The organism is Amycolatopsis acidiphila (assembly GCF_021391495.1).
Lineage (GTDB): Bacteria > Actinomycetota > Actinomycetes > Mycobacteriales > Pseudonocardiaceae > Amycolatopsis_E > Amycolatopsis_E acidiphila.
Map to the genome: position 1 here is coordinate 5,580,155 of NZ_CP090063.1, position 111,716 is coordinate 5,691,870.

Annotated in this window: 117 protein-coding genes, 2 tRNA genes and 4 pseudogenes (2 of these 123 running past the window's edge); 77 read left to right on the plus strand and 46 right to left on the minus strand. The window is 68.0% G+C overall.

From position 1 onward, the window contains the following. The 4 genes from LWP59_RS27320 to LWP59_RS27335 all read left to right on the plus strand — a co-directional run. Positions 1–95, plus strand: the 3' end of a protein-coding gene (locus tag LWP59_RS27320) for a MarR family winged helix-turn-helix transcriptional regulator (protein ID WP_144635642.1). 340 nt of this gene lie to the left of the window's left edge; only the last 95 of its 435 coding nucleotides appear in the window; its start codon lies beyond the left edge, outside the window; the stop codon is at positions 93–95. Between the two features lie 81 nt (positions 96–176). Next, complete coding sequence (locus LWP59_RS27325) at positions 177–1,577, plus strand: MFS transporter (protein WP_144635639.1); 1,401 nt, start codon at positions 177–179, stop codon at positions 1,575–1,577. Between the two features lie 29 nt (positions 1,578–1,606). Then, positions 1,607–2,164, plus strand: coding sequence for an isochorismatase family cysteine hydrolase (locus LWP59_RS27330; protein WP_144635636.1), 558 nt, complete (start codon positions 1,607–1,609; stop codon positions 2,162–2,164). 61 nt (positions 2,165–2,225) lie between these two features. After that, the gene (locus LWP59_RS27335) at positions 2,226–3,224 is read left to right on the plus strand and encodes an IS481 family transposase (protein ID WP_144635633.1); all 999 of its coding nucleotides are present in this window, start codon (positions 2,226–2,228) and stop codon (positions 3,222–3,224) included. A 1,134-nt stretch (positions 3,225–4,358) separates the two neighbouring features. Here the strand turns inward: LWP59_RS27335 and LWP59_RS27340 are convergent. Beyond that, positions 4,359–4,478 (minus strand) — tRNA-OTHER (locus LWP59_RS27340). Between the two features lie 814 nt (positions 4,479–5,292). Beyond that, complete coding sequence (locus tag LWP59_RS27345) at positions 5,293–5,916, minus strand: acyl-CoA-like ligand-binding transcription factor (RefSeq protein WP_144635630.1); 624 nt, start codon at positions 5,914–5,916, stop codon at positions 5,293–5,295. A 158-nt stretch (positions 5,917–6,074) separates the two neighbouring features. Here LWP59_RS27345 and LWP59_RS27350 point away from each other — a divergent pair, with 158 nt between their 5' ends. From LWP59_RS27350 to LWP59_RS27370, 5 genes and pseudogenes are all read left to right on the plus strand, one after another. After that, positions 6,075–6,821, plus strand: coding sequence for a glucose 1-dehydrogenase (locus LWP59_RS27350; protein WP_144635627.1), 747 nt, complete (start codon positions 6,075–6,077; stop codon positions 6,819–6,821). A gap of 145 nt (positions 6,822–6,966) precedes the next feature. Next, positions 6,967–8,101 (plus strand): annotated as a pseudogene (locus LWP59_RS27355) (IS3 family transposase). Positions 8,102–8,173: 72 nt separating this feature from the next. Continuing rightward, a complete protein-coding gene (locus LWP59_RS27360) occupies positions 8,174–8,479 on the plus strand; it encodes an ArsR/SmtB family transcription factor (RefSeq protein WP_144635624.1) in 306 nt (101 codons plus the stop codon). A 581-nt stretch (positions 8,480–9,060) separates the two neighbouring features. Continuing rightward, positions 9,061–10,242 (plus strand): thiolase family protein, encoded by a 1,182-nt coding sequence (locus LWP59_RS27365; RefSeq protein ID WP_144635621.1) that lies wholly within the window; start codon positions 9,061–9,063, stop codon positions 10,240–10,242. Beyond that, positions 10,242–10,994: an enoyl-CoA hydratase/isomerase family protein gene (locus LWP59_RS27370; RefSeq protein ID WP_144635618.1), complete on the plus strand. Its 753-nt coding sequence runs from the start codon at positions 10,242–10,244 to the stop codon at positions 10,992–10,994. Before LWP59_RS27365 ends, LWP59_RS27370 begins: the two co-directional genes overlap by 1 nt. 621 nt (positions 10,995–11,615) lie before the next feature. On the opposite strand, the pseudogene LWP59_RS27375 reads toward LWP59_RS27370, so the two are convergent. Beyond that, positions 11,616–11,804, minus strand: a pseudogene (locus LWP59_RS27375) (transposase); the annotation flags it as partial. A gap of 275 nt (positions 11,805–12,079) precedes the next feature. Between LWP59_RS27375 and LWP59_RS27380 the strand changes: the two are divergent. The 4 genes from LWP59_RS27380 (at position 12,080) to LWP59_RS27400 (ending at position 16,770) form a co-directional block, all read left to right on the plus strand. Beyond that, entirely contained in the window at positions 12,080–13,030 is a 951-nt protein-coding gene (locus LWP59_RS27380; RefSeq protein ID WP_144635612.1) for an esterase/lipase family protein, read from the plus strand. A 73-nt stretch (positions 13,031–13,103) separates the two neighbouring features. Beyond that, a complete protein-coding gene (locus tag LWP59_RS27385; RefSeq protein ID WP_144635609.1) occupies positions 13,104–13,970 on the plus strand; it encodes an alpha/beta fold hydrolase in 867 nt (288 codons plus the stop codon). Between the two features lie 553 nt (positions 13,971–14,523). Continuing rightward, positions 14,524–15,648, plus strand: coding sequence for an acyl-CoA dehydrogenase family protein (locus LWP59_RS27395; RefSeq protein WP_407653129.1), 1,125 nt, complete (start codon positions 14,524–14,526; stop codon positions 15,646–15,648). Positions 15,649–15,964: 316 nt separating this feature from the next. Continuing rightward, positions 15,965–16,770, plus strand: a protein-coding gene (locus LWP59_RS27400) for an IS5 family transposase (RefSeq protein WP_407653013.1) whose coding sequence is annotated in 2 segments (ribosomal slippage) — positions 15,965–16,304 and positions 16,304–16,770 — 807 coding nt in all. Because the reading frame shifts where the segments join, the coding sequence is not laid out codon by codon here. A gap of 842 nt (positions 16,771–17,612) precedes the next feature. On the opposite strand, the gene LWP59_RS27405 is transcribed toward LWP59_RS27400, so the two are convergent. The 5 genes from LWP59_RS27405 to LWP59_RS27425 are packed head-to-tail and all read right to left on the minus strand — an operon-like array spanning position 17,613 to position 23,600. Next, positions 17,613–18,764, minus strand: a complete 1,152-nt coding sequence (locus LWP59_RS27405; RefSeq protein ID WP_144643194.1) for a hypothetical protein — start codon at positions 18,762–18,764, stop codon at positions 17,613–17,615. A gap of 28 nt (positions 18,765–18,792) precedes the next feature. Further along, complete coding sequence (locus tag LWP59_RS27410) at positions 18,793–19,845, minus strand: phosphotransferase (protein WP_186383455.1); 1,053 nt, start codon at positions 19,843–19,845, stop codon at positions 18,793–18,795. Next, positions 19,842–20,900, minus strand: coding sequence for an alcohol dehydrogenase catalytic domain-containing protein (locus LWP59_RS27415; RefSeq protein ID WP_233921937.1), 1,059 nt, complete (start codon positions 20,898–20,900; stop codon positions 19,842–19,844). Before LWP59_RS27415 ends, LWP59_RS27410 begins: the two co-directional genes overlap by 4 nt. A gap of 52 nt (positions 20,901–20,952) precedes the next feature. Next, complete coding sequence (locus LWP59_RS27420; protein WP_144643197.1) at positions 20,953–22,419, minus strand: aldehyde dehydrogenase family protein; 1,467 nt, start codon at positions 22,417–22,419, stop codon at positions 20,953–20,955. Next, entirely contained in the window at positions 22,419–23,600 is a 1,182-nt protein-coding gene (locus LWP59_RS27425) for a cytochrome P450 (protein WP_144643228.1), read from the minus strand. Before LWP59_RS27425 ends, LWP59_RS27420 begins: the two co-directional genes overlap by 1 nt. Positions 23,601–23,756: 156 nt before the next feature. On the opposite strand from LWP59_RS27425, the gene LWP59_RS27430 reads away from it, so the two are divergent. From LWP59_RS27430 to LWP59_RS27440, 3 genes are all read left to right on the plus strand, one after another. Then, entirely contained in the window at positions 23,757–25,574 is a 1,818-nt protein-coding gene (locus tag LWP59_RS27430; RefSeq protein ID WP_144643198.1) for a pyruvate, phosphate dikinase, read from the plus strand. A gap of 2 nt (positions 25,575–25,576) precedes the next feature. Further along, positions 25,577–26,809 carry an NAD(P)/FAD-dependent oxidoreductase gene (locus tag LWP59_RS27435; RefSeq protein WP_144643199.1) on the plus strand — a complete coding sequence of 411 codons (1,233 nt, stop codon included), beginning with the start codon at positions 25,577–25,579 and terminating at the stop codon, positions 26,807–26,809. A 187-nt stretch (positions 26,810–26,996) separates the two neighbouring features. Further along, positions 26,997–27,782 carry a FadR/GntR family transcriptional regulator gene (locus tag LWP59_RS27440; RefSeq protein WP_144643200.1) on the plus strand — a complete coding sequence of 262 codons (786 nt, stop codon included), beginning with the start codon at positions 26,997–26,999 and terminating at the stop codon, positions 27,780–27,782. Between the two features lie 66 nt (positions 27,783–27,848). Here LWP59_RS27440 and LWP59_RS27445 read toward each other — a convergent pair whose 3' ends face one another. Together LWP59_RS27445 and LWP59_RS27450 are read right to left on the minus strand one after the other, a co-directional pair. Then, entirely contained in the window at positions 27,849–30,230 is a 2,382-nt protein-coding gene (locus LWP59_RS27445; protein WP_144643201.1) for a PEP-utilizing enzyme, read from the minus strand. Positions 30,231–30,329: 99 nt separating this feature from the next. Then, complete coding sequence (locus LWP59_RS27450) at positions 30,330–31,295, minus strand: aminoglycoside phosphotransferase family protein (RefSeq protein WP_144643202.1); 966 nt, start codon at positions 31,293–31,295, stop codon at positions 30,330–30,332. Positions 31,296–31,524: 229 nt separating this feature from the next. On the opposite strand from LWP59_RS27450, the gene LWP59_RS27455 reads away from it, so the two are divergent. The 3 genes from LWP59_RS27455 (at position 31,525) to LWP59_RS27465 (ending at position 37,119) form a co-directional block, all read left to right on the plus strand. Beyond that, positions 31,525–33,654: an acetate--CoA ligase family protein gene (locus LWP59_RS27455; protein ID WP_186383456.1), complete on the plus strand. Its 2,130-nt coding sequence runs from the start codon at positions 31,525–31,527 to the stop codon at positions 33,652–33,654. A 473-nt stretch (positions 33,655–34,127) separates the two neighbouring features. Further along, positions 34,128–34,433, plus strand: coding sequence for a site-specific integrase (locus LWP59_RS27460; protein ID WP_144643203.1), 306 nt, complete (start codon positions 34,128–34,130; stop codon positions 34,431–34,433). A gap of 1,183 nt (positions 34,434–35,616) precedes the next feature. Beyond that, complete coding sequence (locus tag LWP59_RS27465) at positions 35,617–37,119, plus strand: AAA family ATPase (protein WP_186383458.1); 1,503 nt, start codon at positions 35,617–35,619, stop codon at positions 37,117–37,119. A gap of 151 nt (positions 37,120–37,270) precedes the next feature. Here LWP59_RS27465 and LWP59_RS27470 read toward each other — a convergent pair whose 3' ends face one another. Further along, positions 37,271–37,450: a helix-turn-helix domain-containing protein gene (locus LWP59_RS27470; RefSeq protein ID WP_144643205.1), complete on the minus strand. Its 180-nt coding sequence runs from the start codon at positions 37,448–37,450 to the stop codon at positions 37,271–37,273. 144 nt (positions 37,451–37,594) lie between these two features. On the opposite strand from LWP59_RS27470, the gene LWP59_RS27475 reads away from it, so the two are divergent. Both LWP59_RS27475 and LWP59_RS27480 read left to right on the plus strand, forming a co-directional pair. Next, entirely contained in the window at positions 37,595–37,876 is a 282-nt protein-coding gene (locus tag LWP59_RS27475) for a winged helix-turn-helix domain-containing protein (RefSeq protein WP_144643206.1), read from the plus strand. Next, positions 37,860–38,114 carry a hypothetical protein gene (locus tag LWP59_RS27480; RefSeq protein WP_144643207.1) on the plus strand — a complete coding sequence of 85 codons (255 nt, stop codon included), beginning with the start codon at positions 37,860–37,862 and terminating at the stop codon, positions 38,112–38,114. Before LWP59_RS27475 ends, LWP59_RS27480 begins: the two co-directional genes overlap by 17 nt. Positions 38,115–38,371: 257 nt before the next feature. Here LWP59_RS27480 and LWP59_RS27485 read toward each other — a convergent pair whose 3' ends face one another. After that, on the minus strand, positions 38,372–38,572 hold the full coding sequence (locus LWP59_RS27485) for a hypothetical protein (RefSeq protein ID WP_144643210.1): 201 nt from the start codon (positions 38,570–38,572) through the stop codon (positions 38,372–38,374). Between the two features lie 111 nt (positions 38,573–38,683). On the opposite strand from LWP59_RS27485, the gene LWP59_RS27490 reads away from it, so the two are divergent. After that, positions 38,684–38,893 (plus strand): hypothetical protein, encoded by a 210-nt coding sequence (locus tag LWP59_RS27490; protein WP_144643211.1) that lies wholly within the window; start codon positions 38,684–38,686, stop codon positions 38,891–38,893. 5 nt (positions 38,894–38,898) lie between these two features. On the opposite strand, the gene LWP59_RS27495 is transcribed toward LWP59_RS27490, so the two are convergent. Both LWP59_RS27495 and LWP59_RS27500 read right to left on the minus strand, forming a co-directional pair. After that, positions 38,899–39,651: an NAD(P)-dependent oxidoreductase gene (locus LWP59_RS27495; protein WP_308431724.1), complete on the minus strand. Its 753-nt coding sequence runs from the start codon at positions 39,649–39,651 to the stop codon at positions 38,899–38,901. A 175-nt stretch (positions 39,652–39,826) separates the two neighbouring features. Further along, positions 39,827–40,678: a GntR family transcriptional regulator gene (locus LWP59_RS27500; RefSeq protein WP_144643212.1), complete on the minus strand. Its 852-nt coding sequence runs from the start codon at positions 40,676–40,678 to the stop codon at positions 39,827–39,829. Positions 40,679–40,872: 194 nt separating this feature from the next. Between LWP59_RS27500 and LWP59_RS27505 the strand changes: the two genes are divergently transcribed. From LWP59_RS27505 to LWP59_RS27555, 11 genes are all read left to right on the plus strand, one after another. Further along, on the plus strand, positions 40,873–41,205 hold the full coding sequence (locus LWP59_RS27505) for a hypothetical protein (protein WP_144643213.1): 333 nt from the start codon (positions 40,873–40,875) through the stop codon (positions 41,203–41,205). A gap of 151 nt (positions 41,206–41,356) precedes the next feature. Next, complete coding sequence (locus LWP59_RS27510) at positions 41,357–41,689, plus strand: hypothetical protein (RefSeq protein ID WP_144643214.1); 333 nt, start codon at positions 41,357–41,359, stop codon at positions 41,687–41,689. After that, positions 41,686–42,144 carry an RRQRL motif-containing zinc-binding protein gene (locus tag LWP59_RS27515; protein WP_144643215.1) on the plus strand — a complete coding sequence of 153 codons (459 nt, stop codon included), beginning with the start codon at positions 41,686–41,688 and terminating at the stop codon, positions 42,142–42,144. Before LWP59_RS27510 ends, LWP59_RS27515 begins: the two co-directional genes overlap by 4 nt. Then, on the plus strand, positions 42,141–42,320 hold the full coding sequence (locus tag LWP59_RS27520; protein ID WP_144643216.1) for a hypothetical protein: 180 nt from the start codon (positions 42,141–42,143) through the stop codon (positions 42,318–42,320). The genes LWP59_RS27515 and LWP59_RS27520 overlap by 4 nt, the downstream gene beginning before the upstream one ends. After that, entirely contained in the window at positions 42,320–42,487 is a 168-nt protein-coding gene (locus tag LWP59_RS27525; protein WP_186383460.1) for a hypothetical protein, read from the plus strand. The genes LWP59_RS27520 and LWP59_RS27525 overlap by 1 nt, the downstream gene beginning before the upstream one ends. A 5-nt stretch (positions 42,488–42,492) precedes the next feature. Continuing rightward, positions 42,493–42,747 (plus strand): hypothetical protein, encoded by a 255-nt coding sequence (locus tag LWP59_RS27530; RefSeq protein WP_144643217.1) that lies wholly within the window; start codon positions 42,493–42,495, stop codon positions 42,745–42,747. Then, positions 42,734–43,081 carry a hypothetical protein gene (locus tag LWP59_RS27535; RefSeq protein WP_144643218.1) on the plus strand — a complete coding sequence of 116 codons (348 nt, stop codon included), beginning with the start codon at positions 42,734–42,736 and terminating at the stop codon, positions 43,079–43,081. Before LWP59_RS27530 ends, LWP59_RS27535 begins: the two co-directional genes overlap by 14 nt. Then, positions 43,078–43,293 (plus strand): hypothetical protein, encoded by a 216-nt coding sequence (locus tag LWP59_RS27540; protein ID WP_144643219.1) that lies wholly within the window; start codon positions 43,078–43,080, stop codon positions 43,291–43,293. Before LWP59_RS27535 ends, LWP59_RS27540 begins: the two co-directional genes overlap by 4 nt. After that, positions 43,290–44,435 (plus strand): hypothetical protein, encoded by a 1,146-nt coding sequence (locus LWP59_RS27545; RefSeq protein ID WP_144643220.1) that lies wholly within the window; start codon positions 43,290–43,292, stop codon positions 44,433–44,435. Before LWP59_RS27540 ends, LWP59_RS27545 begins: the two co-directional genes overlap by 4 nt. Further along, on the plus strand, positions 44,432–46,627 hold the full coding sequence (locus tag LWP59_RS27550; RefSeq protein WP_144643221.1) for a cell division protein FtsK: 2,196 nt from the start codon (positions 44,432–44,434) through the stop codon (positions 46,625–46,627). The genes LWP59_RS27545 and LWP59_RS27550 overlap by 4 nt, the downstream gene beginning before the upstream one ends. A 283-nt stretch (positions 46,628–46,910) precedes the next feature. Continuing rightward, positions 46,911–47,852, plus strand: coding sequence for a bifunctional DNA primase/polymerase (locus tag LWP59_RS27555; protein ID WP_144643222.1), 942 nt, complete (start codon positions 46,911–46,913; stop codon positions 47,850–47,852). A gap of 8 nt (positions 47,853–47,860) precedes the next feature. Here the strand turns inward: LWP59_RS27555 and LWP59_RS27560 are convergent, their stop codons facing one another. Then, the gene (locus LWP59_RS27560; RefSeq protein ID WP_144643223.1) at positions 47,861–48,691 is read right to left on the minus strand and encodes a hypothetical protein; all 831 of its coding nucleotides are present in this window, start codon (positions 48,689–48,691) and stop codon (positions 47,861–47,863) included. Between the two features lie 109 nt (positions 48,692–48,800). Between LWP59_RS27560 and LWP59_RS27565 the strand changes: the two genes are divergently transcribed. From LWP59_RS27565 to LWP59_RS27585, 5 genes are all read left to right on the plus strand, one after another. Next, complete coding sequence (locus LWP59_RS27565) at positions 48,801–49,874, plus strand: AAA family ATPase (protein WP_267966973.1); 1,074 nt, start codon at positions 48,801–48,803, stop codon at positions 49,872–49,874. Between the two features lie 71 nt (positions 49,875–49,945). Further along, a complete protein-coding gene (locus tag LWP59_RS27570) occupies positions 49,946–50,167 on the plus strand; it encodes a helix-turn-helix domain-containing protein (protein WP_186383461.1) in 222 nt (73 codons plus the stop codon). Further along, positions 50,151–51,308, plus strand: coding sequence for a site-specific integrase (locus LWP59_RS27575; protein WP_144643225.1), 1,158 nt, complete (start codon positions 50,151–50,153; stop codon positions 51,306–51,308). Before LWP59_RS27570 ends, LWP59_RS27575 begins: the two co-directional genes overlap by 17 nt. Positions 51,309–51,794: 486 nt before the next feature. Continuing rightward, positions 51,795–52,439: a pentapeptide repeat-containing protein gene (locus LWP59_RS27580; RefSeq protein ID WP_233921939.1), complete on the plus strand. Its 645-nt coding sequence runs from the start codon at positions 51,795–51,797 to the stop codon at positions 52,437–52,439. Positions 52,440–53,388: 949 nt separating this feature from the next. Further along, positions 53,389–54,561, plus strand: coding sequence for an AAA family ATPase (locus tag LWP59_RS27585; protein WP_233921940.1), 1,173 nt, complete (start codon positions 53,389–53,391; stop codon positions 54,559–54,561). A gap of 480 nt (positions 54,562–55,041) precedes the next feature. On the opposite strand, the gene LWP59_RS27590 is transcribed toward LWP59_RS27585, so the two are convergent. Next, positions 55,042–55,221, minus strand: coding sequence for a helix-turn-helix domain-containing protein (locus LWP59_RS27590; RefSeq protein ID WP_144643205.1), 180 nt, complete (start codon positions 55,219–55,221; stop codon positions 55,042–55,044). A 144-nt stretch (positions 55,222–55,365) separates the two neighbouring features. On the opposite strand from LWP59_RS27590, the gene LWP59_RS27595 reads away from it, so the two are divergent. Beyond that, a complete protein-coding gene (locus tag LWP59_RS27595; RefSeq protein ID WP_144643206.1) occupies positions 55,366–55,647 on the plus strand; it encodes a winged helix-turn-helix domain-containing protein in 282 nt (93 codons plus the stop codon). After that, positions 55,631–55,885, plus strand: coding sequence for a hypothetical protein (locus tag LWP59_RS27600; RefSeq protein WP_144643207.1), 255 nt, complete (start codon positions 55,631–55,633; stop codon positions 55,883–55,885). The genes LWP59_RS27595 and LWP59_RS27600 overlap by 17 nt, the downstream gene beginning before the upstream one ends. A gap of 256 nt (positions 55,886–56,141) precedes the next feature. Here LWP59_RS27600 and LWP59_RS27605 read toward each other — a convergent pair whose 3' ends face one another. Then, positions 56,142–56,342, minus strand: coding sequence for a hypothetical protein (locus LWP59_RS27605; RefSeq protein WP_144643210.1), 201 nt, complete (start codon positions 56,340–56,342; stop codon positions 56,142–56,144). Positions 56,343–56,453: 111 nt separating this feature from the next. On the opposite strand from LWP59_RS27605, the gene LWP59_RS27610 reads away from it, so the two are divergent. Beyond that, a complete protein-coding gene (locus tag LWP59_RS27610; RefSeq protein ID WP_144643211.1) occupies positions 56,454–56,663 on the plus strand; it encodes a hypothetical protein in 210 nt (69 codons plus the stop codon). Between the two features lie 5 nt (positions 56,664–56,668). Here LWP59_RS27610 and LWP59_RS27615 read toward each other — a convergent pair whose 3' ends face one another. Further along, complete coding sequence (locus tag LWP59_RS27615; RefSeq protein ID WP_308431724.1) at positions 56,669–57,421, minus strand: NAD(P)-dependent oxidoreductase; 753 nt, start codon at positions 57,419–57,421, stop codon at positions 56,669–56,671. A 175-nt stretch (positions 57,422–57,596) separates the two neighbouring features. Continuing rightward, positions 57,597–58,448, minus strand: coding sequence for a GntR family transcriptional regulator (locus LWP59_RS27620; RefSeq protein WP_144643212.1), 852 nt, complete (start codon positions 58,446–58,448; stop codon positions 57,597–57,599). 194 nt (positions 58,449–58,642) lie between these two features. On the opposite strand from LWP59_RS27620, the gene LWP59_RS27625 reads away from it, so the two are divergent. The 10 genes from LWP59_RS27625 (at position 58,643) to LWP59_RS27670 (ending at position 65,620) form a co-directional block, all read left to right on the plus strand. Further along, positions 58,643–58,954 (plus strand): hypothetical protein, encoded by a 312-nt coding sequence (locus LWP59_RS27625; RefSeq protein WP_233921941.1) that lies wholly within the window; start codon positions 58,643–58,645, stop codon positions 58,952–58,954. Between the two features lie 171 nt (positions 58,955–59,125). Further along, on the plus strand, positions 59,126–59,458 hold the full coding sequence (locus tag LWP59_RS27630) for a hypothetical protein (protein WP_144643214.1): 333 nt from the start codon (positions 59,126–59,128) through the stop codon (positions 59,456–59,458). Then, positions 59,455–59,913, plus strand: a complete 459-nt coding sequence (locus LWP59_RS27635) for an RRQRL motif-containing zinc-binding protein (RefSeq protein WP_144643215.1) — start codon at positions 59,455–59,457, stop codon at positions 59,911–59,913. Before LWP59_RS27630 ends, LWP59_RS27635 begins: the two co-directional genes overlap by 4 nt. Continuing rightward, positions 59,910–60,089, plus strand: a complete 180-nt coding sequence (locus LWP59_RS27640) for a hypothetical protein (RefSeq protein WP_144643216.1) — start codon at positions 59,910–59,912, stop codon at positions 60,087–60,089. The genes LWP59_RS27635 and LWP59_RS27640 overlap by 4 nt, the downstream gene beginning before the upstream one ends. Beyond that, entirely contained in the window at positions 60,089–60,256 is a 168-nt protein-coding gene (locus LWP59_RS27645) for a hypothetical protein (protein ID WP_186383460.1), read from the plus strand. The genes LWP59_RS27640 and LWP59_RS27645 overlap by 1 nt, the downstream gene beginning before the upstream one ends. Before the next feature lie 5 nt (positions 60,257–60,261). Next, the gene (locus LWP59_RS27650) at positions 60,262–60,849 is read left to right on the plus strand and encodes a hypothetical protein (RefSeq protein ID WP_233921942.1); all 588 of its coding nucleotides are present in this window, start codon (positions 60,262–60,264) and stop codon (positions 60,847–60,849) included. Further along, a complete protein-coding gene (locus LWP59_RS27655) occupies positions 60,846–61,061 on the plus strand; it encodes a hypothetical protein (protein ID WP_144643219.1) in 216 nt (71 codons plus the stop codon). Before LWP59_RS27650 ends, LWP59_RS27655 begins: the two co-directional genes overlap by 4 nt. Then, positions 61,058–62,203: a hypothetical protein gene (locus tag LWP59_RS27660; protein WP_144643220.1), complete on the plus strand. Its 1,146-nt coding sequence runs from the start codon at positions 61,058–61,060 to the stop codon at positions 62,201–62,203. The genes LWP59_RS27655 and LWP59_RS27660 overlap by 4 nt, the downstream gene beginning before the upstream one ends. Further along, positions 62,200–64,395, plus strand: coding sequence for a cell division protein FtsK (locus tag LWP59_RS27665; RefSeq protein WP_144643221.1), 2,196 nt, complete (start codon positions 62,200–62,202; stop codon positions 64,393–64,395). The genes LWP59_RS27660 and LWP59_RS27665 overlap by 4 nt, the downstream gene beginning before the upstream one ends. A 283-nt stretch (positions 64,396–64,678) precedes the next feature. Beyond that, positions 64,679–65,620, plus strand: a complete 942-nt coding sequence (locus LWP59_RS27670; RefSeq protein ID WP_144643222.1) for a bifunctional DNA primase/polymerase — start codon at positions 64,679–64,681, stop codon at positions 65,618–65,620. An 8-nt stretch (positions 65,621–65,628) separates the two neighbouring features. On the opposite strand, the gene LWP59_RS27675 is transcribed toward LWP59_RS27670, so the two are convergent. Further along, entirely contained in the window at positions 65,629–66,459 is an 831-nt protein-coding gene (locus LWP59_RS27675) for a hypothetical protein (protein WP_144643223.1), read from the minus strand. Positions 66,460–66,590: 131 nt separating this feature from the next. Between LWP59_RS27675 and LWP59_RS27680 the strand changes: the two genes are divergently transcribed. From LWP59_RS27680 to LWP59_RS27695, 4 genes are all read left to right on the plus strand, one after another. Next, entirely contained in the window at positions 66,591–67,643 is a 1,053-nt protein-coding gene (locus LWP59_RS27680; RefSeq protein WP_144643224.1) for an AAA family ATPase, read from the plus strand. A gap of 71 nt (positions 67,644–67,714) precedes the next feature. After that, positions 67,715–67,936, plus strand: coding sequence for a helix-turn-helix domain-containing protein (locus LWP59_RS27685; protein ID WP_186383461.1), 222 nt, complete (start codon positions 67,715–67,717; stop codon positions 67,934–67,936). Then, positions 67,920–69,077, plus strand: a complete 1,158-nt coding sequence (locus LWP59_RS27690; RefSeq protein WP_144643225.1) for a site-specific integrase — start codon at positions 67,920–67,922, stop codon at positions 69,075–69,077. The genes LWP59_RS27685 and LWP59_RS27690 overlap by 17 nt, the downstream gene beginning before the upstream one ends. Before the next feature lie 55 nt (positions 69,078–69,132). Continuing rightward, the gene (locus LWP59_RS27695; protein WP_186383462.1) at positions 69,133–70,209 is read left to right on the plus strand and encodes a pentapeptide repeat-containing protein; all 1,077 of its coding nucleotides are present in this window, start codon (positions 69,133–69,135) and stop codon (positions 70,207–70,209) included. 192 nt (positions 70,210–70,401) lie between these two features. On the opposite strand, the gene LWP59_RS27700 is transcribed toward LWP59_RS27695, so the two are convergent. From LWP59_RS27700 to LWP59_RS27710, 3 genes are all read right to left on the minus strand, one after another. Then, positions 70,402–70,475: transfer RNA gene (locus LWP59_RS27700), tRNA-Pro, on the minus strand. A gap of 92 nt (positions 70,476–70,567) precedes the next feature. Further along, entirely contained in the window at positions 70,568–71,407 is an 840-nt protein-coding gene (locus tag LWP59_RS27705; protein ID WP_144644521.1) for an LLM class F420-dependent oxidoreductase, read from the minus strand. A 28-nt stretch (positions 71,408–71,435) separates the two neighbouring features. Continuing rightward, positions 71,436–72,170 (minus strand): SDR family oxidoreductase, encoded by a 735-nt coding sequence (locus LWP59_RS27710; protein WP_144644517.1) that lies wholly within the window; start codon positions 72,168–72,170, stop codon positions 71,436–71,438. A gap of 102 nt (positions 72,171–72,272) precedes the next feature. Between LWP59_RS27710 and LWP59_RS27715 the strand changes: the two genes are divergently transcribed. Then, entirely contained in the window at positions 72,273–72,965 is a 693-nt protein-coding gene (locus LWP59_RS27715) for a TetR/AcrR family transcriptional regulator (protein ID WP_144644514.1), read from the plus strand. On the opposite strand, the gene LWP59_RS27720 is transcribed toward LWP59_RS27715, so the two are convergent. Next, complete coding sequence (locus tag LWP59_RS27720) at positions 72,962–73,315, minus strand: hypothetical protein (protein WP_144644511.1); 354 nt, start codon at positions 73,313–73,315, stop codon at positions 72,962–72,964. The genes LWP59_RS27715 and LWP59_RS27720 overlap by 4 nt on opposite strands. Before the next feature lie 537 nt (positions 73,316–73,852). Between LWP59_RS27720 and LWP59_RS41215 the strand changes: the two are divergent. Both LWP59_RS41215 and LWP59_RS40490 read left to right on the plus strand, forming a co-directional pair. Continuing rightward, positions 73,853–74,284, plus strand: a pseudogene (locus LWP59_RS41215) (amidohydrolase family protein); the annotation flags it as partial. Continuing rightward, positions 74,211–74,663, plus strand: coding sequence for an amidohydrolase family protein (locus LWP59_RS40490; protein ID WP_144644508.1), 453 nt, complete (start codon positions 74,211–74,213; stop codon positions 74,661–74,663). The pseudogene LWP59_RS41215 and the gene LWP59_RS40490, both read left to right, overlap by 74 nt. On the opposite strand, the pseudogene abc-f reads toward LWP59_RS40490, so the two are convergent. From abc-f to LWP59_RS27770, 9 genes and pseudogenes are all read right to left on the minus strand, one after another. Next, positions 74,593–76,206: pseudogene (gene abc-f, locus LWP59_RS27730) on the minus strand (ribosomal protection-like ABC-F family protein). The gene LWP59_RS40490 and the pseudogene abc-f sit on opposite strands and share 71 nt — an antisense overlap. A gap of 220 nt (positions 76,207–76,426) precedes the next feature. Continuing rightward, entirely contained in the window at positions 76,427–77,407 is a 981-nt protein-coding gene (locus LWP59_RS27735) for a protein kinase domain-containing protein (protein ID WP_144644505.1), read from the minus strand. Then, positions 77,404–78,216 (minus strand): protein phosphatase 2C domain-containing protein, encoded by an 813-nt coding sequence (locus LWP59_RS27740; RefSeq protein WP_144644502.1) that lies wholly within the window; start codon positions 78,214–78,216, stop codon positions 77,404–77,406. The genes LWP59_RS27735 and LWP59_RS27740 overlap by 4 nt, the downstream gene beginning before the upstream one ends. Before the next feature lies 1 nt (position 78,217). Beyond that, complete coding sequence (locus LWP59_RS27745; protein WP_144644499.1) at positions 78,218–78,715, minus strand: vWA domain-containing protein; 498 nt, start codon at positions 78,713–78,715, stop codon at positions 78,218–78,220. A gap of 264 nt (positions 78,716–78,979) precedes the next feature. Beyond that, positions 78,980–79,534 (minus strand): hypothetical protein, encoded by a 555-nt coding sequence (locus LWP59_RS27750; RefSeq protein WP_144644496.1) that lies wholly within the window; start codon positions 79,532–79,534, stop codon positions 78,980–78,982. Continuing rightward, positions 79,531–79,716, minus strand: coding sequence for a hypothetical protein (locus tag LWP59_RS27755; protein ID WP_144644493.1), 186 nt, complete (start codon positions 79,714–79,716; stop codon positions 79,531–79,533). Before LWP59_RS27755 ends, LWP59_RS27750 begins: the two co-directional genes overlap by 4 nt. Positions 79,717–79,817: 101 nt before the next feature. Then, the gene (locus LWP59_RS27760; protein WP_186383574.1) at positions 79,818–79,961 is read right to left on the minus strand and encodes a hypothetical protein; all 144 of its coding nucleotides are present in this window, start codon (positions 79,959–79,961) and stop codon (positions 79,818–79,820) included. 5 nt (positions 79,962–79,966) lie between these two features. Continuing rightward, complete coding sequence (locus LWP59_RS27765) at positions 79,967–80,551, minus strand: helix-turn-helix domain-containing protein (RefSeq protein ID WP_186383573.1); 585 nt, start codon at positions 80,549–80,551, stop codon at positions 79,967–79,969. A gap of 86 nt (positions 80,552–80,637) precedes the next feature. Continuing rightward, on the minus strand, positions 80,638–81,435 hold the full coding sequence (locus LWP59_RS27770) for an IclR family transcriptional regulator (RefSeq protein ID WP_144644487.1): 798 nt from the start codon (positions 81,433–81,435) through the stop codon (positions 80,638–80,640). A 160-nt stretch (positions 81,436–81,595) separates the two neighbouring features. Between LWP59_RS27770 and LWP59_RS27775 the strand changes: the two genes are divergently transcribed. From LWP59_RS27775 to LWP59_RS27815, 9 genes are read left to right on the plus strand one after another with little or no spacing between them, the layout of a single operon-like run. Further along, on the plus strand, positions 81,596–82,921 hold the full coding sequence (locus LWP59_RS27775; protein WP_229857624.1) for an MFS transporter: 1,326 nt from the start codon (positions 81,596–81,598) through the stop codon (positions 82,919–82,921). After that, positions 82,921–83,730, plus strand: coding sequence for an N-acyl homoserine lactonase family protein (locus tag LWP59_RS27780; RefSeq protein ID WP_144644484.1), 810 nt, complete (start codon positions 82,921–82,923; stop codon positions 83,728–83,730). Before LWP59_RS27775 ends, LWP59_RS27780 begins: the two co-directional genes overlap by 1 nt. Beyond that, complete coding sequence (locus tag LWP59_RS41380; RefSeq protein WP_186383572.1) at positions 83,731–85,455, plus strand: SDR family NAD(P)-dependent oxidoreductase; 1,725 nt, start codon at positions 83,731–83,733, stop codon at positions 85,453–85,455. Next, entirely contained in the window at positions 85,452–85,844 is a 393-nt protein-coding gene (locus LWP59_RS27790) for a cupin domain-containing protein (protein ID WP_144644481.1), read from the plus strand. The genes LWP59_RS41380 and LWP59_RS27790 overlap by 4 nt, the downstream gene beginning before the upstream one ends. Before the next feature lie 23 nt (positions 85,845–85,867). Further along, positions 85,868–86,263, plus strand: a complete 396-nt coding sequence (pcaC, locus tag LWP59_RS27795; RefSeq protein WP_144644478.1) for a 4-carboxymuconolactone decarboxylase — start codon at positions 85,868–85,870, stop codon at positions 86,261–86,263. Further along, the gene (locus tag LWP59_RS27800) at positions 86,260–87,147 is read left to right on the plus strand and encodes an NAD(P)-dependent oxidoreductase (RefSeq protein WP_222425725.1); all 888 of its coding nucleotides are present in this window, start codon (positions 86,260–86,262) and stop codon (positions 87,145–87,147) included. Before pcaC ends, LWP59_RS27800 begins: the two co-directional genes overlap by 4 nt. Before the next feature lie 4 nt (positions 87,148–87,151). Then, entirely contained in the window at positions 87,152–87,922 is a 771-nt protein-coding gene (locus LWP59_RS27805; RefSeq protein ID WP_144644475.1) for a carboxymuconolactone decarboxylase family protein, read from the plus strand. After that, a complete protein-coding gene (locus LWP59_RS27810) occupies positions 87,919–88,707 on the plus strand; it encodes an N-acyl homoserine lactonase family protein (protein ID WP_144644471.1) in 789 nt (262 codons plus the stop codon). Before LWP59_RS27805 ends, LWP59_RS27810 begins: the two co-directional genes overlap by 4 nt. Next, on the plus strand, positions 88,707–89,684 hold the full coding sequence (locus tag LWP59_RS27815) for an Ldh family oxidoreductase (protein WP_144644468.1): 978 nt from the start codon (positions 88,707–88,709) through the stop codon (positions 89,682–89,684). Before LWP59_RS27810 ends, LWP59_RS27815 begins: the two co-directional genes overlap by 1 nt. Before the next feature lie 282 nt (positions 89,685–89,966). Here the strand turns inward: LWP59_RS27815 and LWP59_RS27820 are convergent, their stop codons facing one another. Further along, positions 89,967–90,884, minus strand: coding sequence for a LysR family transcriptional regulator (locus LWP59_RS27820; protein WP_144644465.1), 918 nt, complete (start codon positions 90,882–90,884; stop codon positions 89,967–89,969). A gap of 70 nt (positions 90,885–90,954) precedes the next feature. Here LWP59_RS27820 and LWP59_RS27825 point away from each other — a divergent pair, with 70 nt between their 5' ends. From LWP59_RS27825 to LWP59_RS27835, 3 genes are read left to right on the plus strand one after another with little or no spacing between them, the layout of a single operon-like run. After that, entirely contained in the window at positions 90,955–91,830 is an 876-nt protein-coding gene (locus LWP59_RS27825; RefSeq protein ID WP_144644462.1) for an SDR family NAD(P)-dependent oxidoreductase, read from the plus strand. A 34-nt stretch (positions 91,831–91,864) separates the two neighbouring features. Next, positions 91,865–92,569 (plus strand): DUF6745 domain-containing protein, encoded by a 705-nt coding sequence (locus LWP59_RS27830; RefSeq protein ID WP_144644459.1) that lies wholly within the window; start codon positions 91,865–91,867, stop codon positions 92,567–92,569. A gap of 25 nt (positions 92,570–92,594) precedes the next feature. Next, on the plus strand, positions 92,595–92,981 hold the full coding sequence (locus LWP59_RS27835; RefSeq protein WP_144644456.1) for a hypothetical protein: 387 nt from the start codon (positions 92,595–92,597) through the stop codon (positions 92,979–92,981). On the opposite strand, the gene LWP59_RS27840 is transcribed toward LWP59_RS27835, so the two are convergent. From LWP59_RS27840 to LWP59_RS27855, 4 genes are all read right to left on the minus strand, one after another. Next, the gene (locus tag LWP59_RS27840) at positions 92,982–94,163 is read right to left on the minus strand and encodes a VanZ family protein (protein WP_229857622.1); all 1,182 of its coding nucleotides are present in this window, start codon (positions 94,161–94,163) and stop codon (positions 92,982–92,984) included. Between the two features lie 850 nt (positions 94,164–95,013). Continuing rightward, positions 95,014–96,219, minus strand: a complete 1,206-nt coding sequence (locus LWP59_RS27845; RefSeq protein ID WP_144642991.1) for a metal-dependent hydrolase family protein — start codon at positions 96,217–96,219, stop codon at positions 95,014–95,016. After that, positions 96,216–96,650 carry a GAF domain-containing protein gene (locus LWP59_RS27850; protein ID WP_144642990.1) on the minus strand — a complete coding sequence of 145 codons (435 nt, stop codon included), beginning with the start codon at positions 96,648–96,650 and terminating at the stop codon, positions 96,216–96,218. The genes LWP59_RS27845 and LWP59_RS27850 overlap by 4 nt, the downstream gene beginning before the upstream one ends. After that, positions 96,647–98,038: an MFS transporter gene (locus tag LWP59_RS27855; protein WP_144642989.1), complete on the minus strand. Its 1,392-nt coding sequence runs from the start codon at positions 98,036–98,038 to the stop codon at positions 96,647–96,649. The genes LWP59_RS27850 and LWP59_RS27855 overlap by 4 nt, the downstream gene beginning before the upstream one ends. A gap of 142 nt (positions 98,039–98,180) precedes the next feature. On the opposite strand from LWP59_RS27855, the gene LWP59_RS27860 reads away from it, so the two are divergent. Continuing rightward, positions 98,181–99,071 carry a MurR/RpiR family transcriptional regulator gene (locus LWP59_RS27860; RefSeq protein ID WP_229857621.1) on the plus strand — a complete coding sequence of 297 codons (891 nt, stop codon included), beginning with the start codon at positions 98,181–98,183 and terminating at the stop codon, positions 99,069–99,071. Positions 99,072–99,083: 12 nt separating this feature from the next. Here the strand turns inward: LWP59_RS27860 and LWP59_RS27865 are convergent, their stop codons facing one another. Further along, positions 99,084–100,436, minus strand: coding sequence for an APC family permease (locus LWP59_RS27865; protein ID WP_144642987.1), 1,353 nt, complete (start codon positions 100,434–100,436; stop codon positions 99,084–99,086). After that, positions 100,426–101,268 (minus strand): carbon-nitrogen hydrolase family protein, encoded by an 843-nt coding sequence (locus LWP59_RS27870; RefSeq protein ID WP_144642986.1) that lies wholly within the window; start codon positions 101,266–101,268, stop codon positions 100,426–100,428. Before LWP59_RS27870 ends, LWP59_RS27865 begins: the two co-directional genes overlap by 11 nt. Before the next feature lie 102 nt (positions 101,269–101,370). Between LWP59_RS27870 and LWP59_RS27875 the strand changes: the two genes are divergently transcribed. The 6 genes from LWP59_RS27875 (at position 101,371) to LWP59_RS27900 (ending at position 107,024) form a co-directional block, all read left to right on the plus strand. After that, positions 101,371–101,973, plus strand: a complete 603-nt coding sequence (locus LWP59_RS27875; protein WP_144642985.1) for a TetR/AcrR family transcriptional regulator — start codon at positions 101,371–101,373, stop codon at positions 101,971–101,973. 64 nt (positions 101,974–102,037) lie between these two features. Further along, positions 102,038–103,063 (plus strand): Lrp/AsnC family transcriptional regulator, encoded by a 1,026-nt coding sequence (locus LWP59_RS27880; RefSeq protein ID WP_229857620.1) that lies wholly within the window; start codon positions 102,038–102,040, stop codon positions 103,061–103,063. Further along, complete coding sequence (locus LWP59_RS27885) at positions 103,060–103,950, plus strand: polysaccharide deacetylase family protein (protein ID WP_144642984.1); 891 nt, start codon at positions 103,060–103,062, stop codon at positions 103,948–103,950. The genes LWP59_RS27880 and LWP59_RS27885 overlap by 4 nt, the downstream gene beginning before the upstream one ends. 2 nt (positions 103,951–103,952) lie before the next feature. Then, positions 103,953–105,239 (plus strand): MFS transporter, encoded by a 1,287-nt coding sequence (locus tag LWP59_RS27890; protein WP_144642983.1) that lies wholly within the window; start codon positions 103,953–103,955, stop codon positions 105,237–105,239. Beyond that, positions 105,239–106,027, plus strand: coding sequence for an SDR family NAD(P)-dependent oxidoreductase (locus tag LWP59_RS27895; RefSeq protein WP_144642982.1), 789 nt, complete (start codon positions 105,239–105,241; stop codon positions 106,025–106,027). The genes LWP59_RS27890 and LWP59_RS27895 overlap by 1 nt, the downstream gene beginning before the upstream one ends. Then, positions 106,020–107,024 (plus strand): ketopantoate reductase family protein, encoded by a 1,005-nt coding sequence (locus LWP59_RS27900; RefSeq protein ID WP_144642981.1) that lies wholly within the window; start codon positions 106,020–106,022, stop codon positions 107,022–107,024. Before LWP59_RS27895 ends, LWP59_RS27900 begins: the two co-directional genes overlap by 8 nt. Before the next feature lie 538 nt (positions 107,025–107,562). Here LWP59_RS27900 and trxA read toward each other — a convergent pair. The 6 genes in view from trxA to LWP59_RS27930 are tightly spaced (at most 29 nt apart) and all read right to left on the minus strand, a layout consistent with a single transcriptional unit that may run on beyond the window. Then, positions 107,563–107,901: a thioredoxin gene (gene trxA, locus LWP59_RS27905; protein WP_144642980.1), complete on the minus strand. Its 339-nt coding sequence runs from the start codon at positions 107,899–107,901 to the stop codon at positions 107,563–107,565. After that, positions 107,901–108,290 carry a MerR family transcriptional regulator gene (locus tag LWP59_RS27910; RefSeq protein WP_144642979.1) on the minus strand — a complete coding sequence of 130 codons (390 nt, stop codon included), beginning with the start codon at positions 108,288–108,290 and terminating at the stop codon, positions 107,901–107,903. Before LWP59_RS27910 ends, trxA begins: the two co-directional genes overlap by 1 nt. A gap of 29 nt (positions 108,291–108,319) precedes the next feature. Next, positions 108,320–109,762: a UbiD family decarboxylase gene (locus tag LWP59_RS27915; protein ID WP_144642978.1), complete on the minus strand. Its 1,443-nt coding sequence runs from the start codon at positions 109,760–109,762 to the stop codon at positions 108,320–108,322. 10 nt (positions 109,763–109,772) lie between these two features. Next, positions 109,773–110,531: an alpha/beta fold hydrolase gene (locus LWP59_RS27920; protein WP_144642977.1), complete on the minus strand. Its 759-nt coding sequence runs from the start codon at positions 110,529–110,531 to the stop codon at positions 109,773–109,775. Continuing rightward, positions 110,528–111,001 carry a (2Fe-2S)-binding protein gene (locus LWP59_RS27925; RefSeq protein ID WP_144642976.1) on the minus strand — a complete coding sequence of 158 codons (474 nt, stop codon included), beginning with the start codon at positions 110,999–111,001 and terminating at the stop codon, positions 110,528–110,530. Before LWP59_RS27925 ends, LWP59_RS27920 begins: the two co-directional genes overlap by 4 nt. Next, positions 110,998–111,716: the 3' portion of a xanthine dehydrogenase family protein molybdopterin-binding subunit gene (locus LWP59_RS27930; RefSeq protein ID WP_144642975.1), read on the minus strand. Its footprint extends 1,597 nt past the window's final position; only the last 719 of its 2,316 coding nucleotides appear in the window; its start codon lies beyond the right edge, outside the window — the gene reads right to left on this strand; the stop codon is at positions 110,998–111,000. Before LWP59_RS27930 ends, LWP59_RS27925 begins: the two co-directional genes overlap by 4 nt.

Genomic DNA, 111,716 nt, shown 5'->3' on the forward strand with positions numbered 1-111,716 from the left:
TCGCGGCTGCTCTGAAGGCGCATCTCAGCCCCGAGGAGATCCGGCTCATCCATGACGCGGCACCGCTGATCGAGCGCGTCGCGCAATACCTCTAACCCACTTCTTCCCTTCACCAGCGGGCGGCTAAGCACCTGCCCGCTGTCGAGCGCGCCCGCGCGGCGCCCAGGAGTACTTCGATGTCTGACTCAGCAACCGCCTCACCATCGGTGGCGAGTAAGCCGTTCAACTGGCGGTTCACCACACCGCTGTACATCGGCTCGGCTCTGAACCCGATCAACAGCTCTCTGATCGCCACGGCGTTGGTGCCGATCGCGGCCGGCGTGCACGTCTCGATCGGCCAGACGGCTGCGCTGGTGTCCGCCCTCTATCTCGCCAGCGTGATCGCGCAGCCCACCGCGGGAAAGGCGGCCGAGGTGTTCGGGCCGCGGCGCGTGTTCCTCACGGGCATCCTGCTGGTCCTGGCCGGTGGCATCGTCGGCGGTGCCGCCCCCGGGCTGCTGGCGCTCGTGATCAGTCGCGTGCTGATCGGCTTGGGCACCTCCTGCGCCTACCCGACCGCGATGGTCCTGATCCGCCAGCGTGCTCGCGCGGCGGGGCTGGAGAAGCCGCCGGGCGGCGTGCTCGGCGGCCTGATGATCGCCGGCGTCGCGACCGCGTCGCTCGGCCTGCCCATCGGCGGCGTGCTCGTGCAGTTCCTCGGCTGGCGGTCCGTGTTCCTCGTCAACGTGCCGGTCGCGCTCATCGCGCTCGTGGCGACCTTGATGTGGGTGCCCCGTGACCAGGCCATCGAGCACCGCACCGCCCGCAGGATCATCTCCGATCTGGACGTGACCGGCATCGTCGGCTTCGCGCTCGCGATGACCAGCCTGCTGCTCTTCCTTTCCAGCCTCCCGACCCCGAACTGGACGCTGCTCGCTGCCACTGTGGTGCTCTGGGCGCTTGAGATCTGGTGGGAGTTGCGCGCGGGATCACCTTTCTTCGACGTGCGGCTGCTCGGGCGCAATGCGGCCCTCACGCGCACGCTCATCCGGTTCGGGCTCGTCATGCTCTGCGGCTACGTGGTCCTCTACGGCATCACGCAATGGCTTGAAGCGTCCCAGGGCATGTCCGAGCTCGGCGCAGGCCTCCTTCTCATCCCAATGACCGTCGTCTCCGGCCTCGTGATCGTGCCGTTCTCGCGCCGCAACCTCGTGCGTGGCCCGATCATCGGCGCGGCCGTCGCGTGCATCGCTGCCGCCATCAGCGCCCTCTTCCTGCCCACGCCGGCCTGGCTCGTCATCACCCTCGCGGTCACGATCATGCTCGGCTTCGCGCAGGGCGCAGCCAGCAGCAACCAGCTCGCCCTCTACAGCCAGGCGACCGCCGAACAGCTCGGCACGGCATCCGGCCTGATGCGCTCCTTTGGCTACCTGGGGTCCATCGCCTCCTCCGCCGTCACCGGCATCGTCTACCGCACATCCGTGACCGACACGGGCGTCACGACTATCGCCTGGATCATGGTCGGCGCGAGTCTCGTCCTACTCGGCATCTCGATCTTCGACCGCACGCTCGGCCGCACCGCCGCCCCGACCACCTGACCCGCACGACCGCAAGCAAGGAGAGAACCATGCCCATCACCACCATCGACGACACCGCCGCACTCGTCATCCTCGACCTCCAGGCCGCCGCAGCCGCCGCCCCGACCATCGAACCGGTACCGGCCCTGGCCACCCGCGTGGCCGATCTCGCCGACGCGTCCCGCGCCCACGCGCGCCCCGTCATCCTCGTCCGGGTCACCGGCACCGCTCCCGGACGCACCGACGCCGGCGACCCGGCGGGCATGATCCTGCCCGACGAATGGACTCAGCTCCTGCCCGAACTGCGCGCCGACGAGCGCGAGCACACCGTCACCAAGAACAGCTGGGGAGCCCTGAACCGCACCGGCCTGATCGACCAACTCGAAGCGCGCGGCATCACCCAGATCGTGCTCACCAGGGTCTCAACCAGCCAAGCCGCCGATTCCACCGCCCGCGCCGCCTACGACCACGGACTCCACGTCACCATCGCCACCGACGGCATCACCGACCTCGACCAAACCGCACACGACCACGCCCTCGCCCACACCTTCCCCCGAATCGCAGAGACGGGCACGATCGCGGAAATCGTCACCGCACCGGGCGCCTGACCGTCCGATCACGCGACGGTGCTGCCGGGCCCCGCGCCGCAATCGAGATCCTCGCCGCAACATGACCCACCGCAGCGCACCCCTGACTCCGGAAGGGCGAAAACGGCTCGTCGAGCGCTACCGTACCCGTCCGATCGCACACGTCGCGGCGGAGATGGGCGTCTCACGCACCACCGCCTCAAAGTGGGTGAGCCGATACAAGCGGTTCGGCGAACTCGGGCTGGTTGATCGCTCGTCAGCTCCGGCCCGGCAGCCGGCAGCCACGCCGGGGCGGCTCGTAGATGAGATCGAGTCGCTGCGACGCGAGCACAAGTGGTCGGCTTCCCGCATCGCTTTCGAGCTGCATCAAGCCGGCACGCCCGTCAGCCGCCGCACCGTCACCCGACTGCTCGCACAGCTGGGCTTGAATCGGCGGAGGTTCATAGATCCGAACGGAGAGACCAACCGAGAATCGCAGCGGATCACCGCCGAGCGGCCTGGGCACATGGTGCATCTCGATGTGAAGAAGACCGGCCGCATCCCCGACGGCGGTGGGTGGCGCGTGCACGGCAAAGGCAGCGACGTCGCCAGAGCCGTCGCTCGAACGAAGAAACGCGGCGCGAAGACCGGCTACGTCTTCCTGCAGTCCGCGATCGACGGATACTCACGGCTCGCCTACACCGAAGCGCTGCCCGACGAGAAGGCACTCACGGCCGTCCCGTTCCTCGGCCGAGCCAGAGCGTGGTTCGCCGCCCACGGCATCACCCGTATCGAGCGGATCGTGACCGACAACGGCGCCTGCTACCGCGCTAATGCATTCGAGCAAGCGATGGGTGAAAACCGGCATCAGCGCATCACCCCGTACACGCCCAGGCACAACGGGAAAGTCTGTGAAGACTGGATTCTCGCCGAGGAGTTCCGCTACGCCCGCAGCTGGCGGTCAGAAGCCGAACGAACTGCGGGCCTCGAGGTCTGGAACCGCCACTACAACTATCACCGGCCGCACGGCGCGCACGACGGACAGCCGCCAGCATCCGCGACGCCGTCCCGCGTCAACAACGTCCTGGCCAAGTACAGCTAGGGGTCCCGCCAGCGTCCAAATCTACTGTCATCTTGTGCTGTGTGGACAGCGCTTATCGGTTATTTTTTGCCCGGTCGGCGGCTAGGAGGGCTATCAGTTCGACCACGCTTCCCGCGAATAGGAAAATAGCGACTGCTTTGCCCGAGATCACGGAAGCGAGGCCGAGTACGCCGACAACGACGATGAATACGGCGTAGATTCCAAGAACGGTTCGCCGTCGCCGAACTTGGGTTTGGTGATGGCCTGCGTCGCTCTTGGAGTCTCCGTCATCGCTTCTTGGCCAGCATTCGGAACAGCGTAGGCTTGCGGATCACATGGAATGAACATATTGTAGCCGGCCACCCCGACGCCAGCCATACTTCTGCACCCGTTGGCAGGATACGGACTGCCCGCGCAGTGTGGTCAAGAGGTGGCGAGGACATGCCGGAGCAGGCAGTGGTCAGCCGCGCACCGGAAGCTCTTCTGGCTCAAGCGCGGCGAGAGGACGCCGCTCATCGTGCGGCCCACCAGAGACCGAGTTCCGCAAACGCGCTACGCGTTCGGCTTGGGGTTGGCGCGGGTCAGGCCCCGCCAACTAGTCAAGCTCGTGCGGTCCGAGTTCGAGGAGAAGGCTGCGCAGCGACCTGGCGGTGGGACGGTGAACGAACAGCAGGCTTCGGTCACCAAAGCCGCGTGAATCGGCGGTGCGGCTAGACCCGCGGGGTGAGCAACTACGATCGCCCGCACCGAGCGACATCGGCTACAGCGAGGTACTGCAGCCACTCGCCGGATTCACGGTCTCCGCCAAGACAAACTGCCCGGCAACGCCGGGCACTGGCACAATCCTACCGAACGAGCGAACGCTGCACCACCAACGTTCCTGTCCACGGTGGAACCGACCGACCCTGCGTCCACATCCAGCGCAGCCCGGCAGCCACAGACGGACAGGAGAAAGCTCGCACAAATACCCAGATGGGCGAACACGCTGGGGCAGTTTCAGTGACCCCATATCGAACGGGATCACGGCTTGCCCCAGTTTTGCCCCAGTTACTGAAGGGTAACTTAATCGAAGTCCATAATGGACAAATTTAGGGCATATCTAAAAAAAAACGCCCGACCTGCGGAAACCGCAGAGCCGGGCGATCTTGAAACCTGTGGAGCTAAGGGGACTCGAACCCCTGACCCCTCACTGCCAGTGAGATTCGAACACGTATTCTACCTGTGAGAACAGAGAAACCGCAGAAAAAACGGTGCCGTTCAGTGCAGTTAGCTGCCGTTCAACGTCGTGGTGTGCGCCGCTGTGCCCCAGGATTGCCCCAACAAAATTCGTGTGAGAACTGGTGTGTCCCGGGTTTGACAGAGTCTGATTGTTGGGTTCTTATGCCACTTGATCTTGTGAGGGTGGTATGGGACGACGTGGGTATCCGCCGGAGTTCCGGCGGAAAGTACTGGACCTGATCGAGGCTGGCCGCAAGGTCGCCGATGTGGCGGACGATCTGCGGATCAGCGATCAGACGAACGGGACCGACCAAGCCATCCGCGCAGCACTCGCCGCAGGCGCCACGGCCGGGCAGATACACGAGACACTGGTCCTCGTATCCGCACTCGGAGTCCATACGCTGATGGAAGGCTCGCGCCGCCTGGCTTCCGCACTCCGCGAAAACGGCGGCACCCGGATCGACGACACGCTGGACGAGACGAGAACGACTTTGAAGGCCCGGTATGAGAACGACAGCGGCTACTGGCGTCAGTTCAACGAAACCGTGCCGGGCTTTCTCGACGCACTGCTCCGCCTTTCGCCCGAGGCTTACGAGTCATTCTTCACCTGCTGCGCCGTTCCGTGGCGGCACCGGAGAGATTCCGTCACTGGAAAAGGAATTGCTGTCCATCGCCTGCTACGCGACACCCACGCACCGCTACCTGCCCGGCCTGCGAGTGCACACCATCAACGCAGTGCGCCTCGGCGCGATGCGCGCAAACGTATTGCAGGCGCTCGACCATCGCCGCGACGGCGCCGACGCATCCCGGCATTGCAAAGCGGACGCCGTGGACCTCGATCCAGCCGCGAAGCCGGGGCGGCAAACTCGCGTCATGGCGCGTCCGTCCGGAACAGTGGGCCCAGTACCGACGCGACGAGTCGCAAGCTCTCGTCCAGCCGGGCGACGAAGGCCGCGCGATCGTCGTCGACCTGGAGCCAGCCGCGCAACTGGGCGACGAACCCGCCGTGGAAAGCGCCCGCGACCACCATGGGGACAGTCGAATCCGGCAGGCCGCCGAGTACGCCGGCGAGGTAGCCGGTGATGACCCGCTTCCAGCCCTCCCAGTGTTCATAGGACTCCGCCCGCAGTTCCGCGACCGTGTCGAGAAGCTTGAAACGTTCCAGCCAGACATCGCTGTCGTAGATGGCGTCCCGGGTCGACACGACAACGGCCGCGCGCACCACGTCGAGCGGGTTCGCGCCGGGCTCCGCGGCATCGATCTCCCTGGACAGCCTGGCGATCGTGTCGTCGAAGGCATACCAGATGACACCGGGCTTCGACCGGAAGTAGCGGAAGAACGTGGTACGGCCGATGCCCGCCGCGGACACGATCGCATCCACGGTCACGTTCTCATAGCCGTCCCGCTGCATCAACGCGATGGCAGCCTGTTCCACCACCTCGCGGCTGGCCGCGTGCGGTCGTCCTCGCCCGCGCCGGGCCGGCTGAGCTGACACCCGATGAGTCTAGCGGTCGCGTGACCGGGTTCGCGTTGATTTTTGAAACTGAGGCCCACTATTCTGGAGAGGTGCCGACAGAACCCTCGCACAGGGCACTGCCGACCGGCCGCCACCGCCGGTGGCGGCGAGTGATCCGTACGGAAAGGCACGAACTCATGGGTAAGCTCGATGGCAAGGTGGCCATCATCACCGGCGCCGCTCAGGGCATGGGCGAAGCACACGCGCGACGCTTCGTCGCCGAGGGCGCCAAGGTCGTGCTGACCGACCTCAACGAGGAACGCGGCCAGGCGATCGCCAAGGAACTCGGCGACAACGCCCTGTTCATCCGGCACGACGTCACGTCGCCGGCCGAATGGAAGCAAGTCCTGCAGCAGGCCGAACAGGCCTTCGGCACGGTGACCGTCCTCGTGAACAACGCCGGCATCCTGGGCCCCCTCGTCGAAACGACGGAGTTCGACGAGGACGAGTACCTCAAGGTGTGCGCGGTCAACCAGCACTCCCAGTTCTACGGGATGAAGACCGTCATCCCATCCATGCAGAAGGCGGGCGGCGGCGCCATCGTCAACATCTCCTCCACCGCGGGCATGGTCTCCATCGTCGGCGCGCCGAACCTCGCCTACGTCGGCAGCAAGTTCGCGTCCCGCGGCATGACCAAGCACGTCGCCGTCCAGTACGGACCCGACAACATCCGGGTCAACTCGGTCCACCCGGGATACATCAAGACCCCGATGATGGCGGCGGCCACCGACGCGGACGGCGGCGGCATCACCGCGCAGGTCCCGCTTCGCCGGATGTCCGACCCCGACGAGGTTTCGAGTCTGGTGCTCTTCCTCGCCTCCGACGATTCCTCCTACATCAGCGGGATGGAGCACGTCATCGACGGAGGCCTCACCGCGCAATAGCTGCCACGTCACTGGGCCGCTGATCCACAGTGGACCAGCGGCCCGGTGCCGCCACGCTGTCGGCCGGAGCAGATCACGGGACTGCGCCCGGTTCGGTTGACTTCTGACCTGTGAGGATGCGTTCCTCGCTGGAAGGATGTCCACCATGCCCAAAGCGTTCCCGCCGGAGTTCCGCCGCGACGTGGTCGCGGTCGCCCGCAAGGGCGAAGCACCGATCTCCCAGATCGCGAAGGACTTCGGGATCTCCGAGTCCTGCCTGCACCGCTGGCTCAAGATCGCCGACACCGACGACGGGAACCGGCCCGGCACGACGACCATGGAGTTGGCCGAGCTGCGTGAGCTGCGCAAACGCACCACACTGCTGGAGCAGGAGAACGAGATCCTGCGCCGAGCCGCGGCGTACTTCGCCAAGGAGATCTCCCCAAAATGACATACCCGCTGGTCACGGACCTGGCCGCTGATGGGTTCCCCGTCGCGGTGACCTGCCGGGTCCTGGGGTTCTCCACACAGGCCTACTACGCCTGGAAAGCAGCCCCGGTCACCCGCCGCGACCTCGACAACGCCTACCTGATCAACGCCGCATATGACATCCATCGTGACGACCCCGCGTTCGGGCAACGGTTCATCGCTGATGAACTGCCTGCTCGGGGCATCACGGCCCGGGTGAACCGGGTCGCGCGGCTGTGCGCTCAGCAGAAGATCTGGTCGGTGTTCGCGAAGAAGAAGGGCCTGAGCAGACGGGCCGGGCCACCCGTGCACGACGACCCGGTGCGCAAGGTGTTCACCGCCGACGCGCCGGACCGGCTGTGGCTGACCGACATCACCGAGCATCCCACCGCCGAGGGCAAGCTGTATCTCTGCGCGATCAAGGACGTCTGCTCCGGTCGGATCGTCGGGTACTCGATCGACTCGAGGATGACGGCGTCACTGGCGGTGTCGGCGTTGCGTAACGCGGTCCGGCCGCGGAAACCGGCCGGCACGACCGTCCACTCGGACAGGCGTAACCAATTCCGGTCGCGGAAGTTCGTGAACACATTGCACCGCAATGGCTTACGTGGATCGATGGGACGGGTCGGGGCGTGTGGTATCAACGCCGCGACGGATTCTTTTTTCGCGCTGCAGAAGAACGTCCTGGACGACGGCAGACCCGCGAGGAACTGCGCCTGGCAATCGTGACGTGGATCGAGCGCACCTATCACCGCCGACGCCGTCAGACCCGTCTGGGCAAGCTCACCCCGATCGAACTTGAGACAATCAACAGGCACGCAACCGCGGCCTGACCCACCCCACCTGCGAGTCACCCAAACTCGGGGCAGCCCCCACTGCTGCCAACCGAGCCGAACGGCGTAGAGATGATGGCCAAGTTCTTCCGCGCCCCGAGCGACCCCGCGCGCCTGCGGCTGCTGGAGTTCCTGCTGCACGAGGAGCACACCGTCACCGAATGCGTCGAGCACGTCGGCCTGTCCCAGAGCCGGGTCTCCACGCACCTGGGGTGTTTGGCGGACTGCGGGTATGTGCAGGTACGCCGGCAACGCCGGTTCGCGCATTACACGGTCGCCGACCCGCGGGTGGCCGAGCTGGTGGTGCCGGCGCGGTCGCTGGCCGCAGACAACGCCGCCGCTCTGGCCGCGTGCATGCGCATCCCGCCCGCCAGCTGAGCGAAGGTGATTCCGCGATGTCCGCTTCCGACGGCGACGGCAAGCGCGTCACGCTGGCGACCGGTGCTGCCCTGCTTGTGCCCGTGCTGTGTTGCGGTCTGCCGTTGCTGCTCGCCGGGGGGGCCGGCCGCGCTCGGCTCGGTCCTGGGCGGCCCGTGGGTGATCGGCGCGGCTGTCGCGCTGCTCGTCGCTGTCGTGGTCTGGCGAATTCGTCGCCACGTTCACGCCGCGCGCTCAGAAGCACACGGCCTTCTTCCCGGCAATTGGGCGCAGGGCTCCGACGTACGCGACGGGCACCAGAGCCTCGAATAGCGGCGCGGGAAGGTCGCCCTCGAGGACATGGACAACCGGGGAGAGGACCTCTGGGGGGTCTGCTCGTGCCGGCCGGCTGATGCTCTGACGACGAGAAGTGGCCATATCGTGGACGGCGGCGGGCGGGGTGGCCTTTCCTGCGATCAGGACCACGTCGGCACCGGCTCCTCCTTGCCTCCTGACGGGCGGCTGTGACCCAGATATCAAAGAATCAAATAGTCGGATGCCCTACTATCCGACCTCAAAGGTGTGAGGCGAGTGAGGTGCGGATGAACCAGGACGGTGTGGTGCTGCTGGCAGGTGCGCGGACGCCGGTGGGCAGTTTCGGCGGCGTGTTCCGGGACGCTCCTGGGTCCGAGCTGGGCGCGACGGCGGCGCGGGCCGCGATCGAGCGTGCCGGGGTCGAGCCGGCCGACATCGGTGAAGTGGTGATGGGCTGCATCGGGCAGGTAGGGCCGGACGCCTACAACGCGCGCCGGGTGGCGCTGGGGGCCGGGGTGCCGGTGACGACGCCCGCGTATACCGTGAACCGGCTGTGCGGGTCGGGCTTGCAGGCGATCTGGTCGGCGGCGATGCAGCTGCGCTGGGGCGGCGTCGACGTGGCGCTGGCGGGCGGCGACGAGTCGATGAGCCGCATGCCGTTCTACGACTTCGGGGCCCGCTCCGGGTACAAGCTGGGCGACCGGACTCTGGTCGACGGCACGGTGATGATGCTGACCGACCCCTTCCACAACGTGCACATGGGCGTGACCGCCGAGAACGTCGCTCGCAAGTACGGGGTGTCGCGGCAGGAACAGGACGAGTTCGCGCTGGAGTCGCAGCGGCGGGCGGCGTCCGTGCCCGCAAAGACGGCCTTCGCCGAGGAGATCACGCCCGTGGCAGTGGGTGGCCGCCGGCCGGTGACGGTGACGGAGGATGAACACCCCAAACCGGGCACCACTCTGGAGGCGCTAGCGAAGTTACGGCCGGCGTTCGAGGCCCACGGCACAGTGACCGCGGGCAACGCTTCCGGCATCAACGACGGAGCCGCGGCGGTCGTGCTGACACGCGAGTCGGTCGCCGCGGAACGGGGATGGACCGGGCTGGTCAACCTGGAGGCCGTGGCGACGGCGGCGATGGAGCCCGAGCTGATGGGTTACGCACCGGTGCCCGCGCTGCGGAAGCTGTTCGAGCAGACCGGGCTGACGCCGGGGAACGTCGACGTGGTCGAGCTCAACGAGGCGTTCGCCTCCCAGGCGGTGGCGGTGATCCGCGACGCCGGGCTCGACCCTGCAAAGACCAACCCCTACGGTGGCGCGATCGCGCTGGGGCATCCAGTCGGCGCGACCGGGGCGATCCTGACGCTGCGGGTGGCCCAGCATCTCGTCCGGCACGATCTCGAGCTGGGCGTGGTGACGATGTGCATCGGCGGCGGCCAGGCGCTGGCCGCGCTGCTACGCAGGGTCGGCTGATGTCGGGCGTGGGGTTCGAGGTCAGCGGCGGGGTCGGGCGGATCACTCTCGACCGGCCGGAGGTGTCCAACGCGATCGACCTGCCGACAGCGCACGAGTTCGCGGATGCGGTCGCCGCAGTGGCAGCCGACGAGGTGCGCGTGGTGCTGCTGTCGGGGGCCGGCGCACGGTTCTGCGCCGGCGGCGACGTGCGATCGTTCGTGACGGCCGCGGAGCCGTCGCGGTACCTGCACGAGCTGGCCTCCGTGCTGGAGGGCGCGTTGCGGCGGCTGTCGGAGCTGCCCAAAGCCGTCGTGGCGGGCGTGCACGGCGCGGTCGCCGGTGCCGGGCTGGCGTTCGTGCTCAACGCTGACGTCGTCGTCGCCGCGCGGTCCACGAAGTTCCGGATGGCCTACTCCGGTATCGGGCTCACCCCCGACTGCGGAGTGTCCTACCTGCTTCCCCGGACGGTCGGGACGCAGCGTGCCCTAGAGCTCGCGCTGACCGGCCGGACCCTCACCACCGAGCAGGCCCAGGACTGGGGCCTGATCACCGAGGTCGCCGAGGACGACGTGCTGGCCCGCCGGGCGGACGAGCTGGCTACAGCGCTGGCCGACGGGCCGGCCGCGGCGCTCGGCCAGGCGAAGCGACTCATCAGGTCGTCGTTCGACGGTTCACGGCAGCGCAGTGCGGCTGACGAGGCCGGCACCATCGCCGCCGCCGTCACCACCAGCGAAGCCCAACGGCTGATCCAGCACTTCATCGGGAAGTGAACCCCTGAACCATCCGCAAGTTCTGCCATCGAAGGGCTAATCAGGCCGACCGACTGGAGAGGACGAACCGCGGGTAACCGTCGCAGCAGACCTTCCAGGAGCCGATCGCCTCACCGCACTGGAGGGGTTGCGAGAACACGCCGCTCTCCCAGACCGCAGGCAACAGGCCTCTCCGAACCCGCAAGTCCATCTTTCGACGGCCGACACGTGCACCGACCTGCCGGAACGCCTAACCACCGGCGCCAGTCGTCTACACCACGGCAGCCACATCAGCCGCCCACAACGGTGTCGTTCCGTCTCCAACCGGAATCCGGTTCAGAACGGTTCACCCCGGCGGCCGCCGATTGCCGGAGGAGCCGCCACGAAGGGCTCGTAGAGCGACTACAAGGGCTCCCGGGTCGATGACTTCAGGATCAGCTCCTGCCCCTGCCCCGCCGCACACTGCGGTCGGGCCGGCCGTACACCCTTCCAGCGAGGCAGAACTTCACCGCGGGACCGAGCGGCTGTCACTGACGGGTCGGTGCCTTCCCGGGTTCGGCGAACTCGGTCGTTTGGCTCCTTGCAGACGACCGGCTCGTCCGAAACGATGTCTGGTACTCGCTGGGGAGCCGACCTCGACGCCTAGGGCATGTCTCCTAAAGCTTTGAGCCAGGTGATGATGGCTTTGAGGACGACGCCACCACGGAAGGTCAGCGCGAGTTTGTCGTAGCGTGTAGCCAGGCCGCGACACTGTTTGATCGCAGCGAAACCACGTTCGACCACGTTGCGGTTGCGGTAGTCCTGCTGATCGAACGCGGGCGGGCGCCCGCCATGTGTTGCACTCACCGGCTGAATCCATCCTTTGCGACGAGCTCGCCAGTCGCAACACAGCAACACGCACCTCGACAACGGCGTGATCGTCGTTCGACCCGGATATCGACGCACTCAAGCTCTTCGGTTGCCCACAGCACCTCGTCCAAATTTTTGGCCTGAACATTGAACGGTCGGACCGATCCAGATAGTATTCGCAAGGTTCCGCCCCTTTGCGACGAGGCGGCGGCGCGCGGCAGTCACACCGATGTGGTGGGCAATGAGTTGGAGTCGAGATGCGGACAACGAGGTCCAGCAGCATCAGCAGGGCGCTCGCCATGGTCGCGACGATCTGCGCGCTATCGACGTCCGAAATGAGCACCGCGGCGGCGGACACCATCCGTTACCCAGTGCCCTACACCTTCGCGGCCAATGTGCTGGGCGCCGCGCAGCCGTACACCGATCCCCCCGGCAGCAACGACTGGAACTGTCATCCGTCCGCCTCGCACCCACGTCCGCTGGTGCTGGTGCACGGTTTCGCGTCGGTGATCAACGACGCCTGGCAGACCTACTCGCCGTTACTCGCCGACGAGGGCTACTGCGTGTTCGCACTGAACTACGGCGTCCCGGACGGCGCGTCGTTCCCACTCGACCAGATCGGCGGCCGCACCCCGCTGGAAGACAGCGCCGCCCACCTCGCCGCGTTCATCGACCGGGTGCTGGCCACGACCAGTGCGGCGAAGGTCGACATCGTCGGTCACTCCGAGGGCACCCAGATGCCCGACTACTACCTCAAACACCTCGGCGGCGCGGCGAAGGTCGACAAATACGTCGCGTTGGCACCGTTCTGGCACGGCACCAATGCCGCCGGGCTCGCCACCGCCACCCGGTTGGCTGCCCGTTTCGGCTACGCACCAGTCGTGGACGGCGCACTCGACCCGGTGTGCACAGCCTGCCGCGGGTTGCTCACCGGCTCGGACTACTACGCCGCCCTTGGCGACCCGGTCGTCGCAGGTGTGAGCTACACCAGCATCATCACCCGCTACGACGAGCTGGCCGTGCCGTACACCAGCGGCATCGAGCCGGGCATGCACAACATCACGCTGCAAGACCAATGCCCGCTGGACCACGCGGAGCATTTCGCCATCCTGTCCGATCCGGTAGCCGCCGCCGACGTACTCAACGCTCTGGACCCCGAACACCCCCGGCCCGTGCCGTGCGTGCCGGTCGCGCCATTCCTCAGTTGACCGCACCCGAGCGGCAACGCCCACACCACCATCGGACCGCGCAGGACACGCGCCCGCAGACAGGAGATCCGCCATGTCGACAACGTTCACCTTCACCGGCAGCGATGGCCTGGAAATCACCGCCTACCGCTGGGATCCCGCGGCGACGCCGACGGGCGTCGTGCAGATCACGCACGGGGTGGGTGAGCACGCCCTGCGGTACACGGAGACCGCGGAACGGTTCACCGCCGCGGGGCTGGTCGTGTACGCGCAGGACCACCGCGGACACGGCGCCACGGCCGACGCCACGCAGTACGGCATGATCGGGGCGGACGGATGGGCCGCGCTGGTAGCCGACATCGGGGTGCTGAGCACTCACGCGCGCCTTGAGCATCCGGAGCTACCACTGACTCTGCTGGCGCACAGCCTTGGCTCGTTCGCCGCCCAGCAGTACCTTATCGAACACAGCGCCGACGTGGACGCGGTAATCCTCACCGGCACGGCCGCGGTGGATCTGCTCGCCCCGGCGCTGGACCTCGACAGTCCGGTCGGCCTGGAGATGTTCAACGCCCCGTTCCAGCCCGCGCGCACTGAGTTCGACTGGCTGACTCGCGACGAGTCCATTGTGGACGCCTACCTTGCCGATTCGCGCTGCGGCTTCAACCTCGACCCAGGCGGTCTCAAGGCCATGTTCGACGAGGCGGCCCGCGCAGGCGAAGCAACCGACCGCGTCCGGACAGACCTTCCGCTCTACATCGCCGTCGGCGAACTCGACCCCGTCAACGGCAACCTGGCACTACTACGCGCACTCGAACAACGCTACCTCGCGGCTGGACTCACGGACCTCACCATGGTCACCTACCCCGGCGCTCGCCACGAACTGCTCAACGAAACCAACCGCACCCAGGTGGTCATCGCGATGATCGACTGGATGCGCGAACGCCACCTCATCACCACATGAGCGCGCCCCACTCCCCCACTGAACGCGGGGTTGACGTCGCCGGATTACTACCCAGCGTTGCGTGACAGGCGGTTTGCGGAGCCGAAAGCTGTGGCGAATCCGATTGTGGTGCGAATTGGTGCGCGGGTGCCGATCGAACCGGCCAGAGTCATGAGACAAGGGGCATGCCAGGCCAGGCGCGATGCGCGCCGGGGCCCGCTGTTACACACAGTTACAGTGCGCCACGTGGATGATCGCCGGGACATTCACGGAGATCCTCGAAATCCGGGTCTCTCGGCGGTGATTGCTGCAGCAACTCCTGTCGTTTGGTCGAGCTTCTGTGTGACTCTGGGCGGGTCCACTGCCTTCGCGGGCGCCTCGTCCGGATGCGCCGCCCATCAACCGAACGCCCAGCACGTCACGGCGCACTCGAGGTGACAGCTTGAGTGAGACCGATATCGCATATGGTCGTATGCCCGATAGTCTGACTTCCTACTAATCCCCGACGGGTGGCTGCCTTCATCAGAGTGGCCGTAGTCGACGGTGGCCTGATGGGCTCCGGAATCGCCGAGATCTGCGCTCGGGCAGGACTGGACGTACTGGTAACCGAGGTCAACGCGGAAGCACTCGACTCGCGGCTGATGTGGACGAGCGGGAGCGTTACCCGTCCGAGGCGCGGGACGCGCTGGTCAAGGCCGGTTTCCACGCGGTGCACGTTCCGGAGGAGTACGAGGGTCAGGGTGCGGACGCGGTCGCGGCGTGCATCGTGATCGAGGAGGTCGCGCGGGTGGACGCGTCGGCGTCGTTGATTCCGGCGGTGAACAAGCTGGGTACGCAGCCGATCATCCTCTCGGCGTCGGATGCGGTGAAGAAGCTGGTGTTGCCGGATATCGCGGCCGGGGCGTCGGCCTCGTACGGGCTCTCGGAGCGCGAGGCGGGTTCGGACACCGCGTCGATGCGTACCCGGGCCCGGCTCGAGGGTGATGTGTGGGTTCTCAACGGCACCAAGGCGTGGATCACCAACGCGGGGGAGTCCACCTGGTACACCGTGATGGCGGTGACCGATCCGGACGCGGCGAAGAAGTCGAACGGTATCTCGGCGTTCGCGGTGCACAAGGATGATCCGGGCTTTTCGGTGGGGCCGAAGGAGCGCAAGCTCGGTATCAAGGGTTCGCCGACGCGGGAGATCTACTTCCAGGACTGCACGATCCCGGTGGACCGGATCATCGGTGAGCCCGGCACCGGTCTGAAGACGGCGTTGCGCACGCTGGACCACACCCGCCCGACGATCGGGGCGCAGGCACTGGGCATCGCCCAGGGTGCGCTGGAGGCGGCGGTGGCGTATGTGAAGGACCGCACGCAGTTCGGCACGGCCGTCGCGGAGTTTCAGGGCGTGCAGTTCATGCTGGCCGACATGGGTATGAAGATCGAGGCGGCACGGCACCTGGTGTACGCCTCCGCGGCGGCGACCGAGCGCGGTGACTCGCGGGCGGGTTTCATGGCGTCGGCGGCGAAGGCCTACGCGAGCGATGTGGCGATGTCGGTGACCACCGACGCGGTGCAACTCTTCGGTGCTGCCGGCTACACCCGCGACTTCCCGGTGGAACGCATGATGCGCGACGCGAAGATCACCCAGATCTACGAAGGCACCAACCAGATCCAGCGGATGGTCATCGCAAGAACACTACTCAAGGGCTGAACCAGCAAACCCCACCTGGGCCCGCTTCACCCAACCGGAACCGACCGAACAGGTGACCACCGCCTACGCATATGCCCAAGGCAACCCCCTTTGGGGCACAGTCCACCGGGACGTTCTCGTTCAGCTACGTCTCAAGCTCCCTCAACCCGTTCACGCCCGCACCAGCGCTGGTGGCGAGTTCGCTTACGCCGGCGCGACCGGCACAGGCTACGGCGGTACAGGCCTTGCAGCGAGCGCAGAGGATGAGGGTCCTTGCCACCTTAGAGCTTGTCTCACTTGGATGTTGGTTGAGGTGCGGGCATGATCATGACCTGTGATGGACGAGTTGTCGCGGCGGCTGGTGTCCGACGAGTTGTGGGCACTGGCGGAACCGCTGATCCCGCCGGGCAAGACGCGTCCGCAGGGCGGCGGGATGCCGCGGGTGGACGATCGAGCGGTGTTCACCGCGATCGTGTTCGTGCTGACCAGCGGTTGCGCGTGGCGGCATCTGCCACCCAGTTTTGGGGTCACCGTACCGACGGCGCATCGCCGGTTCACCGAGTGGACCGAGGCCGGGCTGTGGCGGCAAGTGCACCAAGCGGTGCTGGACGAACTGGGTGGCCGAGGGCTGATCGACTGGTCGCGCGTGGTCCTCGACGGAGCATCCGTCAGGGCCAAAAGGGGGGCGGACTGACCGGTCCCAGCCCGGTCGACCGCGGCAAACCCGGCTCGAAGATCCACGCGCTCTCCGACCGGAGCGGGCTGCCCTTGACAGTCGGGATCTCCGCGGCCAACACCCACGACAGCCACGCGCTCAAGCCTCTGGTCAACGCCCTCCCGGCCATCCGCTCCCGTCGAGGACCACGACGACGCAAACCGGCGAAACTCCACGCGGACAAGGCCTACGACATCCCAGCCCTGCGCGACTGGCTACGCCAGCACCGGATCATCCCGCGCATCGCCCGCAAAGGCATCGAATCCGCCGAGAAACTCGGCCGGTACCGCTGGGTCATCGAACGAACCATCGCCTGGCTCACCGGCTACCGCCGCCTGACCATCCGATACGAACGCAAACCCAACCACTACCTCGCCTTCCTCACCCTCGGTGCCGCCATCACCTGCCACAAGAAACTCACCAAATGAGACAAGCTCTTAGGTGTCGCCACGGAATTGGACCTGGCGATCGCATGTCTCGGCATTGTCGGATTCGGCGCCTACCAGGTTGCAAAACCATGTGGTTTAAAAAGCAGAAATGGTCTAGCGCTGCCCATAATCTGCGCTCAATTATGAGCCTGATAGTCAGCCTAACAGGCCTCGGTCTCACCATGGGCCCTGGTGAACGGTGGTGATCACCGAACGAACCGAATCCTGTTAATTCTCCCGGAAGCAATCCGCATTATGTGTCATCAACTCCACAGAGAGAAGAAGCCCTACCCCAGCGATAGCATTTCCCCGCGGCAGTTACTCCAGCCCAGGAGGCCCGCGGATGACTGGCTATCGGAGCATCAGCTTCCGGGCCGCTTGGGATAATTACAGCAGTCGTGTCAATCGTTATCGCGAGACGCAGTAAACGTTAGTGCGACCGGTAGAGATGGGAGGAGCCTTCTCCCCATCACTACCGGAGCGATCATCCAGCTTTCCCGATCGATAGCGGAAGTTCTGATCAGCACGGAACTGGGCAGTCAGCAGTAACACTTGGTGAAAATAGCGACAGACCAACACCATCCTCTGAAGTTCTCTGCGGCGGCCGAGACCGGTTTCGGCGTGGCGGCCGAATTCGTCCCTTTTGCGCTCCGGGCGGCTGGGGTGTGAGCCGACAAGCAGCCGCGACGAGCGGTTCGAATCGACCTCGAAGCCCAGCCGCCGACTCCAGGCCGGTCAGTCGCGCTGAGCCTGGTCGAGAAGCGCAGGTTACATTGCTCGCAGGCGGTGGTGAGCACGGCGCAGCCGTCTGTCACATCCGTGCCTCGCTGCCATCGGGCCTCCTACTTGGAACTCGTCACGCCGCCTCCGGAGCGTCGGCCGTCGGGTGGGGCAAGGCCTTCAGGCAGCCCCGAGGGGATGTGCCGTCCGATGGCGACATGCTCGAAGAGCCCGATGCCGACCGCGCCATCGTCCCGAACCGCGCGGCTCAGCTGCTGGACGTGCATGTTCTCCTTGAGTGACGGGTCGAGATCGGCGAGCACCCACCGGTCCACGCCGACGACCTCGCCGCCGTGGTCGGCTCCATGCCGCCATTTCGGGTGGTAGTAGCCCAGCCCCTGCATCTGGAACAGCCCGCGGGGTTCGATGTCGATCCGCCGATCGAGCAGCCCCCGCGGACCGACAGTCAGGTCGACCCTCGCGGGGCGGCGGGTCCCGGCGAGGTAGTCGATGTCGAACTGGAACGTGTCACTGCGCGTGATCGTCGCCTCGTTGCCGTAGGCCGGGTCGTCCGGACCAAGGAATGGCAGCGCTGCCGCTGTGCGTGCCTCTCCGCACCCGTCAGGCGTCTCGTTCACCGCCACCACCAGGCACTCGTCGGGAAAGCGCAGCAGGGTCCACGCGAAGTAGATAGCCGAATGCTGTTCACCCATCTGGCTTTCGGCGACGGTTCCGGTGGTGCGGCTTCCCCACGAGCGGTCCCGGAACCCCCACCACTGGTCGCGCGTGATGTCGAAGGTCTCCCCGTCGAGGGTGAGGCTGCCCGACCACTCGCCGAACTGAACGGTGCGGGTGCGCTCGGAGATGAGCACACCCGCGGCCTCCCGCCGCATCCGGCTGTCCTCGATGCACTGGCTGACCGCTGTGAACGTCAGGTCGGCGGCCATACCGTCGTGTTCGTCGAGAACGACCCGCAGGACGCGCATCGGTTCCACCACGTCGACCCGCAGTGGGCCCACGGCGGTGTCCCGGTCGCGTGTCATCCGGCCGGAGGCGAAGACCGACTGCTGCGTTCCGTTCCGCGAGACACTGATCGCGGCGTCCACGATCCCGCGGTTCGGGTGCACGCTCAGTCCGAAGCCGAGCTGAGTGGTCAGCCCCTTGTCGTGCATGACGAGCCAGTGCCGTTCGTAGCGTCCGAGGTCGCTGGACAAGAGTTCGGCCGCGGGAACGGCCGTCTGATGTATGGGGTAGTCGTCCCACTTGGTGAGCATGCAACTCCTGTTCGGTGTCGGGGTGCCGTCAAACGAAGGACAGGACGTCGTGGTCGATCGCGTGCTGAGCGCCACGGCTGAGCAATGAGGCGAACATGTCGAAGCCGCGGCTGGTCGGCCTGACGTAGGCCATGGCAGGGACCATGGCGAGCAGCACCGAGCCGCTGAGCCGCCGGTGCTCCTGCCAAGCGGTGTCCACGCTCCAGCCGGTCACTCCTCGCTCGGCCAATGCGGCCACGTGCGCCTCGACCAGCCTCCGCTCGGTGCTCCGCCGTACTTCCGGTGGCAGCGCGGAGCCGATCAGGAACGAAGGATCCCAGGCCGGGGTGGTCCAGGCCAGCGTCTGCCAGTCGACCAGCCAGGCGCCGGTGCCGCTCCACAGCAGGTTGTCCAGCCGGAGGTCCTGGTGGACCAGCGTCCGGGGGCCGATGATCCCCGCGGCCCAGTCGACGCATACCGCGCCGAACCGCTCTACGACCTCTCGTTGCCGGCTGTCGAGCAAGTCGCCGACGAGGTCCTTGTGCCGCGTCCATGACCGGTCGTAGCGCTCGGCGAGCCCGTCGATGTGATCCGCGGTCCGGTTGTAGAAGCGTGCGGCTCCGCCGACTGCGCGCTCGTCGTTCCAGAAGGGTGCCTGGAGCCTGGCCAGCTGGCCGATGGCGGAGGTGACCTCCTCCGCGGTGCCGTCTCGCAACTGGTCCAGGGGCTGGCAGCTGTCAGAAAGGTCCTCCAGGACCAGCACCGGGTCGCTCCCGGGCAGCTCGATGGCGCCGAGATACGCGGGGGTGCGGACGTCGAGCCGTGGCAGCAGCTCCTGGTAGAAGACGCACTCCCGGGCATAGGCACCGATCCGGGCGGCGGTCGCGGCCGACCGCTCGTCCCGCGACGGCAGCTTCACGAACAGGCTCGGCGGTCCTGGCGTTCCCCGGTACGTGGGGACAACGCGCACGCTCTCAGCCAGCTGTCCGGCCCCAAGGGGCATCACCTCGCAGCGAACCACTTCCGCATCCGTGGCCAGAACGCCGGACGCGCGCAGAGCCGCGGTGAGCCCGTCCGGGCTGACAGTCGCCGTGTTCGTCATGGCGTGACCATCACTCGGACCGCGTCAGCCGCGAGCTGACGGTCCACGGCCTCGTTGATCCGGTCGAGCGGCACCACGTCGGAGACCAGTGCCGTCAGGTCGAGCCGCCCCGAACGCCACAGCTCGACCAACCTGGGCACCTCGAAGCGCATGTCGCTGGAGCCGTAGAACGACCCGACGAGCCGCTTCTCCTCGTGGAAAAGCTCCAGCACGCTGAAGCTCACCAGATCGTCGGCCTTGCCGGCGCCCACGACGACGACGCGGCCTCCTCTCCGCACCGCATCCCAGGCACCGCGAACGGTCGCGGACCGTCCGACGGCGTCGATGGCGACATCGAACCCGACACCGCCGGGCGGGGCGACGTGATCCTCCGGTGCGTGGGCCGACGCGGCTCCCAGTTCGAGCGCTCGCTTGCGGCGGCCGGGCTGCGGATCGATCGCCACAACGGTTGATCCGCCCGCGATGACAGCGCCCTGCACGGCGCTGAGTCCAACCGCGCCGCACCCGACAACCAGCACGGTCTCGCCGGGCTGGACCCGCGCGGAGTTGAGGGCGGCTCCGACCCCGGTCGGCACCGCGCACCCCAGCAGCGCTGCCTGTTCGAAGGGCAGGTCTTCAGGGATCGGGATGACGCCGGCCGCGGGCACCACGGCGTGCTGGGCGAAGGTCGCAGTACCCATTCCCTGCCGCACCGGCCGGTCGCCCACCCGCAGGTCCGCGCCTGCCTCGAGTTCGCCGGCCCGTTTACGGCCGGAGCAGATGAAGGTCTGCCCGCGCACGCAGAAGTAGCATCGGCCGCACGGGGGCACCCAGCTGAGCACTACGCGCTGGCCCACTTCGATTTCGCCGGCTTCCGGCCCGATTTCGACGACTTCACCGGCTCCCTCGTGCCCGAGGATGACCGGTGTCGCCTGGCCGAAGTGCCCGCGCGACAGCGAGATGTCGGTTTGGCACACGCCTGCGGCGTGGATCCGTACCAGAACTTCGCCGGCGCCGGGCCGGCGAAGCACGACGTCGTCCTCGATGGAGAAGGGCGCGTTCGGCTCCCAGGTCACGGCTGCTCTCATGTCCACTCCTCGAGACGGTGATGTGCGGTTTTGCAGCGGGCTAGGTCAGCTCGGGATCTCCCAGGATCGCCTTCACCTCGAGGTACTCTTCCAGTGCGAAGGCGCCCATCTCGCGCCCGAGCCCGGACATCTTGTAGCCGCCGAACGGGGACACCGGCAGCGACGGCGTACGCACCCCGTTGACGCGTACCTGGCCGGCACGGACACGACGCGCGAGGGCGGCGGCCCGCGCGGGGTCCCCGGACCACACCTCGGCCGACAGGCCGTACTCCGTGTCGTTCGCGATGCGTACCGCGTCGTCCTCTCCGCGGTGGCCCAGGACGACCAGCACCGGCCCGAAGATCTCCTCGCGCACCACCGGAGCGGTCTCGGGGAGGTCCGTGACGATGGCAGGCCGAACGAAGTAGCCCCGCTCGTGCTCGTCCGCGAGCCCGCCAGTAACGACCCGGCCGTCGCGTCTGGCGCCGTCGAGGTAGCCGAGGACCTTGTCGCGCTGTGCGTGCGACGCAAGTGGTCCCATGGTCGTCGCCTCGTCGAGCGGGTCGCCCAGCACGTAGGCGTCCGCGGCCGCGGCCGCGATGTTCACCGCCACGGCACGGAGTTCCTCCGGCACGATGAGCCGGGTCGGCGCATTGCACTTCTGACCGGCGTTGACGAAGCAGTTCTTCACTGTGGTGCGCACGGCGGTATCCAGGTCGGCATCGTCGAGGAGTACAGCGGGCGACTTGCCGCCGAGCTCCAGCGTCGCCCGCACGATTCGGCCGCCTGCGACAGCACCGATGTGCCTGCCGATGGTGAGGGAGCCGGTGAAGGAGACGACGTCGTAGTCGCCACTCTGCACCAGCGCCTCGCCGGTCGTGGCCCCCCGGCCGGTGACGATGTTGACGACCCCGGCGGGAATGCCTGCCTCGCCGCACAATGCGGCGACGAACAGCGCGTTCAGCGGGGTCAGTTCCGCGGGCTTGACGACTACCGTGCAACCGGCGGCGAGCGCAGGGGCGAGCTTGGCGACTATCTGGTGCACCGGGAAGTTCCAGGGGGTGATCGCCAGGACGACCCCCGAGGGCTCGCGCACTATGGAGCTGCCCGAAGCATCGCGGCCGTCCCACCGATAGGCGCGGGCGAGGTCAGCAGTGCTGCGCAACACCCTGGTCGGCAGGTCCACCTGCACCGCGCGGGCCTCGCGCAGTGGCATGCCGATCTCCCGCGCCGCGAGGGCCGCGAGTTGGTCACCGTGCTGCTCGAACGCGTCGGCCAGCGCGTCGAGGTGGGCCGCCCGCTGACCCGCTGAGGTCCGCGACCAGTCGTCGAAGGCGCGGCGTGCCGCCGCGGTGGCCTTCGCCGCGGTCTCCGCCGAGCAGTCGGTGACCGAGCCGATGCGCTCCTCGGTCGCGGGGTTGATCACGTCGAGCCGCGGCTCGTCGTCCGGCACGATCCACTCACCGCCGATGTACACGGCGTCGGCCGGGAGGTCGATTGCCGCGCGCGCTGCTGATGTGATGGTCATCAGCCCACCCGGTGTGCGGGAACGACCCGAACCGGGAGCTTGCTCCAACCGCGGAAGATGTTGTGGCGGACCCGCTCGGGTTCTCCGACGACGTCGAACCGGAGGCCCCGCTCCCTCGTCTGCCGGTAGAACTCCCGTACCTCCGCGCGGGCCAGGTGGGCGCCGAGGCAGAAGTGGATCCCCCAGCCGAAGGTCAGGTGGTCGTTCGGTGTCCGGTCGATCCGGAACTCCCCCGGGTTGTCGAACACCTCAGGGTCCCGGTTTGCCGCTGCGAACCAGAGCACGACCTTGTCGCCGGGGGAGATGGTCTTGTCGCCGATGATGACCTGCTTGGTTGCGGTCCGGCGCATCCCGGCCACCGGACTCACGTAGCGGAACATCTCCTCGACCGCCGGCCCGAGCAGCGCCTCGTCGCGCAGGATGCGAGCCCATGAGTCGGGGGTGTCGTGCAAGGCCAGCGTCGCACCGGACACGAGGTGCCTTGTCGTCTCGTTGCCCGCCGCGACCAGCACGATGTAATAGGCCGCCAGCTCCTCCCACGTCAATGGCCTGCCGTCCTTCTGGCCTGTGGCCAAGACGCTGATCAGGTCGGTGGTGGGGTGCGCGCGACGCCACTCGGTCAGGTCTGCGAAATAGGTCATGAGCTCCTCGCGCGCCAGCGCGAGCGTTGCCTTGTCCACCATGTCGTCCGGGTCGGAGCTGGTCAACCGGTTCGTCCAATCGACCATCCGCGGCGCGTCCTCGCCGGGGACACCGAGGACCTGGGCCAGCACGAGCATCGGAAGCCGGGCGGAGACCACCTCGACCATGTCGAACTCGCCGCGGTCCTCTGCTTCGTCGAGCAGGAGCCGCACCGAGGAGGAGATGACCTCCTGCCACTGCTGCACCTTGATCGCACGAAGGTGCGGTACGGCGATCCTGCGCAGCTTGGCGTGCTCGGGGTCATCCATGTTGTGCAGGCTGGCCAGTGCGCCCTCAACCTTGCGATCGACGATCTGCGTCCCCTCCGCCGACGACAGGCCCTCGACATCCGATGCCGCCTGCTTCACGTCGGCATGCCGGGTCAGGGCCCAGAAGCCCGGCCCGCGCTCGGATGGCGCGTTCCAGTACACCGGCTGGTGCTTTCGGAGGTCGTCGAAGATCTTCATCTCCTGGTTGGCCGCCACTGCCGACAGGTCCATCAAATCGATGTCACTGCCTGCTCCAGGTGCGCTGTAGGACAGAGTCATGGCATCTCCGGCATCAGAGGTCGGGCACGGCGAGGTCTTCCCTCGACCGTAAGGTCCTGCTAAATTCGTGTCAACCATTAAAAAGGTCAACCAAAGAGGTTGTAGGCGATGCGATCAGGTTCGACGATCTATGCGTTTGACCACGACCACGGGGTCCCCGCCCGCGAACTCGTGGATCTCCTGGGCGGCAAGGGAGCAGGTCTCGCCGAGATGACCTCGGCCCTCGGCGCCCCGGTGCCGCCCGGGTTCACCATCCCGGTGCCGGTGTGCCGCGAATTCGCCGAGGCCGGGTGGCCGGGACAGCTCGACATGGCCCTCGCCACCCACGTCGACCGGCTGGGCAGGCTCATGGGCAGGCGCCTGGGAGACCCCGCCGACCCCCTTCTGGTCGCGGTGCGCAGCGGAGCACCGGCCTCGATGCCGGGAATGCTCGACACGGTGCTCAACCTGGGACTGAACAACGAAACCGTGCACGGGCTTGCCGAGCGCTCCGCCGACCGGTGGTTCGCCTGGGACAGCTACCGCCGGTTCGTGACGATGTTCGCCACGACGGTCATGGGGGTGACGCCTGCGGCGCTCGAGCTCGAACCGGCCGACGATACGCCCGAGGCCCTGCGCGCCCACGTGAATGACCTTCTCGAGGCCGTGCGGCGCGAGGCAGGCAGGCCGATTCCGCAAGATCCGGTCGTGCAGCTCCGGGAAGCGATCGAGGCGGTCTTCCGTTCCTGGAACAGCCACCGTGCGCGGGCGTATCGCGAGAAGGAACGCCTCGACCACCGGGTGGGCACCGCAGTCAACGTCCAGGCCATGGTCTTCGGAAACCGCGGCCCCGACTCGGGTACCGGCGTGGTCTTCACCCGCAATCCCGCAACCGGGGAACCGCACCCGTACGGCGACTACCTTCCGCGCGCCCAGGGCGAGGACGTCGTCGCGGGCACGACCCGCACGATGCCCATTGCCCACTTGGCCGAGCACCAGCCCGAGGTGTACCAGCAGCTCGTGGCGCTCCTGCGCCGCCTCGAGGTCCACTACCGCGACGTGTGCGACGTCGAGTTCACCGTGGAGGAAGGCCAGCTCTGGCTGCTGCAGACCCGGATCGGCAAGCGGGGTGCGGTCGCCGCCGTCCGGATCGCCGTCGACCTGGTCGACGACCCCGACATCCGGCTGACCACGCAGGAGGCCTGCGAGCGCGTACCGCGGGAGCTGCGCGAGCACGCACGGCAGGAGATCCTGGCCCGAGTCAGCCCCCAGGGGCAGGACGAACGGCTCCTGGCCATCGGTCTCGGCGCGTCACCCGGCAGGGTCAGCGGCAGAGTGGTGCTGACCAGCGACGAAGCGGCGGACGCCGAGGACGACGTCATCCTGGTGCGCAGCGAAACCAGTCCCGAGGACGTCGCCGGGATGGCCGCTTCCGCAGGCATCCTCACTACGCACGGCGGGCTGGTGAGCCACGCTGCCGTGGTCGCGCGCGGCTGGCACCTGCCCGCTGTGGTCGGCGCCCAGGAACTCACGCTGGACTCGGGTGTTGTCCGTTCCACCCGCGGGTTGGCCGCGCGGGCAGGCGACGTCATCACCATCGATGGCAGCACCGGGCACGTGTGGCAGGGCGCCGTGGAGCCGCCTGCCAGTCGACAGCTCGATCACGCGATAGGCGATGAGCTCCCTCAGCTGCTCCGGCTCGAGAGCTGGACGGCACCGCGAACCACTCCTAGCACTCCGGGAGACAAGACCATGAAGATCGCCGTCGACCGCGACAAGTGCACCGCTCTCGGGATCTGCGAGTCGCTCGCGCCCGAGTACTTCGAGGTCAACGAGGAGGGCGAACTCGCGATGCTGCGTGAGGACGTGCCTGCCGATCGCCGCGCATTGGTCGAGGGCGCCGTTGCCGGCTGCCCGACGGCTGCCCTGCGCCTGTTGCAGGCGTGACGATGAACGACGTCGCACCCGGCCACGTCGTCGTGGTCGGCGCCTCGCTGGCCGGGCTCCGCGCGTGTGAGTCCGCTCGCCGCGAGGGGTTCACCGGCAAGCTGACGCTCGTCGGGGCTGAGGAGCACCTTCCCTACGACCGCCCGCCCCTGTCCAAGGCCTTCTTGCAGGACGACCCGATGCCGGAGGTGCCCCGACTTCCCGCCGCGAGCACGCTCGCTGATGCGCTCGAGGTCGACCTCCGCCTCGGACGACCGGCAACGGGCCTGGATGTCGAGGGCCACCGGCTACTGATCGGCGAAACGGAGGTCTCTTACGACGCGCTCCTGCTGGCCACCGGAGCCTCGCCCAGGCGGCTGCCCGGAAGCGAGCACCTGGCCGGGGTTCACACGCTGCGCACGCTCGAGGACGCCTGCGCCGTTCGCGCCGCACTGAAGCGAGGTGCGAAGACAGTGGTGGTAGGCGCGGGATTCATCGGCTCCGAGGTCGCCTCGGCAGCAAGAAAACGCGGACTGCCCGTGACAATCGTCGAGGCCCAGCCCACCCCACTCGTCCGGGCCGTCGGGTACCGCGCGGGCGAAGCCCTCGCGTCGTTGCATCACCGTAACGACACGGACCTTCGATGTGACGTCGGTGTGGAGGCACTGCAGGGCTCCGGCAGCATCGAGTCCGTGCGCCTGACCGACGGCACCGAACTCGCCGCAGATCTGGTCGTGGTGGGCATCGGAGCGGCACCCGCCACGGGCTGGCTCGAGGGCTCGTCGTTGACCCTTGACGATGGAGTGGTCTGCGACGAACAGTTGCGCGCAGGCCCAGAGGTGTACGCCGCCGGTGACGTCGCACGATGGCTCAGCCCGGACTTCGACGTAGTCCTGCGACTCGAGCATTGGACCAACGCCGCCGAGCAGGCGGCGCGGGCGATCCGCAACCTGCTCGATCCCGGCACCGCGACCGCGTACCACCACGTCCCCTACTTCTGGTCCGACTGGTACGGCTCCCGCATCCAGTTCGCCGGCCTACCTCTTGGCGAGCCCGTCGTGGTGGCCGGCTGGTGGGATACCGACGCCTTCACTGCCTTGTACCGCCACGGGGATCGCCTCATCGGGGTGCTGACGCTCAACCGTCGCGCCGACATCATGAAGTACCGCGGGCTGATCGCGCGCCAGGCAAGCTGGCAGGACGGGCTGAACCTCGCAGCCTCCCGCAACGCCGTCCTGACCCGTGCCCGGGGCTGAAGCCCCGCGTCATCCTTACGCCGCCGCTTGATTCTATTGACCCTGAAAGGTCTACCTTTGGGCAGATCGAGGTTTCGAGTACGATGGGGCGTCGGACCAGCTGGCCACCATCTGGGACCGAGTCGATGTCGTCGACCGCCACGTGGTTCACCGAGACTTCGTGCTGAGTCTGTCGAGGGAGGAAGAGATGACGGTCGAGAGCCCTGCCGCGGCCCACGCTCGAGGGGCCGCCGTGATCGGACCCATCCATGCGCCCAAGGCGTCGGAGATCTTCGCGGATCTCCTGCGGCAGAAGATCCTGGACGGCGAGTTTCCCGAAGGGCAGCCCTTGCCTTCCGAGCGGAGCCTGGGTGAGCAGAGCAGGTTGAGCCGTGCCGCCGTACGGGAGGCGATCGGGATCCTGAAACAGCAGGGCCTGATCGTGAGCAAGCCCGGCCGCAACGGCGGTTCGATCGTCACCAGGCCGACCTCGCAGGAGCTCGTCGCTTCGCTGCAGACCTATGTGCGGTCCCAAGGCTGGGGCGCGGACAACCGAACCCTGCTGGAGATGCGCGAGATCATCGAGCCCTGGTGCGCGGCGTTCGCCGCCAGTCACCGTACGGACGAGGACCTGCAGCGGATCCGGCAACGTCTCGACCAAGCCTCGGCCTCGATCGATCGCGTGGAGGAATACGTGTCGGCCGGACTGAGCTGGCATGCAGCAGTCGCCGACGCCGGCCACAACGTCCTCCTGTCGGCCTTCATGAGTGCCGCGAGCACCCCGTTTCTTTCCGCAGCCGACCACGGCCGCTATGACTCGCTCAAGGCGCGGAAGTCGACGCTGAAGACGCACAAGGCCATCACGGCGGCGATCTCCGATCGCGATCCGCAACGCGCCTTCGATTTGATGGCTCGCCACGTCCAGGGGTCGGAGGCACCCTTGCTCGAGAACCTTGCGACGACCCTCGAGAACGACACGGCAGCTACCGGCTGAGCCGCACCGGGTGGTCGGGAAACCACCCGGTGCGCCTGCATGGACGGGACTGAGCGCGGACAGCACTTACTCGTCGTGCTCGGAGCGTCGGCGTCCGAGTGTGGCCAGCAGGTCCTCGTGTAGCTCCATCCAGATGTCGTGGTAGGACTCGGACATCGGCTTGGCGAGGGCATCGGTATCACCCGCCTCGAAGCGCGCCAGAGCGGTTTCGAGACGGGTCCGGTAGCGGCCATAGCGCTCCTGTGCTCCGGCTGCCTTGTCAAGCAGGGCACTGACCTCAGCGTGAACACGCCGGAGTTCAACTGGAATCCCGGAGCCCTCTTGCAGCTGCCATGCGCTGGTGAGCGACTTGAAGGCACGGTTCGGCGCGAGGAAGGCCTGATAAACCTCGGCGATCTCGGTTCGCTCGGCAGCTGAGACCACGTGCGAAGTCAGCAACGCCAACCGCGCCTTGCCGGCAGGCGTCAGCGACGCACCGGTCACCTTGCCGGTGCGCCGCTTGACGAAGCCCGCCTCTTCCGCCGCCGTCACGACGGAGCCGACCTGCTCGACCGGGAGACCGGCACTGGCGACGAGTTGCTCAGGCCGCGCGAAACCGCGTGCGCGCAGGGCCAGCAGGACGTCAAACTCGCCCGGCTGGATGGACGGCATCGTGCGACTGGTCTCTGGGACGTCGTTGGCCCAGGAACCGGTCAGAAACAGGCGCGGGATCATTTCGGTGGCCACGCCGCTGATGATCGTGTCGTAGGCGGCCTCGACGACCGGGTGCAGCTCACCGAAGCCATGCTCGCGCACGAGTTCCTCGTGCATCCCCGCCGCGCGCGCGATCGGCAACACGAAACCCGCGGCGTAGGTGTACGCGCCTGCCAGCACCTTCTCGCGCTTGCTCATCGCGGCGATGCGCCGATAGAGCGTTTCGGACTTGGCTTCACACTCCTCGCGCAGCGCTGCCATGTCCTGCAGTGTCAGCGTGCGAAGGTGGTCCATCGGAGTGTCGAACTTCTCCCGCGTGTACACCGCCACACCGGAAACGTGGGGCAGGTAGTTGCTCGGTTCGGTGAACAGCGTCGACAGGTCGAACACCCTTGGTGAAAGGCGACCGTCGCCCGGGAAGAACATCGCGATGGTGACCACGTACGGCAGCCCTTCTGTCGTGTCGCTCCACGGGAAGGCCGGCTCGTTGATGAAGAGGTCGCGAACGATGACGAACCCGCCGTCCCCGGTCGGATAGGGCCCCGAATCGCCCAAGCCGAGCCTGTTGTCGAAGTGGAGCAGGAATCCCATGAGCTCCACCGCGCCGTTGAACCGCTGGAACGCCGAGCGGTCCCGCTCGGGTGCCAGCGAGATGCGGTCTGTCTCGAACCGGTCGATCCAGGACGGGTCGAGGACCGGGGCGGCGTAGCCGCGCATCGAGGACAACATCGGACCGGAGCCCCAGAGGCCCTTGTACAGCCGACGAGTCGTCGTCATGGTGCGGGAGATCCGCTCGACCTGGTAGTCGAAGTCGTGCAAGCCGAGCTCGAGGGTGATGCCCCTGCCGAAACTGGAGGCCGTGGCGATCGCCCACAGGTGCAGCATGTTGATCTTCGTTCCGATCTCGCGCTTCGCGCGGGCACCAATGTCGAGGACGCCGTCGACGCCGACACGGTCCTCGATGGCACGCATCCACTCCGGGTGCATGAACCAGGAGTTCATGATGCCGAGGGCCTCGTACTCCTGCCGTGGAATGAGCCCGGACTCCCCCTCCGTGGCTCGAGCGGCGAGTGCATCCCATTCGTTCCAGGCCAGGTAGTGAATCGCGTCGTTGACCTCCTCGATCGTGAGGTCACGGTGCATCGACGCATCATCCAGGTCGAGGACCGACGTGCGTTGCCGCGCGAACATGATCTCGTGCCCCTCGAGCCCGTGCGGCACTTCCCCGCCGAACTTCTCGAGCAGGAGCTGGATCTGGGCGAGCTGCTCCGGCGACATGGCGACGCCGTCTGCGGCCATCGGGGAGTCGTCGACCGGAGCTCCGGGTTCGACGCTGACCGAGCCATGCGGCCGCGACGAGACGTCCATTCGCAGGCGGACGCCGTCAGCAGGGACGATCTCGCCGCGAGCGGTCCGCACGCCCTTCTCGAACGCGACCGACATGATGCACGGGATGCCGTATTCGCGGCTGAGGATGCCCAGGTGACTCTCCGGAGCACCCTGCAGGGTCAGCACGCCCCGTACCCCGGCGTTGAGCGCCATGGTCAGGAACGTGGTGGCGCCACCCCGCGCGATGACGATGACGTCACTGACATCCTCGCCACTCTCGATGAAGGCGATCACGTCGTCCGGGGTGTCGAGCCACTTGGCCCGGCCCTCCACCGCCTCCGCGCTCTCGTAGACGTTGACCCCGACACCGACCTGCTCGTACGCGTCCGGCGGCGTGCGTGTTCCGGTGTCCGCGACGTGCGACATGTGACCTCCGTTGGTCATTTCAGGTGAGCTGGGTACGGACCTCCGGCGGGTACCGGAGGCGGGTCGTGCGGGACAGGTACAAGGTTTGAGCGGTTCGTCTCACTCCGTCAGCAGGTCAAGGGCATCGAGGTCGAGGGCCATCCGAGCTCCCGAGGCGAGAAGGCGGCGGTACATGGCCTCCATCCGGCCGTTGCTCTTCACCGACGCGATCGGCGGCACCAGCATCAGCAGAACCGCGAACGCAGCCTGCCGGTACGCCTCCCACGCCTCATCGAATGTCCAGGAGACGCCATGCTCCCCGAGTTCGTCGACGTGGCGACGGATCTCCTCCCGTTCTGCCACGCGCCGCTGAGCCGGCCCCACCGAGGTGCCAAACAGGTAGGCGACGTCGAACATCACCTGGCCCCACCCGACCGTCTGCCAGTCCAGCACGACCAGGTCGTCGCCTGCGAAGAGCAGGTTGTCCACCCGGAAGTCGTGATGCACCAGCGAACGCGGCCCGCCCAGCCGAGACGCCCACTCGCCCGCGGCTCGAACGAACCGGTCGATGCAACGGCGCTCCTCGGTGGCCAGCGAGCAGGCGATGGACTGTCCGGCCTGAAACCAGGAACGCTCCATACGATCGAGGATGTGCGGGATCGGGACTCCCAGCCGCCGGTGCAACCACGGCAGGCCTGCCGTGTCCAGATCCTCCCAGAACGGTGCCTGCAGGAGTACCAGCTGCCGGCGAGCGCGCCGGAGCACCGGCAGCGGGAGGTCGGCCAGTTGGTCACCAGTGTGGTACCTCCCCGTCAGATCCTCGAGCAGCAGGATCGGCGGCCCACCGTCGGCGGCATCCAATGAACCGAAGGACCGCGGTAACCGGATCGAAGACCGTGGCGCGAGTTCGGCGTAGAAACGCACCTCGCGCTCGTACGCGCCGAGCGAGGCGGCCGTCGCGGCCGCGGTGGCGTCTAGCGACGGCAGCTTTGCCACCACCGACGCCGGCCCGGACCCGGACGGCGCCCACGAGAGTTCGAGCCGGAGGGTGTCCGCGAGGGCGCCGTGACCGACGGGCCGGGACATGACGGACACCAGCTCGGCCGCGGCGTCGCATGCTCCCGCCCGTTCGAGAGCTTGGCGTAGTTCGCCGACATGGGTGAACCGGGCAGTGTCAGCGGGCACGTCACCTCCTCGTGACTCAGCTCACAGGTATTTGGTCCAACCTTAAATATGGTTGCCCTATTGTGTCAATAACCTTCAGTCCGAATAATGACTTGCTACCGACCCCCATCGCCAGCTTGCGGGAGGACCCATGTCTGCCGACGCCACTGTGATCGCCGATCAGCCGCTTGCCGTCGAGAGTCTCGACCGGCTCTTGCGGCCTCGTAAGCTGGCGCTGGTGGGCGCCAGCGACAAGAACCTCTTTTCGCGGCGCGCCTTCGCACAGCACAAGCGGGTCGGCGGAGACCGCCGCTTGGGCTTGGTGAACCCGCGCAGCCGAACAGTCCACGGCGCGGAAACGGTGGCGAGCTGCACGGACCTTCCCGGCGGCATCGACTGCGCGTTCCTCATGACGCCGCAGCGCACCACGGCGGCAGCGCTCGAAGACGCCGCGGCGGCGGGTGCCCGGGCCGCCGTCATCCTGAGCCAGGGCTGGGCGGAGGAGGGCGCGAGTGGGCTGCGTCGCCAGCAGGAGCTGGTCGCCCAGGCCGAGGAACTCGGGGTTGTCCTTCTAGGACCCAATCACCTCGGCTTCGCCAATCTCTGGGACGGCGTCGCGGCCTGCGCGCTGGGACTCGACCTGCCCGTCGAACCCGGCTCATTCGCTCTCGTCTCCCAGAGCGGAGCCGTCGGCTCGTCGATGGTCGGGTATGCCGCTCGACAAGACGTCCGGTTCAGCTTCGTGGTGACCACGGGCAATGAGGCGATGGTGACCGTTGCCGATGCCGTTCACTACCTCGTCGACGACGAGCGGACACGGGCTATCGGCATTTTTGCCGAAACGATCCGCAAACCGGCTGTTTTCCGAGCGGCAGCCGCGCGAGCCGCCGAGCTGGGCAAGGCGCTGGTCATCCTCAAGGCAGGTACCAGCGAGCTGGCCGCTCGAACCGCGGCGGCGCACACCGGAGCGCTGGTCGGTGACGACCGGGTGATCGACGCCGTCCTCCGGCAGGACGGCGTCATCCGGGTGCGCTCGGTGGAGGATCTGATCTGCACCGGCACCCTCTGTGCCAGTGTTGGACCGGTCCGCGCCCCTGGTGTCGGGATCCTCTCGGTTTCCGGCGGCGCCTGCGACCTGATCGCGGACCGCGGGGAGGATGTCGGCCTCGTGCTCCCGTCGCTCTCAGAACAGACCAACGCACGCCTCGCGCAAATCCTGCCGCCGTACGGCCATCCCCAGAACCCTCTCGACGTGACCGGTGGAGCCCTGGCCGACCCGGAGGTGTGGCGCCAGGGCATAACGGCGATGGCAGCCGAACCCGACATCGGGCTGATCGGCGTGGTCACGTCGCTGCCGACCGCTGGGGAGGAACAGCGCGACGACACATTTCACGCCGTCGGTTCCACCTTGGCCACCGTCGGGCTTCCCGGCGCCGTCTTCCCGCAGATCGACCAGGTGCAGTCCGATTACGTCCGCAAGGTCAAGTCCGAGTCAGGCGTGCACGTGGTGCTCCCGAGTGTGGAGCGTTTCGTCCATGCCGCCGCCGGACTCACCACCTGGTCGAAATGGCTGAACGCCCACACTGCCCCGCCGGCGCGCACCACGCGGGTCGAACCGGCAGTCCCGGTCATCGGTCCAATGCTCAGTGAGCATGCCGGCCGTGCCCTGTTGCAGCAGTTCGGCGTGCCACTCATTCCCGCCGAACTGATCACAGACGCGACCGCCGCCGTCGCAGCCGCGGCGCGTTTCGGTGGACCCGTCGCGATGAAGATCTGCTCGGCCGAAGTCGCTCATAAGACCGAACTCGGTGGAGTCGAACTCAAGGTCGAGGGCAGCGACGCGGTCGCAGCGGCCTATGAACGCCTGATCACCAGCGCGTCCGCCGCCGGTGTGGCACTCGAAGGCGTCCTGGTCAGCCCCATGCGTTCGAGTGGGGTCGAGCTGCTGGTCGGCGTCACCGCCGACCCCTCGTGGGGACAGGTACTCGCGGTCGCATTCGGTGGTGCACTGGTCGAACTGCTCGACGACACCGCCCTACGCGTGCTGCCCGTGGGCCGCGACGACGTCCGATCAATGTTGGCGGAACTGCGCGGCTACCGGCTGCTGACCGGATTCCGCGGAAGCAAACCGGCCGACATCGACCGGCTGACAGAAGTCATCCTCGCCGTCGCGGACCTCGCCGTGAGCCTACCGGCCTTCGATTCGGTCGAGATCAACCCGCTGCTCATCGACGGAGAACGGATCGAAGCTCTTGACGTGCTCATCACCTCGACGCCATGACCCCGCACTGATCAGCCACGGCGGAGCAAGCCCGGCGTCACGCCGATGAGCGTGTCGTCGGTCGCAGCTCCTCTTCGGATATAGCCATGCTCGACACCCGCGGCGACCTCGCCGCCACCTACACCTACGACCCCTACGGCGCCATCACCACGACCGGCACCCACGCCGGCGACAACCCGAAGCAGCGGTTCCTGCCGTGTGCTCGCGCGCAGTGTCCCCCTGTCGACCCCAAAAGCTGGGTCACTCCAGAACGCCGACCGGCGACCGGCGACCGACCCGCACCTACAGCCGGGGCAGGTCACCGCCTGGCTGCGAGTGGAGGACCAAGGAGTTAGCCGCATCGACGAACCCGGCCCGTTCGAACAGTTCGTCATCCACCTGCGACTGTCCAACCAACAGCCCCGGCCCGTCCACTTCGCCAGCGGGCCCGCCCAGGTCATCCGCAACCTGTAGACCATCCGACAGGGTTGGGTATGCTGCGTACCCCCGTCGCACGGCCACCAGTGCGGGCCCAGCCGGTCGTGCCCGGGCTGCACTTCCACGGACTACGCCACAGCCACAAAACGTGGATGATCGCCGACGGCATCCCCGAAGTAGGCCAAGCCCGCCGACTCGGCCACGAAATCCCCAACGACATCCGCGAGATCTACTCCCACGTCGCCCCCGAGGTCGACACCCGCCTCGTCGACGCACTCCAGCGACGGTGGATCGACGCGCTCGCCAGCCTGCACGACAACGAGGACCCCGCCATACCCAAGCCCCTCCTGCTCACCGCCTGACACACCAACACCACCGCGGCCCGCCGTTCCCCGGAACGGCGGGCCCTCCTCATACCCTGCCATGACTGCCTTTTCGACCACCGCAACCAGCACCAACCGCGCTACCCGGGCCCGAACCACCCCGACCACCCACCAACCCCACAGCGGCGACGTCAGCCGCCCGCAAACGGTCGTGATGCGCCCGCAACCGACAGCAACCGAAACGGGTTCAGGCAGTTTCAGGGCAATTGACAGTCGTTGCCGGAGGAGCCGGTCTGAAGGCGACCCCCTTCGCCCTGGGGTCAAAAATTTCCATGATCGGCTCCTGATTCGCTCCTGCACACCCCTGTCGATCAGGAAAACCAGACCCCCGACGAGACACGCGCAGAACGCGAAAAAGCCCGCTGACCTGGGCGTACACCCAGAGCCAACGGGCTCTTCCAACCGTCGGGACGACAGGATTCGAACCTGCGACCCCTTGACCCCCAGGCACCTGATCATGACGAAAGACCTGCTAGAACGCCAGATCAGGCTCCCTTCTGACGTCCGTGGACGTCCGTGGCAGACCGTCCGTTTCCCCGGCGATTGTCACTCAGTTCGTCACTCAGCCCACTGCTGCGACCAGCAGAAAGATGCTGAAACAGGCGCGGGCCCCTCCCCTGTTTCAGCCTTGGTGACACTGTGACCGTAAGAGAGTGTGGGGAACTGATGTCGTACCCAGCTGTCACAGGGCTGTCACACCCGTTTACCCAGGTCAACAGCCCTTGAGTGACAGAGTGACAGGTGTGACAGGGTGTACCGACCCCCCGACCTGTCACACCGGCTTCACTGGCGCTGTCCGCAAAGCCCGCCCTGGTTCAGACGCGGAAGTAGATTCCAGGTATCTCACGCTTTCAAGGCGGGCAGAACAAGGCCCCCGACGATCGCAGAGCCCTTGACCTGCACCTTCGCATTTCATCGAACTGGGACGAACCTGGGCGACTGTCAGCGATTCAGACCAGGAATGAGACCGGGCAGGCCGCAGGGGAACGGGCGTTGCGCGCGCTGCAACGCTACCGGCGGAGCCGGCGCGCCCGGAGCCCGAAGATGGCGCCATAGTGCTCGCGGTCTTCGACACTCGTGAGCATCGACGGGTGCCTGTAATGCGTCCGCCGTGCGCGGCGATCTACGCAGCGTACTGTGATCGCCCTCCGCCCGTATGGGCATGGCTCTGGAGCGCTGCATGGAACCGGTTCGAACCGCGGCTGGCCTAGAAGCTGACTGGAACACCGAGCGCAACTCCGAGAAAGGCTGGCCTCAGTTCCTGGAGTCTGTAAGCATCGATGGACTCCGCGGCTGGCGCGGCGAGGAGATCGAGTTTCGGTTCCCGGTCGTTGCCATCGCGGGCGTCAACGGCTCGGGAAAGAGCACGGTACTCAAGGCAGCCGCGACGGCTTATCGAGCAAAGAAGACAACGAGCAAGCACCTGAAATCAGTCACATTTAATCCTGATGATTTCTTTCCCAGTACGCCGTGGGAGAACGTCAATGGCGTTGTCCTGGAACATCGGTTCCGCTTGGGCGGAGAAGTCAGAACCGTACGAATTCGAAAGCGCACGGAGCGTTGGCGAGGAATGCCATCTCGCGCAGAGCGCGTGCTATTCTTCCTCGATATCAGCAGAATTCAGCCCATCGATACTCTTATTGGCTACGGCAAGCTGGCCAAATCGGCAGCATTCTCGGGCGATGGCATGCTCGAATTGTCCGACGAGTTTCGCGCCCTCTTGAGTCGCGTACTGGGGATATCATTCAGTTCGGGAAAAGTGTTATCGCAGGGCGAGAAGCAGGTTGGCGTCCTAGAGCGCAACAATATGACCTACTCGAACTATCATCAGGGCGCCGGCGAGGACACCACCGCCGATCTCGTGGCAATGCTGCAGGAATTGCCACGGAACTCGTTGGTGGTAATCGACGAAGTTGAAGCCTCACTGCACCCTCGCGCACAGCGAAGGCTTATGGCAGAACTTCTAGATGTCGCGCGCCGTAAGCGACTCCAGTTTATACTTTCAACTCATTCGCCGTACATATTTGAACAGCTGCCGCAGACGGCGAGAATCTTCATCCACTTGGACAGATCCTACGGCCGACAAGTGATTTATGGGGTTACCCCAGAGTTCGCTTTGTCGCTGATGGACGACGTTGGCCATCCGGAACTAACTCTTTATTGTGAAGATGCCGAGTCCGTCTTCTTGGTTGACCGCATAGTGTCGTATGAAGACTTCAATAGCACATTGGCGAAGCGGATAAGAATGGTAAGCGTAGGCCCGGCAAGCACGGTTAAGGCGATCGGCCGAGTCGCAGCCGAGGGCAAGCTTCCCGGTAAAGGTTTGGGGGTACTAGATGGTGATCAAGATCTAGCCGAGGGCTGCATTAAAATCCCAGGATCGAAATCTCCAGAAGCAACGCTTTTTCAGTCGTTCACGTCGGCGCAGTGGGCAAGCGTCGCCGAACTGCTTGGGGTTCGCCCCGGCGATCTAGAGGATGCTGTTGAAGATGCGATGCGATTAGAGAACGTGCACACCTGGTGTCGGCGAACTGCCGAGCGACTAGGACCTCGTGTTCGCGCTCAGCGCGTGTGGGAGGACGCCGTATCCGTGTGGGTGGACCAGATTTTGCCTGATGCTGACCGAAAGGCGTTTGTCGAGGAAATACGCTCGCGGCTCGGCTGAAGCGCGGCCGCGGAAACAGATCCCACCGGCCGGGTTGCCGCCCTTCACACGATGCGGGCGAGCAGGAACAGCCCGTGGCGAACCGACCAGGGTGCCAGAAGTCGGTGTGGCGGTCGGGGCCGAACAGCAACGTCCCCTGGACGCCCTCGGCCTACCTGCGGTTCATCTCCCGGAGCTGCCGCTTGAGGTCGTCGATGTCCCAGCGGTGATGACCACCCGCAGTAGTCAGAGTCGGTTCGATCCGGCCCTGGCTGACCCACCGCTGCAGGGTGCGGCGGTCCACTCCTATGGCTTTCGCAGCGTCAGCAGTAGGGACAAGGTCACCGGGCACTTACGTACTGTTGCCCGCGAATGTCGCGTTAGTCCACTCGGGTGACGCGATTCACCGCGAACACAGCGATTTATCGCGATGGACCGCGACCATGTACGCTTGTCGTCAAATGTCGCGTTTGCCGCAGGACTGAGTGGAGGGGTTATGAGCATTCATCCTGACTTCAAACCGAAGCAGCGGGAGTTGATCTACGAGGCGATGGCTCGACACATCGCCTCCCGAATCGAGCGCGGCGAGCTGAGGCCGGACGACCCCTTGCCGTCGGAGCGGCGCCTTGCCCAGGAGTACGGTGTCTCGCTCGGCTCGGCGCGGCACGCGACGCGGCTTCTGCGGTATCGGGGTCTCGTCGATACGGTGCCGGCCAAGGGCACGTTCGTTGCTGAACGACCGACGCATGAGGAGATCTCCGATGCCCACAACTATTGATCCATCGCTGCTGCGAGAACTCGGCAGCGGTCTTGTCGATCCGGATTGCCCTGATGGAAGGGTGTGCGTGCGGTGCGCAGTACCGGCAACGCTCTATGCCGTCGATCTGCTGGGCACCGCGTGGGACACCTGCGCCGCTCATCACGGACAGGTGATGCTCGCCCTTCTCCGCGGCGAGGTTGAGGACATCGAACGCAGCCTGAGCGCTCCCACTCTAAAGCTCCTTAAAAGCCCCTGACCACCGGAAACAGTTCTACTTGGAAGCCTGCGCGGGGCGAACCCGTGACTCTGTCACTTCCGGTTCTTTTCGCCACCTTCCGACCGGGCTTGGCCCACTCACCCAGGGAGCGGATCGCAGGAAATCCGCAACCCGGCGCATGAGGAACCCCTCTCGCGGCACTTGCCGTCCCCTAGCCGGGCGACGCGGAGCCAATCGCGGCGCCTGCCAAAACCGGTCGGGGACACGCGGCCGCAAGGTCCGCGAGAGGGGTTCTGCTATGCCGATGGACGGCCGTGCAACCAGACCTCATCTTCCTTCAACTCGACCAACTGCTTGCACAGGTTCACCACGGCGTACACGCGTTCGTCGTGGATGGGCGAGTTTGGCGGCCGCTCCTTGACGTACTGCAAGGTCTCGGTGATGACCTCCCGACCTTCGCGTAACCAGTCGGGGATCAAGCGGGCCTGAGGTGACATGGCGACTCCCTTCAAGATTGGCCGGGCTGGCGCTTCCCCCGCCAGCCCGGCAGATCGAGTAGAACATATGTTCGAAGAGCAGGCAAGGCGAGGCCCGCTAGCATCACCGGTATGGTGCCGACGTTGGCTGAGCTGGAAGCGCGGGTGATCGCGCGAGGCGAGGCGCGCATCCGCGCTGTCGTGCAGCTGCAAGACCAGCTCGTGCGTCAGCACGCGGACACAAGCGCCCGCGTCCGCGCTACCGAGCAGACCCTCGCTGCGATCGAGAAGAACCTCTCGGAGTGCAAGGCCCGTCTGCTCGGCGCTCTCAGCGACGCCTAATCGCTCTACTTTCGGCTGGTCACGAGGTTGGCGGGCATCTCACCGGCCAGGAAAGCACTGATCTGCTCGGCCGCGACGGCGTAGCAAAGCGCGTTCGTTCCCGGCACTGTGCGCGCCATGTGCGGGCTGATGATCGTGCCGGGGCATTGCCAGAGCGGATGCCCTTCCGGGAGGGGTTCCGGGTCCGTGACGTCAAGGGCTGCGCGCAAGCGGGCCGCCTGCAACTCGGCCACTAGCGCGTCAGTGTCGACGATCTTCCCGCGACCCGCGTTGACGAGCAGTGCGCCGTTTGGCATCGCGGCCAGGAATGCCTTATCGACCAGGCCCCTTGTGTCCCCCGTGAGCGGCGCGGTGATCACAACAACGTCGTGTTCAGGTAGCAACGCCGGAACGTCGGAGGGTGCGTGTACGCCCTCCCGCGCCCTGCTCGCGACCAGGGTCGGCGTGGCGCCGAACGGGGCCAGGCGCTCAGCAACCGCTCTTCCGATGCTGCCAGCGCCGACGATCAGCACTCGACTGCCGGCCAAAGTGTCCGCGGCAACCCGTCGATGCGCCCACATCTCCTCGTCCTTGAACTGGACAAGTGCCGGCCACTGTCGATAAACGCACAGGATTGCCGACAGAATCCACTCCGAGACAGGCCCTGCGTGCGCTCCCCGGGCTGTGGAAAGCGTGATGTCAGCCGGAACGTCGCCGGACCATTCGTCAGCGCCGGCCGACAGCAGTTGCACCATGCGCAGATTGTCGAGCTGCTTCAAGAACGGAATCGGACGATGGCTGCTCCGGTACGGCGGAATTAGTACCTCAGCGTCGCGCCTCTCCGCTGGCAGCGGTTGGTTAGGGTCGTATGTCACGACCTCCACGCCTTCAATACCGCTAAGGACTTCGACACCCACTTGGTCGTCAGTCTCATTGCTCACAAGAACACGCACGCTAATCGACCTTCGCGTTCTCGACTTGTTCAACCAGTCGTCGGGCCTGCGACTGCAAAGGCTCGCTAGACGCCGAATTGTCCACCACGATGTGGGGAATGGGCGGACGCAAGTCGAGATCTATCCCCTCCACGTACCGCGACCAGTCGGCGAGCTTCGCGGAGTCTCGGGCTGCGCCACGATGGCGAACGTAGGTATGCATTGTCTCTGCATCGCAGTAGACCCATGCAAACGTCGCAGTCGCTCCGAAATCTTTGCAGGTGGCTAAAGTTCTGTTCACCCAAGCCGCATCGGCGAATTCACGGAGAAACGGTGCGGTGACGACCGAACTGTTTCCGCACTGGAGGTTTTCGGTCAGCGCGTTCATCAGAGATTCGTATTCACGAGGCCGGATCGTAGATAGATAGAAATCGGACTCTCTGTCGTGCGGCGAGCGTCCAACGGCTTCAAGGGCGGCCTCGACAACCGGCCGCGTCAGCGTGTCCTTGTCGAGCAGCGCCCACCCCGTATCGCGGGCAACGACCCGGCCAAGCTCAGTCTTGCCGCTACCCGCATAGCCGCCGACGAAAACGACGTGCGGCGTGGACGGCCGAGGGCGGATGCTGGCCTGCTCTGGCGCCCTGACAACTCGGCCGGCGCGAGGTTTGCTCTCCACCAGTCCTTCCTTGCTCAGGATCGCCATCGCGTCGTTGATCACCGGCGTGCTGACCTCCCACTCTTCGGCCAGTTCACGCGTGGACGGCAGGCGTTGGCCGTCGCGAAGTCTCCCAGCCTCGATGTCGTTGCGGATGTGTCGCGCCACCTGCATGTGAAGCGGCTCCGACCGGCTGACGGTTGGGCGTGGGCGCGTCATTCGACTTCCTCTCTGCGCTGCTTTGCTACCAGAGGCTACCAGATGGGAGTCGTGATCTCCGCAGGTGGAACACCGTTTCTGAAGAAATTTGGATCTACCAGTTGACCATCTGAGCTCTCAACTGTTAGCTTTCGTGGTGTCCGGGATCACGGACAACCGAACGAGGCAAAGGGAGACCGATGAGGTCCGCACACATGAGCCGCCGACAGGCCGAAGCGTCCTTCGACGGCCTCGACGTTGACTACGACCACGTTCTCGCCGCTCAGGCGAACGCTGTGCATTACACGGACGCGCTCGAGCTGGCTGACGCGGCCGACCTCCTGGAAGACATCGACCGTGAGCTTGCCGCTGCCAGCACGGCCGCTCTGATTCGCGCGCCGCGCTTCATTGATCCGCGCCGTGCAGCTCGCTCCCGCCGCCGCGCCAATCGACGCACCCTGCGCCGCCTGCACGACGGTTTCGTCGTTGACGCGGCGCACGACCAGGCCGACGGTGCCGTCCCCATGAGCGGGGAGGCCGCCGCGTGATGGGCGCGAAGTCTGTCCGCAGTCCGCAGCCACTGAGTGAAGACGAGTACGGGGCGCGCTGTGACTGCCGCTGCCCGCTCGTGCCGGGTACGCACCCGGCCGGGGTGTGCGCGCAAGTCCGGGACGCCGCGACGACGACCGGGCGGCACCAATGACCCGCTATCTGATCAGTGACCCCGGCGCGGCGCATCCCGCCAAGAACGCCACCGCGCCGGGACTCCCCAACCAGCCAGGACACGACTCGAAGGGAAGGGCACTCATGGTGTCACAGGAACTGCTTTCCCGGGCCTCGCGCCGGACCGGCTACCGGAAGGACCTGGTGGCCGCGCCTGTGCAGATCATCGCGGGGCGGCACGCCGAGGGGCACAGCGTCGGGCAGATCACCCGCTATCTGAAGGACCAGCTGGGTCCTGACAACACGGCTGCCGCGCGCACCTTCGTCGCGTGGGTCATCGCCGCCGCCGAGCGAGGTGAGGTGGCATGAATCCGCGTAAGCGTCGCCAGTCGGTAACCACGATCTACGACGGCCGCACTCACCTGGTGGCGTTGTGCCGTGGCCGGCGGGAGGGGCTACCGGTGTTCGGCTGGGGCGAGGCCCCGGCCACCCTGCTCACCCGCGCCCAGCTGCGAGAGGCCGGGTTGCGCCCAGGCGGACAGGACCCGGTGGCGTTGCTGGTGTTCCGCCACTTCAAGCCGTACGCCCACGAGACCGTGGCGGAGCTGTTCTCGGTCGAACGCGCCAGGGAACGTCGCACCCCCACCCCAGCTCAGCGGGTCGCGCTGGGCAAGGCACTGACCGCCCGCCGGATCTGCCGCACCTGCCACGAAGACGTCGGCTACTACGTGCCCACCTCTACCCGCCAGTGCTGGGCCTGCGAGGGCGCCGAGCTGGCAGAGCTGAATCCCACGACCGAACTCGCCACGGAGGTGGCCGCATGAGCAAGACGACAACGGTGCTGCCGAAAAAGAACACGCTGCGGAAGTTGTTGTGGGGCTTGGTGTTCCTCGCACTGGTGATGTGGGTGATCAAGCACCCGTACCAGGCCCGCGACGCTGTACAGGCCGCGGTGCACGCCCTGTCGGTGCTGTTCTCCGGTTCGGGAGGTGGCCGCTGATGGCCGCGAAATTGGACACCCACTACGGCACGCGCAGCTGGTGGGACGGCACGGTCCGCACCCTGTGCGGGCTCCGGCTCCCGGCGGAGGCGCGCTACGTCCGCGGCAAGGCCACTTGCCCCGCCTGTCTTACAGCACGCGCCAACGGCGTCACGAAGGGACGGTGATCACGGTGTCGATTTTCGAGGTTCTGGAACGGCGCGGGACGTGGGTGCTGCTGAAGTTCGCCGCCACCTTCGCGGTGTTCATGCTGCTGCACCTGCTCCGGATTCCGCTCGTGCTGGTGGCGCGGGTACTCGAGGTCTGCCTCCGTCGCCTCAACGGGTTCGCCGCCCGGCTGGCTACCGCCCCGCCGCGGGGGCCGGTCAACCAGTTCTTCCAGCCCAGCAACGGTTTACGAGGGGAGGCTGTCAATGTCCACGCCTGAACACAAACCCGCCACTACCGAGCCGAACGACCACATCGGACACGCCGCGGCATCCGCCGAGCTGCAGGCCCGGCAGGACCCGGACACCGCGCTCTATGCCCGCGTCACCACGCCGACTCGCACCACGCGCGTGATCTCGTGGCTGGGCTGGCACGTCGGCGAGTTGTCCGGCATCACCGGACCGGTCGTGTTCGGCGCCGCCGTGTCCAGCTGGTTCTACCTCGCCTCCGGCCTGGCCGCGCTGGGCTGGGCCGGGAACGAGCTGCGGCTTCGCCGCCAGCAGCACAACGCTTCGGCTAGGGCGACGTCCGCTGGGGACGGTGAGGTCAAGTGACCCGGATTGCTGATATCGCCGGGTCCTGGACGGTGCTGGTCACCACCCCGGCCGGGGAGACCGTCGCCGCCGGGAACTGGCCGGACTTGAGCGAGGCCCACGGGTGGGCACGCGAGATCAATCAGGGCCAGTTGGCGCGGGTGCGCGGGTTGTTCCCCCTCGTGCTCGCCCGGGACCTCCGTATCGAGTTGGAGAGGGGTGTGTGGGGATGACCTGGCAGGAAGAACGCCGCGCGAACCGGCTGGTCGACGCTCAGATCCAGCGGGAGCAGGCCGCGGCCGCGGCTCAGGTCCGGATCGCCGAGCGGGCCGCGCTGGCGCAGCAGCGCCGGGCGGACGAGCACGCCCGCGCCGAGCAGGCGCGGGCCGATCGGGAGCAGCGAGCTGCCCGCCGCCGCGCCGCCGTGGTCGCGGCCCGGGTGTGGTTGGGCCGGTCGGTGGTGGAGCTCTTGATCTACCCGATTGCGCTGCTGTCGTTCGTGCTCGCCGCGCCAGCCATGGCCGCGTGGGGCAGCACCGTCTACGCCAGTGATCTCGGGGTGCTGTTGCCTGGGATCACCGAACTCGGGATGTGGGCGTTCGCGGTCGCGGTGCTGGTGTCGCGGCGGCGCCACCCGGAACGTCCGGTGGGCTGGCTGCAGCTGGGAGTGTGGGCGTTCGCCGCGGTGGCGTTCACCTCCAACCTGCTGCACGGCCTGGACACCCGGTGGGAGTCGGGCGTGGTCATGGGCATCGTGTCCGTCGCGGGGGTGGTCGCCCATCAGCTCACCTTGGCCGCTCCGCCCCTGTCGCGCCGGGAGCGGCAGGCGGCGCGGATCGAGAGGGCCGCGACCCGCAAGGTCGCCAAGGTGCGCCGCGCTGCCGTGGTGCACGCGGTTGCCGAGATCGACCCGGACGGGTCGGCCCGCCTGGTCTACGCGCCGGGCCGCTACGTCCTCGCTCGGCGAGGGCGCCTGGAAGCGGCGATCGTGCCGGGCCTGCCCGTGGCCGGGGAGTCGGCCGACTGGGACCGGGAGTTCGCCGATCTGCTCGCGGTACAGGGCGCCGCGTGGGCGGCCGGGGAAGGTCCCGGGGTCGAGTCTGACCCGGCGCTGGGCGACTCGATCGAGGGCGGCACGGTGGCAACCCTCGACCGGGAGCCTGACCAGCAAAAATCGACCCCCAACCGGCCTCGCGTCGCCGGGCGCAAGGTCCGCTCGATCGAGCAGCTCCGCGCCGAGCTGGACAAGGCGCTGAAAGCTCGCCCGGGCGCGGTCGACCCGACCTCTGCCGAGTCGATCCGCAAGGCCCTGCGCTGCTCCCCGAAGAGCGCACGGCAGCTTCGCGACGAACACCGCCAGGGAGGCAGCAAGTGACCACCGATCACCACGGCACAGAGCAGGAGTTGGCCCGCGTGCACTACCTCCCCAGCCGATCGGCCGACGCCACCCCGGCGACCTCGGACACCGAGGTGCTGGAGGGCGAGATCATTACGGACGCCGACTACCGCGCGATGCAGAAGGCCAAGGCACTGCAGCGGTACGCCCTCTACCGCAAGGACGCGGTGACTGTGGCGCGCGGCGTGAAGACCGTCGCCACGCACGACCTCACCAAGGCGGCCGGCAAGACCCTGCTCGCCACGGGGCTGACGACGGTGCAGGGGTTCGAGTCCTGGGGAAAGCGGACCTGGGATGCCTCGACAATGGGTGTCTACCGGCGCCAGATCAAGGCCGCGGAAGCCATCGGAGACCGCGAGGCCCTGGCGGAGTGGATGGAGCGTAAAGAGGCCGCAGCGGAACGGCGACACAAGCGGCTGATGGACCTCCCCGCCCTGGCCAAGGGCGCGGCGAAGGTCATCATGGGCAGCCTGGCGGGATGTGTCGTCCTCACCCTGCTGGTTGGGCTGTTCGTGCAGCTGTCCGGGTCGGGCGAGTTCGTCCACGTCATCACCGGCGTTCTCTCGGCGATGCGGTGGGTGTTCACCGCAATTGCTGTCGCGTGGACGCCGTTCCTGATGGCCCTGCCCGGCTTCGTCGTACTGGCCGCCTACCGGGAGGGCCGTCGCCGCGGCACGGCGCCGCGCTGGCTGGCGACCGCGGCGGAGGCGGACATGGACGCTGCGATCGATGAGACCACCATCGCTCGCGCGCTGGAGGCGCTGCGAATTCCGCAGATCGCCGCCTACCTCAAGCAGGGTTTGCCGCTGCAGTACCTCACCCCGGCCCGGGCGGACGGGCGCGGCACGCACGCCGTGCTCCGTCTCCCGGCTGGGGTGACCGCGGAGAAGATCGCCCGCCGTCGCGCCGACCTCGCCACCGGGTTGCATCGGCTGGCGAAGGAGGTGTGGCCGACGACCGGGGCGGAGGCCGGAATCCTGGACCTGTGGGTGGCGGACAAGGGCGCCCTGGCCGAGGGTGCGGGAGCGTATCCGCTGCTCACCGATGGTGTGGTGGACGTGTTCAAGGGTGCCCCGTTCGGCAAGACCCTGCGGGGGACGCCGATCCTGGCGCCGCTGATGGAACGCAACACCATCTGTGGCGGCATGCCTGGGCAGGGCAAGTCCTCCGCCGCGCGGGTCATGATGGCCGGCGCCGCGCTCGACCCCACGGCGGAGCTACGCATTTGGGTCCCGGACGCCAACTTCGACTTCGAGGCGTTCCGGCCGCGCTGCTCCCGCTACGCCATGGGCGCCGAAGACGAGAAGATCGAAGAGATCCTGCACCACCTGCGGGAACTGCACGCCGAAGTGCAGGCCCGCGGGGAACTGCTGATCCGCTTCGAGGTGCCCGCGGTGACGCGGGAGCTGGCGTCGAAGAACGTCGGGTTACACCCGCTGTTCTGCCTGCTCGAAGAGGCCCACGTCGCGATCCAGCACCCAGTGTACGGGGCGGAGATTTCCAAGCTGCTGGTAGACATCGTGCGACTCGGGCGCAAGCGCGGCATTCACCTCATCGTCTCCACCCAAGCCCCCACGAAGGACTCCATGCCCCGCGACGTGACCCGCAACTGCTCCAACGGTGTCGCGTTTGCGGTCGGCGACCACGTGGCGAATGACGCGCTGCTGGGGCAGGGCGCCTACGCCGCAGGGCATCGGGCTACCGAGCTGATTCCCGGCACGGACAAGGGAACCGCGGTCGTGAAGGGCTTCACCGGAGAACGCTCGGACATCGTGCAGGTCTATTTCCTCGACGTGGCGCGGGAAAACGACCAGGTCACCCCAATTATTGAGCGGGCCATGTGCGCAATCGAGGAGCACGGGCAGGTGCCCGGCGCGGACCGCGCTGCACCAGAGATCGAGGCTGCCCGCGACTTGCTGGAAGACCTGGACGCCGTGCTCGGCAACGACCCGGTGCCCGCCGCAGATGTTCCGGCGCTGTTGGCCAAGTACGCCCCTGGTTGGCTGCCCTACAAGCGGCTCACCGGCAAGGCCCTGCGCGAGCAGTTGGCGAAGCAGCACGGGATCAAAGTCCCCTCCACCGGCAACCGCTGGCCCGTCGACCCGGTCACCGTGCGTGAAGCTCTCGCGAAGCAGGCCACGGTCGACCTCGACGCCGACGAGCAGTCGTGACGGGTTCCGAGTTAGGCCCGGCCGCTCCACACAGCACCGTGAAAACTGGCTCGGTCCGCTGCCTCGACGGCCTGGTCTAACTCGGCTAACTCCCTAACTTTCCGCAGATCAGCAGGCTAGTGACCCTACCTGGCCCGGCGAGTTAGAAACCTAACCCGCTTCCGACGATCTAACTCCCCAACTAACTCCAGAACCCGCCCCTGGGCGGCACCGGCAGAGGGTGCCCGCCACGGCACTCCCTACCCGAAAACCGTCACACATCGTCACTCCGGAAGGGTCTTCGATGGACACCCGCGACAACCTCACCCGCGCCGCCCTCGCAGCAGCGGAGCGCGGCTGGCACGTCTTCCCGCTCCGCCCGAACACCAAGCGACCCGCGCTCCACGGGCACACCAACTGCCCAGCCACCGGTCCCTGCTCGAACGGTCACCTCGGCTGGGAGCAGCGGGCCACCACCGACCCCGACCGCATCCGCGCAGCCTGGACCCTCGCCCCCTACAACATCGGACTCGCGACCGGGCCGTCCGGGTTGTGCGTGATCGACCTTGACGTGACCAAGCTCGGAGAGACCATCCCTGCCGAGTGGGCACGCCGGGGCGCCACCAGCGGGGAAGACGTGCTCGCGATCGTAGCCGAGCAGGCCGGACAGGAGCTGCCCGGCGACACCCTCACGATTCGGACCCCCTCCGGGGGACTGCACCTGTACTACGCGGCGCCTGACGGCGCTGAGCTGCGCAAGACCGAGGGTGACCGCGGACACGGACTCGGCTGGAAAATCGACACCCGCGCCTGGGGTGGCTACGTGGTCGCGCCTGGCTCCACTATGGACGGACAGGCGTACGAGTACCTGTGTGACCGTGAGCCGGCGCCGCTGCCCGGCTGGCTCGCCGAGCGGCTCACCTCTGCATCGCTCCCGGCCGCGCCGGTGGTGCCCATCCGGCCGACTACTGGCCGGGCACGGTACCTGGAAGCCGCCATCCGCGCCGAGAGCGCCAAGGTCCACGCCGCGCCCAGCAGCCAGCGCAACGCCGCCCTCTACGCCGCCGCGGTCGCCCTCGGACAGCTCGTGGCCGGAGGTGCCCTCACCGAGGCCGAGCACGAAGCAGTGCTGCTGACCGCGGCCGGGCGACATCTCGCCGAAGGCGCCTATAACGAGCACCAAGCCCGCCAAACCATCGCCTCCGGCCTCCGCACCGGACGCAACCGCCCCCGGGTTGTGGCCTAATGAGTCATTCACACGAAGAACTCCATGATATTCCTAGTCCGCTCGAACTCACGTCGGGGCAACGGGTCAGGAATATTGTTAATTCGATCAACGGCCGCATCACCGATTACGCCAGCTTTTTGCAATTCAGTAATAAGTGTGTCGAGCTTTATCGAGGCAATAACCGACTGTTCTTGCAGGCGCGTCATCGCTGGTTCGTAGGCTGGCTGATCATTGGACTCGTCGTCTTCGTACGGAACGAACACGAGACAGTGCCGAACACCCTCACTGCCAGGTTCCCACAGGCATCGCCCGAATCTCATCTTAGCGGGGGCAGATTTAACCCCAACAAGCGTCACATCGAAGTAGCGATGCTCGCGATCACCGACGAATCGGCGATCCTGGAGTACGTTTTCCAGCTTCTTGTGCGTCTCTGGGTCAACTTGAGCGAGTATTTCCATCATGTACAGGCCGGAAGCCATCTCGATAGGCTGCCAACGCTCGGGAACAAGCGTGAGCCCTTCGAACAGGACTTTCTCAAGGACAAGTTCTTCACGCTCTTCCAATTCGATCGAGTGGGTATACGTCGAGACTTTCTCGCTGGATCGATAGGAGTAGTTGTTCCGAGCCACCTTCCACTTGCCACCTCCGGTGTCCGAGAGAATCGCTTCATCGAACCCAGTCGAGGCCAACTCCTCCTGAAGCTGCTCGTGTTGCTCATCTCCCTGGGTAACGACGGTAACGGCAAGACGTCGAAGAAGTTTTTCCGTGTGAGGCGAAATCGACGGCTCAAGTTCTTCGAACCCGAGATGCGGGCACGGCTCACCAAGCAGGACAAGCGTTACATCGGGGTTGGACACGCAAAATCCTCTCACGGGGTTGGCATTCTGCTCCTTCAATCGCTCCCCGCTGCAGTTTCGTTTCTATCCACCGCCAGTCCAGTACGACGCCTCGAAGTCCACGCGTTGATTGCCGAAGGGAGCAACTGATCATGCCTGCCCCCGCGCACTGTCGCCGGTCCCGGAGCAACCAGCCCGCAAGACCCGCTGGACTGACGCCGAACTGATGGCCGTGGACTTCCCGGAACCGCGCTGGGCCGTGCCCGGCCTGCTCTGCGAAGGACTCAACCTGCTCGCCGGGGCGCCGAAGCTTGGCAAGTCCTGGCTGTCACTCGGTCTGGGCGCCGCCATCGCCAACGGCGACCCCGCGCTCAACGCAATCGACGTCGAGCGCGGGCCAGTGCTGTACTGCGCCCTGGAGGACACCGGACGCCGGTTGCAGCGCCGCCGCCGTCAGATGCTCGCGGCCGGAGGCCGGGCGGCGCCCCTGCTGACGTTGGAGACCGCGTGTCCGACGATGGCGCACGGCGGGGAAGCGCTGCTGTGTGAGTGGCTCGACGCCAACCCGCACGCGCGGCTGGTCATCGTCGACACCTTCGCCAAGATGCGTGGCGCAGACCCGGCCGGCATGTCCGCCTACGCCGCGGACTACGCCGCTGCGGTGCGGTTCAAGACCCTGGCCGACCACTACAACGTGCCGTTCCTGCTCATCCACCACGTCCGCAAGCAAGGCGCCGAGGACTTCCAAGACATGGTGTCCGGCACGAACGGGCTGACCGGTGCGGTGGACGCCACGCTCGTGCTCAAACGGACGCGAGGGCAGGCGGACGGGGTGCTGCACGTGACCGGCCGCGACGTCGAAGAGGCCGAATACGCCATGAGCTTCGACGCCACCTCCGGCGCCTGGACCAAGCTCGACGGTCCCGCCGGGGATTACCAGATGCACGACACCCGCGCGCTGCTCACCCGATTCGTGCGCGAGTACCCCGGCAGCAAACCCGCCGCCATCGCCGACGCGTTGCAGCTCAACTCGAACAGTGTCCGGCAGACCCTCTCTCGCATGGCCAAGGACGCCCAGGTCCGGGCCGCACCTGGCGGGACCTACTTCCCCACCGAAGGCGCGAGTGACAGCGACAGCTGCCCACCCCTGTCACAGCTGTCACTCCGTCACTCAACCGCCGGTGACCAGCACGAACAGGAGTGACAGCACGAGTGACGCCCCGCCCACCTGTCACAACCGCCCAACCGCCTACCGCCACGCCGAGGGGGAACGCGATGGACACACCACCCGGGATGCTGGACCGGCACCTGTACCGGATCACCGAAGCCATGCGCTTGCTGTCGATGAGCCGATCCGTCATCTATGAGCAGATCCGCGCCGGACGGCTGCTGTCAGTCAAGCAGGGACGTGCCCGGCTCATCCCAGCTCAGGCGATCACCGCCTACGTGCAACTACTCATCAACGAAACGGAGGGTGTCAATGGCCAAGCGGCGTAGCCGAGGGGACGGTGGACTCTACTGGTCGGAGTCCCGTCAACGCTGGATCGCTGAGGTCACGACCGGCTACACCCCGGCCGGGAAGCGCATCGTCCGCAAGGCCAGCGGTAAGACCAAGACCGAGGCCAAGGACAAGCTCAAGGAACTAGTGCGGGACCTCGACGACGGCCTGCCAACTGGTCCGGCCGGATACACCGTCGCGGAGGCGGTAAGCAACTGGCTCACCTACGGCCTCAGCGGCCGCCATCCCGAGACGGTGAAGAACTACCGCTACCTCGCGGACGGGCACCTCCTGCCACTGCTGGGCAAGCGGAAGCTTCGGGAGTTGTCCGCTGAGGATGTGGACGAGTGGCTTGCCGACGTGGCCACGCGGGTCAGCACCCGCACCCTCCGGCTGCTGCACTCGATCCTGAACCGCTCCGTTAGGCATTCCCAGGCTCGCGACAAGGTTAAGCGCAATGTCGTAGCGCTCTGTGAGATCCCGACCGGGCAGGAAGGCAGGCCGTCAAAGTCGCTTAACTTCGAGCAGGCGGAAGCTGTGCTAAAAGCGGCGGAGAACTCGCACCTTCACGCCTATGTCGTGCTTTCACTACTGATTGGCGCTCGTACGGAAGAATTGCGCGCGCTCACTTGGAACCATGTGAACCTCGGCGTGCATGTTGGCTCCAACTCGCCCACTGTGCACTCTATCAGCGTCTGGCGTTCGGTCCGCGCTGGGGGTGACACGAAAACCAGAAAATCCCGACGGACGTTGGCGATGCCAATACGATGCGTAGTCGCATTACGACTCCACCGAATTCGGCAAGCAGAAGCAAAGCGTCAGGCCGGACAGAAGTGGGAAGATCATGACCTGGTCTTCACATCGTCAGCGGGCACCCCACTCGACGCACACAACGTAAGGCGTGACTTTCGTCAGGTTATCAAGTCTGCTGGCCTCACGCCGAAGGAGTGGACGCCTCGCGAGATGCGGCACAGCTTCGTGTCACTGCTTTCAGACTCGGGCGTCCGACTGGAGGATATCGCCCGGTTGTGTGGACACAGTGGGACCGCTGTGACAGAACAGGTTTATCGCCATCAAATTCGCCCAGTGATACTGGAGGGCGCGACCGCTATGGACCGCATCTTCGCACCAAATCAATAATTCAGGCCCGGACAGGATGCGTCCAACTCGGGGGCGATGTGAAATAATAGCTGACGTGACCAATTCGATCAGAACACTTTTTGCGGATCGTGGCCCGACCGCGATAGCTAGCGTCGTAGTCTTGATAACAGTACTAGCGGTAGCGTTCGTCGCAATCTGGTGGCGGGTTCCAGACATGCTCTACCCACCTGGGCCGGACAAGTCAAGCAGCATGTCTTCACCCGAATACCAGGCATCCCGCATCTCGGCAACAGCCTCGACGCGTAGCGCACTACTACTTGGACTGGCAGGAATTGCCGCGATAGGTACTTTACTAGTGAACCTGCGCAACACGCGGGTAGCTGTGGCAACCCTTCAAGTCGCGAACGAAAATGCACAAGTAGCAATTCGAAACGTGCAAATAGCAGAGCGCGGTCATTTTACAGATCGCTTCGCGAAGGCAGTGGAGCAATTGGGGGGACTTCTATCATTATCTCACTCGGCGGAGTGTACTCCCTGCAGCAATTGATGCGAGAGGGTAGTGCGCCTGGCGACCCTAAAGTGATAGCATCCGTAATTTGCGCATTCATACGAGTAAAAAGCCCGACGATCGGCTCCACTCCTGAGAAAGACCGCAAACACGAGGTTGGAGCAGCTTTGCAAGTACTCTGCTCCACGCAGCTGGAAGAACGCCTGACGGGACTAGATTTAAGTCGAAGCCGCCTGCGTGGCCACACGATCTGGGGCGACAACCTTCGCAATGCACAGTTCGACTACTCCGATCTTTCGGGCTCGTTCCTACAAGGAGTAGATTTGACAGGAGCGGCCTTTGCGGGGACTAACCTCTCCAACACCATTCTCGTTGGTGCAACCTTGAACAGGGCGACGTTTTCCTTGGTAGTTCAGAACCCTGACATTCATCGCAATAAGCCTGTACCTAAAGATCTCATCATCACGGCCAAGATGGATGACGCGCTTATGTCGGGAGCAAGCCTGTCCGAAGCGCGATTGCATGATGTTGACTTTTCCCGGACGATCGGGCTCACTCAGGAGCAAGTCGACCAAGCCGTTGGTAACGGCGGCACCCTCTTACCTCCAGGCATCAAGCGCCCCGCCTGGTGGCCACAACAGGGGCTGGCAGACTGGCACTAGGTGCCTGCGCCTTCGCTTGGTCGACCGTTGCCTCGACGCGCTCTGGAGCCAAGGCCCCCGGAGCTTAGTCACTCACTTTGTCACTCACCGAATACGCATAGGGCGATTGACTGCTTTGGCGAAGAGATCGGTCAACTGCAAAGGGGGCCTCTGACCTCGAATTTCTTCCAGGTCAGAGGCCCCCTCAGGCCGTCGGGACGACAGGATTCGAACCTGCGACCCCTTGACCCCCAGGCACCTGATCATGACGAAAGACCTGCTAGAACGCCAGATCAGGCTCCCTTCTGACGTCCGTGGACGTCCGTGGCAGACCGTCCGTTTCCCCGGCGATTGTCACTCAGTTCGTCACTCAGCCCACTGCTGCGACCAGCAGAAAGATGCTGAAACAGGCGCGGGCCCCTCCCCTGTTTCAGCCTTGGTGACACTGTGACCGTAAGAGAGTGTGGGGAACTGATGTCGTACCCAGCTGTCACAGGGCTGTCACACCCGTTTACCCAGGTCAACAGCCCTTGAGTGACAGAGTGACAGGTGTGACAGGGTGTACCGACCCCCCGACCTGTCACACCGGCTTCACTGGCGCTGTCCGCAAAGCCCGCCCTGGTTCAGACGCGGAAGTAGATTCCAGGTATCTCACGCTTTCAAGGCGGGCAGAACAAGGCCCCCGACGATCGCAGAGCCCTTGACCTGCACCTTCGCATTTCATCGAACTGGGACGAACCTGGGCGACTGTCAGCGATTCAGACCAGGAATGAGACCGGGCAGGCCGCAGGGGAACGGGCGTTGCGCGCGCTGCAACGCTACCGGCGGAGCCGGCGCGCCCGGAGCCCGAAGATGGCGCCATAGTGCTCGCGGTCTTCGACACTCGTGAGCATCGACGGGTGCCTGTAATGCGTCCGCCGTGCGCGGCGATCTACGCAGCGTACTGTGATCGCCCTCCGCCCGTATGGGCATGGCTCTGGAGCGCTGCATGGAACCGGTTCGAACCGCGGCTGGCCTAGAAGCTGACTGGAACACCGAGCGCAACTCCGAGAAAGGCTGGCCTCAGTTCCTGGAGTCTGTAAGCATCGATGGACTCCGCGGCTGGCGCGGCGAGGAGATCGAGTTTCGGTTCCCGGTCGTTGCCATCGCGGGCGTCAACGGCTCGGGAAAGAGCACGGTACTCAAGGCAGCCGCGACGGCTTATCGAGCAAAGAAGACAACGAGCAAGCACCTGAAATCAGTCACATTTAATCCTGATGATTTCTTTCCCAGTACGCCGTGGGAGAACGTCAATGGCGTTGTCCTGGAACATCGGTTCCGCTTGGGCGGAGAAGTCAGAACCGTACGAATTCGAAAGCGCACGGAGCGTTGGCGAGGAATGCCATCTCGCGCAGAGCGCGTGCTATTCTTCCTCGATATCAGCAGAATTCAGCCCATCGATACTCTTATTGGCTACGGCAAGCTGGCCAAATCGGCAGCATTCTCGGGCGATGGCATGCTCGAATTGTCCGACGAGTTTCGCGCCCTCTTGAGTCGCGTACTGGGGATATCATTCAGTTCGGGAAAAGTGTTATCGCAGGGCGAGAAGCAGGTTGGCGTCCTAGAGCGCAACAATATGACCTACTCGAACTATCATCAGGGCGCCGGCGAGGACACCACCGCCGATCTCGTGGCAATGCTGCAGGAATTGCCACGGAACTCGTTGGTGGTAATCGACGAAGTTGAAGCCTCACTGCACCCTCGCGCACAGCGAAGGCTTATGGCAGAACTTCTAGATGTCGCGCGCCGTAAGCGACTCCAGTTTATACTTTCAACTCATTCGCCGTACATATTTGAACAGCTGCCGCAGACGGCGAGAATCTTCATCCACTTGGACAGATCCTACGGCCGACAAGTGATTTATGGGGTTACCCCAGAGTTCGCTTTGTCGCTGATGGACGACGTTGGCCATCCGGAACTAACTCTTTATTGTGAAGATGCCGAGTCCGTCTTCTTGGTTGACCGCATAGTGTCGTATGAAGACTTCAATAGCACATTGGCGAAGCGGATAAGAATGGTAAGCGTAGGCCCGGCAAGCACGGTTAAGGCGATCGGCCGAGTCGCAGCCGAGGGCAAGCTTCCCGGTAAAGGTTTGGGGTACTAGATGGTGATCAAGATCTAGCCGAGGGCTGCATTAAAATCCCAGGATCGAAATCTCCAGAAGCAACGCTTTTTCAGTCGTTCACGTCGGCGCAGTGGGCAAGCGTCGCCGAACTGCTTGGGGTTCGCCCCGGCGATCTAGAGGATGCTGTTGAAGATGCGATGCGATTAGAGAACGTGCACACCTGGTGTCGGCGAACTGCCGAGCGACTAGGACCTCGTGTTCGCGCTCAGCGCGTGTGGGAGGACGCCGTATCCGTGTGGGTGGACCAGATTTTGCCTGATGCTGACCGAAAGGCGTTTGTCGAGGAAATACGCTCGCGGCTCGGCTGAAGCGCGGCCGCGGAAACAGATCCCACCGGCCGGGTTGCCGCCCTTCACACGATGCGGGCGAGCAGGAACAGCCCGTGGCGAACCGACCAGGGTGCCAGAAGTCGGTGTGGCGGTCGGGGCCGAACAGCAACGTCCCCTGGACGCCCTCGGCCTACCTGCGGTTCATCTCCCGGAGCTGCCGCTTGAGGTCGTCGATGTCCCAGCGGTGATGACCACCCGCAGTAGTCAGAGTCGGTTCGATCCGGCCCTGGCTGACCCACCGCTGCAGGGTGCGGCGGTCCACTCCTATGGCTTTCGCAGCGTCAGCAGTAGGGACAAGGTCACCGGGCACTTACGTACTGTTGCCCGCGAATGTCGCGTTAGTCCACTCGGGTGACGCGATTCACCGCGAACACAGCGATTTATCGCGATGGACCGCGACCATGTACGCTTGTCGTCAAATGTCGCGTTTGCCGCAGGACTGAGTGGAGGGGTTATGAGCATTCATCCTGACTTCAAACCGAAGCAGCGGGAGTTGATCTACGAGGCGATGGCTCGACACATCGCCTCCCGAATCGAGCGCGGCGAGCTGAGGCCGGACGACCCCTTGCCGTCGGAGCGGCGCCTTGCCCAGGAGTACGGTGTCTCGCTCGGCTCGGCGCGGCACGCGACGCGGCTTCTGCGGTATCGGGGTCTCGTCGATACGGTGCCGGCCAAGGGCACGTTCGTTGCTGAACGACCGACGCATGAGGAGATCTCCGATGCCCACAACTATTGATCCATCGCTGCTGCGAGAACTCGGCAGCGGTCTTGTCGATCCGGATTGCCCTGATGGAAGGGTGTGCGTGCGGTGCGCAGTACCGGCAACGCTCTATGCCGTCGATCTGCTGGGCACCGCGTGGGACACCTGCGCCGCTCATCACGGACAGGTGATGCTCGCCCTTCTCCGCGGCGAGGTTGAGGACATCGAACGCAGCCTGAGCGCTCCCACTCTAAAGCTCCTTAAAAGCCCCTGACCACCGGAAACAGTTCTACTTGGAAGCCTGCGCGGGGCGAACCCGTGACTCTGTCACTTCCGGTTCTTTTCGCCACCTTCCGACCGGGCTTGGCCCACTCACCCAGGGAGCGGATCGCAGGAAATCCGCAACCCGGCGCATGAGGAACCCCTCTCGCGGCACTTGCCGTCCCCTAGCGGGCGACGCGGAGCCAATCGCGGCGCCTGCCAAAACCGGTCGGGGACACGCGGCCGCAAGGTCCGCGAGAGGGGTTCTGCTATGCCGATGGACGGCCGTGCAACCAGACCTCATCTTCCTTCAACTCGACCAACTGCTTGCACAGGTTCACCACGGCGTACACGCGTTCGTCGTGGATGGGCGAGTTTGGCGGCCGCTCCTTGACGTACTGCAAGGTCTCGGTGATGACCTCCCGACCTTCGCGTAACCAGTCGGGGATCAAGCGGGCCTGAGGTGACATGGCGACTCCCTTCAAGATTGGCCGGGCTGGCGCTTCCCCCGCCAGCCCGGCAGATCGAGTAGAACATATGTTCGAAGAGCAGGCAAGGCGAGGCCCGCTAGCATCACCGGTATGGTGCCGACGTTGGCTGAGCTGGAAGCGCGGGTGATCGCGCGAGGCGAGGCGCGCATCCGCGCTGTCGTGCAGCTGCAAGACCAGCTCGTGCGTCAGCACGCGGACACAAGCGCCCGCGTCCGCGCTACCGAGCAGACCCTCGCTGCGATCGAGAAGAACCTCTCGGAGTGCAAGGCCCGTCTGCTCGGCGCTCTCAGCGACGCCTAATCGCTCTACTTTCGGCTGGTCACGAGGTTGGCGGGCATCTCACCGGCCAGGAAAGCACTGATCTGCTCGGCCGCGACGGCGTAGCAAAGCGCGTTCGTTCCCGGCACTGTGCGCGCCATGTGCGGGCTGATGATCGTGCCGGGGCATTGCCAGAGCGGATGCCCTTCCGGGAGGGGTTCCGGGTCCGTGACGTCAAGGGCTGCGCGCAAGCGGGCCGCCTGCAACTCGGCCACTAGCGCGTCAGTGTCGACGATCTTCCCGCGACCCGCGTTGACGAGCAGTGCGCCGTTTGGCATCGCGGCCAGGAATGCCTTATCGACCAGGCCCCTTGTGTCCCCCGTGAGCGGCGCGGTGATCACAACAACGTCGTGTTCAGGTAGCAACGCCGGAACGTCGGAGGGTGCGTGTACGCCCTCCCGCGCCCTGCTCGCGACCAGGGTCGGCGTGGCGCCGAACGGGGCCAGGCGCTCAGCAACCGCTCTTCCGATGCTGCCAGCGCCGACGATCAGCACTCGACTGCCGGCCAAAGTGTCCGCGGCAACCCGTCGATGCGCCCACATCTCCTCGTCCTTGAACTGGACAAGTGCCGGCCACTGTCGATAAACGCACAGGATTGCCGACAGAATCCACTCCGAGACAGGCCCTGCGTGCGCTCCCCGGGCTGTGGAAAGCGTGATGTCAGCCGGAACGTCGCCGGACCATTCGTCAGCGCCGGCCGACAGCAGTTGCACCATGCGCAGATTGTCGAGCTGCTTCAAGAACGGAATCGGACGATGGCTGCTCCGGTACGGCGGAATTAGTACCTCAGCGTCGCGCCTCTCCGCTGGCAGCGGTTGGTTAGGGTCGTATGTCACGACCTCCACGCCTTCAATACCGCTAAGGACTTCGACACCCACTTGGTCGTCAGTCTCATTGCTCACAAGAACACGCACGCTAATCGACCTTCGCGTTCTCGACTTGTTCAACCAGTCGTCGGGCCTGCGACTGCAAAGGCTCGCTAGACGCCGAATTGTCCACCACGATGTGGGGAATGGGCGGACGCAAGTCGAGATCTATCCCCTCCACGTACCGCGACCAGTCGGCGAGCTTCGCGGAGTCTCGGGCTGCGCCACGATGGCGAACGTAGGTATGCATTGTCTCTGCATCGCAGTAGACCCATGCAAACGTCGCAGTCGCTCCGAAATCTTTGCAGGTGGCTAAAGTTCTGTTCACCCAAGCCGCATCGGCGAATTCACGGAGAAACGGTGCGGTGACGACCGAACTGTTTCCGCACTGGAGGTTTTCGGTCAGCGCGTTCATCAGAGATTCGTATTCACGAGGCCGGATCGTAGATAGATAGAAATCGGACTCTCTGTCGTGCGGCGAGCGTCCAACGGCTTCAAGGGCGGCCTCGACAACCGGCCGCGTCAGCGTGTCCTTGTCGAGCAGCGCCCACCCCGTATCGCGGGCAACGACCCGGCCAAGCTCAGTCTTGCCGCTACCCGCATAGCCGCCGACGAAAACGACGTGCGGCGTGGACGGCCGAGGGCGGATGCTGGCCTGCTCTGGCGCCCTGACAACTCGGCCGGCGCGAGGTTTGCTCTCCACCAGTCCTTCCTTGCTCAGGATCGCCATCGCGTCGTTGATCACCGGCGTGCTGACCTCCCACTCTTCGGCCAGTTCACGCGTGGACGGCAGGCGTTGGCCGTCGCGAAGTCTCCCAGCCTCGATGTCGTTGCGGATGTGTCGCGCCACCTGCATGTGAAGCGGCTCCGACCGGCTGACGGTTGGGCGTGGGCGCGTCATTCGACTTCCTCTCTGCGCTGCTTTGCTACCAGAGGCTACCAGATGGGAGTCGTGATCTCCGCAGGTGGAACACCGTTTCTGAAGAAATTTGGATCTACCAGTTGACCATCTGAGCTCTCAACTGTTAGCTTTCGTGGTGTCCGGGATCACGGACAACCGAACGAGGCAAAGGGAGACCGATGAGGTCCGCACACATGAGCCGCCGACAGGCCGAAGCGTCCTTCGACGGCCTCGACGTTGACTACGACCACGTTCTCGCCGCTCAGGCGAACGCTGTGCATTACACGGACGCGCTCGAGCTGGCTGACGCGGCCGACCTCCTGGAAGACATCGACCGTGAGCTTGCCGCTGCCAGCACGGCCGCTCTGATTCGCGCGCCGCGCTTCATTGATCCGCGCCGTGCAGCTCGCTCCCGCCGCCGCGCCAATCGACGCACCTGCGCCGCCTGCACGACGGTTTCGTCGTTGACGCGGCGCACGACCAGGCCGACGGTGCCGTCCCCATGAGCGGGGAGGCCGCCGCGTGATGGGCGCGAAGTCTGTCCGCAGTCCGCAGCCACTGAGTGAAGACGAGTACGGGGCGCGCTGTGACTGCCGCTGCCCGCTCGTGCCGGGTACGCACCCGGCCGGGGTGTGCGCGCAAGTCCGGGACGCCGCGACGACGACCGGGCGGCACCAATGACCCGCTATCTGATCAGTGACCCCGGCGCGGCGCATCCCGCCAAGAACGCCACCGCGCCGGGACTCCCCAACCAGCCAGGACACGACTCGAAGGGAAGGGCACTCATGGTGTCACAGGAACTGCTTTCCCGGGCCTCGCGCCGGACCGGCTACCGGAAGGACCTGGTGGCCGCGCCTGTGCAGATCATCGCGGGGCGGCACGCCGAGGGGCACAGCGTCGGGCAGATCACCCGCTATCTGAAGGACCAGCTGGGTCCTGACAACACGGCTGCCGCGCGCACCTTCGTCGCGTGGGTCATCGCCGCCGCCGAGCGAGGTGAGGTGGCATGAATCCGCGTAAGCGTCGCCAGTCGGTAACCACGATCTACGACGGCCGCACTCACCTGGTGGCGTTGTGCCGTGGCCGGCGGGAGGGGCTACCGGTGTTCGGCTGGGGCGAGGCCCCGGCCACCCTGCTCACCCGCGCCCAGCTGCGAGAGGCCGGGTTGCGCCCAGGCGGACAGGACCCGGTGGCGTTGCTGGTGTTCCGCCACTTCAAGCCGTACGCCCACGAGACCGTGGCGGAGCTGTTCTCGGTCGAACGCGCCAGGGAACGTCGCACCCCCACCCCAGCTCAGCGGGTCGCGCTGGGCAAGGCACTGACCGCCCGCCGGATCTGCCGCACCTGCCACGAAGACGTCGGCTACTACGTGCCCACCTCTACCCGCCAGTGCTGGGCCTGCGAGGGCGCCGAGCTGGCAGAGCTGAATCCCACGACCGAACTCGCCACGGAGGTGGCCGCATGAGCAAGACGACAACGGTGCTGCCGAAAAAGAACACGCTGCGGAAGTTGTTGTGGGGCTTGGTGTTCCTCGCACTGGTGATGTGGGTGATCAAGCACCCGTACCAGGCCCGCGACGCTGTACAGGCCGCGGTGCACGCCCTGTCGGTGCTGTTCTCCGGTTCGGGAGGTGGCCGCTGATGGCCGCGAAATTGGACACCCACTACGGCACGCGCAGCTGGTGGGACGGCACGGTCCGCACCCTGTGCGGGCTCCGGCTCCCGGCGGAGGCGCGCTACGTCCGCGGCAAGGCCACTTGCCCCGCCTGTCTTACAGCACGCGCCAACGGCGTCACGAAGGGACGGTGATCACGGTGTCGATTTTCGAGGTTCTGGAACGGCGCGGGACGTGGGTGCTGCTGAAGTTCGCCGCCACCTTCGCGGTGTTCATGCTGCTGCACCTGCTCCGGATTCCGCTCGTGCTGGTGGCGCGGGTACTCGAGGTCTGCCTCCGTCGCCTCAACGGGTTCGCCGCCCGGCTGGCTACCGCCCCGCCGCGGGGCCGGTCAACCAGTTCTTCCAGCCCAGCAACGGTTTACGAGGGGAGGCTGTCAATGTCCACGCCTGAACACAAACCCGCCACTACCGAGCCGAACGACCACATCGGACACGCCGCGGCATCCGCCGAGCTGCAGGCCCGGCAGGACCCGGACACCGCGCTCTATGCCCGCGTCACCACGCCGACTCGCACCACGCGCGTGATCTCGTGGCTGGGCTGGCACGTCGGCGAGTTGTCCGGCATCACCGGACCGGTCGTGTTCGGCGCCGCCGTGTCCAGCTGGTTCTACCTCGCCTCCGGCCTGGCCGCGCTGGGCTGGGCCGGGAACGAGCTGCGGCTTCGCCGCCAGCAGCACAACGCTTCGGCTAGGGCGACGTCCGCTGGGGACGGTGAGGTCAAGTGACCCGGATTGCTGATATCGCCGGGTCCTGGACGGTGCTGGTCACCACCCCGGCCGGGGAGACCGTCGCCGCCGGGAACTGGCCGGACTTGAGCGAGGCCCACGGGTGGGCACGCGAGATCAATCAGGGCCAGTTGGCGCGGGTGCGCGGGTTGTTCCCCCTCGTGCTCGCCCGGGACCTCCGTATCGAGTTGGAGAGGGGTGTGTGGGGATGACCTGGCAGGAAGAACGCCGCGCGAACCGGCTGGTCGACGCTCAGATCCAGCGGGAGCAGGCCGCGGCCGCGGCTCAGGTCCGGATCGCCGAGCGGGCCGCGCTGGCGCAGCAGCGCCGGGCGGACGAGCACGCCCGCGCCGAGCAGGCGCGGGCCGATCGGGAGCAGCGAGCTGCCCGCCGCCGCGCCGCCGTGGTCGCGGCCCGGGTGTGGTTGGGCCGGTCGGTGGTGGAGCTCTTGATCTACCCGATTGCGCTGCTGTCGTTCGTGCTCGCCGCGCCAGCCATGGCCGCGTGGGGCAGCACCGTCTACGCCAGTGATCTCGGGGTGCTGTTGCCTGGGATCACCGAACTCGGGATGTGGGCGTTCGCGGTCGCGGTGCTGGTGTCGCGGCGGCGCCACCCGGAACGTCCGGTGGGCTGGCTGCAGCTGGGAGTGTGGGCGTTCGCCGCGGTGGCGTTCACCTCCAACCTGCTGCACGGCCTGGACACCCGGTGGGAGTCGGGCGTGGTCATGGGCATCGTGTCCGTCGCGGGGGTGGTCGCCCATCAGCTCACCTTGGCCGCTCCGCCCCTGTCGCGCCGGGAGCGGCAGGCGGCGCGGATCGAGAGGGCCGCGACCCGCAAGGTCGCCAAGGTGCGCCGCGCTGCCGTGGTGCACGCGGTTGCCGAGATCGACCCGGACGGGTCGGCCCGCCTGGTCTACGCGCCGGGCCGCTACGTCCTCGCTCGGCGAGGGCGCCTGGAAGCGGCGATCGTGCCGGGCCTGCCCGTGGCCGGGGAGTCGGCCGACTGGGACCGGGAGTTCGCCGATCTGCTCGCGGTACAGGGCGCCGCGTGGGCGGCCGGGGAAGGTCCCGGGGTCGAGTCTGACCCGGCGCTGGGCGACTCGATCGAGGGCGGCACGGTGGCAACCCTCGACCGGGAGCCTGACCAGCAAAAATCGACCCCCAACCGGCCTCGCGTCGCCGGGCGCAAGGTCCGCTCGATCGAGCAGCTCCGCGCCGAGCTGGACAAGGCGCTGAAAGCTCGCCCGGGCGCGGTCGACCCGACCTCTGCCGAGTCGATCCGCAAGGCCCTGCGCTGCTCCCCGAAGAGCGCACGGCAGCTTCGCGACGAACACCGCCAGGGAGGCAGCAAGTGACCACCGATCACCACGGCACAGAGCAGGAGTTGGCCCGCGTGCACTACCTCCCCAGCCGATCGGCCGACGCCACCCCGGCGACCTCGGACACCGAGGTGCTGGAGGGCGAGATCATTACGGACGCCGACTACCGCGCGATGCAGAAGGCCAAGGCACTGCAGCGGTACGCCCTCTACCGCAAGGACGCGGTGACTGTGGCGCGCGGCGTGAAGACCGTCGCCACGCACGACCTCACCAAGGCGGCCGGCAAGACCCTGCTCGCCACGGGGCTGACGACGGTGCAGGGGTTCGAGTCCTGGGGAAAGCGGACCTGGGATGCCTCGACAATGGGTGTCTACCGGCGCCAGATCAAGGCCGCGGAAGCCATCGGAGACCGCGAGGCCCTGGCGGAGTGGATGGAGCGTAAAGAGGCCGCAGCGGAACGGCGACACAAGCGGCTGATGGACCTCCCCGCCCTGGCCAAGGGCGCGGCGAAGGTCATCATGGGCAGCCTGGCGGGATGTGTCGTCCTCACCCTGCTGGTTGGGCTGTTCGTGCAGCTGTCCGGGTCGGGCGAGTTCGTCCACGTCATCACCGGCGTTCTCTCGGCGATGCGGTGGGTGTTCACCGCAATTGCTGTCGCGTGGACGCCGTTCCTGATGGCCCTGCCCGGCTTCGTCGTACTGGCCGCCTACCGGGAGGGCCGTCGCCGCGGCACGGCGCCGCGCTGGCTGGCGACCGCGGCGGAGGCGGACATGGACGCTGCGATCGATGAGACCACCATCGCTCGCGCGCTGGAGGCGCTGCGAATTCCGCAGATCGCCGCCTACCTCAAGCAGGGTTTGCCGCTGCAGTACCTCACCCCGGCCCGGGCGGACGGGCGCGGCACGCACGCCGTGCTCCGTCTCCCGGCTGGGGTGACCGCGGAGAAGATCGCCCGCCGTCGCGCCGACCTCGCCACCGGGTTGCATCGGCTGGCGAAGGAGGTGTGGCCGACGACCGGGGCGGAGGCCGGAATCCTGGACCTGTGGGTGGCGGACAAGGGCGCCCTGGCCGAGGGTGCGGGAGCGTATCCGCTGCTCACCGATGGTGTGGTGGACGTGTTCAAGGGTGCCCCGTTCGGCAAGACCCTGCGGGGGACGCCGATCCTGGCGCCGCTGATGGAACGCAACACCATCTGTGGCGGCATGCCTGGGCAGGGCAAGTCCTCCGCCGCGCGGGTCATGATGGCCGGCGCCGCGCTCGACCCCACGGCGGAGCTACGCATTTGGGTCCCGGACGCCAACTTCGACTTCGAGGCGTTCCGGCCGCGCTGCTCCCGCTACGCCATGGGCGCCGAAGACGAGAAGATCGAAGAGATCCTGCACCACCTGCGGGAACTGCACGCCGAAGTGCAGGCCCGCGGGGAACTGCTGATCCGCTTCGAGGTGCCCGCGGTGACGCGGGAGCTGGCGTCGAAGAACGTCGGGTTACACCCGCTGTTCTGCCTGCTCGAAGAGGCCCACGTCGCGATCCAGCACCCAGTGTACGGGGCGGAGATTTCCAAGCTGCTGGTAGACATCGTGCGACTCGGGCGCAAGCGCGGCATTCACCTCATCGTCTCCACCCAAGCCCCCACGAAGGACTCCATGCCCCGCGACGTGACCCGCAACTGCTCCAACGGTGTCGCGTTTGCGGTCGGCGACCACGTGGCGAATGACGCGCTGCTGGGGCAGGGCGCCTACGCCGCAGGGCATCGGGCTACCGAGCTGATTCCCGGCACGGACAAGGGAACCGCGGTCGTGAAGGGCTTCACCGGAGAACGCTCGGACATCGTGCAGGTCTATTTCCTCGACGTGGCGCGGGAAAACGACCAGGTCACCCCAATTATTGAGCGGGCCATGTGCGCAATCGAGGAGCACGGGCAGGTGCCCGGCGCGGACCGCGCTGCACCAGAGATCGAGGCTGCCCGCGACTTGCTGGAAGACCTGGACGCCGTGCTCGGCAACGACCCGGTGCCCGCCGCAGATGTTCCGGCGCTGTTGGCCAAGTACGCCCCTGGTTGGCTGCCCTACAAGCGGCTCACCGGCAAGGCCCTGCGCGAGCAGTTGGCGAAGCAGCACGGGATCAAAGTCCCCTCCACCGGCAACCGCTGGCCCGTCGACCCGGTCACCGTGCGTGAAGCTCTCGCGAAGCAGGCCACGGTCGACCTCGACGCCGACGAGCAGTCGTGACGGGTTCCGAGTTAGGCCCGGCCGCTCCACACAGCACCGTGAAAACTGGCTCGGTCCGCTGCCTCGACGGCCTGGTCTAACTCGGCTAACTCCCTAACTTTCCGCAGATCAGCAGGCTAGTGACCCTACCTGGCCCGGCGAGTTAGAAACCTAACCCGCTTCCGACGATCTAACTCCCCAACTAACTCCAGAACCCGCCCCTGGGCGGCACCGGCAGAGGGTGCCCGCCACGGCACTCCCTACCCGAAAACCGTCACACATCGTCACTCCGGAAGGGTCTTCGATGGACACCCGCGACAACCTCACCCGCGCCGCCCTCGCAGCAGCGGAGCGCGGCTGGCACGTCTTCCCGCTCCGCCCGAACACCAAGCGACCCGCGCTCCACGGGCACACCAACTGCCCAGCCACCGGTCCCTGCTCGAACGGTCACCTCGGCTGGGAGCAGCGGGCCACCACCGACCCCGACCGCATCCGCGCAGCCTGGACCCTCGCCCCCTACAACATCGGACTCGCGACCGGGCCGTCCGGGTTGTGCGTGATCGACCTTGACGTGACCAAGCTCGGAGAGACCATCCCTGCCGAGTGGGCACGCCGGGGCGCCACCAGCGGGGAAGACGTGCTCGCGATCGTAGCCGAGCAGGCCGGACAGGAGCTGCCCGGCGACACCCTCACGATTCGGACCCCCTCCGGGGGACTGCACCTGTACTACGCGGCGCCTGACGGCGCTGAGCTGCGCAAGACCGAGGGTGACCGCGGACACGGACTCGGCTGGAAAATCGACACCCGCGCCTGGGGTGGCTACGTGGTCGCGCCTGGCTCCACTATGGACGGACAGGCGTACGAGTACCTGTGTGACCGTGAGCCGGCGCCGCTGCCCGGCTGGCTCGCCGAGCGGCTCACCTCTGCATCGCTCCCGGCCGCGCCGGTGGTGCCCATCCGGCCGACTACTGGCCGGGCACGGTACCTGGAAGCCGCCATCCGCGCCGAGAGCGCCAAGGTCCACGCCGCGCCCAGCAGCCAGCGCAACGCCGCCCTCTACGCCGCCGCGGTCGCCCTCGGACAGCTCGTGGCCGGAGGTGCCCTCACCGAGGCCGAGCACGAAGCAGTGCTGCTGACCGCGGCCGGGCGACATCTCGCCGAAGGCGCCTATAACGAGCACCAAGCCCGCCAAACCATCGCCTCCGGCCTCCGCACCGGACGCAACCGCCCCCGGGTTGTGGCCTAATGAGTCATTCACACGAAGAACTCCATGATATTCCTAGTCCGCTCGAACTCACGTCGGGGCAACGGGTCAGGAATATTGTTAATTCGATCAACGGCCGCATCACCGATTACGCCAGCTTTTTGCAATTCAGTAATAAGTGTGTCGAGCTTTATCGAGGCAATAACCGACTGTTCTTGCAGGCGCGTCATCGCTGGTTCGTAGGCTGGCTGATCATTGGACTCGTCGTCTTCGTACGGAACGAACACGAGACAGTGCCGAACACCCTCACTGCCAGGTTCCCACAGGCATCGCCCGAATCTCATCTTAGCGGGGGCAGATTTAACCCCAACAAGCGTCACATCGAAGTAGCGATGCTCGCGATCACCGACGAATCGGCGATCCTGGAGTACGTTTTCCAGCTTCTTGTGCGTCTCTGGGTCAACTTGAGCGAGTATTTCCATCATGTACAGGCCGGAAGCCATCTCGATAGGCTGCCAACGCTCGGGAACAAGCGTGAGCCCTTCGAACAGGACTTTCTCAAGGACAAGTTCTTCACGCTCTTCCAATTCGATCGAGTGGGTATACGTCGAGACTTTCTCGCTGGATCGATAGGAGTAGTTGTTCCGAGCCACCTTCCACTTGCCACCTCCGGTGTCCGAGAGAATCGCTTCATCGAACCCAGTCGAGGCCAACTCCTCCTGAAGCTGCTCGTGTTGCTCATCTCCCTGGGTAACGACGGTAACGGCAAGACGTCGAAGAAGTTTTTCCGTGTGAGGCGAAATCGACGGCTCAAGTTCTTCGAACCCGAGATGCGGGCACGGCTCACCAAGCAGGACAAGCGTTACATCGGGGTTGGACACGCAAAATCCTCTCACGGGGTTGGCATTCTGCTCCTTCAATCGCTCCCCGCTGCAGTTTCGTTTCTATCCACCGCCAGTCCAGTACGACGCCTCGAAGTCCACGCGTTGATTGCCGAAGGGAGCAACTGATCATGCCTGCCCCCCGCGCACTGTCGCCGGTCCCGGAGCAACCAGCCCGCAAGACCCGCTGGACTGACGCCGAACTGATGGCCGTGGACTTCCCGGAACCGCGCTGGGCCGTGCCCGGCCTGCTCTGCGAAGGACTCAACCTGCTCGCCGGGGCGCCGAAGCTTGGCAAGTCCTGGCTGTCACTCGGTCTGGGCGCCGCCATCGCCAACGGCGACCCCGCGCTCAACGCAATCGACGTCGAGCGCGGGCCAGTGCTGTACTGCGCCCTGGAGGACACCGGACGCCGGTTGCAGCGCCGCCGCCGTCAGATGCTCGCGGCCGGAGGCCGGGCGGCGCCCCTGCTGACGTTGGAGACCGCGTGTCCGACGATGGCGCACGGCGGGGAAGCGCTGCTGTGTGAGTGGCTCGACGCCAACCCGCACGCGCGGCTGGTCATCGTCGACACCTTCGCCAAGATGCGTGGCGCAGACCCGGCCGGCATGTCCGCCTACGCCGCGGACTACGCCGCTGCGGTGCGGTTCAAGACCCTGGCCGACCACTACAACGTGCCGTTCCTGCTCATCCACCACGTCCGCAAGCAAGGCGCCGAGGACTTCCAAGACATGGTGTCCGGCACGAACGGGCTGACCGGTGCGGTGGACGCCACGCTCGTGCTCAAACGGACGCGAGGGCAGGCGGACGGGGTGCTGCACGTGACCGGCCGCGACGTCGAAGAGGCCGAATACGCCATGAGCTTCGACGCCACCTCCGGCGCCTGGACCAAGCTCGACGGTCCCGCCGGGGATTACCAGATGCACGACACCCGCGCGCTGCTCACCCGATTCGTGCGCGAGTACCCCGGCAGCAAACCCGCCGCCATCGCCGACGCGTTGCAGCTCAACTCGAACAGTGTCCGGCAGACCCTCTCTCGCATGGCCAAGGACGCCCAGGTCCGGGCCGCACCTGGCGGGACCTACTTCCCCACCGAAGGCGCGAGTGACAGCGACAGCTGCCCACCCCTGTCACAGCTGTCACTCCGTCACTCAACCGCCGGTGACCAGCACGAACAGGAGTGACAGCACGAGTGACGCCCCGCCCACCTGTCACAACCGCCCAACCGCCTACCGCCACGCCGAGGGGGAACGCGATGGACACACCACCCGGGATGCTGGACCGGCACCTGTACCGGATCACCGAAGCCATGCGCTTGCTGTCGATGAGCCGATCCGTCATCTATGAGCAGATCCGCGCCGGACGGCTGCTGTCAGTCAAGCAGGGACGTGCCCGGCTCATCCCAGCTCAGGCGATCACCGCCTACGTGCAACTACTCATCAACGAAACGGAGGGTGTCAATGGCCAAGCGGCGTAGCCGAGGGGACGGTGGACTCTACTGGTCGGAGTCCCGTCAACGCTGGATCGCTGAGGTCACGACCGGCTACACCCCGGCCGGGAAGCGCATCGTCCGCAAGGCCAGCGGTAAGACCAAGACCGAGGCCAAGGACAAGCTCAAGGAACTAGTGCGGGACCTCGACGACGGCCTGCCAACTGGTCCGGCCGGATACACCGTCGCGGAGGCGGTAAGCAACTGGCTCACCTACGGCCTCAGCGGCCGCCATCCCGAGACGGTGAAGAACTACCGCTACCTCGCGGACGGGCACCTCCTGCCACTGCTGGGCAAGCGGAAGCTTCGGGAGTTGTCCGCTGAGGATGTGGACGAGTGGCTTGCCGACGTGGCCACGCGGGTCAGCACCCGCACCCTCCGGCTGCTGCACTCGATCCTGAACCGCTCCGTTAGGCATTCCCAGGCTCGCGACAAGGTTAAGCGCAATGTCGTAGCGCTCTGTGAGATCCCGACCGGGCAGGAAGGCAGGCCGTCAAAGTCGCTTAACTTCGAGCAGGCGGAAGCTGTGCTAAAAGCGGCGGAGAACTCGCACCTTCACGCCTATGTCGTGCTTTCACTACTGATTGGCGCTCGTACGGAAGAATTGCGCGCGCTCACTTGGAACCATGTGAACCTCGGCGTGCATGTTGGCTCCAACTCGCCCACTGTGCACTCTATCAGCGTCTGGCGTTCGGTCCGCGCTGGGGGTGACACGAAAACCAGAAAATCCCGACGGACGTTGGCGATGCCAATACGATGCGTAGTCGCATTACGACTCCACCGAATTCGGCAAGCAGAAGCAAAGCGTCAGGCCGGACAGAAGTGGGAAGATCATGACCTGGTCTTCACATCGTCAGCGGGCACCCCACTCGACGCACACAACGTAAGGCGTGACTTTCGTCAGGTTATCAAGTCTGCTGGCCTCACGCCGAAGGAGTGGACGCCTCGCGAGATGCGGCACAGCTTCGTGTCACTGCTTTCAGACTCGGGCGTCCGACTGGAGGATATCGCCCGGTTGTGTGGACACAGTGGGACCGCTGTGACAGAACAGGTTTATCGCCATCAAATTCGCCCAGTGATACTGGAGGGCGCGACCGCTATGGACCGCATCTTCGCACCAAATCAATAATTCAGGCCCGGACAGGATGCGTCCAACTCGGGGGCGATGTGAAATAATAGCTGACGTGACCAATTCGATCAGAACACTTTTTGCGGATCGTGGCCCGACCGCGATAGCTAGCGTCGTAGTCTTGATAACAGTACTAGCGGTAGCGTTCGTCGCAATCTGGTGGCGGGTTCCAGACATGCTCTACCCACCTGGGCCGGACAAGTCAAGCAGCATGTCTTCACCCGAATACCAGGCATCCCGCATCTCGGCAACAGCCTCGACGCGTAGCGCACTACTACTTGGACTGGCAGGAATTGCCGCGATAGGTACTTTACTAGTGAACCTGCGCAACACGCGGGTAGCTGTGGCAACCCTTCAAGTCGCGAACGAAAATGCACAAGTAGCAATTCGAAACGTGCAAATAGCAGAGCGCGGTCATTTTACAGATCGCTTCGCGAAGGCAGTGGAGCAATTGGGGGGGACTTCTATCATTATCTCACTCGGCGGAGTGTACTCCCTGCAGCAATTGATGCGAGAGGGTAGTGCGCCTGGCGACCCTAAAGTGATAGCATCCGTAATTTGCGCATTCATACGAGTAAAAAGCCCGACGATCGGCTCCACTCCTGAGAAAGACCGCAAACACGAGGTTGGAGCAGCTTTGCAAGTACTCTGCTCCACGCAGCTGGAAGAACGCCTGACGGGACTAGATTTAAGTCGAAGCCGCCTGCGTGGCCACACGATCTGGGGCGACAACCTTCGCAATGCACAGTTCGACTACTCCGATCTTTCGGGCTCGTTCCTACAAGGAGTAGATTTGACAGGAGCGGCCTTTGCGGGGACTAACCTCTCCAACACCATTCTCGTTGGTGCAACCTTGAACAGGGCGACGTTTTCCTTGGTAGTTCAGAACCCTGACATTCATCGCAATAAGCCTGTACCTAAAGATCTCATCATCACGGCCAAGATGGATGACGCGCTTATGTCGGGAGCAAGCCTGTCCGAAGCGCGATTGCATGATGTTGACTTTTCCCGGACGATCGGGCTCACTCAGGAGCAAGTCGACCAAGCCGTTGGTAACGGCGGCACCCTCTTACCTCCAGGCATCAAGCGCCCCGCCTGGTGGCCACAACAGGGGCTGGCAGACTGGCACTAGGTGCCTGCGCCTTCGCTTGGTCGACCGTTGCCTCGACGCGCTCTGGAGCCAAGGCCCCCGGAGCTTAGTCACTCACTTTGTCACTCACCGAATACGCATAGGGCGATTGACTGCTTTGGCGAAGAGATCGGTCAACTGCAAAGGGGGCCTCTGACCTCGAATTTCTTCCAGGTCAGAGGCCCCCTCAGGCCGTCGGGACGACAGGATTCGAACCTGCGACCCCTTGACCCCCAGTCAAGTGCGCTACCAAGCTGCGCCACGTCCCGGCCGTCATCGCCTCGCGTGCGGGGCGATGACAAGTAGCTTAAGGGGTCCGGTCAAGGTCCTTTCACGTGGGGTGGCCCCACCAGCCGGACCCTCAGGCCAGCGGCGCGAGGGCCTCGGCCAGGGGCTCCAGCACCTCGGGGGTGTGCGGCACCGGCAGGTAGACGATCGCCAGGTCCAGGCCCTGCTCACCGAGAGCGGCGACATCCGCTGCGACCTTGGCGTAGTCGCGGTCCTCACCGAGCCGCACGTGGCTGGAGAGCGTGATCTCCTTCGGGTCCCGGCCGATGGCTTCACAGTGCTGGTGCAGCACGTCGCGCTTGTGGGCGAACTGCTCCGGTGTCCCGCCGACGAAGTTCCAGTGCTGGGCGAACCTGGCTGCCGTGCGCAGCGTCCGCTTCTCACCACTGCCACCGATGCAGATCGGCGGATGCGGCCGCTGCACGCCCTTCGGCTCACAACGCGCCTCGGTCAGCTGGTAGTACTCACCCGCGAACGTCGTCGTCTCCTGGGTCAGCAGACCCACCAGCACCTCGCACGCCTCCTCGAACCGGTCGCTCCGCTCCTTCACCGGCCCCAGCCGCATGCCGTAGGCACCCGACTCCTCCTCGTTCCAGCCCGCCCCGATCCCGATCTCGAGCCGCCCGCCGGAGACGATGTCCAGGGTCGCGGCCATGTTCGCCAGCAGCGCGGGGTGGCGGTAGTGGATCCCGCTGACCAGCGTGCCCAGCCGGAGCCGGCGGGTGGCCTGGGCCAGCGCGGTCAGGGTCACCCAGCCTTCGAGGCACGGGCCGGACGAATCACTGAAAATCGGATAGAAGTGGTCGAACGTCCAGCCCGACTCGAAGACCTCGATGTCGTCCGCGGCCTGCCAGACCGCGAGCATGTCGGCCCACTCGGTGTTTTGCGGCGATGTCTTGATAGCGAAGCGCATGGCGTGATCGTAAACGCCACCGACGAGATCAGATCGCGCCGCCGTTGGCGTGGAGCACCTGACCGTTCACCCACCGTCCGGGACCGGCCAGGAACGTCACGACGTCGGCGATGTCCCCGGGCTCGCCCAGCCGCTCGAGCGGCGGCTCGGCCGCGATGCGGTTGACCAGCTCCTCGCTCTTGCCGTCGAAGAACAACGCCGTCGCGATCGGGCCCGGCGCCACGGCGTTGACCGTGATGTCGCGGCCGCGCAGCTCCCGCGCCAGCGTCAGGGTGATGGCCTCGACGGCACCCTTGCTGGCGCCGTACGCGCTGTAGCCGGGCCGCGAGAACCGGGTGATCGAGCTGGAGAAGTTGATGATCGCCCCGCCGGCACGCACCCTGCGCGCGGCCAACTGGTCCACCACGAAGGTGCCGCGAACGTTGGTGCGCAGCACCCGGTCCAGTACCGCCAGGTCCATCTCCGCGAGCGGCGAGAGCGGCATGATGCCCGCAGCATGCACGACCACGTCGATCCCGCCGAACTCGGCTTCGGCCTGGTCGAACACCGAAGCCATCGCCACCTCGTCGGCGACGTCGCCCTGCGCCGCGATCGCCTGGCCACCGGCCTGGCGGATCGCCTCGACCGCGACATCGGCCTCTGTCTTGTTGCTCGCGAAGTTCACGACGACCGCGTAGCCCGCGGCTGCGAGGCGCTGGGCGGTCTCCCGGCCGATCCCGCGCGAACCTCCGGTCACCAGGGCCACCCGCGATGTGGTGCTCATGTCGACTCCTTCATAACGTCGTTCCGCCTTGCCCGTAACAGCGATACCACCTAGGTGCATAATCCTGCTACGTCGGACCGGTAGCAGGGTTATGCTGAAGACATGGACGTGCGCACCCAGATGCTCGAAGCCGCGGAGAAGCTGCTCGACGCCTCCCCGGACCGCGACATCGCCACGAGAGCGGTGTGCGAGGCAGTGGGCGTGGGGGCACCGGTGCTGTACCGGCTGTTCGGCGACAAGAACGGCCTGCTCAGCGCGGTCGTGGACTACGGGTTCGACCGTTACCTGGCCGCGAAGCGCGCCGCCGAGGGTTCCCCGGACCCGGTGGAGGACCTGCGCAACGGCTGGGACACGCACGTGGCGTTCGCGCTCGCGCATCCGGCGGTCTACCGGCTGATGTACTCCCCCAGCTTCAAGGCGGTCCCGGCCGCCGCGCAGGAGGCGCTGCGCCTGCTGCGGGAGGTGCTGTTGCGTTGCGCGGCGGCCGGCAAGCTGCGCACTACGCCGGACGTGGCGGCGCAGGCGATCATGTCCGCCAACATCGGGGTGGCACTGAACCTGGTGACCCAGCCCGAGATCTACGACGACCCCGGCCTCTCGCGCCGGGTCCGCGACGCGGTGTTCGCCGGCCTGCTCGTCGAGGACGACGGCTCACGAACCGCCGAACCGGGCGTCGCGCCGGCCGCGTCGCAGCTCGCCGCGCTCCTGCGGGCCGGACAGGAGCGCCCGCTCGGCGAGCCGGAGACGGCGTTGCTGCTGCACTGGCTCGACCGACTCGCCCGGCAGGATGCCTAGTTCCGGGACCACTTCCCGTCCGGCTCGAACGGCGCCACGGCCCGGACGCCGGGCAGCTTGGCCGGGATGTGCCGGGGAACGAGCGAGACGTCCGCCCAGAACGTGGTGTGCCCGCGATGCCGCTCGGCTCCCGACCCCCGCGCCAGGTGCCGGATCAGGACCGCGCCGACGTCCGCGCCCAGCGGCACGGCTTCCGCCCGCTCGTCGTCGACCTCGATGTGGACGCGGTTCGCGCCGCGATACGAAAGACGGACCTGTGCCGGGACTCCCTCGGCGCGCACGTGGCTCACGAGCTCTTCCAGTACGACCAGGGCGTCCAGCAGGGTCTGTTCGGACCAGAGCGCCGTCAACGAGGCCCTCGCCCACTCTCTGAGCGTGAAAAGCCCTTCGGTCTCGGTCAGTGTCCGGGCCCCGACAGGCTCCTCACCGCACGGTCGCATTCCACGCCTCCGCTGGCTGTTCAACGAATGGTGTGCTCGAATACCCGAATCTGCTTCACGTCAAACGGGAAGTGCGGGGCGACGCCGACCGGCACCGACCCGCCGATCGGGCTGTCGGCGTCTTTTGTCCTGGTAACGGGGCCGGGGGCGCTGCTATGAGAGTGGGGACCGCGGTCTCGGCAGGTGGTCGGCACGTGGTCGGCACGAAAAGGAGACGGTCGCATGTCCTTCACGGACGAGGATCGCCTGTCTGCGAACGCAACCGTGGGCGCGGGTGGGGCCGGCGGCCAGCCCGGCAACCAGCGGGTCTCGCACCAGGATCGTCGCCCGTGAGCCTGCTGTTGACCGGTGCGCTGGTCCTCGACCCGGACCAGGACATGACGAGCCCGGCCGACGTGCTGGTGCGGGCCGGCCGGATCGTCGTGGTCGGGTCCGATGTGGACGGTGATGAGCGGTCGACTGCAGTGGTGGCCTCGGCGATGCCTGGCGCCCGGACACCGGGCCCCTGGACCGCATCGCCGACCCGTCGCTGCCGGATCCGTTGTTCGACGGGCCCGACGCGGCGAGGGCCGCCGTGCGGCGGATGGTGCGCGCCGGGGCCGACTGGATCAAGGTGGGCGCCGGGGGGCGTTGCGGGCGGTGCGCGAGGGCCGCGACATCGGGCCGACCGACGAGGAACTGCGCGCCCTCGTCGACGAAGCACGCCGTTGCGGGCGGGACGTGTTCGCGCACGCGCACAGCGCCGGGGCCGCCGCTACGGCGGCACGGGCCGGAGTGCGCAGCGTCGAGCACGGCGTATTCCTCGATGGGACCGCCGTGGTGGCGATGCGTGAGCACGGCTGCTGGTACGTGCCCACGCTCGCGCCGATCGACGAGCCCGCGCACCGCCGCTCGCTCGCCTTGGCGCGGGAGGCGGGTATCCCGATCGCCGCGGGCTCCGATCTCGCGCCACGTCCCCCATGTCGATCTGTTGACCGAGCTGCGCCTGCTGGCCGGAGCCGGCCTCGGCGACGCCGGTGCCCTCGCTGCCGCGACCACCGAGGCCGCGCGGCTGCTTCGCCTCGATCACGATCGCGGGCGGATCGCGGCCGGGCTCCGGGCGGATCTCGTCCTGCTGGCAGGCACCGACCTGGACGTAAGCGACCTGGGCAGCCGGATCCGCCGGGTCTGGCAGGCCGGCCGCCTCGTCACTCCCCCTGCGGCGCCCCCGTCTCCGTCAGCCGGCCGTCCGCCAGGCGCAGCCAGCGGTTCACCTTGATCGCCGCCAGGAAGCGCTCGTCGTGGCTGACGACGACGAACGCGCCCTGGTAAGCGTTCAGCGCGCTCTCCAGCTGCCCCACGCTCACGAGGTCGAGGTTGTTCGTCGGCTCGTCCAGCAGGAGCAGCTGCGGCGCCGGTTCGGCGGTCAGCACGCAGGCCAGCGTCGCGCGCAGGCGCTCGCCGCCGGAGAGGACGCCGACCGGCAGGTGCACGCGCGCGCCCCGGAAAAGGAAACGCGCCAGCAGGTTCATCCGCTGCGCCTCGGGCATTCCGGGCGCGAAGGCGGCCAGGTTCTGCACCACCGTCCGGTCCGGGTCGAGCAGGTCCAGCCGCTGGGACAGGTAGGCGACCCGTCCCTCGGCGCGCTTGGTGTGCCCGGCCTCCGGCTCGAGGTCGCCGTTGACGACCCGCAGCAGGGTGGACTTCCCCGCACCGTTCGGACCGGTCAGCGCGATCCGTTCGGGCCCCCGGATCGCCAGGTCGACCCCGCCGCCGAACAGCTGCCGGACCCCGATCCCCTCGCCGAGGAACACTGTGCGCCCGGCGGGCACCTAGGTACCGGGCAGGACGAGCACGACCTTCTCGTCGTCGCGCAGCGCGCGCTCCGCCTCGTCGAGCCGGGCCTTCGCGTCGCCGACCCGCGAGGCGTGCGTGTCGTCCGCCTTGCCCGCGGACTCCTGGGCGTTGCGTTTCCGCGCCCCGGCAAGGATCTTCGGCAGGCCCGCGTTGCCGACGTTGCGGGCGGCGTTGCTCGCGCGGCGCGCCGCCCGTTCACGCGCCTGCTGCATCTCGCGCTTCTCCCGCTTGACCTCCTGCTCGGCGTTGCGGACGTTCTTCTCGGCGACCTCCTGCGCGGCCTGGATCGCCTGCTCGTACTCGGTGAAGTTCCCGCCGTAGAAGCTCAGCTCGCCGCGGTCCAGCTCGGCGATCCGGTCCATCCGGTCCAGCAGCGCACGGTCGTGGCTGACCAGCAGCAGGCAACCGCTCCAGTCCTCCAGCGCGGCGTGGAGCCTGCGTCGCGCGTCGAGATCGAGGTCGTTGGTCGGCTCGTCGAGCAGCAGCACGTCGGGCCGCTTCAACAGCTGCGCCGCGAGCCCGAGCGACACCACCTGGCCGCCGCTGAGTGTCCGCAACGGACGGTCGAACGACAGGCCGCCGAGGCCGAGGCGGTCGAGCTGGGCGGCGGTGCGCTCCTCGATGTCCCAGTCGTTGCCGATGGTGGTGAAGTGCTCCTCGCTCGCGTCGCCCGCCTCGATCGCGGCCAGTGCCCGCAGCACCGGGGGGACGCCCAGCACCTCGGCGACGGTCAGCTCGGTGCTGAGCGGCAGGGTCTGCGGGAGGTAGCCGAGCAGCCCGTCGACGGACACGCTGCCGCTGTCCGGGCGCAGCTCGCCCGCGATCAGCTTGAGCAGCGTGCTCTTGCCGGCCCCGTTCGGCGCGACGAGACCGGTGCGGCCGCCCGGGACGGTGCAGGACAGGCCCTGGAACACGACGGTGTCGTCGGGCCAGGAGAAGGACAGGTTCGAACAGACGATGGACATGCGGAGGTCCTTGAGTGTGGTGCGGGCACAAGCCCGCGGGAAACAGGGAACGACGGCATGGCCACGACGCCGGTCGCGTCCGGCGGTGGCCGATCATCATCCGGTCTCACCCGGAGATGTCGTCGTCACCTACCACGGCTGTCTCCTCGTTCCGATCACTCGCCGCACTCCATGCTAGGTCACCCGCCGAGGCCTGCCTTGCTGGCGGTCGAGGCCGCGGTCAGTGCCAGTTTCTCCGCGACCGAAAGCGCCCACCGGCCGGTCGCCGCCAGATGCTGCCGGACCGCGCTCTCGTTGCCCTGCCGCGCTTCGGCCTCCGCGCGCTCGATCTCGGCAGCGGACGCGCTTCGGGCCGGAAATGCCCTTCGCCGAAGCACGCCTGCGCGAGCACCATCACCTGCGGCGGCAGCACCGTCGGCGGGATCGCACCCGGCAGCGGCACGAACCGCTGCGGATAGAGTATCCGGTTGTTGCGCAGCCGGATGTTGTCCTGCGCGAGCGCGTCCGCCTCCGCCGGGTCGGCCGGCACCCCTTCGAACGGGTGGTCGCCCTCCATCAGCAGCTGGCAGATGAGGATGCCGAGGCCGAACGCGTCGTCGGCGGGGGTGAGCGAGGCCGGGCCGGTGCAGGCGAGCGCCGGTGGCGCGTACTCCGGCGTGACCTTCGCGCAGGAGTGCGCGATGCCGGTCGCCGGGTCGGTGAACTGCACCGTGTCGCAGTCGATCAGCGTGACGTGCCCGGTCGGCGAGACCATGATGTTGGCCGGGCTGACGTCGCCGACCACGATGCCGGCCTGGTGCAGCCTGGCCAGCAGCCGCGCGACCCGCGCCCCGACCGCCACCAGCACCCGCCAGGTGGGTTCGTCGATCGCCTCGGCGCGCACGTACGGGTCGAACAGCCGGGTGAGCGAACGGCCCGCCACGCGCGGCATCAGGAAGCCGATGGTGCGCCCGCCCTCGTCGAGCAGCGCCTGCCGCGGCCACGCGACGTGCAGGTGCTCGGCGTGGTCGCCCGGCCAGGTCGCGGGCTCGGTGCGCATCAGCGCGACGAGCCGCTGGTGCAGGTCCGGCGCCGGGTCGAGGTAGATCTTCGCGCACAGGTCCTCGGTGCCGGCCAGCTCGTGCACGAGCCCTTCCGCCCCGCGCCCGAACGTCCGGGCGCCGAGCCTGACCTTGCGGCCGTCGGGCAGCTGCAGGCTCATGTCGTCCGGACCGCCAGCACGATGGTCTTGTCGTCGCCCGAGGTGGCCGCGAACTCCTTCGACAGCAGCTTCCGCGCCAGCTCGGCGTCGTCCACGGCCGGTGAGGCGAAATGGTCGAAGTAGGCGGAGAACTCGCCGGGCGCGCGCTGCTGCAGCCTGCCGTCGGCGTGCTGGACGATGTCGAGCATCCCCTCCGACAGCCCGTCGCTGCACAACGCGACCCCACGGATCCTGCTGTCCACGATCACGCCACGGCCCAGGTGCGCCTCGCGCCGGGCGGAGGTGAGGAAGACGGTCTCCCCCGCGTGCTCGCGGTCGGGCGCGGCGACCACCAGGTGCGGGCCGCCGGGCTCCCGGTCGACCACGAGGAAGCAGTCGCCGACGCTGAAGTAGCCGAAGAACGGTGGTGCGGCGACGACGGCGAGCAGGGTCGTGGCGAACGAGGACCGCAGCTGCTGCGGACTTTCCCCGCCGGTCTCCGGCAGCGCGGCGACCTCCGCGGCGACGGCGTGGTCGAACAGCCCGAGGCTTTCCGCGGCGAAGGCCCGCACCGCGCCCTGCCAGTCCTCCGGCTCGGCGGGGGTGCGGGCGCCGAAGACCCGTTCGGCCGCCGCCGCGGCCGCTTCCACGGCGAGCAGCGCACCGGTGTCGGCGCGGCTGCGGGACCCGGCGCCGTCGGCGACGGCGTAGACCCAGGCGCCGCCGCGGCCGATCCGGCGGACGAGCTTCCGGTCCTGGTTGGGTCGCGAGGTGCCGGCGTGCGAGGGTCCCTTGACGCTCGCCGCGACGACTCTCCACGGTGGACTCATCTCAGCCGAGCCCCCTGAGGTACTCGCGAATCCGCGCTTCTTTCTCCAGCCTGCTGCTGACGTCGGAGTAGACCTCTTCGGACGGTTTCGAGCGCGCCGCGTCCGCCGAGGCCGACTCGATGCTCGCCGAGACCATCGTGAGCACCTCCGCGAACGACAGGTTCGCCAGGAAGTGCCACGACGACGGGGCCAGGCCCGCCAGCACCTCCTGCTCGGCCCCGTCCACGCCGAACGCGAAGAACAGCAGGTGCTTGCCGGCCTCCTGCTGCCGGATCACCGGGGCGAAGTCGCGCCACCGGTCGTTGCGCCTGCCGTGCGGGTCGGTCGGCACCCCGTCGGTGATCAGGTACACCAGCGGCCGGTTGACCAGGGGTATCCCGGTGGATCTGAGCTGCTGACGGCGTGCCGCCAGCAGCTGGAACCCGAACTGCAGGCCCTCGACCATCGGCGTGACCCCGCCCGCGCGCAACATCGGCGGGTCGAACCGGGACACCGGCACGAACGGCTCGCCCGCGGGCCTGCCGTGCGGCCCGACGGGTCGACTGCGACGACCTGGTTGCTGCCGAAGGTCACCAGCGCGATCTCGCCGTGGCGCCGGATGTGGTCGTTGGCCAGCAGTTCGGCACGCCAGTTGCGCAGTGCCTGGTTCAGCTCGCCGATCCGGTCGCCCTCGGCCATGGAGCTGGAGGTGTGGACGACCAGCATCAGCAGCAGGCGGCTCTTGGCGGGCTGGACGGGCAGCGCGTCGATGGTGGACAGTCGGTCACGGCGTCGGTCCCCTCTGTGCGCCCGCCAGCGCCGGGGCGATGGTGAGCACGGCGTTCTTGTCGTCGGTGTCGAGCACGTCGAGCACGTTCCCGGGCGCGGCGACGGCGCGGAGGTGCGGGGACAGCACCGCCCAGACGACGATCTCCCCCAGCTCGACGTACCCGCCGTCCACGCTGACATGGCTACGGGCGACGGCCTGTCCGGGCCCGGGTCGCTCGATCGGCCGTGGCGGTGCGGCGGCGGGCGGCGCGATGCGGCGCGGTGGCGCGAGGCGGCGGGAGAGCCGTAGCCAGGCGACGGCGATCGCCACGACCGCGAGCAACACCGCGGTCAGCACGGCGGCGAGGGTGTTGAAGGTCTTCGTGCTGATGGTGGCCTGCCACGTCGCCGACTGCGGTGGGTTCTGGCTGCTCTCGGTGTCCGGGCCGTAAAGCGCTTCCAGCGCCGGCTGCACGTCCTGCTTCGTGACGACGACGGTAACGCCGTCGCACGCGGGAGCTCCGGTGCACAGCGGCTGCCCGGCATCGGCGGCGTTCGCGAAAACGATCACGGGCAGCTTTCCGGCGAACTTCGCGACGTCCTCGCCCGGCGTCGGGACTGGCGCACGTCGATCACCGCGACGTGCTGGTGGTTGTGCGCGGGAAAGACGAGCCCGGCCACGAAAGCCGCGAGCACCACGAGCAGCGGCACCACGACCAGCGGCATGAGCCGTCCCCGCGTCCGTGCCGTCACTGGTTCCCCCTCGAACGGAATCCGGTCGCGCACAGCGAACCGTCCCAGTGTCGGCCGGATGGCGGAGCGAAAGAAGGCGCCGGTCCGCTGAGCGGACCTGTTCAGGCGCGCGCGAGGTTGCGGTCGATCTCCCGCGCGGCCCGCAGCACCAGCTCGGGCAGTCCCGCCGGCATCGTCCGCTTCAGCGACAGCGCGCTGACCGCGCCGACGATCTCGCCGTCCGGGCGCCGGACCGGGGCGGCCACACAGCTCACCCCGCCAGCACGTCCTCGTGCGTCATGGCGACGGTGCCCGAACGCCGCAGCCCGGTGAGCTCACGCCGCCAGTCGGCGCCGGCGACGTCCGCCGGGGGCTCGGTCCGGCGTGCGAGCAGCAGCAACCGGCCGGCGGCGGTCTTCCTGGAGTACTCGTCGTAGGGCCGCACCGGCGGGATGTCGGTGACCACGCCGCGGTTCGCGCTGACGATCCGGACCCGTTCGCCGTCGGAGGCGACGCTGGTGCCCAGCGCCGAGAGCAGCCGCACCGGTTCGCGGGAAGCGCGCTGCAGCACGGGATTCGGCTGCCAGGCGTTGCCGAGCCGGGCGAGCAGGCCGCCGACGAAGTACCGCCGCTCGTGCCGCCGGACCGCGCCGAGCTCGGCCAGCTGCTCCAGCAGCCGGTACGCGGTCGCCTTCGGCAGACCCGCGGCTCTGGCGAGCTCGGACAGCCCGGCCCCGCTGTCCGCGCCGGAGAGCACCTCGAGCACCCGGAAGGCCCCCTGGAGCACCCCGCGGCCCTTCAGGCTCCCGGCCAGTCCCTCGCGCGTTTCCGCCTCGTCCTGCTTGCGAACATCCACGGCGACTCCGTTTCCCGAAACGGTCATAAAGGAATTCGCGCGAGGACTGCATCCCGTTACGACTCGGCTACCGTTCCGGACGCCGGTCAGGCCGAGGAGGCGCGGGGCACCTGGTGACCGAGCATCGCGCTCAGCTTCGCGGCCCCGCTCATCACCATCTCCGCGAGCTGCTCCTTCGCCTCCTCGCGGAAGCGCATCTCCGGGATCGTGAGCGTGAGGCTGCCGACGGCGACGGCGTCCGCGCCGAGGATCGGGGCGGCGATGCCGCGTGAGCCGGGGATCTTCTGCCCGCGCGAGAAAGCGAACCCCTTCTGCCGGATGGACTCCAGCTCCCGTCGCAGGACGCTCGCGGCGGGCGCCTTCTCGCCCGACCCCGGCGCGGGCGCGCGCTCGGCGAGGATCGCCTCGATCTCCTCGCCGGACAGGAACGCCAGGATCGAGCGGCCGGAGGCACCCCAGTTCACCGGCACCGGCGAGTTCAGCTCGATCCGGTACGACAGCGGGTTCGGCGAGGTGTGCTCGGCCGCGTAGATCATCTCCCGCCGCCGCGGCAGGTACACGCCCAGCAGGCACGCCTCCTGGCTGCGCTCGACGACCTCCGCCAGCACCGGGCGCGCCAGCTTCACCAGGTCGCGCCGGGCGGCCAGCAGCGCGCCGAGGCGCTGGCACTCGACGGTCGGCCCCCAGCGCCGGGTGGCCGGGTCGGGCTCGACCATGTCCTCCTTCGCCAGCAGGTCCAGCAACCGGTGCACGGTCGGGCGGGGCAGCCCGAGCGTCTCGGTGAGCTCGGCGACGCTGACGTCCCCGCCGGCCTCCACCACGGCGCGGAACACCGCGATGACGCGGGCCACCGTGCCCGTGGGGGCTTCCGATCCGTTTCGCATAGTGGACCACGTTATCACTCAGCGGACATGAGTCGAGCCGCCCCGTCGTGGACAACCCTCGTAGCCGCAGCCTAGCTTGGTCGACAACACGTCCACTCAATGAGTGTCTTGTCCACTCAGTGGACAAGACCTGATCAGGGTTGGTCGTAGGAGTCGAGTGATGACAATGGTGTCGCCGGACGCAGCAGGCCGGATACGGCATCGGGCGGCGTTCGCCGCGGGTGTCGGCAACTTCATGGAGTGGTTCGACTTCGCCGTCTACGGCTTCTTCGCACCCACCATGGGCAAGGTCTTCTTCCCCAACAGCAGCGCCACGGTCGGCCTGCTGTCGTCGCTCGCCGTGTTCGGCGTCGCGTTCTTCTTCCGCCCCGTCGGCGGCCTGGTCCTCGGCTCGCTCGGCGACCGGCGAGGCCGCCGCTTCACGCTGTCGGTGTCGGTGGTGCTGATGGGCGCGACCACCACGCTCATCGCCGCACTGCCCAGCTACCACGCCGTCGGCGTGCTCGCCCCGGTCCTGCTGGTGCTCCTGCGCTGCCTGCAGGGCTTCTCCGCGGGCGGCGAATGGACCGGGTCCTCGGCGTTCCTGCTGGAGATGACCCCGGCCAACCGCCGCGGCCTCTACGGCAGCGTCATCTCCGCGACCGCGGCGCTGGCGACGGTCGTGGGCAGCTTCGTCGCGCTGCTGGTGCAGTCGGTGGTGAGCGCCGAGAGCATGATCTCGTGGGGCTGGCGGCTCCCGTTCCTCATCGCCGCGCCGCTCGCCCTCATCGGGCTCTACGTGCGGGTGAAGCTCGCCGAGACCCCGGTCTTCGAGGAGCTCAAGGCGCTGGGCAAGGTCTCCGACAAGCCGCTGCGCGCCGCGGGCAAGCGGGACCTCAAGCCGGTGCTGCTCACCCTCGCCATCGCGGCGGTGCAGGGCCTGGGCTTCTACTACCTGGCGACCTACGTGGTGAACTACCTGTCGCAGACCGTGCACCTGTCGCGGACCAGCGCGCTGGTGCTCAGCGCGATCGGGCTGGCCGTCTACATGGGACTGTGCCCGCTCGCCGGCATGATCTCCGACCGGTTCGGCCGCCGGCGGGTCAACCTGACCGGCAGCGTCGGCTACATCGTGCTCGGGCTGCCCGCGTTCGTGCTGATGGGCCAGGGCGGCGTGGCGCCGGTGCTGATCGGGATGCTGCTGCTGATCGTGCCGCAGTCGCTGGTGAGCGTGACCACCGTGGTCATGCTGGTCGAGCTGTTCCCGGCGGCGACCCGCTCCAGCGGCAGCGCCACCGGGTTCAACATCGCGCTGGCCTTCGTGGCCGGGCCGGGGCCGTTCGTGGCGAGCGCGATCGCGAGCGCCACCGGCAGCAGCGTGTGGCCCGCCTCGTACATGGTGCTGGTCGCGCTGGTCGCCACCGTGTTCCTGGTCAAGTTCCTGCCCGAGACCGCGGGCCGCCACATCGGCGCGCGGGAGCGGGCGGTCGTGGCGGAGGCCCGCTGATGGACACCTGGGAAGTGCTGGCGGTCCGGTTCGCCACCCGGCAGACGGTGGCCAGCCAGGTCTACCTCAACTACCACGTCTACGGCGAGCCCGACCGTCCACTCGGGATGGACTACTTCTTCTGGGTCCTGCGCCGCGGCGGGCGCACCATCGTCGTCGACACCGGCTTCACGCCCGAGGTCGGCGCCCGGCGGGGACGCACGACGACCGTTCCGGTCCCGGACGCGCTCGCCCGGCTGGGCGTCGATCCGGCGGCGATCGACCAGGTGGTGATCACGCACGCGCACTACGACCACACCGGCCATGTCGGCCTGTTCCCGCACGCCGAGATCCTGATCTCGGCCAGGGAGCTGGACTTCTGGACCGGCCCGTACGCCGGGCGCGTCCAGTTCGGACACTCGGCAGAGCCGCCGGACATCGCCGAGATCGCCAAGGCCGACCGGGACGGGCGGGTCACCCGGCTGCCCGCGCGGCACCGGCTCGCGCCCGGCATCGAACTGCGCGAGGTCGGCGGGCACACGCCGGGCCAGCTGGTCGCGCTCGTGCGCACCGACAGCGGCACGGTCGTGCTGGCCTCGGACGCGGTGCACTACTACGAGGAGGTCGAGCTGGACCGCCCGTTCCTGGTGGTCGCCGACCTCGAGGCGATGTACCGCGGCTTCGACGCGCTGGCCGCCATCGCCGCCGAACCGAACACGGTGCTGCTGCCCGGGCACGACCCGCTGGTGCTGGAGCGGTTCGAGCCGCTGGACCCCGCCGACCCCGGTTTCGCGGTCCGGGTCGGGCCCACCACAGAGAGGAGGAGCTGAATGCTGGAAGGCAAGGTCGCCGTGGTCACCGGCGCCGCCGGCGGCATCGGGGCGGCGAGCGCGCGCCGCCTCTCGAGCGAGGGCGCGAGCGTCGTCGTGGTCGACCTCGACCAGGACGGCGCGGAGAAGGTCGCGGCCGAACTGCCCGGACCGGCGGTCGCCGTGGGCGCGGACGTCTCGCGCGAAGAGGACGTCGAGCGCTACACCCGGGTCGCGGTGGAGCATTTCGGCCGGCTGGACCTGCACCACCTCAACGCCGGGATCACCGGCCCGTTCGCCGAGCTGCCCGACCTGAGCGTGACCGAGTTCGACCACGTCATGGGGGTCAACCTGCGCGGGCCGTTCCTGGGCGTGCGTGCGGCCTTCCGCCGGTTCCAGGCCCAGGGCGGCGGTGGGGCGATCGTCATCACCGCCTCGATCGCGAGCCTGCGCGGCAGCCACGACCTGCTCGCCTACCAGACGTCCAAGCACGGGGTGCTCGGCCTGATGCGGCGCGGCGATGTACGGCGGGCCGATGGACGCGCGGGTCAACGCCGTGGCCCCCGGTCTGGTGCCGACGGGGTTGTTCACCGCGGCGCAGGACGAGTCGGGCGGCGGCAACGACATGGTTCAGCGCGGCACGACGGTTCCGTTGCGCCGCACGGGAACCCCGGACGAGATCGCGTCCGTCGTGGCCTTCCTGCTCAGTGCCGGTGCCGCGTACGTGCACGGCGAGGTGGTGTCGGTGGACGGCGGTTCGGCGATCGTCAGCACGGTCCGCCCGTCGGGCGGCGCGGGCGCGTGGGACACCACGGCCGTCGATCAGCGCGGAAAGGAGAACGCATGAGTACGCCAAGGATCGGGGTGATCGGGCTCGGCAACATGGGTGGCCGGATCACCCGCCGGATCGTCGAAAGCGGGCAGCCGGTCACCGGCTACGACCCGGTGCCGGGCCGCGCCGAGGAGGCGGGCGCCACGGCCGCGGCCTCGGTCGCCGAGCTCACCAGGGCCGCCGACCACCTGTTGCTGTCCCTGCCGGACAGCACCGTGATCGAGAAGGTGGTGCTCGGCGAGGACGGGGTGCTCGCCAACAGCCGCGACGGGCAGATCGTGGTCGACCTCAGCACCGCGGCGCCGTCGTCGACGGTGAAGCTGCACGAGGCGTTCGCCGCGCGCGGGGTCGAGTTCGTCGACGCCGGCATCTCCGGCGGGGCCGCCGCAGCCGACAAGGGCACGCTGACGCTGATGGTCGGCGGCTCGGCCGACGCGCTGACGCACCTGGAGAAGACGCTGGAACCGTTCAGCGCCACGGTGTTCGCGATGGGCGGCAGCGGCGCCGGGCACACCACCAAGGTGCTCAACAACTTCCTCAACGCCGTGAGCCTCGCCGCCACGGCCGAGACACTGGTCGCCGGGAAGAAGGCCGGCCTGGACATGCACCGGCTGCTGGAGGTGTTCAACGCGAGCACCGGCGTCAACTTCGCCACCCTCAACCGGTTCCCGCACATCGTCGACGGCGACTACCTCGAAGGCGGGCTCACCAGCACGCTGATGATGAAGGACGTCGTGCTGTACGTGAACCGGCTGCGGGAGCTGGGCGTGCCGACGCTCAACTCCGCCGGGCCGATGGCGAGCTTCGCGCTGGCGCAGTCGCTGGGCTACGCCGACCAGATCAGCAACCGCGTCGTCGACGCGATCGGCGACGCCGCCGGCGGGGTCCGGCTGCACGACGAGGAGGCACGGTGAAGATCGTCCACGGCAGGCCGGAGCAGGCCGAGACCGAAGAGCGGGGCGCGACGTTCGACGGCACCGTGTGGGCCGACCCGGTGCTGCCCGCCACCGACGGGGTGACGATCAACTCGATCTACTTCACCCCCGGTGCGCGCACGCACTGGCACCGCCACGAGCGCGGCCAGATCCTGCAGGTGACCACCGGCAGCGGCTGGGTGTGCAGCGAAGGCGAAGCGCCACAACGGTTGCGGGCCGGCGACGTGGTCTGGGTGCCGCCCGGCGAGCGGCACTGGCACGGCGCGAGCACCGGCTGCGCGCTCGCACACGTGGCCATCTCGCTCGGCACCACGCAGTGGGAGACGCCGGTGAGCGAGGACGAGTACCTCGCCGCGGAACAGCGGTGAACGACGAACGGGGATCGAAGACCATGGATCAGGCAAGGTTCGAAGCGGGACTCGCGACGCGCAAGGAGGTCCTGGGCGCCGAGCACGTCGAGCGGTCGCTCGCGAAGGTCACCGACTTCTCGAGGCCCGTGCAGGAGCTGGTCACCGAGTACTGCTGGGGCGAGGTGTGGACGCGCGACGGGCTGGAGCGCAAGACCCGCAGCCTGCTCAACCTGGTGATGCTCACCGCGCTCAACCGGATGCACGAGCTGGGTGTGCACGTGCGGGGCGCGGTGCGCAACGGCTGCACGCAGGCCGAGATCCAGGAGGCGATGCTGCAGACGGCTGTCTACTGTGGAGTCCCGGCGGCGCTGGAGTCGTTCCGCGTCGCGGAGCGGGTGCTGACCGAGCTGCAGGCCGAAGGGATCGAGGTCCCGTGAGCACCCCGCTGGCGCCCGGCGCGGTGCTCGGGTTCGTCGGGCTCGGCAACATGGGCACGCCGATGGTGCGCCGGCTCGTCGAGGCCGGTTACACCGTCCGCGGCTTCGACACCGACCCGGCCACTCGCGAGCGCATCGCGACCCCGGTCGCCGAGCCGGCCGCCGTCGCCGAGGGCGCGGACGCGATCCTGCTGATGCTGCCGAACTCCGACGTCGTGGAGCAGGTGCTCTACAAGGACGGGCTGCTCGAAGCCGCCCGGCCGGGCACGGTGCTCGTCGACATGGGCTCCTCCCGCCCGCACTCGACGCGGACGGTGGCCGAGTGGTCGGCCGGCCGCGGCGTCCCGATGGTCGACGCGCCGGTGTCCGGCGGGGTCGTCGGCGCCGAAGCCGGCACGCTGACCGTGATGGCCGGCGGTGCGGCCGAGGACGTCGCGCGCGTCCGCCCGCCGCTGGAATGCCTGGGCAGCAAGGTTTCCCACGTCGGCGGCGTCGGCGCGGGGCACGCGCTCAAGGCGCTGAACAACCTGATGTCCGCCACGCACCTGCTGGTCAGCTCCGAGGCGCTGCTGGCGGGGCAGGAGTTCGGGCTCGACCCGGCGGTGATGCTGGAGGTCGTCAACGGTTCCAGCGGGCGCAGCGGCTCCACGGAGACGAAGTGGCCGAAGTTCGTCCTGCCCGGCACCTTCGACTCCGGGTTCGGCCTGCGCCTGATGCTCAAGGACATGCGCATCGCGGTCGAGCTGGCCCGGGAGACCGGGTGGCCCTCGGCGCTGGGCGAGTCGGCGGTTCAGCTGTGGGCCAAGGCGGCGCAGGTGCTGCCCGCCGATGCCGACCACACGGAGATCGTGCGGTGGCTGCGGAACGAACACGGGAAGGGATGAGCAGATGACGACGGTCCTGACCAGCAGGCAGGAGGAGCTGAAGGCGGAGTTCCAGCGCGTCCGCGGCACCTGGAGCGACGCGTGGGAGAGCATCCTGCGCCACGACCCGGAGTTCCTGGCCGCCTACCTGAGCTTCTCCGCCGTGCCGTGGCGCAAGAACCACCTGGACGACAAGGTCAAGGAGTTCGTCTACATCGCGGCCGACTCGGCTGCGACGCATATGTACTCCCCCGGCACCCGCCAGCACATCCGGGCCGCGCTCGCGTTCGGCGCGACAAAGCAGGAGATCATGGAGGTCATCGAGCTGACCTCCACCCTCGGCATCCACGCGTCCAACATCGGCGTGCCGCTGCTGCTGGAGGTGCTCGAGGAGGAGGGCATCCGCACGGGGCCGAAGCCGCTGGACGCGAACCAGGAGCGGATCAAGGCGGAGTTCACCGAGAACCGCGGCTACTGGCACTCGTTCTGGGACGGGCTGCTGGAGGTCGACCCCGAACTGTTCGAGGCCTACACGGAGTTCTCCTCCGTGCCGTGGCGGACCGGGGTGCTGGAGCCGAAGGTCAAGGAGCTGATCTACACGGCTTTCGACGCCTCCGCGACGCATCTGTACGTGCCGGGCCTGAAGCTGCACATGCGCAACGCCGTGCGCTACGGCGCGACGCAGGAGGAGATCATGGAGGTGCTGGAGATCGTCAGCGTGATCGGCATCCACGCCGCGACGGTCGCGGTGCCGATCCTGGACGAGGAGCTCGCGCGCGCCGAAGAGGCGAAATGAGCGGGTTCGAGGTCGTCCAGGTCCGCTACGGCGAGCGCGTCACGCGCAAGAGCGCCGTGCTGCACGAGTACTCCTCCTACGGCGAGCCGGACGGCGACCTGCAGATGGACTACAACTTCTGGGTCCTGCGCGGGGCGTCGAAGACCATGCTGCTGGACACCGGCTACGACATCGCCGAGCGCGACTGGCTCGGCGAGCAGCCGGTCATCCCCACCGCAGACGCCCTGGCACTGCTGGGGATCGACCCACTCGAAGTGTCCACAGTGGTCACTTCGCACTTCCACTACGACCACATCGGCCATCTTGGCCTGTTCCGGAACGCGGAGGTCGTCGCGGGGGCGGCGGAGTACGACTACTGGTTCGGCAAATGGGACCGTGGCGAGCTGGCGGGGGAGTTCGCCACGGCCGGGCACCTGGAGGCGGTCCGGCTCGCCGAGCAGGAGGGCAGGCTGCGGCTGGTGCGCGAGGAGACGGAGGTGTGCCCGGGCGTCACGGTCCACCCCGTCGGCGGGCACTCCCCCGGCGAGCTGCTGACCGTGGTCGAGGCCCGGTCGGGGCCGCTGATCCTGGCCGCCGATGCGGCGCACTTCTACGAGCAGATCGAGCACGAGTGGCCGTTCTTCGCGTTCACCGACCTCGGTGAGATGCGGCGGGCGCTGTCGCTGATCAACCGGCTCGCGGCGGAGACCGGCGCGACGGTGATCCCCGGGCACGACGGCCGGGTGCGCGAGAAGTTCCCCGCGGTGGCCGGCCGCGCGGCGGAGATCGCGACGGTGCTCGGCTGATGTTCGTGGCACTGGAGGAGGCCCGGGTCGTCGCGGTGCGCGCGCTGCGCCGGCTCGGGCTGGACGCGACGGAGGCCGACGTCACGGCCGACCACCTGCTCGACTGCGAGCTGCGCGGGCTGCACTACGCCGGTCTCGCACGCATCCTGAGCATCGCCGACCGGCTGGCGAAGACGACAGAGCCGTCGCGGCCGATCGAGGTCGCGCGGGAGACCGGGGTGTCGGCGCTGCTCAACGGCGGCGACAGGCTCGGCTACCTCGTGGGCCGCCGCGCGACTGAGCTGGCGATCGAGAAGGCGGACGCGAACGGGATCGCGCTGGTGGGCGCGCACAACACGTACTACACCGGGATGCTGTCGTACTACGCCGAGATGGCGACGCGGCGGGACCTGGTCGTGCTGATCGCGTCCAACGCGACGCCGTGGGTGGCGCCGCACGGCGGGAACGAGGCACGCTTCGGCACGAACCCGGTGTGCTTCGGCTTTCCCAGCACCGGTTCGCCGATCATCTGGGACATCGGGACGTCGGAGATCATCCACGCGCAGGCCGTGCTCGCGGGGCGGCTCGGGCAGTCACTGCCACCCGGCGTCGCCTACGACGCGGCCGGCGCGCCGACGACCGACCCGGCGGCCGCGCTCGGCGGGGCGTTCACCCCGTGGGGCGGGCACAAGGGCAGCGGGCTGGCGATCGTGGTGCAGCTGCTGGGGGTGCTCGCGGGCTCCCCGATCCTGCCCGGTGAGCTGACGGAGTTCGGGTTCCTGATCATCGCGCTGCGGCCCGACCTCCTGCGATCCACAGAGGACTTCAAACGCGACGTCTCCGGTTACGCGGAGGCGATCCGCGCCACCCGCCCGGTCGCCGCGGACACGCCCGTGCGGATGCCGTTCGACCGCTCGGTCGCGCAGCGGGAGGAGAGCCTGGCGCGCGGCGGGTTCGAGGTGCCTGAGCCGATTTTGGCGGCGGTGCGGGCGCTCTAGCGCTCGCTGTCGGGGTTACCGCGTGCGCGCCGTCAGACGGCCACCGCTGTCGGGTTGTTTCCTGACCCCGCGGCCGCCGGGCACCGGTTGGACGTCCTGCTCGGCCGACGCGGAGACCGTCGACCGCGTCGAGCTATCAGAGCATCCGGACATCTTCCTCTTCGCCATCGCTCACCGCGAGGGCGAACGACGACACATCCCTTGCTACGGCACGACTCGTTCGACAGCTCGCGACCGGCGCGCACTGTCGAGTGGGATTCGCGGGCTTTCTCGTCGTGGGCGCTACTGACCGAGTTCCGCCGCCACCACACGCAGGGCCTCGGCGAGGTGGGCGGCGGGTTCGGGAAGCGGGCCCGGCAACCGCGCCAGGACGACGCGGCGCTTCTCCTGCGGTCCCCCGCGCACGGTCAGAACCTGCACGCCCGCGGGCACCGCCTCGATGAGGGACGCGGGGATGGTCGTCAGCCCGCATCCGGCGGCGACGAGGTTCAGCTTCGCGAGCCAGTCGCGCGCCGTGTGCGCGATCTCGGGCCGCTCGTCGAGCCCCGGCCACACACCCATCAGCTTCTCCTCCCCGGCGGAGGGGGTGGCGACCCACCGTTGACCACGTAGCTCGGCGACGTCCACCGAGTCGCCGCGTGCGAGCGGATGGGTGGCCGGGACCGCGACCCGGAGGCTGCGCTCGGCGAGGGTCCGCAGCTTCAGCGGCGGCGACTCGGTGTCGGGTGGCCGGAACGGCGGCGCCGAGCCGAGGACGGCGAGGTCGAGCGTGCCGGCCCGCAGTGCGCGCACGAGTACGGGCGTGGTGCCCTCCCGCGTGGTGACCTCGATCGCGGGATGCGTGCGCTGCAGCGCGGCGAGCGCCCGGGGCAGCAGGACCGCGCCCGCGCTCATGAACCAGCCCAGCCGTACGGTTCCGGCCTGCGCGGGCAGCCCGGCGAGCTCCCGTTCGGTCGCGTCGATCCGGTCGAGCACGAATCCCGCGTGGCGCAGGACCACCCGCCCGGCCGGGGTCAGCGCGACGCCGTCGTGCCTGCGCTCCAGCAGCTCTGCCCGCGCTGCGCGCTCCAGCCCGGCGACCTGCCGTGACACCGCGCTCTGCGTGTAGCCCAGCGCCGCGGCGGCCGCCGTCAGCGTGCCGCGTTCGGCGACCTCGCGGAACACCCGCAGCGCAACCGTCGGGACATTGGCCAGGTCCATGACTCCTACGCATACCAGGTGTGCGGCTATTTCGGTGGTCGCATGGCCACCGCGTGCCTAGCCTAAAGGTATGACAAATCCCCGCATCGCCCTGGTCACCGGGGCGAACCAAGGCATCGGCTTCGCCTTCGCGGAGGGGCTCGCGGCCCGGCTGGCGCCGTCGGATCTGGTGCTGTTCACCGGCCGCAACCCCCAGCGCGTCGCGGACGCGGTTACCCGCGTGGCCGGCGCGCGCAGCCGCGTCGAAGGCCGGGTCCTCGACGTGACCGACGTCGGAGCCGTCGAGCGGCTGGCCGCTGAGCTGCGCGAGGAGTACGGCGGCGTGGACATCGTGATCTCGAACGCCGTGGGACCGTTGAGCGCCGAGCGCACCCAGGCCGAGCAGGCCGACGAGTTCATCGACGTCGCCAACGGCGGTACCCACGCGGTGCTGCGTTCGTTCGGTCCCGTGCTGCGTCCCAGCGGGCGGCTGATCGTGGTGGCCAGCTCGCTCGGCACGCTCGGCCACCTCGACCCGCGCGTCCAGCCGTTGTTCGACGGGGCGTCCCTGGACGACGTCGAGAAGGTGGTCGAGTCCTGGCGCGCCGCGATTCACGAGGACACCGTCGAGGAGCAGGGCTGGCCGCGGTGGATCAACGTCCCGTCAAAGGTGGCACAGGTGGCGGCGGTCCGCGCGGTCGCCGCGCAACGCCGCGAGCAGGACCTGCGGGACGGCACTCTCGTCGCGTCGGTGTGCCCAGGGCTCGTGGACACCCGTGCGTCGCGGCCGTGGTTCGAGGACTTCAGCCAGGCGCAAACCCCGGCGCAGGCCGCCGGTCCCGTGCTCGACCTGGTGCTCGCTTCGCACGTCGACCCCGCCGCCTACGGCGAACTCGTGCGGTTCGGTGTCGTGTTGCCGTGGCACAGCGGCACTCCTTCGCGCTATGCCGGCGTTACCGCTCGTTGAAAATCCACAATAGACAGACCGTTGCGTTGGCGCAGTGAGCGACCGTCGCGGGCTCGTGCCGCCGGCCACTGCCTCGGGAGTGGCGTTCCGCTCGGTCGAGAACCGGTTGGCGACGACGGTTTCACGGCTGCGCGCCCGGTTGAACCGACGACTCGGCCGTCCCGGTGAAGACGATCTGGTGTCGCATGTGGATATCGAGATCCATGGAGTGTTGCGCCGGGTCGCCCGCACCGGGCCAGCCGCGTCCATCCGCGCCCGGCTGGGCCGTGATCCGCCCGCGCCGGTGCCTGGCAGCACCAACGGCAAGGTCCGGCCGCACGACCGCGACGGGCGCGCGATCGTCTTCCCGGACGGTTGGGCGGTGCACGCGTGGCACGGCACCCCGGTTCCTGCCCGGATGATCGAGTCGCCGACCCCGGAGCGGATCGCGGCCGAACGCAACGTCGAGGTCCGGTGGTGCGCGCTCGAGCGCCTGAGCTGGACGGCGTACGCCGAGCGGGCGAATCTGACCCATGTCGCCGAGTCGGCGGATCCCGGCAACCCCGGGCATGTCCTGCGCCTCTGCGACGGCCCGTTCGGCCAGGTCCTGTCGGCTGTCAACGGTTCCAGCGAGCCCGACGGCACGCACCGGTTGCATGGACTGCGTATCCCGCCGTGGCTCGACGATCCTGTCGACGCCGCTGCGTGGACCTACGGCCTCACCGGCGAGCGCTACGCGCAGCTGTTGCGTCCTACTTGACCCTGCAACTTATCAATGTGATGTCATGAAACTGCGCGAGCTCGAAGACCAGCTGCGGGTCCCGGTCCTGGACGGCCTGCAGGCGCAGGGCGATCTGATCGTCATCCCGCTGGCGCTGGTGCGAACGGTGCGGCCGGACCCGTGGGCGGCGTGGCGGCCGGTACCGCCGGAGGGCGTCGAACTCGTCCGCGGCGAGACGGGCAACACGCACACGCTCGTGGCCGACGCGGGCACCCACCGGTGGACGGCCGGCCTGCACGATCCGCTCGGTCTCACCATCAGGTTGATCGAGAACACCGCTCCGGCATACCTGATCCATCCCGAACACGGGTGCAGCGGCGTCGCGCCCGGGTGCTGGCTGGTTCGGCGGCAGCAGGAGTACCGCGCGTGGCGCAGGCTCGTCACCGACTGATCACTGCCGCGCGGGTTCGAGGGGCTCGGGTTCCGGTACGGGGGCCACGATCGCGGTGTTGACCGTGCCGGTGAGCCGTTCGTAGGGCGCGCGGTGGTCGTCGCCGAGGAGGACGGCCAGCGGGGTCCAGACCAGCACGACGAACACCGACACGAGCAGGCCGGCCGGGATCAGCAGTTGCTGCGGGTGGGCGGCGATGTCCCAGTGGTCGAGGTTCAGCAGCAGCCACAGCAGCCACAACGGGGAGAGCAGGATGCCGTTCCGGATCAGCAGTGACACGGGTCCGGCGCGGCGTCCGCTCGTGCGGCGGACGCGCAGGAGCATCGCGCGCTTGCCGAGGGTGGAGCCGGTGAGGGTGGGCACGAGGACGAACCAGACGAGCCCGAGGACGAGGATCAGTGTGCCGCGGTGGTCGAGGTTCTCGCCGAACAGGGTGAGCAGCCCGAAGACGAAGGCGAGCAGGACGGTGTACGCGACCAGGTCGGTGATCAACGCGAGCAGACGCCGGGGGACGGTGACCTTGGCGGCATAGCGGCGGCGGTCGCGTTCCGGGTCGAGTTCGGGCAGGAGCTTCGCGAGCGGCCCGGCGAGCAGCCAGCCCGCGGCGGCGCCGACGGTGTTGAGGATCATGTCGTCGACGCTGAAGAGCCGGTACGGGCAGGGGTAGACGAACCACAGGCCGGTGAGCTGCGTGAGCTCGAAGAACAGCGAGACGCCGAAGCCGATCAGCACGGTGGGCAGGAAGCGGAGGCGCTGGGCGTAGCGGAGGAACACGCCGAGCGGCAGGAGCATGACGATGTTGAGGGAAGTGGTCCAGACCGCCGGGTTGTGCATGATCGCGACGGGGCTCCAGTGCCCGTGGGCACGCTGCGCGACGACTTCGAGGAAGTAGAAGGGGCGCAGCTGGGGGCTGCTGGCGTAGCTGGGTTCGGTGCAGTACGCGCTGTTGCTGGGCAGCGGGATGACCGTCTGCATGGCGATCGCGAGCAGGTAGAAGACGAACGTGTAGAAGACCATGGTGGTCCGGCCGCCCGCCCGCCCGCGGCGGCGGTAGCTCACCACCGCGGCGGGGATCATGATCACGAGCGCGACGAGGGGGAACAGCATGAGCGCCGTCGTGAGCGGGAGGAGGTAGGTGGCTGCCACGGTCCGGTGTACCCCGGCGACGGCGGGGATACGCACGGTCGCGGTGAGTTTCCGCCGCGGCGGTCGTGTTTTGTTCTGGCTGAGGGGCGGCGGCGGGGCGGTCGGCGTCGCGGCGGCGGCGGGGCGGCGGGGGGCAGCGGCGGCGGGGCGGCGGGATGGGGTGGGGGTCACCCGGCCTGGCGGGGCGGCGGTAGCGGCCGCGGCGGGGGCAGCGGCGGCAGGGGCGGCGGGCGTCGCGGCGGCTACCGCCGCTCGGCGGGGCGGCTGGGGTTCAGGTGGTGGGGCCACGGGAGCTGGGCGGGGCGGTGGGATGGGGTGGGGTGGGGGTCACCCGGCCTGGCGGGGCTGGGCGGTGGCGACGGAGCGGCCGCGGCAGGGAGGTGGGGGCAGTGGCGGCCGCGGTGGCGGCAGGGCGGGCACGGCGGCGGGGCGGCGGTAGTGGCCGCGGCAGGGCGGCGGTAGCGGCGGGGCGCGGGAGCGGCCGCGGCTGGGCGGGGGCAGCGGCGGCGGCGAGGTGGCCCGGAGCGGTGGCGGGTTTCGGTAGCCACCGGGCCGCGGCGGGGCGGGGCGGTGGCGCGGGAGCAGTGGCCGGGCCCCGGTAGCCGCGAAGTGGCTGGGGGCGGTAGCGGCTGGCGCAGTTTCGCAGGCCGGGCAGCCGCCGACCGCACGCGAGATCGCGCCCGTCCCCTCCTGGGCGAGACCGCGCCCCCTCCTGGGCGAGACCGGGCCCACCCTTCGCGTGCGGCCGCGCCCGCCCCAACGGAGGGTGGGGCATCCGAGCCCGCCCCTCGGCGCGGGGCCGAGCCCGCCCCGAAGGCGGGGCCAGGCACCAGCCCGCCCCCGATACAAGACGTGGCACCCGGACCCGGACCCACCCTCAACTCACCTAACCCACCACCTCGCCGGCTTGGATGATGTGGCGGAGGTGCTTCCGGTCGGCCAGGACGCCGATCTCCGACAGTGGGTCACCGTCGACCACGAGCAGGTCTGCGTGCGCACCGGGCCGGAGGGTGCCTATCTCGCCGGTCATGCCGACCAGTTCCGCGGCCACGCTGGTCGCCGAGCGGAGGATCTCCAGTGACGACTGGACCTCCGCCCGCAGCCGGAGCTCGTGGCTCTGGTGCCGGTGCATCCCGCCGAGTAGATCGGTGCCGTAGACCAGTTTCACCCCACCCCGCGCGGTCCGCTCCAGCGCCGCCATCCCGGCCCCGAGCACCTCGTCCACCTTCCGCCAGTTCGACTCCGGCAGCCCGAACTCCCGCCCCTCCTGCTTCAGCGCCCAGTACGTCACCAGCGTCGGCACCAGGAACGCGTCGTGCTCCAGGAACAGCTCGACACTCCGGTCGTCCAGCAGGTTCCCGTGCTCGATGGACCGGATTCCCAGCTCCAGCGCCCTGTTCACGGCCCGCGCGGTGTATGCGTGCGCGGCGACGTACCGGTTCGCCGCCGCCGCTTCCTCGACCACCGCCCGCAGCTCCTCCGCCGAGTACTGCGTCGAGTCGATGCGGTCGGTCGGGGACGCCACCCCGCCGGAGGCCATGACCTTGATGTGGTGTGCGCCCTTGCGCAGCTCGTCGCGCGCCGCGGCGCGCACCGCGTCCACGCCGTCCGCGATGCGGCCCAGGCCCGCGCAGCACTGGTGCTCGTCGTGCAGGTGGGTGCCCCTGTTCCGGCTGTCGCCGTGCCCGCCGGTCTGGCTCAGCGCGCGCCCGCAGAACAACAGCCGCGGTCCGCGGAACAGGCCCTCGGCCTGCGCGTCGGCGAGACCGTAGTCCGCGCCCGACGCGTCCCGCACCGTGGTGAACCCGCGGTCGAGCATCTCCCCCATGATCCGCATGCTGTGCGCGGCCACATAGGACGGCGACGACGACGGCAGCGAGCCCAGGTCCGCCGTCGAGGCCGTGACGTGCACGTGCGCGTCGATCAACCCTGGCAGCACCACCGCGCCCCGCAGGTCCTCCGTGCGCACGCCGTCCGCCGACAGGCCGGACCCGGTCTCGGCGATCCGGCCGTCCGCGCACCGCAGGTCGCCCTCGGTGTACTCGCCGGTCTCCGGGTCGAGCAGCAACGCGTTGCGCAACAACAGGTTCACAGCTCACTCGCCAGCGCGCGCAGGGCCGGTGCGGCCAGCGGCGCGAGCTTCACCGCGGCTGCCACCGACGCCTCGTCGTACCTGCCCTCGGCGTCGAGGATGTTCAGCGCTCCCAACGTCTCCCCTTCGTCGACGACCGGCACGTTGATCACCGCGCCACAGCCGAGGGAGTCGATCAGCTCGTGGTCGGCGAACACCTCCCGCACGGCCGCGCGGTCGGGCCCGAGGTACGGCTCCTGTTTCACCACGCACCGCTCCAGCCAGCCGGACGAGATTTCGACGCTCTTCTCACCACCCACGGGGTACTGCTCGGGATGGCTGCTGTACACGCGACGCATCGCGCGCCGCTGCGGCACCCAGGCGAGTACCGTGAACAGCCGCACCCCGATCGCCGCCCGTACCTGATCCTCCAATGTGGACAGTTCCGTCATTTCGTCATCTCCTCCGTGACCGCGACGGGTGCGCCGCGTTCGGTCAGTTCCTCCAGCGAGCGGCCCGCGGTGGACAACCCGAAGACCACCACGCACAGCACCCCGAGCACCAGCACGGCCGTGGTCAGGCCGAACACCCCGCCGAACCCGAGGCTCGCCGCGGACACGCCGATGATCGTCGGCGCCAGGATGCTGCCCACCCGGCCGAACGCGCTCGACAGGCCGGTGCCGGTCGCGCGGATCCAGGTCGGGAACACCTCGGGCGTGTAGGAGTACACCCCGGCGTAGGTGCCGTTGAGGAAGAACGACAGCACCGCGCCGGCCAGCGTGATCGACCACGGCGCGCTCATCTGGCTCAGCCAGAACGCGCTGACCGCCGAGCCCGCGAGGTACAGCGCGATCGTGTGCTTGCGGTCGAGCCGCTCCGACAGCCACGCGGCCGAGAAGTACCCGGGCACCTGAGCCAGGTAGATGATGATCGAGAACTCGAAGCTCTTGGTGACCGTGATGCCGCGCTCGACCAGCAGCGTCGGGATCCACGAGAAGAAGCCGTAGTAGGAGAACGTGATCACGAACCACACGGCCCAGATCACCGCCGTGCGGCGCGCCATCGCGGGGCTCCACAGGAACTTCAGCGCGTTCAGCAGGTTGACCTTCGGCGTCTCGGTCATCGGCCGGGTGGCCTCCGGCGGCACCGGCGGCAGAGGCGCCCCGGTCGCCTTCTCGACGTCGCGCTCGAGCTTGGCCACCACCAGTTCGGCCTCTTCCGCCCGGCCCTTCGCCAGCAGGAAACGCGGCGACTCGGGCAGCGAACGCCGCCACCACAGCAACAGCACGATCGGCACCGCCGTGACCAGCTGCGCGACCCGCCAGCCTTCGGGGAAGGCCGACACGACGAACCGGCCGACGACGGCGGCCGCGACGAAGCCGAACGAGAAGAACCCGGCCAGCGCGCCGACGAACCAGCCCCGCCGCTTCGCCGGCACGAACTCCGACAGGAACGGCGCGATGATCGCGCTCTCCGCGCCCGCGCCCGCACCCGCGAGCACCCGCGAGCCGAGGAAGATCTCGTAGTTCGGCGAGAAGGCCGCGACCACCGAGAACACGGCGTAGAAGGCGAGCGCGTACATCATGACCTTCTTGCGGCCGATGCGGTCGCCGAGCAGGCCGGCCACGACCGCGCCGAACAGGAAGCCGAACGGGGTGGCCGAGGCGATGAGGCCGAGCTCGCCGTCGCTCAGCCGCCAGGCCGTTTTGGCGCTGGGCAACAGGAACGCCACGACGGCGGAGTCCATGCCGTCGAAGGTGTAGCCGAGGCCGCCGATGAGCAGCAGCAGGTAGTGCGGCCGGCTCAGCGGAAGCCGGTCGAGTCGTGCCAGCAGCATCATGACAACGCCTTCCGTGGACAGTCGGGGCGACGAGGAAGTGCTGACAACGTATCCTGCAGTTCAAGACTTCTGCAACAGCTTTTGCATGCTTGTAACAGACGGCCGTGGGATAGCGTGGGCACCGCTGGAAGGGGGTGCGCGGGTGGCGGACACGAGGGGCCTCGACGGTTTCGAGGAATGGCTGCGCGAGCGGCTGCCCGAACGCGGCCTGCGGCCGAAGTCGGCGGCCGTGCTCGAACTGCTGCTCAGCCAGCCCCGGCGCGCCTCGTTCGGCTCGACCGGCGAGCTCGCCCGCCTCGCGGGGGTCAACGTCGCCACGGTGACGAGGACGGCGCAGGCGCTCGGCTTCGCGGGCTGGCCCGCGCTGCAACAGGAGTTGCGAGCGCGCTACCTCTCATCGCTGAGCGCGCCCCAGGTCGCCGAGGAGCACCACGGCGTCGGCTCGCCGGCGGCGGCTTCGCTCCGGCGCGACCTCGACAGCCTCGCACTGGTGCACCGGCGGTTCGTCGAACACGAGATCAACGAGGTGGCACAAGCGATCGCGCGCGCCCGCCGCACCATCGTGATCGCCGACGGCAGCTACGCGGCGGTGGGCATCGCCTTCGCGCACAACGCCCGGCTCACCGGGTACGACGTGCACGCGATCACCGCGGGCGACGCCGAGCTGGCCAACGCCACGGCGAAGACCACCGACGAGGACGTCCTGGTGGCCATCAGCTTCTGGCGGCTGTACGAGAGCACGGTCCTCGCGGCGAACGAGGCGCACGAGCGGGGCGCGCGCGTCTTCGCGATCACCGACGCCGCCAGCCCGGCGCTGGCAGGCGCGGCGGAGCGGGTGCTGATGGTGCCGGCGGAAGGGGTGACCTTCTTCCCGTCGCTGACCGCGGGCATGGCTCTGGTCCAGGCGATCGTCGCCCAGCTGGCGGCCGTCGACCCCGCGCGCACCAGCAGGTCGATCGAGGCCGCGGAGGCGATGTGGTCGCGGTTCGACCTCCTGCACCGCCGCCCGACGAAGACGCCGGGCGGCGAGTGACAGGCGGTCGCGTCAAACCGCGGCTTCGGCCGCCTCGGGCTGGTCGGTCAGCTCGAACTCCGGCGGTGCCTTGCGGAAACCGCGGGTGAGGACGGCGAGGTACACCACGCCGAGCGCCAGCCAGCCGAGCCCGAGGTACCGGGCGATCGAGCTGAGCTGGGTCAGCAGGTACACGTCCACCGCCGCGCCGGCCAACGGCACCAGGACGTGCCCGAACACCGACGGCCGGCCGCCGGTGCGCCGCTGCCGGACGAAGTACGCGATCACGCACAGGTTCACCAGCATGAAGCCGAGGAAGGCGCCGAAGTTGATGAACGACGTCGCGGTCTCCACGGACAGGTTCAGCGCCAGCAGGGCGGCCGCGCCGATCAGCAGCAGGTTCGGCACCGGCGTGCGCAGCTTGCGGTGCAGGTGCCCGAAGAACCGGCGCGGCAGCACGCCGTCGCGGCCCATCACGTAGAGCAGGCGGCTCGTGCTGGCCTGGATCGTCAGCCCGGAGGCGAACCCGCCGATGAGCGTGACGATGTTGATGACGTCGGCGAACGCCTTGCCGCCCACCAGCGTCGACATCGCGTACCCCGCCGAGGACGGGTCGTCGAACCGGGCGCCGGGGTGCACCCACTGCATGACGAACGAAATGCCCACGAAGAGCACGCCACCGGCAAGCACGGTCAGCACGATCGCGCGGGGGATGGTCCGCCGCGGGTTGCGGGTCTCCTCGCTCAGCGTGCTCACCGCGTCGAAGCCGAGGAACGAGTACGCCGCGATGGCCGCGCCCGCCGAGATCGCCGAGAACCCGGACGCGGGACTGAAGAACGCCTGCCCGGCGGAGGCGTGCGAGCTGGTCGCGAGGTAGTGCACGCAGAACGCGACCAGCACCACGAGCCCGGCGATCGTCAGCGCCATGAGCGTGCGGTTGACCCGGTCGGCGACCACGAGGCCGAGGATGTTGATCCCGGTGGTGAGCACGATGTTGACGACCAGCCACGCCCAGACCGGCACCGCCGGGAACTGCGCGTTGAGGTACACCGACTGGATCAGCCAGGCGACCATCGGCAGGAAGAAGTAGTCGAGCAGGATCGCCCAGCCCGCGAGGAACCCGACGCGCGGGTCGAGCATCTTGCGCGCGTAGGTGTAGACCGAGCCGGACACCGGGAAGATCCGCGCCATCTTGCCGTAGCTCAGCGCGGTCAGCAGCATCGCGATGGTCGCGAGCAGATAGCCGCTGGGGGCGGCGCCGTGCGTGGCGACGGCGATGACGCCGAACGTCGACACCACGATCGCCGGCGCCATGTAGGACAGGCCGAAGACGACCACCCCCGGCAGGGTGAGCCGGGCGGTGAGGCGAGTGTCCTCAGTGGACATCAGATGCTCCTGTCGTCGGGGACCAGCGCGCCGGGTCGAGCTCCCCGGCGTACAGGGGTAGCGGGAGCGGCGGCTCCCCGGGCTCGAACTGGTTCCACATCCGGTTGAGCCCGGCGGTGCCGAAGCGGCGCACGTTGGCCACCTCGTCCAGGTCGGGCACGTCGGTGAGCACGGTCGTCTCCACGCCGGCGGCCTCGACCCGCACCCGGCCCTCGGGGTCGACGAGCAGGCTGCGGCCGAGCCCGTGCGGGGCGGCGGCGTTGAGACTGGCGACGAACACCTGGTTGACGATCGCGTTCGCGCGGGCGAGCACGAGCTCCTGCGTCCGGTCGGCGGTGGGCGTCTGCACGAGGTTCAGCACCAGTTCCGCGCCCATCCACGCCAGATGGCGGGTGGTCTCGGGGAACCACGCGTCGTAGCAGATGGACAGCCCGACGCGCCCGATGCCGTCGACGTCGAACACGACGAACTCGTTGCCCGAAGCGGTCTTCTCGTAGGGACGCCACGGGAAGATCTTGCGGTAGGACGCCACCCGCCGCCCTTCCGGCGAGTACGCGACGGCGGTGTTGTAGATCCTGCCGTCGTCGCCGCGCTCATAGACGCTGCCCGGCACGAGCCAGAGCCCCAGGTCGCCGGCGAGCTCCGCGAGGGCCTTGTCCCGCGGGCCGTCCAGCGGCTCGGCGGCGTCGAGCCGGGCGCACAGGTGCAGCTCGGGATGCACCACCAGGCGGACCTGCGGGCGCTCCGCCGCGAGCCGCCGCAGGTCGTCGGCGAACTCGTCGAAGGTCCGGGTCGGCGCCTGGACCAGTGCCAGCGGAAGAGGTCTGCTCATGGAATACCTCGAAAGGGAGGGAGCGGAAAGTTAAACGAAATTTAGATAACTAACTGGGACCTGTCAACACCCGGTCCGCCATCGGCATGCGACGATTCGGACATGCCGCGTCCGCGAAACCAGACAGCCCGCCGCGCCCAGCTCATCGCCGCCGCCGCACAGGCGGTGCTCGAGCACGGCGCGGCGCAGGCGCGGCTGCGCGACATCGCCGAGCAGGCCGGGCTCACCCCCGCGTCCGTGCTGTACTACTACCCCGACGTGCACGAGTTGTTCACCGCTGTACTCGCCCAGGGCACCGCCACCTACGGCGAGCGCCGCGAGCAGGACATCGGCCGGTTCACCAGCGCGCGCGAGCGCTTGCGGGCCTGCATCCGCTCAGGCGTCCCGCGCCCCGGCGAAACGGAGGACACCAGCCGTCTGCTGTACGAGCTGGCGCCCGTCGTGCTGCGGAACAAGGCCGCGGCCGAGGACAACAAGCGCTTCATCGACCGGCAGACCGAGCTCTACCGCCAGGTCCTCGAGGACGGCGCGCGCTCGGGCGAGTTCCAGCTCGCGGCGCCGGCGGACGTGCTGGCACGGAGCTTCGTGGCGCTGGAGGACGGCTATGGCATGCACGTCCTGGTCGGTGACATCACCGCCGACGAGGTCGAGGAGCGCCTCCTGCTCCACGCGCGGCTGGCACTCGGCGTCGACCTGACGGGGTAAATCTGGATTACGTGCAGATTTCATGCATTATTACCCCTTGACGTGACGTAATCCTGCATCAACAATGGATCTTGTGCAGAACGACGTCAAAGGCCGAGAGCTGGACCGGCGGATCGCCGGCGCACTCCAGCTCAACGGTCGGGCGAGCTGGGGTGCGATCGCCAAGCACGCCTGCACCAGCGAGTCCACGGTGCTGCGTCGTGTCGCGCAGCTGACCGAGTCCGGGCAGCTGCGCGTGATCGGTGTGCTGGACGTGCTGCGCTGCGGCCTGGGCGTGCCGGTGCTCGTCCGCGCCCGCTGCGCGCCGAGCACCGCGAACGAGGTGGCCGCAGCGCTGGCCGCCCGCCCCGACACCCGGTACGTCAGCGTCCTGGCGGGCAGCGCGGACTGCGTGGCCGAGGTCGTGCTGCCCTCCTACGAGGACGTCGCCGGCCTGCGGCTGGACACCCTGCCCGGGGCCGGTGCGCTGCGCGAGACCGAGACGTTCGCGGTGATGCGGACCTTCATCTCCAACCACGACTGGAACTCCGGCGAGCTCGACGACGCCGCCGCGCGCGAGCTGCGAGGCGGCGACGCCCGGCCCTTCGAGGAGCAGCACTGGGAGAGCCCGCCGGAGAAGCTGGACGAGCTGGACCTGGCGATCAGCGCCGCGCTCGGCGAGGACGGCCGGATGTCGTTCAAGGACCTCTCGCGGCAGGTCGGCAGCAGCGAGTCCACCGTCGCCCGCCGGATCGACTCCCTGGTGCGGCGCGGCTGCCTGCGCTTCCGCACCCTCGCCGAGCCCGCCCTGTTCGGCTACGCGCTGGAGTTCATGCTCTGGCTGTCGGTGCTCCCGTCCGAACTGGACAGGGCGGGCCAGCAGCTGGCGGCGCATCCGGCCACCAAGTACCTCTCGGCCACCACCGGCCGGTTCAACCTTGCCGGGCAGATCGTGCTGCGGCACTACGGCGAGCTCTACCGCCACACCACCGACGTCGTCGGTGCGCTGCCCGGGCTGCAGGCCGCCGACATCACCCTGCAGGTGGCCACCCTCAAACGTGCCTGGGTCTCCACCCCGGCCACATCCCGACCCGCTTTGGAGGACGTGTGAGCGAGCAACAACCCTGGCAGTGGGACGAGCCGACCTGGCGTGGCCACGTCGAGCACGTGCGCGCCGGCCGCGCACTGCGGCCCGCCTCGTGGCCCGGCGGCGCGAAGGTAGCCGTCGCGCTGTCGTTCGACTCCGACCACGAGACTCCCGCGCTGCGGGACGGCGAGGTCCTGCCGGGCAAGCTCGCGCAGGGCGAGTACGGCGCGCGCGTCGGGGTACCGCGCATCCTTCGCCTGCTCGAGCGCTTCTCCGCCCCCGCCTCGTTCTTCATGCCTGCCGTGTCGGCGCTGTTGCACGACGGCGAGGTCAAGTCCTATGTGGACGCCGGACACGAGGTCGCGCTGCACGGCTGGATCCACGAGCGCAACACGCAGCTGAGCCCGGCCGACGAGCGCGACCTCGCCTTCCGCGCCGCGGACACGCTGGAGCGGCTCGCCGGCACGCGCCCCGTCGGCATCCGCACGCCGTCGTGGGACTTCTCCGCGCAGACACTGGAGATCACGCGTGAGCTCGGGCTGCGGTACGACTCGTCGCTGATGGCCGACGACGACTGCTACGAGCTGCTGTCCGGCGGCGAGCCGACCGGCGTGGTGGAGCTGCCCGTGGAGTGGATCCGCGACGACGCGCCGTACTTCATGATGGACCGGTTCGCCTCGCTCCGGCCCTACACCCCGCCGCGCGGTGTGCTGTCGATCTGGCGCGACGAGTTCGACGCCGCGTACGCGGACGGCGGGATCTTCCAGCTCACCATGCACCCGCACATCATCGGGCACCGTTCGCGCATCGCGGTGCTCACCGAACTGCTCGAGCACATCGCCGGGCACGACGGGGTGTGGTTCGCCACCCACGCCCAGATCGTCGACCACGTCCTCGCCGACCAGGAGTAGCCATGACCGTCCAAACGGGAGCGCCGGCCACGCACCGGCTGAGCGCGGCACAGCGCAAGGCGATTTTCGCCGGAGCCATCGGCAACACCGTCGAATGGGTCGACTGGGCGGTCTACGCCACCTTCGCCCCCGTCTTCGCCGGGCAGTTCTTCGCCAAGGGCAACGACACCGCGGCGCTGCTGTCCACTTTGGCCGTGTTCGCCGTCGGGTTCGTGATGCGGCCCGTCGGCGGGGCGGTGCTGGGTGCCTACGCCGACCGGTTCGGCCGCAAGAAGGGCCTGACGCTCACCATCTCGCTGATGGCCGCGGCGTCGATCGTCATCGCCGTGTGCCCGACGTACTCGCGGATCGGCGTGCTCGCGCCGCTGGTGCTGCTGCTGGCGCGGCTGGTGCAGGGCTTCTCCGCGGGTGGTGAGTTCGGCTCCTCCTCGGCGTTCCTCATCGAGTCCGCGGCGGCCGGGCGCCGGGCGTTCGCCGGTTCGTGGCAACAGGTCTCGGTCGGCGCGGGCGCGCTCATCGCCTCCCTGCTGGGCACCGTGCTCAACTCGACGCTCGACGACGCCGACCTGCACGGCTGGGGCTGGCGGCTGGCGTTCGGGGTCGCGGGCGCGCTCGGGCTCGTCGGGCTGTGGCTGCGGCGTTCGGTGCACGAGACCGAGGCGTTCCGGACGATCGAGCGGGTCAAGCGCCGCAACCCGATCGTCGCGATGTTCCGCGACCACCCCGCCGCCGCGCTGCGGGTCGCCGGCATCACCATCGCCGGCACGCTGATCTACTACGTGTGGGTCACCTACATGCCCACCTACGCGCATCTGGCGACCGGAATCCCGCTGAGCAAGGCGTTGCTGGCCAACACGATCGCGATGATCGTGTTCCTGGTGCTGCTGCCGTTCGGCGGACTGCTGTCCGACCGGATCGGCCGCAAGCCGACGATGACGGCGTTCGCGGCCGGGTTCCTGATCCTGTCCTGGCCCGCGTTCCACTTCCTGTCCGCGAACTTCTGGACGCTGCTGGTCATCGAGATCGTCGGGCTGGTGTTCGTGGTCGGCTACTCGGCGAACTGCGCGGTGATCATGGCCGAGCAGTTCCCGCCCGAGGTCCGCACCACGGGCATCGGGCTGCCGTACGCGCTGGCGGTCGCCCTGTTCGGCGGCACCGCGCCGTACGTGACGACGTGGATGAACGCCAACCACCACGGCAACCTGGTGTGGCTCTACGTCGCGGTCGCGGCGGTGATCGGGGTCGCGGTGTACCTCACGATGCCCGAAACGAAGGGAAAGGAGCTGTAGTGCGGCACGTCCTCGTCACCGGCTCGGCCGGCGGGATCGGGGCCGCGATCGCGGCCCGCTTCGCCGCCGACGGTGCCCGGCTGACCCTGTCCGACTACCGCGCGGACGAACTGTCCGCCACCGCCGACGCGTTGCGGACCGAACACGGCGTGGAGGTCGCCGAACTACCGGGCGACCTCGCCGACGCGTCGTTCGCCGAAGGGCTGGTGGACCGCGCGGGACGCCTCGACGTACTGGTGAACGCCGCGGGCATCTACCCGGCGACGCCCCTGCTGGAGATGACGGCGCAGGCCTGGGACCGGGTGCAGGACGTGAACGTGCGCGCGGCGCTGCTCACGACTGTCGCGTTCGGACGCCAGGGCGGCTCGGGTTCGGTGGTGAACATCTCCTCCGGCGCGGCGACCCGTGCCCGTCCCGGTGCCGCGCACTACGCGACTTCCAAGGCGGCGCTGGAAATGCTGACCAAGGCGTGTGCGGTCGAACTGGGCGCCCACGGCATCCGGGTCAACGCGGTGAGCCCGGGGTTCGTGACCGTCGACAGCCCGGCGAACCCGGTCACCGAGGCCTACGCGGCCGCGGTGTCGGTGAACCCGCTGGGGCGGCGCGGGCTACCGGTGGACATCGCCGAGGCCGTGTACTGGCTCGCCGGCGAGCACGCTGCGTGGATCACCGGCGCCGTGCTGCGCGTCGACGGCGGCTCGACCGCGGGCGCGCCCTCACTGCCCCTGCACTGGGACGGGGAAACCGCTGTGCAGCAAGGATCTCTGGAAGGACAGCTTCATGCCTGACTCTTATACGGTCGTCGGCGGCGGTGCGATCGGCGGCACGCTCGCGTTCCACCTCGCGCGGGCGGGCCATCGGGTGCTGATCGTCGACGCCGACGAGGACCACGTCGCCGCGATCCGCACCCACGGGCTGACGTCCCGGGGCCCGGACGGCGATTCGCGGGTGACCGTCGAGGCGGTGATCCCGGACGAGGCGCCTTCCGGGCTGGGCCGGGTGTTGCTCGCGGTGAAGGCGCAGGCCACCGAAGGCGTGCTGCCGTGGTTGAAGGCGCATCTGGCCGACGACGGTTTCGTGGTGTCGCTGCAGAACGGGTTGAACGAGCAGCTGATCGCGTCGGCCGTGGGTGCGGAGCGGACGGTGGGCGCGTTCGTGAACCTGTTCGCGGACGTCGTCGAACCGGGCGTGATCCGGGACGGCGGGCAGGGCGCGCTGGTCGTGGGCGAGCCGGACGGCCGGATCACCGAGCGGGTCGAGGCCGTCGTGGCGGACCTGCAGGCGTGGGGCCCGGCGAAGGCGACGGACAACGTCGAAGGCTACCTGTGGTCGAAGCTCGGCTTCGGCGCGATGCTCACGACGACCGCGCTCGCGGACGCGCCGATGGCGGACCTGATCGACCGGCACCGCCCGCTGATGTACGCGATCACCGCGGAGGTGCTGGCGGTGGCCGTGTCCGCTGGGCGGCGGCTGGAGCCGTTCGACCAGTTCGACCCGTCGGTGTACCTGCCCGGCGCGGCGGGCCGGGAGGCCGCGACGGACCGGCTGACGGCGTGGCTGCGGACCCAGCCGAAGGACCGCAGCGGCATCTGGCGGGACATCGCGGTGCGGCACCGTCCGGTGGAGGTGTTCCACCACTACGGCCCGGTCGTGGCGGAGGCCGCGGAGCGGGAGATCCCCGTGCCGCTGCTGACGGCGATGCTGGAGCGTTTGCGTGCGGTGGCGACCGGCGAGGCAGCGATGACGGAGGAGCACCTGCGGGAGTTGGAGCAGGGGCTGGCGTAAGGCGGGGTCGCGGCAGGCGGCAGGGGTTTGCCAGGCCCCGGAGGTGGGTGGTCATCCCGTCGCCTGAACTCGCGGCATCACTTTGCCCCGGGACCGCAACCTGCGCTGGGTCCGACGGCCGAGAGCACAAAGCTTGCGGGCCTGGGGCAAAGTGATATGCACAAACCGCAGGCGACGGGATGACCACACAACTCGACCACGTCGAGAAGGTGACGTGACAGGACTTTTCCTGGCTCATCTTTGAGCCTGCCAGTCCGGCGAGGACTCTCTTGATCTTTTCCCTGCGCGCAGCGCGGGAAGCACTTCGCGCGGAGCGCGAGGTGGGCCGCCCCGCCCCGATCTTTTATCGTTCAACGGTCGCCACACCGCGTCAAGGCGGGAAAGATGCCTTGACCCGGCGCGTCGACCGCTGAAGGACGCGGGGATCGGGGTAAGGGGGCGGCCGGGCGCGGCCATCCCTGGCTGCCGTTGCCGGGTCGCCGTTGGTGGGGGCTGAGAGTTGTCGGGCTCCGGTGTCCCAGGTGGCGAAGCTCGAAAACTAGACGCGCGCCCGCGCTCCTAGTGCCTCGTCCAGGTCCGCGTCCAGGCGTGCCTTCGGCCTCGCCCCTACGATGCTCCGCACAGGCTCGCCGTCCTGGAAGAGCAACAGCGTCGGCAGGGACATGACCTGGTAATCCCTTGCCACGCCAGGGTTCTCGTCCGTGTTCACCTTCACCACCGTGAGCGAGCCCGCCCGCTCGCGGGCGATCTCCGCCAGCAACGGCGCGATCATGTGGCACGGCGGGCACCACTGCGCCCAGAAGTCGACCAGCACGGCACCCTCTCGCCGCAGCACCTGGGCAGCGAAGGTCTCGTCGGTGGCAGTCGACACGCTCATCAGTTCTCCTCGGGAAGCACGCCGCAGGGGCCCGGCTGTTTCGGCAGCGCATCGGCGAGCTTGCCCAGCAACGCGGCCCGCACCTCGGTCAGCCGGTCGATGCAGGCGTTCACCTCGTCCAGCTTGCGCTGGTACACCTCGATCGAACCGGCACACGAGTCACCCGTCTCGTGCCCGGCGCGCAGGCAGTCGACGAACGGGCGCGTGTCGTCGAGGGTCAGCCCGACCTCCTGCAGAGTGCGGATCTCGCTGACGAGCCGGATGTCCTCCTCGCCGTACTCGCGGTACCCGTTCGCCGAGCGCCGGGCCGTCAGCAGCCCCTGTGACTCGTAGAAGCGCAGCGCCCTGGTCGTCGTCCCGGCACGCCGGGCGAGCTCACCGATTCGCATACTCCCGAACGTAAACCTTGACGTGGACGTCAGAGCAAGACGTCACGCCACCGCTGTTCGATCTCCCGCAGGAACTCTGGATCGCTCTGGGCGACCTTCGGGAACGAGTCGAGCCGCTCGTAGGGCCGGCAGGCGTCGACGATGGCCCGGCTGTTGTGCGTCGGCGAGCCCTCGACCCACAGCGGGTCGAGCTTGCTGCCCCAGGTCTGCTTCATGACCTCGATGTCCCGCGACGGGTCGCTGCGCGTCGACATCGCCCAGATGACCTGGTCCAGGTCCGCCGGGTCGATGTCGTCGTCGACGACCACCACGTAGCGGTTCATGTACGCCGCCGCCGGGCACTGCGCCGCGAGGTAGGCGACCTGCCGCGCGTGCCCCGGATACCGCTGCTGCAACGACACCGCGACGAACAGCCGCCCGCCGCCGGACTCGTGCGCCCACGCCTTCACCACACCCGGCACACCCGTCGCGGCGAGCTCGTCGGAGATCATCGCCGACTTCATCACCGTGCGCATGTAGGAGTAGTCGTGCGGGGGCTTGCCGGGCGGCGCGCCGAGCAGGATCGGGTCGTCGCGGTGCCAGAGCCGGGTGATGTCGATCGCGAGGTTGGGCCGCCGGCGCCCCGAGTAGTACCCGGTCCACTCGCCGAACGGCCCCTCGTCACGCAGGTGGTCCGGCCGCAGCCAGCCCTCGATCGCGATCTCGCTGCCCGCCGGGATCGGCAGGCCGGTGTCGGTTCCCTCGACCACGGGCACCCGGGCGCCGAGCACCGCCCCGGCGTACTCCAGCTCCGAGACCCCGCGCGGCACCTCGGTGCCGCCGAGGACGAGCAGCAGCGGGTCGTGCCCGAACGACACGGTGACCGGAGCCCGGCCCTCGCGCTCGAACCAGCGCTGGATGTGCTGCGCCCCGTGCTTGCCCGGCACCGCGGCGACGGTCACGCTGCGCCCGTCGTCCTGCACCTCCATCCGGTAGCAGCCGCCGTTGTGCACGCCGGTCTCCGGATCGCTGGTGACGATGAAGCACCCGGTGCCGATGAACCGCCCGCCGTCGTGGGCGTGCCAGCGCGGCACCGGGAAGTCGAGCAGGTTGACCTGCTCGCCCGGCACCTCGTTGGCCAGCAGCGGCGCCGAGTCCACGCGTTCGACGGGGAACTGCTTCGCCGCCGCGGCCCACTGGGAAGGCTTGCCGCGCAAGGCTTCCACGACCCCGACGTCGTCGAGGTCGTCGCCGAGGCGCAGCGTGCGGCCCAGCCGCCGCGGGGAACCCGTGCTGCCGGTGAGCACCCGCAGCCCGGCCCGGTAGCCGACGATCTCGTCGAACAGCAGCGCCGGGGGCAGGTCCCTGCGGTAGCTCAGCTCGGCGATCCCGCCGAGCTCCAGGTCCCAGTGCGCCCCGCGCACCTCGCGCAGCTCCCCGAAGCCCTTGATCGCGTCGATGTGCGAGCGCAGGCTCAGCAGCGGTTCGGTCACTTTTCCTCCGTCAGGAACCGAGATGGGTGGCGACGTCCGGCCACAGGTCGGCGCGTTCGAGCAGGCTCAGGTGCCGGGTGCGCTCGAGGACCCGCAGCTGCGCGCCCTTGATGCCGGCCGCGAGCTCGCGGGCCATCTCCGGCGGGGTGGCGTAGTCCTCCTCCCCCACCAGTACCAGGGTCTCGGCCCGCACCTCCCCCAGCAAGGACGTCGCGTCGAGGGCGCCGAGGGCGCGGCAGGCGGCGGCGTGCGCCTGCGAGTCCGTCGCGAGGAAGATGTCGCAGACGCGCTCCACCTCCTCGGGGTGCTGCTCGCGGAACTGCTCGGCGAACCACCGGTCGCGCTGGAACTCCAGCTGCTTCACCCGCGGCACGCTGACCGCCCGCTCCGCGCGCTCGGCCCACACCTGCTCCCGGTCCGGGCCGTAGCAGGCGGTGCCGTCGGCCAGTACCAGATTGTGCACCAGGTCGGGCCGGGTGGCGGCGAGCACGAGTGCGGTGCTGCCGCCCATCGACAACCCGATCACGTCCGCGGGCCCCGCATCGAAGCCCTCGATCACCTCGGCGGCGTCCGCGGCCATGTCCTCGACCGTGAAGTCCTTGCCGTCCCAGGGAGACTGCCCGTGCCCGCGTGCGTCGAGCGCGAGCACCTGGTGGGTGCCGCCGAGGAACCGGGCCACCGGGTCCCACACCGCGCCGCTGAGCGCGAGCGGGTGCAGCAGGACCACCGGGCGGCCGGACGTGCCGGTGCGGTGCGCGTACAGGGTCACGCGGTCTTCCTCTCCACCTGACGCCGCTTCGCGGCGCAGCCGATCGCCGTGCGGATCTCCTCGTAGGTGCCGCAGCGGCAGATGTTGCCTTCGAGGTGCTGGCCGATCTCCTGCTCGCTCGGCTGCGGGTTCTCGCCGAGCAGCTCGTGCGTCATCATCACGAACCCGGGAATGCAGTAGCCGCACTGCACCGCGCCCGCGGCGACGAACTCCTCGACCACGTCGTCGTCCTTCGGCAGGCCGTCGGCCGTGCTCACCTCGGCGCCGTCGTACCGCGCGGCGCGGGCCAGGCAGCTGGATACGCTGCGGCCGGACACCAGCACGGTGCACGCCCCGCAGGCGCCCACCCCGCAGCCCTCGCGGACGCTGGTCGTGCCGAACTCGCGGCGCAGCACGTCGAGCAGCAGCTCGTCGTCGCCCACCGCGATCTTGCGCCGCCTGCCGTTGACGGCCAGCTCGATCTCCCTCATCGCTGTTCCTCCGTGATCGCGGTGAGAATCCGTTCCGGCGTCAGCGGCAGCGTCGTGATCCGGACGCCGGTCGCGTCGCGCACCGCGTTCGCGATCGCCGGCGCCATCGGGATGATCGCCGTCTCGCCCACGCCCTTGGCGCCGAACGGGCCGGTCCGGTGCGGGCTCTCGATGATGATCGGGGTGAGCTTGTCGGGCATGTCCTTGATCGAGGGCAGCTGGTAGTCCAGCAGGGTGCCGTTGACGATCTGGCCCTCGTCGAAGACCAGCTGGTCGAACAGCGCGTGCCCGATGCCCATGATCGCCGCGCCGGAGAGCTGCTGCTCCACCAGCTTCGGGTTGATCGCGCGGCCGACGTCGCCGGCCACGGCCAGGTGCTCGATGTGCACGCGGCCGGTCGCGGTGTCCACGGTCAGCTGCACGGCGACCGCACCGGCGAACCAGTGCTCGGTGACCTGCGGCGACTGGCCCGTGTCGTGGTCGTACGGCTGCCACGAGGTGCTGAAGTTCGCCTCCGCGGTCAGTGTCGTGCCCCGGGCGCCGAAGTGGGCGTGCAGCAGTTCGGCGATGCCGACGGTCTCCTGGGTCTGGGCGCTGACGAGGCCGTCGCCGGTGACCTTGATGTCGGTGGCCTCGACGCCGAAGTGCTTCGCCGCGAGGTCGACCAGCTTGTCCCGCATCTTCTCGGCGGCGAGCCGGACGGCGTTGCCGGTGT

Bases quoted from the DNA above. Each gene is read 5' to 3' on its own strand.
- LWP59_RS27715 (WP_144644514.1), top strand. From the start codon at position 72,273: ATGGACGTGCGCACCCAGATGCTCGAAGCCGCGGAGAAGCTGCTCGAC.
- LWP59_RS27630 (WP_144643214.1), top strand. From the start codon at position 59,126: ATGACCCGCTATCTGATCAGTGACCCCGGCGCGGCGCATCCCGCCAAG.
- LWP59_RS27645 (WP_186383460.1), top strand. From the start codon at position 60,089: ATGGCCGCGAAATTGGACACCCACTACGGCACGCGCAGCTGGTGGGAC.
- LWP59_RS27910 (WP_144642979.1), bottom strand. From the start codon at position 108,290: ATGCGAATCGGTGAGCTCGCCCGGCGTGCCGGGACGACGACCAGGGCG.
- LWP59_RS27570 (WP_186383461.1), top strand. From the start codon at position 49,946: ATGGACACACCACCCGGGATGCTGGACCGGCACCTGTACCGGATCACC.
- LWP59_RS27710 (WP_144644517.1), bottom strand. From the start codon at position 72,170: ATGAGCACCACATCGCGGGTGGCCCTGGTGACCGGAGGTTCGCGCGGG.
- LWP59_RS27835 (WP_144644456.1), top strand. From the start codon at position 92,595: ATGAAACTGCGCGAGCTCGAAGACCAGCTGCGGGTCCCGGTCCTGGAC.
- LWP59_RS27865 (WP_144642987.1), bottom strand. From the start codon at position 100,436: ATGTCCACTGAGGACACTCGCCTCACCGCCCGGCTCACCCTGCCGGGG.
- LWP59_RS27855 (WP_144642989.1), bottom strand. From the start codon at position 98,038: ATGATGCTGCTGGCACGACTCGACCGGCTTCCGCTGAGCCGGCCGCAC.
- trxA (WP_144642980.1), bottom strand. From the start codon at position 107,901: ATGAGCGTGTCGACTGCCACCGACGAGACCTTCGCTGCCCAGGTGCTG.
- LWP59_RS27410 (WP_186383455.1), bottom strand. From the start codon at position 19,845: ATGACGAACACGGCGACTGTCAGCCCGGACGGGCTCACCGCGGCTCTG.
- LWP59_RS27360 (WP_144635624.1), top strand. From the start codon at position 8,174: ATGATGGCCAAGTTCTTCCGCGCCCCGAGCGACCCCGCGCGCCTGCGG.
- LWP59_RS27825 (WP_144644462.1), top strand. From the start codon at position 90,955: ATGACAAATCCCCGCATCGCCCTGGTCACCGGGGCGAACCAAGGCATC.
- LWP59_RS27475 (WP_144643206.1), top strand. From the start codon at position 37,595: ATGAGCATTCATCCTGACTTCAAACCGAAGCAGCGGGAGTTGATCTAC.
- LWP59_RS27890 (WP_144642983.1), top strand. From the start codon at position 103,953: ATGACCGTCCAAACGGGAGCGCCGGCCACGCACCGGCTGAGCGCGGCA.
- LWP59_RS27455 (WP_186383456.1), top strand. From the start codon at position 31,525: ATGTCTGCCGACGCCACTGTGATCGCCGATCAGCCGCTTGCCGTCGAG.
- LWP59_RS27660 (WP_144643220.1), top strand. From the start codon at position 61,058: ATGACCTGGCAGGAAGAACGCCGCGCGAACCGGCTGGTCGACGCTCAG.
- LWP59_RS27490 (WP_144643211.1), top strand. From the start codon at position 38,684: ATGGTGCCGACGTTGGCTGAGCTGGAAGCGCGGGTGATCGCGCGAGGC.
- LWP59_RS27640 (WP_144643216.1), top strand. From the start codon at position 59,910: ATGAGCAAGACGACAACGGTGCTGCCGAAAAAGAACACGCTGCGGAAG.
- LWP59_RS27610 (WP_144643211.1), top strand. From the start codon at position 56,454: ATGGTGCCGACGTTGGCTGAGCTGGAAGCGCGGGTGATCGCGCGAGGC.
- pcaC (WP_144644478.1), top strand. From the start codon at position 85,868: ATGGATCAGGCAAGGTTCGAAGCGGGACTCGCGACGCGCAAGGAGGTC.
- LWP59_RS40490 (WP_144644508.1), top strand. From the start codon at position 74,211: ATGGGACCGCCGTGGTGGCGATGCGTGAGCACGGCTGCTGGTACGTGC.
- LWP59_RS27605 (WP_144643210.1), bottom strand. From the start codon at position 56,342: ATGTCACCTCAGGCCCGCTTGATCCCCGACTGGTTACGCGAAGGTCGG.
- LWP59_RS27585 (WP_233921940.1), top strand. From the start codon at position 53,389: ATGGCTCTGGAGCGCTGCATGGAACCGGTTCGAACCGCGGCTGGCCTA.
- LWP59_RS27595 (WP_144643206.1), top strand. From the start codon at position 55,366: ATGAGCATTCATCCTGACTTCAAACCGAAGCAGCGGGAGTTGATCTAC.
- LWP59_RS27425 (WP_144643228.1), bottom strand. From the start codon at position 23,600: ATGGACCTGTCGGCAGTGGCGGCCAACCAGGAGATGAAGATCTTCGAC.
- LWP59_RS27555 (WP_144643222.1), top strand. From the start codon at position 46,911: ATGGACACCCGCGACAACCTCACCCGCGCCGCCCTCGCAGCAGCGGAG.
- LWP59_RS27620 (WP_144643212.1), bottom strand. From the start codon at position 58,448: ATGACGCGCCCACGCCCAACCGTCAGCCGGTCGGAGCCGCTTCACATG.
- LWP59_RS27405 (WP_144643194.1), bottom strand. From the start codon at position 18,764: ATGCTCACCAAGTGGGACGACTACCCCATACATCAGACGGCCGTTCCC.
- LWP59_RS27525 (WP_186383460.1), top strand. From the start codon at position 42,320: ATGGCCGCGAAATTGGACACCCACTACGGCACGCGCAGCTGGTGGGAC.
- LWP59_RS27380 (WP_144635612.1), top strand. From the start codon at position 12,080: ATGCGGACAACGAGGTCCAGCAGCATCAGCAGGGCGCTCGCCATGGTC.
- LWP59_RS27740 (WP_144644502.1), bottom strand. From the start codon at position 78,216: ATGAGTCCACCGTGGAGAGTCGTCGCGGCGAGCGTCAAGGGACCCTCG.
- LWP59_RS27515 (WP_144643215.1), top strand. From the start codon at position 41,686: ATGAATCCGCGTAAGCGTCGCCAGTCGGTAACCACGATCTACGACGGC.
- LWP59_RS27925 (WP_144642976.1), bottom strand. From the start codon at position 111,001: ATGAGGGAGATCGAGCTGGCCGTCAACGGCAGGCGGCGCAAGATCGCG.
- LWP59_RS27815 (WP_144644468.1), top strand. From the start codon at position 88,707: ATGTTCGTGGCACTGGAGGAGGCCCGGGTCGTCGCGGTGCGCGCGCTG.
- LWP59_RS27685 (WP_186383461.1), top strand. From the start codon at position 67,715: ATGGACACACCACCCGGGATGCTGGACCGGCACCTGTACCGGATCACC.
- LWP59_RS27775 (WP_229857624.1), top strand. From the start codon at position 81,596: ATGACAATGGTGTCGCCGGACGCAGCAGGCCGGATACGGCATCGGGCG.
- LWP59_RS27635 (WP_144643215.1), top strand. From the start codon at position 59,455: ATGAATCCGCGTAAGCGTCGCCAGTCGGTAACCACGATCTACGACGGC.
- LWP59_RS27575 (WP_144643225.1), top strand. From the start codon at position 50,151: ATGGCCAAGCGGCGTAGCCGAGGGGACGGTGGACTCTACTGGTCGGAG.
- LWP59_RS27880 (WP_229857620.1), top strand. From the start codon at position 102,038: ATGGATCTTGTGCAGAACGACGTCAAAGGCCGAGAGCTGGACCGGCGG.
- LWP59_RS27900 (WP_144642981.1), top strand. From the start codon at position 106,020: ATGCCTGACTCTTATACGGTCGTCGGCGGCGGTGCGATCGGCGGCACG.
- LWP59_RS27535 (WP_144643218.1), top strand. From the start codon at position 42,734: ATGTCCACGCCTGAACACAAACCCGCCACTACCGAGCCGAACGACCAC.
- LWP59_RS27480 (WP_144643207.1), top strand. From the start codon at position 37,860: ATGCCCACAACTATTGATCCATCGCTGCTGCGAGAACTCGGCAGCGGT.
- LWP59_RS27625 (WP_233921941.1), top strand. From the start codon at position 58,643: ATGAGCCGCCGACAGGCCGAAGCGTCCTTCGACGGCCTCGACGTTGAC.
- LWP59_RS27370 (WP_144635618.1), top strand. From the start codon at position 10,242: ATGTCGGGCGTGGGGTTCGAGGTCAGCGGCGGGGTCGGGCGGATCACT.
- LWP59_RS27850 (WP_144642990.1), bottom strand. From the start codon at position 96,650: ATGACGGAACTGTCCACATTGGAGGATCAGGTACGGGCGGCGATCGGG.
- LWP59_RS27680 (WP_144643224.1), top strand. From the start codon at position 66,591: ATGCCTGCCCCCCGCGCACTGTCGCCGGTCCCGGAGCAACCAGCCCGC.
- LWP59_RS27510 (WP_144643214.1), top strand. From the start codon at position 41,357: ATGACCCGCTATCTGATCAGTGACCCCGGCGCGGCGCATCCCGCCAAG.
- LWP59_RS27505 (WP_144643213.1), top strand. From the start codon at position 40,873: ATGAGCCGCCGACAGGCCGAAGCGTCCTTCGACGGCCTCGACGTTGAC.
- LWP59_RS27350 (WP_144635627.1), top strand. From the start codon at position 6,075: ATGGGTAAGCTCGATGGCAAGGTGGCCATCATCACCGGCGCCGCTCAG.
- LWP59_RS27735 (WP_144644505.1), bottom strand. From the start codon at position 77,407: ATGAGCCTGCAGCTGCCCGACGGCCGCAAGGTCAGGCTCGGCGCCCGG.
- LWP59_RS27430 (WP_144643198.1), top strand. From the start codon at position 23,757: ATGCGATCAGGTTCGACGATCTATGCGTTTGACCACGACCACGGGGTC.
- LWP59_RS27445 (WP_144643201.1), bottom strand. From the start codon at position 30,230: ATGTCGCACGTCGCGGACACCGGAACACGCACGCCGCCGGACGCGTAC.
- LWP59_RS27520 (WP_144643216.1), top strand. From the start codon at position 42,141: ATGAGCAAGACGACAACGGTGCTGCCGAAAAAGAACACGCTGCGGAAG.
- LWP59_RS27420 (WP_144643197.1), bottom strand. From the start codon at position 22,419: ATGACCATCACATCAGCAGCGCGCGCGGCAATCGACCTCCCGGCCGAC.
- LWP59_RS27325 (WP_144635639.1), top strand. From the start codon at position 177: ATGTCTGACTCAGCAACCGCCTCACCATCGGTGGCGAGTAAGCCGTTC.
- LWP59_RS27545 (WP_144643220.1), top strand. From the start codon at position 43,290: ATGACCTGGCAGGAAGAACGCCGCGCGAACCGGCTGGTCGACGCTCAG.
- LWP59_RS27500 (WP_144643212.1), bottom strand. From the start codon at position 40,678: ATGACGCGCCCACGCCCAACCGTCAGCCGGTCGGAGCCGCTTCACATG.
- LWP59_RS27780 (WP_144644484.1), top strand. From the start codon at position 82,921: ATGGACACCTGGGAAGTGCTGGCGGTCCGGTTCGCCACCCGGCAGACG.
- LWP59_RS27600 (WP_144643207.1), top strand. From the start codon at position 55,631: ATGCCCACAACTATTGATCCATCGCTGCTGCGAGAACTCGGCAGCGGT.
- LWP59_RS27485 (WP_144643210.1), bottom strand. From the start codon at position 38,572: ATGTCACCTCAGGCCCGCTTGATCCCCGACTGGTTACGCGAAGGTCGG.
- LWP59_RS27875 (WP_144642985.1), top strand. From the start codon at position 101,371: ATGCCGCGTCCGCGAAACCAGACAGCCCGCCGCGCCCAGCTCATCGCC.
- LWP59_RS27450 (WP_144643202.1), bottom strand. From the start codon at position 31,295: ATGTCCCGGCCCGTCGGTCACGGCGCCCTCGCGGACACCCTCCGGCTC.
- LWP59_RS27365 (WP_144635621.1), top strand. From the start codon at position 9,061: ATGAACCAGGACGGTGTGGTGCTGCTGGCAGGTGCGCGGACGCCGGTG.
- LWP59_RS27385 (WP_144635609.1), top strand. From the start codon at position 13,104: ATGTCGACAACGTTCACCTTCACCGGCAGCGATGGCCTGGAAATCACC.
- LWP59_RS27810 (WP_144644471.1), top strand. From the start codon at position 87,919: ATGAGCGGGTTCGAGGTCGTCCAGGTCCGCTACGGCGAGCGCGTCACG.
- LWP59_RS27330 (WP_144635636.1), top strand. From the start codon at position 1,607: ATGCCCATCACCACCATCGACGACACCGCCGCACTCGTCATCCTCGAC.
- LWP59_RS27460 (WP_144643203.1), top strand. From the start codon at position 34,128: ATGCTGCGTACCCCCGTCGCACGGCCACCAGTGCGGGCCCAGCCGGTC.
- LWP59_RS27870 (WP_144642986.1), bottom strand. From the start codon at position 101,268: ATGAGCAGACCTCTTCCGCTGGCACTGGTCCAGGCGCCGACCCGGACC.
- LWP59_RS27670 (WP_144643222.1), top strand. From the start codon at position 64,679: ATGGACACCCGCGACAACCTCACCCGCGCCGCCCTCGCAGCAGCGGAG.
- LWP59_RS27690 (WP_144643225.1), top strand. From the start codon at position 67,920: ATGGCCAAGCGGCGTAGCCGAGGGGACGGTGGACTCTACTGGTCGGAG.
- LWP59_RS27820 (WP_144644465.1), bottom strand. From the start codon at position 90,884: ATGGACCTGGCCAATGTCCCGACGGTTGCGCTGCGGGTGTTCCGCGAG.
- LWP59_RS27465 (WP_186383458.1), top strand. From the start codon at position 35,617: ATGGCTCTGGAGCGCTGCATGGAACCGGTTCGAACCGCGGCTGGCCTA.
- LWP59_RS41380 (WP_186383572.1), top strand. From the start codon at position 83,731: ATGCTGGAAGGCAAGGTCGCCGTGGTCACCGGCGCCGCCGGCGGCATC.
- LWP59_RS27705 (WP_144644521.1), bottom strand. From the start codon at position 71,407: ATGCGCTTCGCTATCAAGACATCGCCGCAAAACACCGAGTGGGCCGAC.
- LWP59_RS27435 (WP_144643199.1), top strand. From the start codon at position 25,577: ATGAACGACGTCGCACCCGGCCACGTCGTCGTGGTCGGCGCCTCGCTG.
- LWP59_RS27440 (WP_144643200.1), top strand. From the start codon at position 26,997: ATGACGGTCGAGAGCCCTGCCGCGGCCCACGCTCGAGGGGCCGCCGTG.
- LWP59_RS27335 (WP_144635633.1), top strand. From the start codon at position 2,226: ATGACCCACCGCAGCGCACCCCTGACTCCGGAAGGGCGAAAACGGCTC.
- LWP59_RS27770 (WP_144644487.1), bottom strand. From the start codon at position 81,435: ATGCGAAACGGATCGGAAGCCCCCACGGGCACGGTGGCCCGCGTCATC.
- LWP59_RS27805 (WP_144644475.1), top strand. From the start codon at position 87,152: ATGACGACGGTCCTGACCAGCAGGCAGGAGGAGCTGAAGGCGGAGTTC.